The organism is Egicoccus sp. AB-alg6-2 (genome assembly GCF_041821025.1).
Taxonomy (GTDB): Bacteria; Actinomycetota; Nitriliruptoria; order Nitriliruptorales; family Nitriliruptoraceae; genus Egicoccus.
Genome location: NZ_JBGUAY010000004.1, coordinates 1 through 113632, shown reverse-complemented (window position 1 = coordinate 113632; position 113632 = coordinate 1). Strand labels below are relative to the sequence as shown.

115 protein-coding genes, 2 tRNA genes, 1 rRNA gene and 1 pseudogene (1 of these 119 cut by a window edge) are annotated in these 113632 nt (G+C 71.9%); 58 read left to right on the top strand and 61 right to left on the bottom strand.

Going from position 1 to position 113632, the window contains the following annotated elements:
- The 19 genes from ACERMF_RS07840 to ACERMF_RS07750 form a co-directional block, all read left to right on the top strand.
- A protein-coding gene (locus tag ACERMF_RS07840; protein WP_373668498.1) for a M24 family metallopeptidase crosses the window boundary here: on the top strand, positions 1-1063 show its 3' portion. The gene continues 56 nt to the left of window position 1, outside the view; the window shows 1063 of its 1119 coding nt (coding positions 57-1119); its start codon lies off the left edge, out of view; the stop codon is at positions 1061-1063.
- A 34-nt stretch (positions 1064-1097) separates the two neighbouring features.
- Positions 1098-1553 carry a GNAT family N-acetyltransferase gene (locus ACERMF_RS07835; RefSeq protein ID WP_373668497.1) on the top strand — a complete coding sequence of 152 codons (456 nt, stop codon included), beginning with the start codon at positions 1098-1100 and terminating at the stop codon, positions 1551-1553.
- Complete coding sequence (locus ACERMF_RS07830; RefSeq protein ID WP_373668496.1) at positions 1550-2695, top strand: acyl-CoA dehydrogenase family protein; 1146 nt, start codon at positions 1550-1552, stop codon at positions 2693-2695. Before ACERMF_RS07835 ends, ACERMF_RS07830 begins: the two co-directional genes overlap by 4 nt.
- Entirely contained in the window at positions 2688-3020 is a 333-nt protein-coding gene (locus tag ACERMF_RS07825; protein ID WP_373668495.1) for a hypothetical protein, read from the top strand. Before ACERMF_RS07830 ends, ACERMF_RS07825 begins: the two co-directional genes overlap by 8 nt.
- 103 nt (positions 3021-3123) lie before the next feature.
- Positions 3124-4719: an amidohydrolase gene (locus tag ACERMF_RS07820; protein ID WP_373668494.1), complete on the top strand. Its 1596-nt coding sequence runs from the start codon at positions 3124-3126 to the stop codon at positions 4717-4719.
- Positions 4720-5197: 478 nt separating this feature from the next.
- Complete coding sequence (locus ACERMF_RS07815) at positions 5198-5647, top strand: hypothetical protein (RefSeq protein ID WP_373668493.1); 450 nt, start codon at positions 5198-5200, stop codon at positions 5645-5647.
- 17 nt (positions 5648-5664) lie between these two features.
- Positions 5665-7245: an apolipoprotein N-acyltransferase gene (gene lnt / locus ACERMF_RS07810; RefSeq protein ID WP_373668492.1), complete on the top strand. Its 1581-nt coding sequence runs from the start codon at positions 5665-5667 to the stop codon at positions 7243-7245.
- Positions 7242-8036 (top strand): polyprenol monophosphomannose synthase, encoded by a 795-nt coding sequence (locus ACERMF_RS07805; protein WP_373668491.1) that lies wholly within the window; start codon positions 7242-7244, stop codon positions 8034-8036. The genes lnt and ACERMF_RS07805 overlap by 4 nt, the downstream gene beginning before the upstream one ends.
- A gap of 19 nt (positions 8037-8055) precedes the next feature.
- Positions 8056-8128: transfer RNA gene (locus ACERMF_RS07800), tRNA-Glu, on the top strand.
- Positions 8129-8287: 159 nt separating this feature from the next.
- A complete protein-coding gene (locus ACERMF_RS07795; RefSeq protein WP_373668490.1) occupies positions 8288-9487 on the top strand; it encodes an alpha/beta hydrolase family protein in 1200 nt (399 codons plus the stop codon).
- 101 nt (positions 9488-9588) lie between these two features.
- A complete protein-coding gene (locus ACERMF_RS07790) occupies positions 9589-10056 on the top strand; it encodes a hypothetical protein (protein ID WP_373668489.1) in 468 nt (155 codons plus the stop codon).
- The gene (locus ACERMF_RS07785) at positions 10053-10826 is read left to right on the top strand and encodes an inositol monophosphatase family protein (protein ID WP_373668487.1); all 774 of its coding nucleotides are present in this window, start codon (positions 10053-10055) and stop codon (positions 10824-10826) included. Before ACERMF_RS07790 ends, ACERMF_RS07785 begins: the two co-directional genes overlap by 4 nt.
- Before the next feature lie 86 nt (positions 10827-10912).
- Positions 10913-11956, top strand: coding sequence for a RecB family exonuclease (locus ACERMF_RS07780; RefSeq protein WP_373668486.1), 1044 nt, complete (start codon positions 10913-10915; stop codon positions 11954-11956).
- Positions 11957-12021: 65 nt separating this feature from the next.
- On the top strand, positions 12022-12456 hold the full coding sequence (locus ACERMF_RS07775) for an SRPBCC family protein (protein WP_373668485.1): 435 nt from the start codon (positions 12022-12024) through the stop codon (positions 12454-12456).
- 2 nt (positions 12457-12458) lie between these two features.
- The gene (locus ACERMF_RS07770) at positions 12459-12788 is read left to right on the top strand and encodes a hypothetical protein (protein WP_373668484.1); all 330 of its coding nucleotides are present in this window, start codon (positions 12459-12461) and stop codon (positions 12786-12788) included.
- Positions 12789-12798: 10 nt separating this feature from the next.
- Complete coding sequence (locus ACERMF_RS07765) at positions 12799-13089, top strand: antitoxin Xre/MbcA/ParS toxin-binding domain-containing protein (RefSeq protein ID WP_373668483.1); 291 nt, start codon at positions 12799-12801, stop codon at positions 13087-13089.
- Positions 13090-13255: 166 nt separating this feature from the next.
- Positions 13256-13564, top strand: a complete 309-nt coding sequence (locus ACERMF_RS07760) for a cold-shock protein (protein WP_373668482.1) — start codon at positions 13256-13258, stop codon at positions 13562-13564.
- Positions 13565-13682: 118 nt separating this feature from the next.
- Positions 13683-13988 carry an ATP-dependent Clp protease adapter ClpS gene (gene clpS / locus ACERMF_RS07755; RefSeq protein ID WP_373668481.1) on the top strand — a complete coding sequence of 102 codons (306 nt, stop codon included), beginning with the start codon at positions 13683-13685 and terminating at the stop codon, positions 13986-13988.
- Positions 13985-14512 carry a DUF2017 family protein gene (locus ACERMF_RS07750; protein WP_373668480.1) on the top strand — a complete coding sequence of 176 codons (528 nt, stop codon included), beginning with the start codon at positions 13985-13987 and terminating at the stop codon, positions 14510-14512. Before clpS ends, ACERMF_RS07750 begins: the two co-directional genes overlap by 4 nt.
- 4 nt (positions 14513-14516) lie before the next feature.
- Here ACERMF_RS07750 and ACERMF_RS07745 read toward each other — a convergent pair whose 3' ends face one another.
- The 3 genes from ACERMF_RS07745 to ACERMF_RS07735 all read right to left on the bottom strand — a co-directional run bounded on the left by ACERMF_RS07745 (position 14517) and on the right by ACERMF_RS07735 (position 17523).
- The gene (locus tag ACERMF_RS07745) at positions 14517-14879 is read right to left on the bottom strand and encodes a hypothetical protein (RefSeq protein WP_373668479.1); all 363 of its coding nucleotides are present in this window, start codon (positions 14877-14879) and stop codon (positions 14517-14519) included.
- Between the two features lie 74 nt (positions 14880-14953).
- A complete protein-coding gene (murJ, locus tag ACERMF_RS07740) occupies positions 14954-16648 on the bottom strand; it encodes a murein biosynthesis integral membrane protein MurJ (RefSeq protein WP_373668478.1) in 1695 nt (564 codons plus the stop codon).
- Positions 16645-17523 carry a 5'-3' exonuclease H3TH domain-containing protein gene (locus ACERMF_RS07735; RefSeq protein WP_373668477.1) on the bottom strand — a complete coding sequence of 293 codons (879 nt, stop codon included), beginning with the start codon at positions 17521-17523 and terminating at the stop codon, positions 16645-16647. Before ACERMF_RS07735 ends, murJ begins: the two co-directional genes overlap by 4 nt.
- Before the next feature lie 122 nt (positions 17524-17645).
- Between ACERMF_RS07735 and aat the strand changes: the two genes are divergently transcribed.
- The 8 genes from aat to ACERMF_RS07695 all read left to right on the top strand — a co-directional run bounded on the left by aat (position 17646) and on the right by ACERMF_RS07695 (position 26808).
- A complete protein-coding gene (aat, locus tag ACERMF_RS07730; protein ID WP_373668476.1) occupies positions 17646-18491 on the top strand; it encodes a leucyl/phenylalanyl-tRNA--protein transferase in 846 nt (281 codons plus the stop codon).
- Positions 18492-18665: 174 nt separating this feature from the next.
- Complete coding sequence (ahcY, locus tag ACERMF_RS07725) at positions 18666-19970, top strand: adenosylhomocysteinase (protein WP_373668816.1); 1305 nt, start codon at positions 18666-18668, stop codon at positions 19968-19970.
- A 116-nt stretch (positions 19971-20086) separates the two neighbouring features.
- Positions 20087-20992: a hypothetical protein gene (locus ACERMF_RS07720; RefSeq protein WP_373668475.1), complete on the top strand. Its 906-nt coding sequence runs from the start codon at positions 20087-20089 to the stop codon at positions 20990-20992.
- A gap of 237 nt (positions 20993-21229) precedes the next feature.
- Complete coding sequence (locus ACERMF_RS07715) at positions 21230-22375, top strand: BMP family protein (RefSeq protein ID WP_373668474.1); 1146 nt, start codon at positions 21230-21232, stop codon at positions 22373-22375.
- A gap of 146 nt (positions 22376-22521) precedes the next feature.
- Positions 22522-24051 carry an ABC transporter ATP-binding protein gene (locus ACERMF_RS07710; protein ID WP_373668473.1) on the top strand — a complete coding sequence of 510 codons (1530 nt, stop codon included), beginning with the start codon at positions 22522-22524 and terminating at the stop codon, positions 24049-24051.
- Positions 24048-25349: an ABC transporter permease gene (locus ACERMF_RS07705; RefSeq protein WP_373668472.1), complete on the top strand. Its 1302-nt coding sequence runs from the start codon at positions 24048-24050 to the stop codon at positions 25347-25349. The genes ACERMF_RS07710 and ACERMF_RS07705 overlap by 4 nt, the downstream gene beginning before the upstream one ends.
- Entirely contained in the window at positions 25346-26632 is a 1287-nt protein-coding gene (locus ACERMF_RS07700) for an ABC transporter permease (protein ID WP_373668471.1), read from the top strand. Before ACERMF_RS07705 ends, ACERMF_RS07700 begins: the two co-directional genes overlap by 4 nt.
- Entirely contained in the window at positions 26629-26808 is a 180-nt protein-coding gene (locus ACERMF_RS07695) for a hypothetical protein (RefSeq protein WP_373668470.1), read from the top strand. Before ACERMF_RS07700 ends, ACERMF_RS07695 begins: the two co-directional genes overlap by 4 nt.
- A gap of 14 nt (positions 26809-26822) precedes the next feature.
- On the opposite strand, the gene ACERMF_RS07690 is transcribed toward ACERMF_RS07695, so the two are convergent.
- Positions 26823-27986 (bottom strand): pyridoxal phosphate-dependent aminotransferase, encoded by a 1164-nt coding sequence (locus ACERMF_RS07690; protein WP_373668815.1) that lies wholly within the window; start codon positions 27984-27986, stop codon positions 26823-26825.
- 173 nt (positions 27987-28159) lie between these two features.
- Here ACERMF_RS07690 and serC point away from each other — a divergent pair, with 173 nt between their 5' ends.
- The 3 genes from serC to ACERMF_RS07675 all read left to right on the top strand — a co-directional run bounded on the left by serC (position 28160) and on the right by ACERMF_RS07675 (position 32266).
- Positions 28160-29275 carry a phosphoserine transaminase gene (gene serC, locus ACERMF_RS07685; RefSeq protein ID WP_373668469.1) on the top strand — a complete coding sequence of 372 codons (1116 nt, stop codon included), beginning with the start codon at positions 28160-28162 and terminating at the stop codon, positions 29273-29275.
- A 94-nt stretch (positions 29276-29369) separates the two neighbouring features.
- The gene (gene lat, locus ACERMF_RS07680; protein ID WP_373668814.1) at positions 29370-30680 is read left to right on the top strand and encodes an L-lysine 6-transaminase; all 1311 of its coding nucleotides are present in this window, start codon (positions 29370-29372) and stop codon (positions 30678-30680) included.
- Between the two features lie 35 nt (positions 30681-30715).
- The gene (locus ACERMF_RS07675; protein ID WP_373668468.1) at positions 30716-32266 is read left to right on the top strand and encodes an aldehyde dehydrogenase family protein; all 1551 of its coding nucleotides are present in this window, start codon (positions 30716-30718) and stop codon (positions 32264-32266) included.
- Positions 32267-32269: 3 nt separating this feature from the next.
- Here ACERMF_RS07675 and ACERMF_RS07670 read toward each other — a convergent pair whose 3' ends face one another.
- Both ACERMF_RS07670 and ACERMF_RS07665 read right to left on the bottom strand, forming a co-directional pair.
- Entirely contained in the window at positions 32270-33169 is a 900-nt protein-coding gene (locus ACERMF_RS07670; protein ID WP_373668467.1) for a PAC2 family protein, read from the bottom strand.
- Between the two features lie 147 nt (positions 33170-33316).
- Entirely contained in the window at positions 33317-33718 is a 402-nt protein-coding gene (locus ACERMF_RS07665; protein ID WP_373668466.1) for a hypothetical protein, read from the bottom strand.
- 134 nt (positions 33719-33852) lie between these two features.
- On the opposite strand from ACERMF_RS07665, the gene ACERMF_RS07660 reads away from it, so the two are divergent.
- The 11 genes and pseudogenes from ACERMF_RS07660 to ACERMF_RS07610 all read left to right on the top strand — a co-directional run bounded on the left by ACERMF_RS07660 (position 33853) and on the right by ACERMF_RS07610 (position 41596).
- Entirely contained in the window at positions 33853-35064 is a 1212-nt protein-coding gene (locus ACERMF_RS07660) for a hypothetical protein (protein WP_373668465.1), read from the top strand.
- A gap of 98 nt (positions 35065-35162) precedes the next feature.
- Positions 35163-35426 carry a hypothetical protein gene (locus ACERMF_RS07655; protein ID WP_373668464.1) on the top strand — a complete coding sequence of 88 codons (264 nt, stop codon included), beginning with the start codon at positions 35163-35165 and terminating at the stop codon, positions 35424-35426.
- Between the two features lie 37 nt (positions 35427-35463).
- Positions 35464-36120, top strand: a complete 657-nt coding sequence (locus ACERMF_RS07650; protein WP_373668463.1) for a ribonuclease H — start codon at positions 35464-35466, stop codon at positions 36118-36120.
- Between the two features lie 43 nt (positions 36121-36163).
- On the top strand, positions 36164-37162 hold the full coding sequence (locus tag ACERMF_RS07645) for an ATP-binding cassette domain-containing protein (RefSeq protein ID WP_373668462.1): 999 nt from the start codon (positions 36164-36166) through the stop codon (positions 37160-37162).
- The gene (locus ACERMF_RS07640) at positions 37159-37968 is read left to right on the top strand and encodes an ABC transporter permease (protein ID WP_373668461.1); all 810 of its coding nucleotides are present in this window, start codon (positions 37159-37161) and stop codon (positions 37966-37968) included. Before ACERMF_RS07645 ends, ACERMF_RS07640 begins: the two co-directional genes overlap by 4 nt.
- Before the next feature lie 143 nt (positions 37969-38111).
- Entirely contained in the window at positions 38112-38387 is a 276-nt protein-coding gene (locus ACERMF_RS07635) for a GlsB/YeaQ/YmgE family stress response membrane protein (protein ID WP_373668460.1), read from the top strand.
- Between the two features lie 567 nt (positions 38388-38954).
- Positions 38955-39902, top strand: coding sequence for a hypothetical protein (locus tag ACERMF_RS07630; protein ID WP_373668459.1), 948 nt, complete (start codon positions 38955-38957; stop codon positions 39900-39902).
- A 96-nt stretch (positions 39903-39998) separates the two neighbouring features.
- The gene (locus tag ACERMF_RS07625) at positions 39999-40367 is read left to right on the top strand and encodes an SET domain-containing protein-lysine N-methyltransferase (protein WP_373668458.1); all 369 of its coding nucleotides are present in this window, start codon (positions 39999-40001) and stop codon (positions 40365-40367) included.
- A gap of 84 nt (positions 40368-40451) precedes the next feature.
- The gene (locus ACERMF_RS07620; RefSeq protein WP_373668457.1) at positions 40452-40640 is read left to right on the top strand and encodes a type II toxin-antitoxin system CcdA family antitoxin; all 189 of its coding nucleotides are present in this window, start codon (positions 40452-40454) and stop codon (positions 40638-40640) included.
- An 18-nt stretch (positions 40641-40658) separates the two neighbouring features.
- Positions 40659-40949 (top strand): annotated as a pseudogene (locus ACERMF_RS07615) (type II toxin-antitoxin system PemK/MazF family toxin); the annotation flags it as partial.
- A 236-nt stretch (positions 40950-41185) separates the two neighbouring features.
- Positions 41186-41596, top strand: a complete 411-nt coding sequence (locus tag ACERMF_RS07610) for a hypothetical protein (RefSeq protein WP_373668456.1) — start codon at positions 41186-41188, stop codon at positions 41594-41596.
- A gap of 39 nt (positions 41597-41635) precedes the next feature.
- On the opposite strand, the gene ACERMF_RS07605 is transcribed toward ACERMF_RS07610, so the two are convergent.
- Both ACERMF_RS07605 and ACERMF_RS07600 read right to left on the bottom strand, forming a co-directional pair.
- The gene (locus ACERMF_RS07605) at positions 41636-42067 is read right to left on the bottom strand and encodes a heme-binding protein (protein WP_373668455.1); all 432 of its coding nucleotides are present in this window, start codon (positions 42065-42067) and stop codon (positions 41636-41638) included.
- Complete coding sequence (locus tag ACERMF_RS07600; protein ID WP_373668454.1) at positions 42064-42381, bottom strand: hypothetical protein; 318 nt, start codon at positions 42379-42381, stop codon at positions 42064-42066. Before ACERMF_RS07600 ends, ACERMF_RS07605 begins: the two co-directional genes overlap by 4 nt.
- A gap of 257 nt (positions 42382-42638) precedes the next feature.
- Between ACERMF_RS07600 and ACERMF_RS07595 the strand changes: the two genes are divergently transcribed.
- The 3 genes from ACERMF_RS07595 (at position 42639) to ACERMF_RS07585 (ending at position 47184) form a co-directional block, all read left to right on the top strand.
- Complete coding sequence (locus ACERMF_RS07595) at positions 42639-44189, top strand: hypothetical protein (RefSeq protein WP_373668453.1); 1551 nt, start codon at positions 42639-42641, stop codon at positions 44187-44189.
- 353 nt (positions 44190-44542) lie between these two features.
- Positions 44543-46237 (top strand): sensor histidine kinase, encoded by a 1695-nt coding sequence (locus ACERMF_RS07590; RefSeq protein ID WP_373668452.1) that lies wholly within the window; start codon positions 44543-44545, stop codon positions 46235-46237.
- A 269-nt stretch (positions 46238-46506) separates the two neighbouring features.
- Positions 46507-47184, top strand: coding sequence for a LuxR C-terminal-related transcriptional regulator (locus tag ACERMF_RS07585; RefSeq protein WP_373668451.1), 678 nt, complete (start codon positions 46507-46509; stop codon positions 47182-47184).
- Positions 47185-47198: 14 nt separating this feature from the next.
- On the opposite strand, the gene ACERMF_RS07580 is transcribed toward ACERMF_RS07585, so the two are convergent.
- From ACERMF_RS07580 to ACERMF_RS07530, 11 genes are all read right to left on the bottom strand, one after another.
- Positions 47199-48227, bottom strand: a complete 1029-nt coding sequence (locus ACERMF_RS07580; RefSeq protein ID WP_373668450.1) for a DnaB-like helicase C-terminal domain-containing protein — start codon at positions 48225-48227, stop codon at positions 47199-47201.
- A gap of 28 nt (positions 48228-48255) precedes the next feature.
- Positions 48256-49182: a type II secretion system F family protein gene (locus ACERMF_RS07575; RefSeq protein ID WP_373668449.1), complete on the bottom strand. Its 927-nt coding sequence runs from the start codon at positions 49180-49182 to the stop codon at positions 48256-48258.
- A gap of 8 nt (positions 49183-49190) precedes the next feature.
- Complete coding sequence (locus ACERMF_RS07570; RefSeq protein WP_373668448.1) at positions 49191-51095, bottom strand: type II secretion system F family protein; 1905 nt, start codon at positions 51093-51095, stop codon at positions 49191-49193.
- Positions 51092-52537 carry a CpaF family protein gene (locus tag ACERMF_RS07565; protein WP_373668447.1) on the bottom strand — a complete coding sequence of 482 codons (1446 nt, stop codon included), beginning with the start codon at positions 52535-52537 and terminating at the stop codon, positions 51092-51094. The genes ACERMF_RS07570 and ACERMF_RS07565 overlap by 4 nt, the downstream gene beginning before the upstream one ends.
- Entirely contained in the window at positions 52534-53727 is a 1194-nt protein-coding gene (locus ACERMF_RS07560; protein WP_373668446.1) for a CpaE family protein, read from the bottom strand. Before ACERMF_RS07560 ends, ACERMF_RS07565 begins: the two co-directional genes overlap by 4 nt.
- A complete protein-coding gene (locus tag ACERMF_RS07555) occupies positions 53720-54511 on the bottom strand; it encodes a Flp pilus assembly protein CpaB (protein ID WP_373668445.1) in 792 nt (263 codons plus the stop codon). Before ACERMF_RS07555 ends, ACERMF_RS07560 begins: the two co-directional genes overlap by 8 nt.
- A gap of 12 nt (positions 54512-54523) precedes the next feature.
- The gene (locus tag ACERMF_RS07550) at positions 54524-55495 is read right to left on the bottom strand and encodes a pilus assembly protein TadG-related protein (RefSeq protein ID WP_373668444.1); all 972 of its coding nucleotides are present in this window, start codon (positions 55493-55495) and stop codon (positions 54524-54526) included.
- On the bottom strand, positions 55483-55866 hold the full coding sequence (locus ACERMF_RS07545; protein WP_373668443.1) for a TadE/TadG family type IV pilus assembly protein: 384 nt from the start codon (positions 55864-55866) through the stop codon (positions 55483-55485). Before ACERMF_RS07545 ends, ACERMF_RS07550 begins: the two co-directional genes overlap by 13 nt.
- Positions 55866-56003, bottom strand: coding sequence for a Flp family type IVb pilin (locus tag ACERMF_RS07540; RefSeq protein WP_373668442.1), 138 nt, complete (start codon positions 56001-56003; stop codon positions 55866-55868). Before ACERMF_RS07540 ends, ACERMF_RS07545 begins: the two co-directional genes overlap by 1 nt.
- A gap of 79 nt (positions 56004-56082) precedes the next feature.
- Complete coding sequence (locus tag ACERMF_RS07535) at positions 56083-56289, bottom strand: Flp family type IVb pilin (RefSeq protein ID WP_373668813.1); 207 nt, start codon at positions 56287-56289, stop codon at positions 56083-56085.
- Between the two features lie 152 nt (positions 56290-56441).
- Positions 56442-56921 carry a hypothetical protein gene (locus ACERMF_RS07530; protein ID WP_373668441.1) on the bottom strand — a complete coding sequence of 160 codons (480 nt, stop codon included), beginning with the start codon at positions 56919-56921 and terminating at the stop codon, positions 56442-56444.
- A gap of 116 nt (positions 56922-57037) precedes the next feature.
- Between ACERMF_RS07530 and ACERMF_RS07525 the strand changes: the two genes are divergently transcribed.
- From ACERMF_RS07525 to ACERMF_RS07505, 5 genes are all read left to right on the top strand, one after another.
- Positions 57038-58189, top strand: a complete 1152-nt coding sequence (locus tag ACERMF_RS07525) for an ABC transporter ATP-binding protein (protein ID WP_373668440.1) — start codon at positions 57038-57040, stop codon at positions 58187-58189.
- Positions 58186-58872 (top strand): ABC transporter permease, encoded by a 687-nt coding sequence (locus ACERMF_RS07520; protein WP_373668439.1) that lies wholly within the window; start codon positions 58186-58188, stop codon positions 58870-58872. Before ACERMF_RS07525 ends, ACERMF_RS07520 begins: the two co-directional genes overlap by 4 nt.
- The gene (locus ACERMF_RS07515) at positions 58869-59612 is read left to right on the top strand and encodes an ABC transporter permease (RefSeq protein ID WP_373668437.1); all 744 of its coding nucleotides are present in this window, start codon (positions 58869-58871) and stop codon (positions 59610-59612) included. Before ACERMF_RS07520 ends, ACERMF_RS07515 begins: the two co-directional genes overlap by 4 nt.
- A gap of 80 nt (positions 59613-59692) precedes the next feature.
- The gene (locus ACERMF_RS07510; RefSeq protein WP_373668436.1) at positions 59693-60679 is read left to right on the top strand and encodes a glycine betaine ABC transporter substrate-binding protein; all 987 of its coding nucleotides are present in this window, start codon (positions 59693-59695) and stop codon (positions 60677-60679) included.
- A gap of 37 nt (positions 60680-60716) precedes the next feature.
- A complete protein-coding gene (locus ACERMF_RS07505) occupies positions 60717-62201 on the top strand; it encodes a leucyl aminopeptidase (protein WP_373668435.1) in 1485 nt (494 codons plus the stop codon).
- On the opposite strand, the gene ACERMF_RS07500 is transcribed toward ACERMF_RS07505, so the two are convergent.
- From ACERMF_RS07500 to gcvP, 4 genes are read right to left on the bottom strand one after another with little or no spacing between them, the layout of a single operon-like run.
- Complete coding sequence (locus ACERMF_RS07500; RefSeq protein WP_373668434.1) at positions 62198-63331, bottom strand: alpha/beta fold hydrolase; 1134 nt, start codon at positions 63329-63331, stop codon at positions 62198-62200. The two genes, ACERMF_RS07505 and ACERMF_RS07500, sit on opposite strands and share 4 nt — an antisense overlap.
- A gap of 15 nt (positions 63332-63346) precedes the next feature.
- Positions 63347-65002: an FAD-binding dehydrogenase gene (locus ACERMF_RS07495; protein WP_373668433.1), complete on the bottom strand. Its 1656-nt coding sequence runs from the start codon at positions 65000-65002 to the stop codon at positions 63347-63349.
- 54 nt (positions 65003-65056) lie between these two features.
- Positions 65057-66010 (bottom strand): sodium:calcium antiporter, encoded by a 954-nt coding sequence (locus tag ACERMF_RS07490; protein ID WP_373668432.1) that lies wholly within the window; start codon positions 66008-66010, stop codon positions 65057-65059.
- A 2-nt stretch (positions 66011-66012) separates the two neighbouring features.
- A complete protein-coding gene (gene gcvP / locus ACERMF_RS07485; protein WP_373668431.1) occupies positions 66013-69078 on the bottom strand; it encodes an aminomethyl-transferring glycine dehydrogenase in 3066 nt (1021 codons plus the stop codon).
- Positions 69079-69161: 83 nt separating this feature from the next.
- Here gcvP and ACERMF_RS07480 point away from each other — a divergent pair, with 83 nt between their 5' ends.
- Positions 69162-69938, top strand: a complete 777-nt coding sequence (locus ACERMF_RS07480) for a deoxyribonuclease IV (protein ID WP_373668430.1) — start codon at positions 69162-69164, stop codon at positions 69936-69938.
- 12 nt (positions 69939-69950) lie between these two features.
- On the opposite strand, the gene ACERMF_RS07475 is transcribed toward ACERMF_RS07480, so the two are convergent.
- The 16 genes from ACERMF_RS07475 to ACERMF_RS07400 all read right to left on the bottom strand — a co-directional run bounded on the left by ACERMF_RS07475 (position 69951) and on the right by ACERMF_RS07400 (position 84384).
- Positions 69951-70487, bottom strand: coding sequence for a MerR family transcriptional regulator (locus ACERMF_RS07475; protein ID WP_373668812.1), 537 nt, complete (start codon positions 70485-70487; stop codon positions 69951-69953).
- A 410-nt stretch (positions 70488-70897) separates the two neighbouring features.
- Positions 70898-71404 carry a bifunctional nuclease family protein gene (locus ACERMF_RS07470; RefSeq protein WP_373668429.1) on the bottom strand — a complete coding sequence of 169 codons (507 nt, stop codon included), beginning with the start codon at positions 71402-71404 and terminating at the stop codon, positions 70898-70900.
- A gap of 33 nt (positions 71405-71437) precedes the next feature.
- Positions 71438-72634 (bottom strand): D-alanyl-D-alanine carboxypeptidase family protein, encoded by a 1197-nt coding sequence (locus ACERMF_RS07465; RefSeq protein WP_373668428.1) that lies wholly within the window; start codon positions 72632-72634, stop codon positions 71438-71440.
- Positions 72631-73401: a MerR family transcriptional regulator gene (locus ACERMF_RS07460; RefSeq protein ID WP_373668427.1), complete on the bottom strand. Its 771-nt coding sequence runs from the start codon at positions 73399-73401 to the stop codon at positions 72631-72633. The genes ACERMF_RS07465 and ACERMF_RS07460 overlap by 4 nt, the downstream gene beginning before the upstream one ends.
- Positions 73398-73886, bottom strand: coding sequence for an FHA domain-containing protein (locus tag ACERMF_RS07455; protein ID WP_373668426.1), 489 nt, complete (start codon positions 73884-73886; stop codon positions 73398-73400). Before ACERMF_RS07455 ends, ACERMF_RS07460 begins: the two co-directional genes overlap by 4 nt.
- Before the next feature lie 182 nt (positions 73887-74068).
- Positions 74069-74455, bottom strand: a complete 387-nt coding sequence (gene gcvH / locus ACERMF_RS07450; RefSeq protein ID WP_373668425.1) for a glycine cleavage system protein GcvH — start codon at positions 74453-74455, stop codon at positions 74069-74071.
- 84 nt (positions 74456-74539) lie between these two features.
- Positions 74540-75211 (bottom strand): CDP-alcohol phosphatidyltransferase family protein, encoded by a 672-nt coding sequence (locus ACERMF_RS07445; RefSeq protein WP_373668424.1) that lies wholly within the window; start codon positions 75209-75211, stop codon positions 74540-74542.
- Between the two features lie 110 nt (positions 75212-75321).
- Positions 75322-75395: transfer RNA gene (locus ACERMF_RS07440), tRNA-Pro, on the bottom strand.
- A gap of 182 nt (positions 75396-75577) precedes the next feature.
- Positions 75578-77650, bottom strand: a complete 2073-nt coding sequence (gene der / locus ACERMF_RS07435) for a ribosome biogenesis GTPase Der (protein WP_373668423.1) — start codon at positions 77648-77650, stop codon at positions 75578-75580.
- A 44-nt stretch (positions 77651-77694) separates the two neighbouring features.
- Complete coding sequence (gene aroA / locus ACERMF_RS07430) at positions 77695-79011, bottom strand: 3-phosphoshikimate 1-carboxyvinyltransferase (protein WP_373668422.1); 1317 nt, start codon at positions 79009-79011, stop codon at positions 77695-77697.
- Positions 79008-80147, bottom strand: coding sequence for a prephenate dehydrogenase/arogenate dehydrogenase family protein (locus tag ACERMF_RS07425; RefSeq protein ID WP_373668421.1), 1140 nt, complete (start codon positions 80145-80147; stop codon positions 79008-79010). The genes aroA and ACERMF_RS07425 overlap by 4 nt, the downstream gene beginning before the upstream one ends.
- 127 nt (positions 80148-80274) lie before the next feature.
- On the bottom strand, positions 80275-80646 hold the full coding sequence (gene aroH / locus ACERMF_RS07420; RefSeq protein ID WP_373668420.1) for a chorismate mutase: 372 nt from the start codon (positions 80644-80646) through the stop codon (positions 80275-80277).
- A complete protein-coding gene (locus tag ACERMF_RS07415) occupies positions 80643-81491 on the bottom strand; it encodes a pseudouridine synthase (protein ID WP_373668419.1) in 849 nt (282 codons plus the stop codon). Before ACERMF_RS07415 ends, aroH begins: the two co-directional genes overlap by 4 nt.
- Positions 81491-82489 carry an SMC-Scp complex subunit ScpB gene (gene scpB, locus ACERMF_RS07410; protein ID WP_373668418.1) on the bottom strand — a complete coding sequence of 333 codons (999 nt, stop codon included), beginning with the start codon at positions 82487-82489 and terminating at the stop codon, positions 81491-81493. Before scpB ends, ACERMF_RS07415 begins: the two co-directional genes overlap by 1 nt.
- The gene (locus ACERMF_RS07405) at positions 82486-83316 is read right to left on the bottom strand and encodes a ScpA family protein (RefSeq protein ID WP_373668417.1); all 831 of its coding nucleotides are present in this window, start codon (positions 83314-83316) and stop codon (positions 82486-82488) included. The genes scpB and ACERMF_RS07405 overlap by 4 nt, the downstream gene beginning before the upstream one ends.
- A 150-nt stretch (positions 83317-83466) precedes the next feature.
- Positions 83467-84384, bottom strand: a complete 918-nt coding sequence (locus ACERMF_RS07400) for an RDD family protein (protein WP_373668416.1) — start codon at positions 84382-84384, stop codon at positions 83467-83469.
- A 153-nt stretch (positions 84385-84537) separates the two neighbouring features.
- On the opposite strand from ACERMF_RS07400, the gene ACERMF_RS07395 reads away from it, so the two are divergent.
- Complete coding sequence (locus ACERMF_RS07395; protein ID WP_373668415.1) at positions 84538-85512, top strand: stage II sporulation protein M; 975 nt, start codon at positions 84538-84540, stop codon at positions 85510-85512.
- Here ACERMF_RS07395 and ACERMF_RS07390 read toward each other — a convergent pair.
- The 5 genes from ACERMF_RS07390 to ACERMF_RS07370 all read right to left on the bottom strand — a co-directional run bounded on the left by ACERMF_RS07390 (position 85482) and on the right by ACERMF_RS07370 (position 90656).
- A complete protein-coding gene (locus ACERMF_RS07390; RefSeq protein WP_373668414.1) occupies positions 85482-86873 on the bottom strand; it encodes a DUF58 domain-containing protein in 1392 nt (463 codons plus the stop codon). The genes ACERMF_RS07395 and ACERMF_RS07390 overlap by 31 nt on opposite strands.
- Positions 86870-87868 (bottom strand): AAA family ATPase, encoded by a 999-nt coding sequence (locus ACERMF_RS07385; RefSeq protein ID WP_373668413.1) that lies wholly within the window; start codon positions 87866-87868, stop codon positions 86870-86872. Before ACERMF_RS07385 ends, ACERMF_RS07390 begins: the two co-directional genes overlap by 4 nt.
- Before the next feature lie 117 nt (positions 87869-87985).
- Positions 87986-89152: a DUF4350 domain-containing protein gene (locus ACERMF_RS07380; protein WP_373668412.1), complete on the bottom strand. Its 1167-nt coding sequence runs from the start codon at positions 89150-89152 to the stop codon at positions 87986-87988.
- On the bottom strand, positions 89149-89712 hold the full coding sequence (locus tag ACERMF_RS07375; protein WP_373668411.1) for a DUF4129 domain-containing protein: 564 nt from the start codon (positions 89710-89712) through the stop codon (positions 89149-89151). Before ACERMF_RS07375 ends, ACERMF_RS07380 begins: the two co-directional genes overlap by 4 nt.
- A 74-nt stretch (positions 89713-89786) precedes the next feature.
- Positions 89787-90656, bottom strand: coding sequence for a hypothetical protein (locus tag ACERMF_RS07370; protein WP_373668410.1), 870 nt, complete (start codon positions 90654-90656; stop codon positions 89787-89789).
- Between the two features lie 358 nt (positions 90657-91014).
- On the opposite strand from ACERMF_RS07370, the gene ACERMF_RS07365 reads away from it, so the two are divergent.
- Both ACERMF_RS07365 and ACERMF_RS07360 read left to right on the top strand, forming a co-directional pair.
- Entirely contained in the window at positions 91015-92670 is a 1656-nt protein-coding gene (locus tag ACERMF_RS07365; RefSeq protein ID WP_373668409.1) for a sensor histidine kinase, read from the top strand.
- Positions 92667-93311 carry a response regulator gene (locus ACERMF_RS07360; protein WP_373668408.1) on the top strand — a complete coding sequence of 215 codons (645 nt, stop codon included), beginning with the start codon at positions 92667-92669 and terminating at the stop codon, positions 93309-93311. Before ACERMF_RS07365 ends, ACERMF_RS07360 begins: the two co-directional genes overlap by 4 nt.
- A 135-nt stretch (positions 93312-93446) precedes the next feature.
- On the opposite strand, the gene ACERMF_RS07355 is transcribed toward ACERMF_RS07360, so the two are convergent.
- From ACERMF_RS07355 to ACERMF_RS07290, 14 genes are all read right to left on the bottom strand, one after another.
- Positions 93447-94766, bottom strand: a complete 1320-nt coding sequence (locus ACERMF_RS07355; protein WP_373668407.1) for a thymidine phosphorylase — start codon at positions 94764-94766, stop codon at positions 93447-93449.
- Between the two features lie 59 nt (positions 94767-94825).
- On the bottom strand, positions 94826-95185 hold the full coding sequence (locus ACERMF_RS07350) for a hypothetical protein (protein WP_373668406.1): 360 nt from the start codon (positions 95183-95185) through the stop codon (positions 94826-94828).
- Positions 95169-96053, bottom strand: a complete 885-nt coding sequence (locus ACERMF_RS07345; RefSeq protein ID WP_373668405.1) for a ParA family protein — start codon at positions 96051-96053, stop codon at positions 95169-95171. The genes ACERMF_RS07350 and ACERMF_RS07345 overlap by 17 nt, the downstream gene beginning before the upstream one ends.
- 1223 nt (positions 96054-97276) lie before the next feature.
- Positions 97277-98242, bottom strand: a complete 966-nt coding sequence (gene xerD / locus ACERMF_RS07340) for a site-specific tyrosine recombinase XerD (RefSeq protein WP_373668404.1) — start codon at positions 98240-98242, stop codon at positions 97277-97279.
- Positions 98243-98304: 62 nt separating this feature from the next.
- On the bottom strand, positions 98305-98856 hold the full coding sequence (locus tag ACERMF_RS07335; RefSeq protein ID WP_373668403.1) for an NUDIX domain-containing protein: 552 nt from the start codon (positions 98854-98856) through the stop codon (positions 98305-98307).
- Positions 98857-98891: 35 nt separating this feature from the next.
- Positions 98892-100667, bottom strand: a complete 1776-nt coding sequence (locus tag ACERMF_RS07330; protein ID WP_373668402.1) for a CTP synthase — start codon at positions 100665-100667, stop codon at positions 98892-98894.
- A 100-nt stretch (positions 100668-100767) separates the two neighbouring features.
- A complete protein-coding gene (locus tag ACERMF_RS07325) occupies positions 100768-101550 on the bottom strand; it encodes a M23 family metallopeptidase (RefSeq protein ID WP_373668401.1) in 783 nt (260 codons plus the stop codon).
- 176 nt (positions 101551-101726) lie between these two features.
- A complete protein-coding gene (locus ACERMF_RS07320) occupies positions 101727-102500 on the bottom strand; it encodes a hypothetical protein (RefSeq protein ID WP_373668400.1) in 774 nt (257 codons plus the stop codon).
- Positions 102501-102710: 210 nt separating this feature from the next.
- Positions 102711-104387 carry a DNA repair protein RecN gene (gene recN, locus ACERMF_RS07315; protein ID WP_373668399.1) on the bottom strand — a complete coding sequence of 559 codons (1677 nt, stop codon included), beginning with the start codon at positions 104385-104387 and terminating at the stop codon, positions 102711-102713.
- 94 nt (positions 104388-104481) lie between these two features.
- On the bottom strand, positions 104482-105351 hold the full coding sequence (locus tag ACERMF_RS07310) for an NAD(+)/NADH kinase (RefSeq protein ID WP_373668398.1): 870 nt from the start codon (positions 105349-105351) through the stop codon (positions 104482-104484).
- On the bottom strand, positions 105348-106172 hold the full coding sequence (locus ACERMF_RS07305) for a TlyA family RNA methyltransferase (RefSeq protein WP_373668811.1): 825 nt from the start codon (positions 106170-106172) through the stop codon (positions 105348-105350). Before ACERMF_RS07305 ends, ACERMF_RS07310 begins: the two co-directional genes overlap by 4 nt.
- A 3-nt stretch (positions 106173-106175) precedes the next feature.
- The gene (locus ACERMF_RS07300; protein ID WP_373668397.1) at positions 106176-106343 is read right to left on the bottom strand and encodes a hypothetical protein; all 168 of its coding nucleotides are present in this window, start codon (positions 106341-106343) and stop codon (positions 106176-106178) included.
- Positions 106340-107131, bottom strand: coding sequence for a phasin family protein (locus ACERMF_RS07295; protein WP_373668396.1), 792 nt, complete (start codon positions 107129-107131; stop codon positions 106340-106342). Before ACERMF_RS07295 ends, ACERMF_RS07300 begins: the two co-directional genes overlap by 4 nt.
- A 59-nt stretch (positions 107132-107190) precedes the next feature.
- Complete coding sequence (locus tag ACERMF_RS07290) at positions 107191-107961, bottom strand: dihydrofolate reductase family protein (protein WP_373668395.1); 771 nt, start codon at positions 107959-107961, stop codon at positions 107191-107193.
- A gap of 149 nt (positions 107962-108110) precedes the next feature.
- Here ACERMF_RS07290 and ACERMF_RS07285 point away from each other — a divergent pair, with 149 nt between their 5' ends.
- The 4 genes from ACERMF_RS07285 to ACERMF_RS07270 are packed head-to-tail and all read left to right on the top strand — an operon-like array spanning position 108111 to position 110887.
- On the top strand, positions 108111-108449 hold the full coding sequence (locus ACERMF_RS07285; RefSeq protein ID WP_373668394.1) for a sterol-binding protein: 339 nt from the start codon (positions 108111-108113) through the stop codon (positions 108447-108449).
- A gap of 13 nt (positions 108450-108462) precedes the next feature.
- Positions 108463-109296 (top strand): rhomboid family intramembrane serine protease, encoded by an 834-nt coding sequence (locus ACERMF_RS07280; protein ID WP_373668810.1) that lies wholly within the window; start codon positions 108463-108465, stop codon positions 109294-109296.
- A complete protein-coding gene (locus tag ACERMF_RS07275) occupies positions 109293-109871 on the top strand; it encodes an ATP-dependent zinc protease (RefSeq protein ID WP_373668393.1) in 579 nt (192 codons plus the stop codon). The genes ACERMF_RS07280 and ACERMF_RS07275 overlap by 4 nt, the downstream gene beginning before the upstream one ends.
- Complete coding sequence (locus tag ACERMF_RS07270) at positions 109868-110887, top strand: succinylglutamate desuccinylase/aspartoacylase family protein (protein ID WP_373668392.1); 1020 nt, start codon at positions 109868-109870, stop codon at positions 110885-110887. The genes ACERMF_RS07275 and ACERMF_RS07270 overlap by 4 nt, the downstream gene beginning before the upstream one ends.
- 32 nt (positions 110888-110919) lie before the next feature.
- Here ACERMF_RS07270 and ACERMF_RS07265 read toward each other — a convergent pair whose 3' ends face one another.
- Positions 110920-111315: a single-stranded DNA-binding protein gene (locus ACERMF_RS07265; protein WP_373668391.1), complete on the bottom strand. Its 396-nt coding sequence runs from the start codon at positions 111313-111315 to the stop codon at positions 110920-110922.
- A gap of 95 nt (positions 111316-111410) precedes the next feature.
- Between ACERMF_RS07265 and ACERMF_RS07260 the strand changes: the two genes are divergently transcribed.
- On the top strand, positions 111411-112427 hold the full coding sequence (locus ACERMF_RS07260) for an MBL fold metallo-hydrolase (RefSeq protein ID WP_373668390.1): 1017 nt from the start codon (positions 111411-111413) through the stop codon (positions 112425-112427).
- Positions 112428-112436: 9 nt separating this feature from the next.
- Here the strand turns inward: ACERMF_RS07260 and ACERMF_RS07255 are convergent, their stop codons facing one another.
- Positions 112437-113342, bottom strand: a complete 906-nt coding sequence (locus tag ACERMF_RS07255) for a hypothetical protein (protein ID WP_373668389.1) — start codon at positions 113340-113342, stop codon at positions 112437-112439.
- 154 nt (positions 113343-113496) lie between these two features.
- A 5S ribosomal RNA gene (gene rrf, locus ACERMF_RS07250) occupies positions 113497-113613 on the bottom strand.
- Positions 113614-113632: the final 19 nt, after the last annotated feature.

Sequence of the window (113632 nt, the reverse complement as noted above, 5' to 3'; positions counted from 1 at the left end):
GGCCATGCGGGACGCGGGTGTCGACGCCCTGTTGGTGGGTCCCAGCGCCGACCTGCGCTACCTCGTCGGCTACCACGCGCTCCCGCTCGAACGACTGACGTTGTTGGTCGTCCCCGCCGAGGGCGAGCCGTCGCTGGTCGTTCCCGGGCTCGAGGCGGCCCGTGCGCAGGACAGCGGCGCCGACCGGGTCGCACCGTTGCGACCGTGGGGCGAGACCGACGACCCGATCGCGCTGGTACGCGAGCTGCTGCGCAGTACCGGTGCCGACACCGGTCGCCTGGCGCTGCAGGACCGCCTGTGGACGTCGTTCACCCTGGCGTTGCAGGACGCGATGCCGACGGCCAGCTGGGTGCCCGGCTCGCGGATCATGCGCGAGTTGCGGCTACGCAAGACCGAGGCCGAGATCGCGGCGCTCCTTGACGTCGGCGCGGCCATCGACGCCGTGCACGCCGCCGTCCCCGACCTGCTCCGACCGGGCCGCACGGAGGCCGAGGTCGGACGTGACATCGGGGAACTGATCCTCGAAGACCACGACGAGATCAACTTCGTCATCGTGGCGTCCGGACCGAACGGCGCCTCGCCGCATCACGAGACGGGGGACCGGGTCCTCGCGACCGGCGACGCGGTCGTGGTGGACATCGGCGGTACCCGCAACGGCTACTGCTCGGACATGACCCGCGACTACGTGCTCGGACACGCTCCCGACGGCTACGCGGAGCTCCACGCGGTGCTCGAGGCGGCCCAGGAGGCCTCCGTGCAGTCGGTACGCCCCGGCGTCACCGCCGAGTCGATCGACGAGGCGGCCCGTTCGGTGATCCGTGACGCCGGCTACGGCGAGCAGTTCATCCACCGCACCGGGCACGGCATCGGGGTCGAGGAGCACGAGGAGCCCTGGATCGTCGGTGGCAACCGCGAACCGATCACGTCCGGGATGGCCTTCTCCGTCGAACCGGGGATCTACGTACCCGGGCGGTACGGCGCCCGCATCGAGGACATCGTCGTCGTCACCGAGGACGGCGTCGAACGGGTCAACCACCGCCCGCGCGGGATCGTGGTGTGCTGACCACCGCGTCCGACGGCGACAGAGGGCAGAGCAGATGACGCAGACGCCAGGCGGGGTCGAGGTCCGTCGCGCCCGGATCGAGGAGATCCGGCCGCTGGCCATCGAGTACCGCACCGAACAGGAGTCGTTGTACGGCGAGCCCGGCAACGCCCCGCTGCCGCAGGGCGGGATCTTCTGGCTCGCCGCGGACGCCGACGACGGGCGCGCGCTCGGCTACGCCGCCGGCACGCTGCGCCCCACCGGCTGCACCGTCGGCCCCATCTTCACCCGCGCCGACGCGCGCCGACGTGGCGTCGGCGAAGCCCTGTTGCTCGGCATCCAGGCCTGGGCGCAGCAGACCCGGGTTCCGGTCGTGGAGATCTCCGTCGCCGCCGACAACGAGGGCGGGCAGCGCTTCCTCGAGGCGCTCGGCTACGTCCCCCGGCGCGTGCTGATGTCGCTGACCCCCGACACCGCCCGCCACCGTCCCGAAACGACCGAGGGATCATGATCCACCGTCTTCCCGAGGAGCAGCAGGCGCTGCTCGAACTCGTCGAGGGGTTCACCCGCGAGGCCGTCGCGCCGCAGGCCTCCCAGTACGAGCAGGCGCACGAGTTCCCGCGTCCGCTGTTCGACCAACTCGCACGCATGGACCTGACCGGCCTGCCGTTCGGCGAGGACGTCGGCGGTTCCGGGCTGCCGTTCGCGACCTACCTGATGGTCGTCGAGGAGCTGTCGCGGGGCCTGCTCGCACTCGGGCTCGGGTTGTCGGTCCACACCCTGTCGACCTGGGGCATCGAGGCCCATGCGACGTCGGAGCAGCGCGGGCGTCTCGTGCCCGACCTGGTGACCGGGCGCATGCTCGGTGCCTACTCGCTGTCGGAGCCCGGGTCGGGGTCGGACGCCGCGGCGATGACCACCGTCGCGCGACGCGACGGCGAGGTCTACCGCCTCGACGGGGTCAAGGCCTGGGTGACCCACGGCGGCATCGCGGACCGCTACCTGGTCATGGCGCGCACCGGGGGCGAGGGTGCGCGCGGCATCTCGGCGTTCGTCGTCGACGCCGACCAGCCGGGGCTGACGGTGGCCGCGCCGGAGCAGAAGATGGGGATGTGGGCGTCGCCGACCGCGCAGCTGGTGTTCGACGACGCGCCGGTTCCCGCCGACCGGCTCGTCGGCGGCGAGGAGGGCACCGGGTTCCGTATCGCGATGGCGTCGCTCGACGGCGGTCGCCTGGGCATCGCGGCGTGCGCCACCGGGGTCGCACAGGCGGCGTTGGACACCGCGCTCGCCTACGCACGGGAGCGGGAGCAGTTCGGGCAGCCGATCGCCTCGTTCCAGGGCGTGAGCTTCATGCTGGCCGACATGGCGACCCGCACCGAGGCGTCGCGCACCCTGTACCAGTCGGCCGCGGACCGGCGCGACCACGGCTACGACGTGAGCAAGGTCGCGGCGATGAGCAAGCTGTTCGCGACCGACGCGACGATGCAGACCACGACCGACGCCGTGCAGGTCCTCGGCGGATACGGCTACACGACGGACTTCCCCGTCGAGCGCTACATGCGCGAGGCGAAGGTGCTGCAGATCGTCGAGGGCACCAACCAGATCCAGCGGCTGGTGATCGGACGCAAGCTCACCGGTTCCCGTGGCTGACGCCACCGAGTCCGACGGTCGGTCCCACGACCGCCGGCGCATGCGGTCGGCCCTGCGGCTGGTCGGCGCCGGCGCCGTCCTCGGCATCGTCGCGGCCGCCGGTCTCGGGGTCATCGGCGCCCCGGGGGGATCCGGCCTGATCGGGGTCCTGCTCGGGCTCGTGGTCGGCTGCGTGCTCGGCGCGATCCACCTCGCGGTGCTGAGCCTGGTCGACGAGGCCCGCCAACGGCCGGTGTCCGTGCGGCGTCCACTGACCTCGCTGGGACTGTTCGTCCTGGCCGGGTTGCTGCTCGTCCTGGTGGGGGGAGCCAGCCGCGCCCTGTGACGCAGCCGATGACGGCATCCGTGCGCCGCGGTGCCTACCATCGCGGCATCCGCCGCCGGGCACGCCGGCTCGCCGCCGACATCCGAGAGGTCGCAGCGCCCCCGTGGACACGCCTTCCAACGTCGGACGCGCCCCGTCCCCGACGCGCGGGACCCTGCTGGTCGCCGATCGGGTCATCACGCTGGGACATGCCCGTCAGGCCGCGCGGGCCGTCCTCGTACGGGGGAGCCGGGTCGTGTGGGTCGGCGACGACCCGCGGCAGGCACCGCCCCACGAGCACCGGCTGGATCTCGACGGCGGTGTGGTGGGCCCTGCCTTCGTCGACGCCCACGTCCACCTGACGCCCACGGGCCTCGGCCTCACCGGGCTGGACCTGTCGGGCGCACGCAGCGGCGAAGAGCTGCTGCACGCCGTCGGCAGCTACGCCAGCCAGCACACCGGCCGGGTGCTGTGGGGTCACGGCTTCGACCCCCATACCTACCCCGACCGGCTGCCGGATCCCGACCAGCTGGCCGAGGCCTCAGCGGGTGCGGCCCTGTTCCTCTCGCGCGTCGACGGGCACGCGAGCCTCGTGGACCGCAACACGCTCGCGTCGGCGCCGCTGGCCCGTGCCGAGGGCGTCGAACGTGATGCCGACGGGGTGCCGACCGGACTCCTGCGGCGCGAGGCCAACCACATCGTGCGTCGTTGGAGCGTCGGCGCCATGGCCGCCGAGGAGCTCGACGCCGCACGGCGGGCCGCGGTCCTGCACGCGGCCGCCCTCGGCGTGGCGTCCGTCCACGAGATGGGCGGACCCGACGTCATGGGGCTCGACGACTTCGACGCCTGGGTGACGGGGGACTGGCCCATCGAGGTGCTGCCCTACTGGGGCGGTCTGGACCTCGAGATCCCCGTTGCGCGTGACCTGCGCCAGGCCGGTGGCGACCTGTTCCTCGACGGCTCGCTCGGTTCGCACACGGCCGCCCTGTGCGCGCCGTACGCCGACCGACCGGCGACCTCGGGACACCTCGAACTCGACGACGGCACGCTCACCGACTGGTTCGAGGACGCCACGCGCGCCGGCCTGCAGACCGGCGTGCACGCGATCGGAGACGCCGCGATCCGCCAGGTCGTGCGTTGCTGGCGCGCGGTCGCCGACCGTCTCGACGGTGGCGGCACCGACGAGATCCGACGCCTGCGTCACCGCCTCGAGCACGGCGAGGTGCTCCCGCCCGACCTGTTCGACGACCTGGCCGAACTCGGACTGGTGGTCTCCGCCCAGCCGATGTTCGAACACCGCTGGGGCGGCAGCGAGGGCATGTACGCCTCGCGACTGGGCCCGGAGCGTGCGGCCTGGTCGAATCCGTATCGTGCGCTGGCCGACCGCGGGATCGGTCTGGCCTTCGGCTCCGACACCAACGTCACCACCATGAATCCGTGGGGCAGTGTGTGGGCGGCCGAGCACCGACATCATCCCGAGCACGAGGTCACCCGACTCGAGGCCGTCTCGATGTCCACCCTCGGGGGACGGCACGCGGCCCGCCAGGAACGCTGGGTCGGCGTCGTGCGCGCCGGGATGCGCGCCGACCTCGCGGCGTTCGAGGGCGACCCGTACGCCGCGGACGATCCCCGGGACGCCAGGTGCATCCTGACGGTCGTCAACGGTCGCGTCGCCCACGGCGACGCGCCCCTGCCCGTGGCGCCCGGCCGCGAGGTCTGAGCACATCCCGCGGCGCCGTGTCGGCCATCCGCTCGATTCGTGCACCTTCCGTGGAGCAACCGCGCGGCATGCGCAACCCGGCCGGTCACGCGCCGCGATCCGCTTGACGGCGGGCGCCCTCGCTGGTTGCTTGCCTTCCAGCGGCGGCGCTGCGGACCTTCCAGGGGAGTGGGCGGCCGGCCGAGGCGGACCGCGGGACTCGTTCCCCGGCGCCACGGCCGAGGACCCTCTTGGGAAGTTGCACGCTGCGGCGTGCACCCGCTCAGTAGACAACGTGGCCGGTCAGCCGTACCGATCGCGCCACGGCCCCAACGGCGGCGTGTCACGCCCGATCATCCGGAGGGTCCGAGCCGTCAGCGGCCGGACCCTCCGGAGTACGTGCCACCGCCGCGATCATCTTGCGCGCGGGGTGGCGCTCTGGTACGAAGCGCGCCCGCACGTCCCGTCCAGGACGTTGGACCGGCGCAGGAGTACGTCCGTGGCAGCGCGCAAGAGCACCTCCGGCGAGGACGAGGTCCTCCTCGACGAGGTCGACGCGACCGAGGTCGACGACGACGCCTTCGCCGACGACGACGCCGACGGCGACGTTCTCGAAGACGATGCCTTCGAGGACGACCTCGACGGCGACGGGGACGAGGAGCTCGAGGACGACACGCTCGAGGGGGACGAGGAACTGACCGTCCCGACACCCACCGACGACGAGGGCGACGACGACGAGGAAGAGGTCGCGGCCCTGCCCGCGACCGTCACCTTCGACGACGACGAGGACGAGATCGTCGCTGCCGTGGCGGGCGACGACGACGAGGACGACGACGACGAGATCGACGGCGTCCGCGAGGGCGAGTTCGTCTGCCGCTCGTGCTACATGGCCAAGCTCGAGACCCAGCTCGCCGACCCGGAGCGCATGTTCTGTCGCGACTGCGCCTGAAGCCGCGCGCGGTGGCCGTGGCCCCGCTCGTGGCTCCCGCGCTCGCGGCGGCCGCCGGGCTCGCGGTCCTCGCGTCGCACCCGCCGCTGGCGTGGTGGTGGGTCAGCTTCCTCGCCCCGGCACTGCTGCTGGCCGCACTCGAGCACGACGTCTCGACCGCGCGGGCGCAGGGCCGGCGTCCCCGACCGTTCCGGCTCGGGTTGCTCAGCGGCCTGGCGACCTTCGCGCCGATGCTGTCGTGGCTGGTCCTGCCGGCCGGCTACCTCGCCTGGGGCCTGCTCGCCACCGTGCAGGCCGCCTTCTTCGGAGTGCTCGCCGTCGTCGTCCGGCCGTTGCTGCGGAGCGTCTGGCTGCCCGTGGCCACCGCCGTCGGATGGGCCGGTGTGGAGGCCTGGCGGGCCATCTGGCCGCTCAACGGTTTCGACTGGGGCGCCATCGCCTACGCGCACGTGGACGGCTCGTGGCTGATGCCGGTCGCCCGGCTCGTCGGCGGCCGTGGGATCACGCTGCTCGTGGTCCTGATCGGCGCGGCCGCCTACGTCGTGGTGCGTGACACCGCTCAGGGGCTGCTCGCACGCGAGTCCGGGCCGGTCGAGCACGCCGTCGCCGGTGCCCGTGTGCCGGTGCTGGTGCTGGTCGCCGCGCTGCTGGTGTCCGTCCTGGCGACCATCGAGCCACCCGCCAGCACGGGCAGCCTCGACGTCCTGGCCGTGCAGGGCAACGACATCCGTCACTGGGAGGAGGACGTCGCCGAGCCGTCGTTGCGGATCACGACCCAGATGCGCGACCAGACCCTCGCGGCTACGGAGAGCGGTCCGCCGCCGGAGCTGACCGTGTGGCCCGAGGCGAGCATCGACACCGATCCTTTCACCGAGCGGGGCGCCCGGTTCCTGCCGCTGCTCGAGGAGTCGGCGGCGACGTCGCGGTACCTGCTGGCCGGGATGAACCTCGACGGTCCCGATCCGCGGACGGGATTCTGGCGCACCCAGCTGCTCGTCGACGGGGACGGCGCGCCCGTCGGCCGCTACGACAAGCGCCGGGTGGTGCCCTTCGGGGAATACATCCCGATGCGGACCTACCTCGACTGGTTCCCGCCGTTGCGCCAGATCCCGCGCGACATCCTGCCGCACCCCGAACCGCACCTGGTCGAGGTCGGCGACGTCCCCGTCGCCGTGCTCATCTGTTTCGAGACGCTGTTCACCGGGGTGACGCGGACGAACGTGCTGGCACAGGACACGCCGGCGCGGATCATCATCGCGGCCACCACCGACGCCTCCTACGGCGAGAGTGCCGAGCCCTACCAGCACCTGGCCCAGAGTCGGCTGCGGGCGGTCGAGACCGGCCGGTGGGTCGTGCACGCGGCCCTGTCGGGCGCGTCGGCGTTCGTCGGACCCGACGGCCAGGTCGAACAGACGACCCCGCTGTTCACCCAGACCAGCATCCGCATGGACGTGCCGCTCGTGGACGGGCTCACGCCCTACCTCGTCATCGGCGACGTCGTCGGCTGGGCCACCAGGGTCGGGGTGCTCCTGCTGCTGCTCCTGGCGTTCGGGCAGCGTCGCCTGGCCGGGGCCAGGACCCGGGAGCCGGTGGCATGACGCGCGTGCTGGTCGTCGTCCCGACCTACGAGGAGCGCGGCACCATCGCCGAACTGGTCGCCGCCGTGCGCACCGGGGCCGCCGCACCCGACGTCCTGGTCGTCGACGACGCCAGCCCGGACGGCACCGGCGACGTCGCCGACGCCCTCGCGGCGGCGGACACGTCCGTCCACGTGCTGCACCGGCCGGCGAAGGCCGGCCTCGGACCCGCCTACCGGGCCGGGCTGCGGTGGGGACTCGATCACGGCTACGACGTCCTGGTCGAGATGGATGCCGACCTGTCACACGACCCGGCCGAGCTGCCGGCGCTGCTGTCGGCGCTGGCCGGGGCCGACGTGGTCATCGGCTCCCGCTACGTCGCGGGAGGCGACGTCCGACGCTGGACCTCGGGCCGGCTGGCGCTCTCGACCTGGGGCAACCGCTACGTCCGCGGGATGACCGGCCTGCCGGTCCGCGACGCCACCAGCGGCTACCGCGCTTTCCGGGCGGCGGTCCTGCAGGCCATCGCGGTCGACGAGCTCACCTCGGACGGGTACGCATTCCAGGTCGAGACGGCGTTGCGGGCCTGGCGCGCCGGGTTCACCATCCGCGAGGTGCCCATCACCTTCGTCGAACGACGCGAGGGTGCGAGCAAGCTGTCGCGACGTGTCGTCGTCGAGGCGGCCTGGCGCGTCCCCGCCTGGAGCCTCGGCACGCGCACCCTTTCGCGACGGCCGGGAGAGGTGCATCCCGACTCGGTGGTGCGGGAGCGCCGCGGCGGCGCGTCGCCGCCGTCCCCCTCGACGCGATAGCCTCCCGCCCGCGCATCGGGGCCCCGTCGTCCAGCGGCCTAGGATCCCACCCTTTCAAGGTGGTGACGCGGGTTCGAATCCCGTCGGGGCTACGCGCACAGACCGGGGGTCGGCTCGTGCCGGCCCCCGGTCGACGTTTCGCACCTGCACCCGTGCCACCAGCGCACCGGAGGGTCGATCGTCGGGGGTCCCGGCCGGCGGGGTCACGGCTCCGCCCGTATCCCGGGAAGACGTCGACACCAGGAAGCTCGATGTACCCGCGTCCCCTCCGCCGCCGTCGACCGGGCCGTGGGTTCGCCGCCGCCGTCGTCGCGGCCGCGGTGGTGCTCGCGGCGTGCGATGCCGACGGCGGGGACGGCCCGCACGGGCAGACGCCCGGGGCGGGCGACGAGGCCGCGGAAGGCGATGCACGCGGGCCGGACGGCGCTCCGCCCGATGCCGCCGCCATCGTGGAAGCGGCCGCCGAGGCACCCCGTCTCGAGGGGGTCGGCGACGCGAGCGACTACGTCGACGACTTCGGCGCCGAGGGGCTCCAGCGATGGCAGGAGGAGGTGCCGGGCATCGAGGACGTCACGATCACCTCGAGCGCGGACGGGGCCGAGCAACCGCTGCTGTGGCTGCCTCCCTCCGACGAGGGCGCGCCACTGCTCGTGGCGCTGCACACCTGGAGCACGCCCTACCTGCAGCACCTCGACATCCCGTTCGGACGCTGGGCGCAGGAGCAGGGTTGGGGGCTGTTGCATCCCGACTTCCGCGGCGCGAACGACAATCCCGAGGCAACCGGCTCCGACCTCGCCGTGCAGGACGTGGTGGATGCCATCGACTTCGCCGTCGAGGAGGGCGGCGTCGACCCCGGGCGCGTCTACACGATCGGGTTCTCCGGCGGCGGGATGCTCGCGCTCCTGCTGGCGGGAAGACATCGGGACTGCGTGTCCGGTGCGGTCGCCTGGGCGGCCAACTACGACCTCGTGGACTGGCACCGGCACACCGCCGAGCAGTTCCCCGAGGACGACTACGCCGAGTGGCTCGAGTCGTCGTGCGGAGGAGACCCCTCGGAGGATCCCGCCGCCGAGGAGGCGTGCCTCCACCGCAGCCCCAGGGCGCACCTCGACGGTGCCCGCGACGGTGGCGTCCCGGTCTACCTCGCACACGGGCTGCAGGACGAGCTGGTGCCGCCCGACCACAGCGTGCGGGCGTTCGACCAGCTCGCCGACGAGGAACATCGCCTGGGGGACGACGTCGCCGAGACCGTGCGCGGCCACGAGTTGCCCGATGATCTGGCCGGGGAGCTCGGCATCGAGCCGCTGTTCGCCGATGACGACCCCGAGGTCGTGTTCGCGCGTGCCTCTGGGCCCGTCATGCTGGTGTTGTACGAGTCCGACCACGACCTCACCTACCACCCCGGTCTGCAGTTCCTCCACGGGCTGGACGCGGTGCGCGCGGGACGGTGAGGACCGGGGCCGACGACGACGTGCCGTGCGCCGAGCGGCCGCCCGAGGGCGCGGCAGCTACCCTGCTCGGTCACGTCCCCGCGTCGCAAAGGAAGCCCAAGGTGGCCACCAAGATCGAGGTCCAGGTCCCCGTCGAGCGGCAGAAGGCCGCCCAGGCGGCGGGCAACTTCGAGCTCGAGGACCTGCCCGGCCGTCTCGCGACGCCAGACGCGGCCGTCCGGGTCGGCAAGACCCCCAAGGCCGACAAGGCGCTCAAGACCGTTCGGTCGCTCAACGGCATCACCAAGCTCAACCCCGACCAGGTGATCGCCAACTACGGTCGTTCGGAGTCGCGCTGGGCCACCGCGTTCCAGAAGCGCCGTGCCGGTGCCGCCGAGTTCCACGAGCTGCTCAGCTACGCGCGGCAGATCATCGGCCTCGACGCCGAGGGTCAGCTGCAGATCTGCCTGATGGGCCACGCCGGACAGGGTCCGTGCATCCCGCTGTGGGTGCCGCGCGAAGAGGTCACCCTCACCGTGCAGCCCAACGACATCATCCTGCGCTTCGACGACATGTCCTTCGACTGGTGACCCGGCTCGACGCCGAGCTCGCCTTCGCGCACGACCTGGCCGACCTCGCCGACGCCCGTACCGGTGCGGCGTTCGGCGGCCGCCAGCACGCCGACACCAAGGCGGACGGCACCTGGGTGACCGCGGTCGACGTCGAGGTCGAGCGGACGCTGCGTGAAGCGATCCGGCGCCGCTTCCCCGATCACGCGGTGCTGGGGGAGGAGGACGGGCTGGCGGGGCCGGCCGGAGCCCCGACGTGGGTGATCGACCCCATCGACGGCACCAGCAACTTCGTGAAGGGCAACCCGGTCTTCGCCACGCTGATCGGTCTGCGGGTCGACGACGACGACGTCCTCGGCGTGGTCTCGGCACCGGCCCTTCGGTCACGCTGGGCGGGCGTGGTCGGTGTCGGCGCCGACCACAACGGCCATCCGATCCAGGTCAGCGACGTCGCCGATCTCGCCAGCGCCGAGATCGCGTTCGGCGGCCTGGACTACTTCCGTGACAAGGGCCACGGCGACCTCGTGGCGGAGCTCGCCGCCCGCACCGGTCGCCAGCGCGGGTACGGCGACTTCTGGCAGCACTGCCTCGTCGCGTCCGGTAGCACCGACATCGCCATCGAGGCCGAGGTCAACCTGTGGGACCTCGTCGCGGTCAAAGCGGTCGTGGAGGCGGCCGGCGGGCGCTTCACCTCGCTGGACGGCACCCGTACCGCCGACGGCGGGGACGCCCTGAGCACCAACGGCCACCTGCACGACGAGGTGCTGGCGATCGTGGCCGCACACCGGTAGGGACCCGGCCGGCGTCGGCGTCGCCGGCGTCCACAGCGGCCCGGGAAATGACCGGTGGGGTCACGGTTGGTGGTTACCCTCGGGTCATGGGTGAGACGACGGTGGACGAGACGGCAGCGACGACGGGCCCTGTGGTGCCCGAGGGTCCGGACGGGGCGCTGCGGCTGCTCGACGTCGAAGGGGCGCCGCCCGGCACCTTCGGTGAGCTCGAGCCCGATTCGCCGCCGCTGATCGACGCCGAGGGCCGGGTCCGCCTGTCGTTCTCGCGCGTCGACGCCTACGAGAACTGCCCGCGGCGCTTCCGGTATGCCTATGTCGACAAGTTGCCGGGCCGGCCCGGCCCGCACCTGTCGTTCGGCACCTCCATCCACGCCGCGCTCGAGGACTTCTACGACCGCAAGCTGCCGTCGTGCCCGACCGAGAACGAGCTGCTCGGCTTCCTCTACGCACGATGGGACAGTTCCGGGTTCGCGCACCTGCCACGCGACGAACAACTCGCCTTCTACCGCCACGCCCAGGACATCCTGCGCCGCTACCACCGGCGCGCGGCGCCGACCTACCGGCTGCCCGCCGACACCGAGGTCTGGTTCGAGCTGCCGATCGGTTTCGAGGCGACCGTGGTCGGTTCCATCGACCGGGTCGACGTCGACGACGAGGGGCGCTTCCACGTCGTCGACTACAAGACCAACCGCAAGGTCAAGAACCGCGAACGGGTGGCGCAGTCGCTGCAGCTGGCGATCTACGCGCTCGCCTGCCGGCACCTGTTCGGCGTCCTGCCCGCCACGGTGTCGCTCGACTTCGTCGTCCCGGGCGTGGTGATCACGGTGCCGCTCGAGGACCTCGACCTCGACGCGGCGCGCGAGGCGGTGCTCGCCACCGCGCGCGCGGTCCGCGAGGAGCGCTACGAGCCCACCCCCAACCGGCTGTGCGACTGGTGCGACTTCCGCGCCCTGTGCCCCGCGTGGCAGGAGGGCGGGTCCGACGAGCTGCTCGGTCCGGCGGTCGAGCAACTGCAGCAGCTGCGTCGCCAGGTCGTGCGGGACGTCCGGACCCTGCGCGAGCTCGAGGCGGGTGTCGCCCGCATCGCCGACGAGTTGGCCACCGACGACCGGTCCGCGACCCACCGGTAGGCTCGTCGCCGTCTGCGACGCTTCGCAGGCACACCACGGAAACGTCGGCGAAAGTGCGAACGGCAATGGGCGAGCGCGTCAGCGACGAAGCCAACGTCGCGGCTCCGATCGACACGGTGTGGAACACCATCACCGACCTCGCCGCCTATCCCGAATGGGCCGAGGGCGTGCTCGAGGCCGAGGTGCTGACCACGGACGGCGACGGCTACCCGGAGACGGCGCGCTTCCGGGTCGACGCCAGGGTCGCCGAGGTGGCCTACACCCTGCGCTACACCTACGACGACTACGACGTGCGGTGGACCCTGATCGAGGGCGAGACGATCTCGCAGCTCGACGGTGCCTACGAGCTGGCGCAGACCGACGGCGGTACGCGCGTGCGCTACCTGCTCGAGGCGGACGTCGACCTGCCCCTGCCCGGATTCCTCAAGAAGCGCGCCGCCAAGCAGATCCTCGACCAGGGGCTGCGAGGCCTCAAGTCCCGGGCCGAGGCGCAGGCCTGACCATGCCCCGCGACGAGACCGAGGCCGCCTACTTCACGTTGCTTCGGGCGCGCGAGGATCTCGCGTCGCTGCACCGCTACGAGGAGTACCTGCACGACGAGATCCGACGGCTGCGCCGTTTCGTCAGCGAGGGCGAGGCACTGGCCGACCCGGTCGACCAGCGCCTGCGCCGGGCGCTGCGGCACACCGAGCAACCGCTGCTCGACGCGGTCCGTGCGCGCATCGCGGTCATCGCCGACGAGCAGTCACGGCTGCCCGACCGCGTGGTCGCCGCCGAGGAGTTCGTCGCCGACTGCGAACGTGAGCACGACCGCCTGCGTCAGGGCGGCTGAAAGGCCGGCGGTGTACCGCGACGATCCACTGGACGACGAACTCGAGCTTCGGGCCATCATCGGCGACGACGCCGTCGACACGTTGCACGAGGCCGACCTCGACCACGAACGGCACCCGGTCGAGGTCGCCCTCGACGTGCTGCGGGTCCTGCAGGGCTGGGTCGACGAGTCCGCCACCGCCCGCTGGTTCACCCAGCCCCAGAAGCGGCTCGATGGGCGCACCCCGATCGAGGCGCTCCGCGGCGGCGCGTTCGAGGAGGTCGAGGACGCCGGTCGGGCGTGGGCGGCGGCGCACGGCTGACCGCCACCGGGAGTGTGCGTGCGCGTCACCTGCTGCGAGCCGCTACGCTGCCGCACTCGCGGTGCCCTGGCGTGCCGCCGTTCCGCGGTGCGGTCTGCGTCGCTCCACCAGAGCGGACCCCCCGCCGACATCTTCGACTTCATCTCCCACCGAGGTAGCCCTGCCCATGCCCACCGGACGCGTCAAGGTCTTCAACGCCGACCGCAACTTCGGCTTCGTCACCACCGCTGACGGCGACGAGCTCTACGTCGCCGGCGACCAGGTCAACGGCGGCGCCGCTCTGCGCTCGGGTGACGAGGTCGAGTTCGAGGTCGGTGAGAGCGAAGGTGGCCGCCGTGCCGCGACCGCCGTCACCGTCACCAAGCAGGCGCCCGCCGACAACCCCGTGGGTCGCACGATGGCGCCCCCGCCGTCGTGGGAAGAGCTCGAGGAGCGCGAGCGTCAGCGCCGTATGGCGCGTCGCCGTCGCCGCTGAGACCACGACACGCGCAGCCGTGTCCTCCACGACCGTCGCCGGCACGATCGGCGGCGGTCGTCGTCGTCTCCGGGGTACCGTCGCCGGGAACGCACGCCCGGTGACCGGAGGTGGAGGGGTGCGGCTCGCCGGCCCGGCTGCGACCCCGGTCAAGGACCGTGAGCAGCAACTTGAGGACGTCGCCCACCGCGACCGCCCCTGGGACGTCATCGTCTGGGACGACCCGGTCAACCTGATGTCCTACGTCGTGTTCGTCTTCCGCCGCGTGTTCGGGTTCTCCGAGGACGTCGCCCGCAAGCTGATGCTCGAGGTGCACCAGAAAGGCAAGGCGCTGGTCGCCTCGGAGCCACGCGAGCAGGCCGAGCTCTACGTCCAGCAGCTGCACGGCTACGGCCTGCAGGCGACGATGCAGCGTTCCTCGTGACCCGCGCCTTCAAGCGCCAGGGCGAGACGATCCGGATGCAGCTCGAACCGGTCGAGGTCGAACTGCTGCACTCGGTCCGCGACGGGCTGCGCGAGTCGCTGCTCGGCGGCGACCACGACGATCCGATCGTACGACGGCTGTTCCCGACCGCCGTGAGCGGTGACGAGCAGGCCGACCACGAGCTGCGGCGGCTGCTGTACGACGACCTCCTGCAGGCGCGCCTGGTGGGTCTCGAGGAGCTCACCAGCCTGCTCGACCGTGGCGTCGAGCACCGCGGCCATCTGCGGGTGCGGCTGACCGCCGAGGAGGCGGCGCTCGTCCTCGGCGTCATCAACGACCTGCGCCTGGCCATCGGTGCCAGGATCGGGATCGAGGACCTCGAGCGGGACGACGTCGACCCCGAGGATCCCGTCGCCTACCGGCTGGCGGTCATGGACCACCTCGCCTGGCTGCAGGAACAGCTGCTGGCCGTGCTCGATCCGGCCTCGGTCGCCCACTACGGTGGGGCCGACGACGACGCGTGACGCGTCAGTTGCGCCCGGCCAGGCGCGCCGCGAGGTCCTCGGCGGCGGCCAACACGGCGACCTCGACCTTGCGCGAGCCGGCGGAGAGGTCCTCGGCGGTCTCGCTCATGACCTGCGCGAGCTGCGGCGTGCCCCAGCGTCCGCCGTCGACCGTTGCGGCCTCCCGACGGTCCTCGGCCTCGCGACCCCAGTAGACCGCGTCCTCGCCCGCGATCCCGGCGATCACGTCGAAGCGTTGCCGCAGCGCGACGGCGTCCTCGAGGGGGAGTGGTTCGCGGACCCAGCGGTGGCGTTCGAGGGTGACGATCGCGGCGAACAGCAGCGCCGCGTCGTCCGCGTCGAGGTAGAGGTCCCACACCGAGGGCACGGCATCAGCTTTCTTCGCGGGCGCTGGCGCCGTCGTGCGCGCGCGGCGTCGCCGGACGGCACCATACCGGCGCCTCACCGCCGGACGAGGCGCTCCAGGCGACCCGTCAGCTCGCGGGCCTCGGGGACGCCGACCAGCCGGGCCGAGGCCAGGTACGCGACGCCGATGGCGGCGAGTGCGAGCAGGCCCTCGAAGGTCGCGGGCCAGGCCAACGCATCGAGCAACGGACGCATCGCGAGCGCCACCACCGCGGCGACGACGGCCGCCAGCGCGATGCGGCCCGCATGCGGGCCACCGAGCCGCACGCGTCCGAACACGATGCGCAGTCGGATGCGGAGCAGCAGCAACTCGAACCAGGCGCCGACGGCCGCGCCGAACGCGAGCCCCGCGGCGCCGAGCCGGAACAGGCTTCCGTCCGCTTCCCGTAGCGCCTCGGGGGCGGGCTGCCAGGCCAGTTCGCCTGCCAGCGCGAAGCCCTCGGAGGTGAGCTGGAAGGCGTCGACCGGGAACATGATCGCGATGCCGACCGCCAGCGAGACGACGACCCGTAGGACGGCGTAGATCGCCGGTGTCCGGGTGTCCCCGACGCCGTACAGCGACGACTGCAGCAGGCGCGAACTGGTCGAGGCGAGCATGCCGAGGCTGTACACGGCGAGGATGAACCCGACCTGCGCCGACGCGTCCGCGCCGAAGTTGCCGCGCTGGAACACGACCGCGACGACGAGGTCGCCCGCGAGCACGAAGGCGACCGTGCTGGGAACCACGAAGAACGCGACACGGCCGAGGCCGGCGTCCACCCGCTCGACCACCAGCGCGCGGTCACGATGGTCGAGGGTGGACAGCGTCGGCAGCTCGGCGGCGGCGATCGCCATGCCGAACAGGCTGATGGGCAGCAGATACAGGATCTGGGCGAAGCCGAGCGCGGCCATCGCTCCTGCGGCGAGCAGGGACGCCACCATGACGTCGACGTAGGCGGCGAGTTGGACGCCGCCGCGACCGGCGACCACCTGCCCGAAGCGGCGCACGACCTCGCGCACCCCGGGCACGGCCAGCGACGTCGACAGCCGCAGGTCCTTCGTCAGGCGGAGCACGCTCGGCAGTTGAACCGCGAACTGCAGCACCGACCCGATGACCGCGCCCCAGGCGAAGGCCTGTGCGATCGTCAGCTCGTCGGAGGTGGACAGGCCGACCGCGACGAGCAGGACGATGATGGCGGCGTTCCAGGCCACGGGAGCGACGTAGGACAGGAAGAACCGCCGGTGGGCATTGAGCACGCCGAGACACCAGGCGGAGAGCACCAGCAGGCCGACGCCCGGGGTGAAGATGCGCACGAGCGTGACCGTGAGCTCGAAATGGTCGCTGCCGTCGCTCCAGCCGGGGGTCACCACCCGGGCGATCGGCCGCGCGAACACGGTTCCGGCCAGGACCAGGACGCTGGTGACGACCATCAGCAGACCGGCGACCGCGCCGGCGAGTCGCCCCGCCTCCTCCTCGCGCCCCTCGGACACCAGCTTCGCGTACGCCGGGATGAACGACGCCGACAGGACCCCTTCGCCGAGCAGGTTCTGCATCAGATTGGGGATCTTGAGCGCGGCGCGAAGCGCGTCGGCGCCGACGCCGGTGCCGAGGAAGGCGGCGGTGGCCGACTCGCGTACCAGGCCGGCGATGCGCGAGAGCAGGATCCCCGCGCCGACCAGGGTCGAACTGCGGCGGAGGTCGTCGGCCTGCTCGGGCGGGACGTCCTCGTGCGGCTCGGAGGGTTCGCTCACGCCGACCACGACGCGGGACGTCCGCGCAGGGAGTCGGAGTCGACCTCGTCGCACCACGCCGACCACGCCTCGCGGTCGGCGCCGCGCCAACGCAGGTCGTCGAGCGACACCGCGAGGTCCAGGTCGGTGACCAGCGTGGCCAACTCGCGGTACAGCAGCGCCTCGTCGCGCCTCTCGACCAGCGTGGCGGCCAGGCGCGATGCCCCGCGTACGTCGACGTCCCAGGTGGCGCCGTCGGCCGGGATGTCCTCGAGGTGGCCGTACCGGGTCAGCACCGCGGCCGCGCCGACCTTGCCGAACCCCTTCAGCCCCGGGATGCTGTCCGCGGTGTCGCCGACCAGGGCGAGCAGGTCGGGCACCGAGGCCGGCGGGACACCCAGGCGTTCGCGCACCCCGGCCTCGTCGTAGAGCTTGTCGCGCAGCCGGTCGACCTGCACGATGCGATCGCCACGGACCACCTGGCCGAGGTCCTTGTCCGGCGTCAGGATCCGGACCTGCTCGACCTCGTCGACGAACCGCAGGGCCGCGGCGCCGAGCGCGTCGTCCGCCTCCTGCTCGCGCATCGAGAACACCGTCACCCCGAGCGCCCGGACCGCCGCCTCGACGCCGTCGAACTGCGCGAGCAGGGACTCGTCGACGCCGGTGCTGTCCTTGTAGGCCGGGAAGCGGACGTTGCGCCAGCTCTCGATCGGGTTGTCGAACGCGACCGCGAGATGGGTCACCTGCTCGTCGCCGTCCTCGAGCAGCTGCAGCAGGCCGTTGACCAGCCCCACGGTCGCCTTGACGTCGCGACCGTGCACGTCGGTGCGGTCGGGACGTTTCGAGAAGTGGGCGCGGAACAGCTCGTAGGTGCCGTCCACGAGGTGCAGTCGCACGCCGATGTCCTCCCTCGCAAGGCCGCGAACGGTAGTCGGCCTGCGGCGTCGGTCCGCGTCGTTGGCACCCACCGACGTACCGCCCGGCTGCTAGCGTCGCCCGGACCGGTGTCGGGGGCAGCATGGCGGGAGCGCACAGCGGGGACCGCGCCGGTGAGCGGCGCTGGCTCGGGCGGCGCGCCGGCAGCGGCGCCGAGGCCGGTCTGGCCCGGGCGCCGCAGGCGGTGCCCGCCTCGGCATGGGTCCTTCCGGACCCGCACGAGGCCGACGAGGACGGGGTCGTCGGCGTCGGCGCGGACCTCGCGCCAGGAACGCTGGTGGACGCCTACCGACGCGGCATCTTTCCCTGGCCGCACCCGGGCGTCCCGCTGCCGTGGTTCTCGCCGGACCCGCGTGGGGTGCTGCCGGTCGGCGCGTTCCACGTCAGCCGGTCGTTGCGCCGCCGGCTGCGCACGTGCGGCTGGACGACGACGGTGGACGCCTCGTTTCCGGCCGTGGTCGCGGCATGTGGCGAGGCCCGCGGTGAGGGCGGCACCTGGATCACCGGTGCGATGGCACGCGCCTACACCCGACTGCACGAACTCGGCTGGGCGCACAGCCTCGAGGTCTGGGACGCCGGACGTCTGGTCGGCGGCGTCTACGGCGTCCAGGTCGGTGGGGTCTTCACCGGCGAGTCGATGTTCCACCGCGTCGCCGACGCCTCGAAGGTCGCCTTGCTCGACCTGCTGCACCGGTTCGCTGCGGCAGGCGGCGTGCTGCTCGACGTGCAGCTCACGACCCCTCATCTCGAGGGGCTCGGTGCCCGCGACGTCGCCCGCGACCGGTTCCTCGAGCGCCTCCACGCGGTCGCCGACGACGACGTGCGCCTGCCCACCGCGGAACTGCCCGTCGCACGGCTTCTGGGGCACCGCGCCGACGGTCCAGGCGCGGCGGTGGCGCGCAGCGGGCCCGGTGGGGCACACTCGTAGTCCGAGGCGGTCGAGTCCGACCCTCCCTCCCGCGCTCCGCGCGACCCGGGAACGTCACGCCGACGTCCCGCGTGCCTGCCACCCGACCGCTGCCCCCGTCGGGTGTCGAGATCTTCAGGAGTATCCGTCGTGTCCGAATCCCTGCCGACCCCACCCGCGCCCGACAGCAGCGCCATCGAGCGCCGCTATCCCGACCGCGACTTCGAGGTGCGTGATCTCGATCTCGCCGAGTGGGGCCGCAAGGAGATCGGACTGGCCGAGTACGAGATGCCCGGCCTGATGGCGCTTCGCGAGCGCTACGCCGACGAGCAGCCCCTCGCCGGCGCCCGGATCGCGGGCTGCCTGCACATGACGGTCCAGACGGCCGTCCTGATCGAGACGCTGCAGGCCCTGGGCGCCGACGTGCGCTGGTCGTCCTGCAACATCTTCTCGACCCAGGACGAGGCCGCGGCGGCCGTCGCCGCCGCGGGCACGCCCGTCTTCGCATGGAAGGGCGAGACCGAGGAGGAGTACTGGTGGTGCATCGAGCAGTCCCTGGCGTGGCCGGACGGCTCGGGCCCGACGCTGCTGCTCGACGACGGCGGTGACCTGACCGGCTACGTCCACGACCACCGCCCCGACCTGCTGGGCGACATCGTCGGCGTCTCCGAGGAGACCACGACGGGCATCAAGACGCTGCGCAGCCTGCAGAAGCGCGGGCTGCTGCGCATGCCCGCCCTCAACGTCAACGACTCGGTCACCAAGTCCAAGTTCGACAACCTGTACGGCTGCCGCGAATCGCTCATCGACGGGCTCAAGCGCGGCACCGACGTGATGATCGCCGGCAAGGTCGCGGTCGTCGCCGGCTACGGGGACGTCGGCAAGGGCTGCGCCCAGGCGCTCGACGGCCTCGGCGCGACCGTGTACGTCACCGAGATCGACCCCATCAACGCCCTGCAGGCGGCGATGGAGGGCTACCGGGTCGTGCGCATGGAGGACGTCATCGGGGAGGCCGACATCGTGGTCACCGCGACGGGCAACATGAGCATCGTGACCCGCGACCACGTCCTGCAGATGAAGGATCACGCGATCCTGTGCAACATCGGGCACTTCGACACCGAGATCGAGACGTCGGCGCTGCGCGAGTACGAATGGACCAACATCAAGCCGCAGGTCGACCTCGTACACCTGCCGAGCGGCAACAGCGTGATTCTGCTGTCCGAGGGGCGCCTGGTGAACCTCGGCAACGCGACCGGCCACAGCTCGTTCGTGATGTCGACGTCGTTCACCAACCAGGTGCTGGCCCAGATCGAGCTGTGGCGCAACAGCGGCGACTACAAGCACGAGGTCTACGTGCTGCCGAAGCGACTCGACGAGGAGGTGGCACGCCTGCACCTCGACAAGATCGGTGCGCGGCTGACCACGCTCTCCGCCGACCAGGCGGACTACCTCGGGGTGGACGTCGACGGCCCGTTCAAGGACGAGGCCTACCGCTACTGACGCGCGGTGCCCGGGCGCGTTCGACCGGCGCGCTCAAGGTCGGACCCCACCTGCCGATGATCTGGCCGGACCCGCTTCGTTCCGCGGGTCCGGCCAGCGTCGTGTCAGGAGTGGTCGTGAAGGTCCTCAGCGGTGTCCTCGCCCTGCTGGGCGTCGGCGTGCTCCTGGCCGTCGTCCTGGTCGGGGGAGGGGCCGTGCCGGCGCAGTTCGCCGCGGAGGTCTCGGCCGACGCGCCCGGAACCACCGGTGACGGCGACGATGCGGCCGAGGACGGTGCACTCGGCGTGACCGACCTGCTCGCCGAGCTCGGCGAACTCGAGGCCGCGCTGCCGCAGGATCCCGCGCCGAGCGGCGTCGAGTTCGACGACAGCGCCACCTGGGGCCGCCTCGAGGGCGACGCCGGCGCGACGCGCGCGGTCCTCGACCCCCTGGAGCCGAGGTTGCGCCGCCTGTTCGTGGCCGCCGACGACACCGACACCGAGCTCGGCGCCGCCGTCGCGCTCGTCGCCCGCGGCTGGCTCGACGTCTGGAGCGGGCTCGGTCCGCTGGCCGCCTGGGAGGCCCACGACCTCGAGTTCCCCAACGACACCGACGACCCCGACGGCGTCGCCACCGGTGCCGACGAGCTGCGCGGGGCCGCGGAGCGCGGGCTCGAGCAGGTCCTGGTCGGCCGTGGCCGCCTGCACACCGGCTACACCCAGCTCCGGGCCCTCGGGCCCGCCGAACCGGACCTGCAGGTCGCCCTGGACCTGCGTGCCGCCGCCGCCGACGACTTCGACGCCGAGGTCCGGCCGCTGGTGCTCAAGCTGTTGTCGCAGGCCACCCCGACCGTGCTGGTGACGACCGAACGGTTCGCCACCACCTCGCCCGGCTCGCAGGCCCGCGCGCGCAGCAGCACCGTGGTGTGCGTCGACCGCGAGGCACTGGCGAGCGCCGCCGGTCCGCTCACGCCCGAGCAGATCGACGCGCTCTCCGCCGCGACGCCGGCACGCGTCGACTGCCCGGCGCCGGCCCAGCCCTGATCGGACGCCGTCCCGGCGGTGTGGCCACCGCTGGCGACTGGGCGCGTTCGGCGCTCGGCGTCGGAAACCTGCAGCGATTCCTACGACGTGGGTAGTACGATCCGCCACGGCAGTCGCGGCCTCCGCCCGTTCCGGCCCGGTCGGGTCCACGAACTCGGCGCGGCGGTGCCTGCCTTCGTGATTCGACCCCGTTCGCCGGTATGAGACCCCTCCCGGCAGGGAAGGACAGGATTCTTCATGCAGAAGACCACCCGCCGCTTGTTCGCGGCTGCTCTCGCCGGAGCGCTCGCGCTCACGGCCTGTGGTGAGGCACCCGAGGAGGACACCCCCGAGGTCGCCGAACCCGAGGCTCCCGAGGGCGAGACCGACGGTGAGACCGACGGCGAAACCGACGGCGAGACCGACGAGCCCGCCGAGGAACCGGCCGAGGAGACCGACTTCCGTGGCTGCCTCGTCACCGACCAGGGCGGCGTGGACGACCAGTCGTTCAACCAGACCGCGTGGGAGGGCATGCAGCGTGCCGAGCAGGAGCTCGGAATCACCGCTGACGTGCTGGAGTCGACCTCCGAGGCCGACTTCGAGCCCAACATCCAGGAGTTCGTCAACCAGGAGTGCGACCTGATCGTGACGGTCGGCTTCCTGCTCGGCGAGGCAACCGAGGCCGCCGCACAGGCGAACCCGGACCAGAACTTCGCGATCGTGGACTACGCCTACGACGCCGACTACGACAACCTGCGTGAGCTCGTCTTCGGCACCGAGGAAGCCGCCTTCCTGGCCGGTTACGCGGCGGCCGGCACCACCGAGAGCGGCATCGTCGGCACCTACGGCGGTATCAACATCCCGCCGGTGACCGTGTTCATGGACGGCTTCCTGGCCGGCGTGCGCTACTACAACCAGGAGAACGGCACCGACGTCCAGGTCGAGGGCTGGGACGGCAGCGACGGCCTGTTCACCGGCAACTTCGAGTCGCAGGACGACGGCCGCAACTTCACCGACCAGCTGCTGCAGGCCGGTGCGGACATCATCATGCCCGTCGCCGGTCCGGTCGGCCTCGGCACTGCCGCAGCCATCGAGGACTTCGGGGAAGGCCTGATCGTCTGGGTCGACACCGACGGCTACGAGTCGACCCAGTACGGCTCGTTGATGCTGACCTCGGTCATGAAGAACATGGACGTCGCGGTGTTCGACAGCGTCCAGGCCGCGGTCGACGGCAACTGGGAGGGCGGCATCGTCGTCGGCACGCTCGAGAACGACGGCGTCGGCCTGGCCCCGTTCCACGACAACGAGGACCGGGTGCCCCAGGAGGTCCGTGACGCCATCGAGGAGCTCCGCCAGGGCATCATCGACGGCGAGATCTCGGTCGACCCGGCGGACTACCAGTAACACCCCGTGACCACGGGTGACGGTTCCGACCGTCACGAGCCGAGGGTGCCCGCGAGTCGCGGGCACCCTCGGCCGTCCTCACGGCCCGACGGGCGCTAGCGTCCCGGGCCACGCCAGCCGGCCACCGCCTCCTCGAGGAGACGCGCGTGCATCTCGAGCTCCGCGGCATCACCAAGCGGTTCCCGGGCGTCGTCGCCAACGACGCCGTCGACCTGGTCGTCGAACCCGGACAGGTCCACGGCCTGCTCGGCGAGAACGGCGCCGGCAAGTCGACGCTGATGAACATCCTCTACGGCCTGTACCGGGCCGACGAGGGCGAGATCCTCGTCGACGGAAAGACCCTCGACCTCGACGGACCCGGTGACGCGATCGCCGCCGGCATCGGCATGGTCCACCAACACTTCATGCTGGTCCCGGTGTTCACCGTCGCCGAGAACATCCTGCTGGGCGTCGAACACACCCGCCAGCTCGGAAGGCTCGACCGCGCCCGTGCCTCCCGCGAGGTGCGCGAGCTCGCGGAACGCTCCGGACTTCCCGTCGACCCCGACGCCGTCGTCGAGGACCTTCCGGTCGGCGTCCAGCAGCGGGTCGAGATCCTCAAGGCGCTCTACCGCGACGCCCGTCTGCTCATCCTCGACGAACCGACGGCCGTGCTCACACCCCAGGAGGCGGACGATCTGTTCGCGGCCATCCGCGGGTTCACCGCGGAGGGGCGCTCGGTCATCTTCATCTCGCACAAGCTGCGCGAGCACCGCGACATCGCCGACGAGATCAGCGTGCTGCGTCGCGGCAGGATCGTGGGGACGGCCGACCCGCGCACCGCGTCCGAACAGGACCTGGCCAACCTCATGGTCGGGCGTCCGGTCGAACTGGTCGTCGACAAGCCACCGGCGCAGCCCGAGGACGTCGTGCTCGACGTGCGCAACCTCGTGGTGCAGGACCTCGCCGGGACCACGCTGGTCGACGACGTGTCCCTCGAGGTGCGCCGCGGCGAGATCGTGGCCATCGCCGGGGTCGAGGGCAACGGCCAGACGCCGCTCGTGCGGGCGCTGACGGGCCTCGAGACGATCCTGTCGGGCGAGGTAACCGTCGCGGGGGAGCCGATCGCCGGACGAACACGCAAAGAAGTACTGCGCGGCGGCGTCGGCCACGTGCCCGAGGACCGGGGCCGCGACGGTCTGGTCGCGGACTTCAGCGTCGCCGAGAACCTCGTGCTCAACCTGTGGGACGCCGAGCCGTTTGCCAAGCACGCGACCCAGCAGTTCCGCGAGATCGACCGGCACGCCCGCCGGCTCGTCGAGGCCTACGACGTGCGCACCCCGTCGACCTCGACGCCGGCCGGAACGCTGTCGGGTGGCAACCAGCAGAAACTGGTCGTGGCCCGTGAGTTCGACCGCCCGATCGACCTGCTGGTCGCGTCGCAGCCGACCCGCGGCGTCGACGTCGGCTCCATCGAGTACATCCACCGCGAACTGGTCGCCAAGCGGGACAAGGGCACCGCGGTCGTGCTCGTCTCGTCCGAGCTCGACGAGGTGCTCGCCCTGGCCGACCGGGTCGCGGTGATGTTCCACGGCAAGCTGGTCGGGCCGTTCCCGATGCCCGTGAGCAAGGAGGCGGTCGGTCGCATGATGGCCGGCGCCGATCCCGACGAGGTCCTCAGCGGAGAACCACGATGACCGACCGACACGAGGACGGGCCCGCCGGGGAGCCGGCCGAGCACGGGGCGGTGACGCTCTCCGAGGAGGAGGTCGCCCGTCAGGAGATCGAGGCCGCCAAGGAACGCGAGGCCGCGACCCCCCACCTCGACCCGGGCGCCGGATTCGGCCAGCGGCTCGTGGCGGCGCTCACCGGTACGAGCGTGCTGGTGACGATCCTGTCGTTCGTCGCCGCCATCGTGATCGGCGGCGTGATCATCGCCCTGACCGAACCGTCCGTCCGCGAGACCTTCGGGTACTTCTTCGCCCGGCCCGGTGACGCCTTCCGGGCTTCGTGGGAGGTCGTGAGCGCGGCCTACCTGGCGCTGTTCCGCGGTTCGCTCGGTGGACGGGCGCAGATCTCCGAGACGTTGGTGTCGGCGACCCCGCTGATCCTGACCGGCCTCGCCGTCGCCGTGCCGCTGCGGGCGGGGTTGTTCAACATCGGTGCCGAGGGCCAGCTCATCGCCGGCGGCATGGTCGCCGGACTGGTCGGGTTCTCCGTCACCGGTCTGCCGCTGGTGCTCCACCTGCCGCTGGCCGCGGCCGCCGGCATCGCCGGCGGCTGGCTGTACGGCTGGCTGCCGGGTGCCCTCAAGGCCCGCACCGGAGCGCACGAGGTCATCTCGACCATCATGCTCAACAACATCGCCCGCCTGGTCAGCGCCTGGATGATCAGCACGGCGCTGTTCCGCCGGCCCGACCGGGCCGACCCGATCTCGAAGACCGTCGAGACCTCGGCGCAGTTCCCCCGCTTCCTCGACGGCCTGCGTGTCAACACCTCGCTGCTGATGGCGCTCGCGCTCGCCGTCTTCGTGTTCTGGCTCGTGGAACGCTCGACCCGTGGCTTCGAGCTCAACGCCGTCGGTCTCAACGCCGAGGCGGCGCGCACCGCCGGGATGAACCCCGATCGGACCGTCATCAGCGCGATGGCGACGGGCGGCGCCCTGGCCGGGGCCGCCGGCGCCGCGCTCATCCTCGGTCTCCAGCACCGCCTCACCATCGGGTTCTCGGCCGGACTCGGCTTCGACGGCATCACGGTCGCGCTCCTCGGTCGCGGTCGCATCGGCGGGACGGTCGCAGCCGGCCTGCTGTTCGGGGCGCTGCGTGCCGGTGGCCGGTCGATGCAGGCGCAGACCGGCACCTCGCTCGACCTCGTGCTGGTCATCCAGGCGCTGATCATCGTGTTCATCGCGGCGCCGGGCCTGGTCCGGGCCATCTTCCGCGTCAAGGCCGACGACCTCGCCACCGGGCAGGTCGCGAAGGGGTGGGGCTCGTGAGCACCGCGACCGACACGCACACGGTGGCCGCACCGTCCCTGGCCGAGCAGCGCCTGCGGCGCCGCAACCGCAACTTCGGCATCTTCTCGGTGCTGTGCGTCGCGGTGATGGGGCTGGTGTTCGCCCGCACGCCGCGCGGCGAGACGGCGACCTTCATCCTCAACGACGCCCGCGCGGGGCAGTTGTTCGAGCTGCCGAACCTGCGCGTCAGCGTCGTCCCGGTCGTGCTCGTCCTCGCCGGCGCGGTGCTGGCCATCGCGGTCCGGCAGTTCACCGCCGGCTTCGGCCGTCGCAGCGTGCTCGTGGTCGGCGTGGTCGCCGTGCTGTTCGTCGTCGCCTTCCTGTCGTGGGCGGCCGCCGGCGGCCAGCTCAACCTCGTCGGTCTGCTGCGCGCCACCGTCAGCCGCGCCACACCGATCGCGCTGGGCGCCCTGGCCGGCGTGCTGTGCGAGCGTGCCGGCGTGATCAACATCGCCATCGAGGGGCAGTTCCTCGCGGGCGCCTTCGCGGCCGCCGTGTTCGCCTCGCTCGCGACCAGCCCGTGGGTCGGGCTCGCCGGCGGCATCGCGGCCGGCGTCGTCGTCGCGCTCATGCTCGCGGGCCTGTCGATCCGCTTCAAGGCGGACCAGATCGTGGTCGGCGTGGTGTTGATCGTCCTGGTCACCGGGATGACCTCGTTCCTGACGACGCAGCTGCTCGTGCCCAACCCGCAGCTCAACTCGCCCACCCGCTTCCCGACGGTCACGGTGCCGTTCCTGAGCGACCTGCCGCTGATCGGGCCGGTGTTCTTCCGCCACTCCGTGCTGGTGTTCACCATGCTGGCCGCGGTGCTGGTCCTGCAGTACGCGCTGTTCCAGACCCGCTGGGGCCTGCGGCTGCGCTCGGTCGGCGAGCACCCCAAGGCGGCCGACACGGTCGGCATCAAGGTGCTGGCGACCCGCTACAAGGCCGTGCTGCTCGGTGGGGTCGCCGCCGGGATCGGCGGGGCCTACTTCACGCTGGACGCGACCGGGTCCTTCTCGCGCGAGATGACCGGCGGGCGCGGCTTCATCGCCCTGGCGGCCATGCTGGTCGGCCGCTACAGCCCCGTGGGCGCCTTCGGCGCCGCCCTGATCTTCGGGTTCGCCGAGGCGCTGGCCGTGTCGCTGCAGCTGCTGCGGGTGCCGGTGCCGTCCGAGGTGCTGCTCACCGCGCCCTACGTCGTCACCATCTTCGTCGTCGCCGGACTGATCGGGCGGCTCCGGGCACCGGCAGCCGACGGCCAGCCCTACGAGAAGGAATGACGACCAACTGGCTCGTCGCCGTCGTCGTGCTCGGCCTGCTGCTCTACGTCGGCATGGGACTGCGGACCGCGCTGCTGCTCCGCCGACAGGGCACACCCACGGTGACCGCCTGGCTGGCCGGCGTGCTCGCCTGGCCGCTGGTGCGCCGCATCGTGCGCGACGACGTCGACGGCTGAGTAGCGCTGGCCGGTCAGCCGGCCAGGAACTTCGCGATGCGGTCGATGCCCTCGGCGAGGTCGTCGTCACCGAGCGCGTACGACAGTCGGGCGTACCCCGGCGCGCCGAAGGCCTCGCCGGGCACCAGCGCGACCTTGGCCTCCTCGAGCAGGACCTCGGCGAGCTCGAGGGTGGTCTCGATGCGCCGACCGGCGAACGCGCCGCCGAGGACGCCCTCGAAGGAGGGGAACACGTAGAACGCGCCCTCGGGTTCGACGACCTCGACCCCGGGGATCTCCGAGAGGCGTTCGACGGCGAACCGTCGCCGACGGTCGAACGCCTCACGCATCGTCGCCACGGCGTCCTGCGGACCGGTGAGCGCCTCGATGGCGGCGTGCTGCGCGATGTTGGCGACGTTCGACGTGACCTGGCTCTGCAGCTTGTCGATGCCCTTCGCCACCTCGATGGGGGCGATCGACCAGCCGATCCGCCATCCCGTCATCGCGTAGGTCTTGGCGACGCCGTTGACCAGGACGGTGCGCTCGGCGGCCTCGGGTACGAGTGCCGGCAGCGAGGCGAAGCTGGCGTCCCCGTAGACCAGGTGCTGGTAGATCTCGTCGGTGATGACCCAGATCCCGTGCTCGGCCGCCCAGCGACCGACCGCCTCGATCTCGTCGCGCGGGTAGACCGCACCGGTGGGGTTGGAGGGCGAGACGAAGACCAGGGCCTTGGTGCGTGGCGTGCGGTGCCGTTCGAGCAGCTCGACGCCGGCACGGAACCCGGTGTCCTTGGTCGTCGGCACGGCGACCGGCGTGCCACCGGCCAGCTTGACCTGCTCCGGGTAGCTGACCCAGTACGGCGCGGGGACGAGCACCTCGTCACCAGGATCGACGAGTGTCATGAACACGTTGTACAGCGCGTGCTTGCCGCCGTTGGTGACCGTGATCTGCCCGGGGTCGACCTCGATGCCCGAGTCCTCGGCGGTCCGCCGGACGATCGCCTCCTTGAGGGCCGGCAGTCCGCCGGCGGGGGAGTAGCGGTGCGTGGCCGGGTCGGCGGCGGCACGCCGGGCCGCCTCGACGATGTTGGCGGGCGTGGGGAAGTCGGGCTCGCCGGCGCCGAAGCCGATGACCGGTTCCCCGGCGGCCTTCAGGGCCTTGGCCTTGGCGTCGACCGCCATGGTCGGTGACGCTTCCATCTCGGCGATGCGGCGGGAGAGGGCCACGGCAAGCTCACTTCGGGGGGATCGGTGGGGCGGAGGCCGGTTGCGAGCCTATCCACCGTGCGGTTGGCGTCATCTCGGCGGAGCGGGTTGACTCGTCCGCCCCGGTCGGTGCGTCGCCGACCGCCCTGCGCCCGGAGGCACGCCCCATGTCCGATCTCGTCCTGCCCTCCGAGCTGTTGCCCGCCGACGGGCGCTTCGGCTGCGGCCCCTCCAAGGTGCGCCCGGAGGCGCTGGCACGTCTCGCGGAGGTCGGTGACCAGCTGTTGGGCACCTCCCATCGGCAGCCGCGGGTGAAGGACCAGGTCCGGCGCCTCCAGGAGGGCCTGGCCACGCTGTTCGACCTCCCCGACGGCTACGAGATCCTGCTGTCGGTCGGCGGCGCGACGGCGTTCTGGGACGCGGCCGCGTTCGGCATCGTCGAACGTCGCGCACGCCACTACGTGTTCGGCGAGTTCAGCGGCAAATTCGCCGCCGCGACGGCCGCGGCGCCGTGGCTCGACGACCCCGACGTGGTGAAGGTCGACCCCGGGTCGGTGCCCGCACCATCACCCGCCGAGGGTTGCGACGTGCAGGCGTTCACCCACAACGAGACCTCCACGGGGGTCATGCAGCAGCCCCGCCGGGTCGACGACGCCCTGGTCGTGGTGGATGCCACCTCCGGTGCCGGGGGGCTACCTGTCGACCTCGCCGCCACCGACGTGTACTACTTCAGCCTGCAGAAGGGGTTCGCGTCCGAAGGCGGGCTCGTGGTGGCGATCCTCTCGCCGGCCGCCGTCGAACGCATCGTGCGGATCGCCGAGAGCGATCGTTACGTGCCGACGTTCCTCGACCTCGCGACCGCGCTGGACAACAGCCGCAAGCACCAGACCTACAACACCCCCAGCGTCTCCACGGTGTTCCTCGCGGCGGAGCAGGTCGACTGGATGAACGCGACCTTCGGCGGGCTCGACGGGGTGGTCGCCGAGCAGCGGCGCAAGGCCGACGCCGTCTACCGCTGGGCCGAGTCGCGCGCGTGGGCCCAGCCCTTCGTCGCCGAGGCCGAGGCGCGCTCGCTGGTGGTCGCCACCATCGACCTCGACGACACGATCAGCGCCGACGAGGTGAACGCCGTGCTGCGTGCCAACGGCATCCTCGACACCGACGCCTACCGCAAGCTCGGACGCAACCAGCTGCGGCTCGGCATGTTCCCGGCGGTCGATCTGGCCGACGTCGAGGCCTACACCGCATGCGTCGATCACGTCGTCGAGCAACTCCGCGGCTGAACGCGTGCGCCTATCGGTCGGGGGGCCGATGCGTCCGCCGCCGGGCGAGGGGAGGGGTCTAGCGTCGCGGCACGCCTTCGAAGGGAGCTCGATGATCACGCCGGACCGCGTCCAGGAGGTCCTGGGTCGCCACATGCTCGTGGACGGCTACGACTTCGTGCTGGACCTCGACGCCAGCGCCGGCGCACGCCTGGTCGACGCGCGGACCGGCACGAGCTACCTCGACCTGTTCACGTTCTTCGCGTCCAACGCGCTGGGCATGAACCACCCGGCGCTGACCGCGGCGGACACGCAAGCGTCGCTGGCACGGGCGGCCACGCACAAGCCGTCCAACTCCGACGTGTACACGGTCGAACTGGCGGCGTTCGTCGACGCGTTCGAGCGCGTCCTCGGTGATCCGTCGCTGCCGTACCTGTTCCTGGTGGAGGGCGGCGGGCTCGCGGTCGAGAACGCGATCAAGACCGCCTTCGACTTCAAGTCACGCCACAACGAGGCAGCCGGCCGCGACCCGGCGCTCGGCATGCAGGTCCTGCACCTGTCGGGCGCGTTCCACGGGCGCACCGGCTACACCATGAGCCTGACCAACACCGACCCCAACAAGGTGGCCCGCTTCCCGAAGTTCGCCTGGCCACGGATCGACACGCCGGCGCTCGCGTTCCCGCTCGGGCCGAACGCCGACGCCAACCTCGCCGCCGAGGATCAAGCGCTGCGGCAGGCCCGGGAGGCCTTCGCCGCCGCACCGCACGACATCGCCTGCATCCTGGTCGAGCCGATCCAGGGCGAGGGTGGCGACCGTCACCTCTCGCCGCGGTTCCTGCAGCAGTTGCAGGAGCTCGCCCACGAACACGACGCGCTGTTCGTCTGTGACGAGGTGCAGACCGGCGTCGGGCTGACGGGCACGCCGTGGGCCTACCAGCAGCTCGGGTTGACCCCCGACGTCGTGGCGTTCGGCAAGAAGACGCACGTGTGCGGCGTCATGGCCGGCGGTCGACTCGACGAGGTCGACGGCCACGTGTTCCGCACCTCGTCGCGGATCAACTCCACGTTCGGTGGCGGGCTCGCCGACATCGTGCGCGCCACCGTGATGCTGCAGGTGATCGAACGTGACGGTCTCGTCGAACGTGCCGCGAAGCTCGGCGAGGTCCTGCTCGACCGGCTCCACGGATTGGCGCAGCGCCACCCGATGGTCGGCGGCGTCCGTGGCCGCGGACTCATGTGCGCGCTCGACCTGCCGGACGCCGCTACGCGCGACACCGTCACCGCGCGGCTGTTCGCCGACGAGCACGTGTTCCTGCTCGGCTGTGGCGAACGGACCCTGCGCTTCCGTCCCACGCTGACCGTGACCGAGGACGAACTCGAGCACGGCGTCGCGGCGCTCGACCGCGTCCTGACCGACCTCTCCTGACTCGACGGCCGTGCGCCGGAGAAAGGCCCAGCATCATGGCGACCCTGCACGAACTCGGCTCACGCATCAACGGCGAGACCGTCGACGGTGGCGAGGTGGTCGAACTGCGCAGTCCGGGTGACCTCGACGACGTCATCGGGCGCGTCAACCTCGCGACGGCAGACACGTTCCTGAAGGCGGCCGCCGCCGCAGCCGCGGCACAGGACGGCTGGGCCGCCACGCCCGCCCCCGTACGCGGCGGCGCCATCGGTGACCTCGGACGCATCGTCGCCAACAACAAGGAGGCGCTCGCGCGGCTCGTGACCCGCGAGATCGGCAAGCCGTACGCCGAGGCGCTTGGCGAGGTGCAGGAGGTCATCGACACCTGCGTCTTCTTCGCCTCCGAAGGGCGACGCCTGTACGGCCAGACCGTGCCGAGCGAAATGCCGGACAAGCAGCTCTTCACCTTCCGTGAGCCGGTCGGCACGATGGCCGTCATCACGGCCGGCAACTTCCCGATCGCCGTGCCCTCGTGGTACCTCGTGCCGGCCCTGCTCGCGGGCAACACGGTGGTGTGGAAGCCCGCCGAGTATGCACCCGCGATCGCCGACGCCTTCGTGCGTTGCATCGAGGCCGCGGGCATCCCGGCCGGCGTCGTCCAGCTCGTCGTCGCCGACGGGCAGGAGACGGCAGCCGGGCTGGAACAGGCGCTCGAAGCCGGCCACCTGCACAAGGTCGGCTTCACGGGCTCGTCCGCCGTGGGTCGGGACATCGCGGCCCTGTGCGGCCGGCACCTGGTGACGCCGACCCTGGAGCTCGGCGGCAAGAACCCGCTGGTCGTAATGCCCGACGCCGACCTCGACCTCGCGGTGGAGGGCGCGTTGTTCTCCGGCTTCGGCACGGCCGGTCAGCGTTGCACCTCACTCGGGGTGGCGATCGTCCACGAGTCGGTCCACGCCACCTTCCTGGAGCGCTTCACCCGCGCGGTCGAGGCTGCGGCGGTCGGCGACCCGTACGAGCCGGTGCTGTTCGGCCCGATGATCTCGCAGCGGTTCGCCGACGGCTTCGAGAAGTGGCTCGGCGAGATCCAGCCCCACCACCGCACGTCGGGCTCGCAGGGGCTCGGACGCATCACGGCCGACAACCCCCGTGACGGATTCGTCGGCGACGCGTCCAAGGGGTTGTTCGAGCACCCCGTCATCGTCGACGGCGTCACCGCCGAGGACGCCCTGTACCGCAACGAGACGTTCGGCCCCGTCGTCCCGGTCGCGACGTTCGACGGCTTCGACGAGGCGATCGCGCTCGCCAACGGCCACGGGTACGGACTGTCCTCGGCGATCTACACCAACGACCCGACGTCCGCGTTCCGGTTCCGCGAGCAGGTCTCGGCCGGCATGGTCAGCGTGAACAACTCCACGTCCGGCGCCGAGGCACACCTGCCCTTCGGCGGCAACGGCAAGTCGGGCAACGGCGCACGACAGTCCGGGATCTGGATGCTGGACCAGGTGACCCGCTGGCAGAGCATGAACTGGGACTTCAGCGGCAAGCTGCAGAAGGCGCAGATGGACGTGGCCGAGATGGAGGCGGACCTCGACTTCACCCTCTGAGCGTCACTCCGTCCGGCCGCTGAGGAAGCGCTCGATCTCCGCGGCCAGCTCGTCCGCCGAGGGCACCGGCACCTCGCTCAGTTCGCTGCCCGAGGTGCCGCCCTCCGCGAGCCGTTCGGCCTCGACCTCGGCGTCGTAGAGGCGCTCGAGCTGGCGGACGTGCTCGGTGACCTCCTCGGAGGAGGCGGCAGCCAGGTCGAGCTTGGCACGGTTGTCGCTGGCCGCCTCGTCGAACTGGCTCAGGTCGACCGGTGTGCCGAGGTAGCCGGTGAAGCGCTCGAGCAGCGCCCGGGCGCCGTCGGGGTAGTCGCCGGCGATGTAGTGGGGGATGCGTGCCCACAGGCCGAGCGTGGTGATGCCGGCCGACGCCAGCAGCGCCTCCATCGCCGACTGGCACGACGACGGCACGACCAGCGGTTCGTGGGGCCGTCCCATGCGCTCGAGCAGCTGCAGGTCGTTGGAGGTGGCCAGGACCTGCACGGGGCGGGTGTGGGGGATCGGGCCCGGTACCGCACCCAGGCCGACGTAGCGGGTGGCACCGAAGTGGCGGGCGAGCGCGACCAGGTCACGGCCGAGCTTCTGCCAGGCGAGGTCGGGTTCGGCGCCGGTCACCAGGATCAGCGCCGGACCGCTGGACGGACGCAACGCCTCGACGGTCAACTCCGGCCACACGGGCTGCGCGAGTACCCCGCGGTCGATGCTCAGCTGGGGGCGGCGGTCGCGGTAGTCGTAGAGCGCGTCACCGTCGAAGCTACCGATCCGGATCGGGTCGGCGACCTGGCGCAGTGCATCCGCGGCCGCCGTGCCGCCCTCACCGGCGTCGGTCCAGCCGTCGAACGAGAGCACCAGCACGGGGTCGGGCCCGAGGTCGTCGGTGGCGGGGTCGAGTCGCAGGAGTTCCATGCGCCCAAACGTAGCGGCGCGCCCTCGTCCCCCTGCCCCCACCTTGCGTCCCCCACGCGCAGGGCGGTTCCCCGCAACGAACAGGGGATGGCGTGGACCCGATGCGGGTCGCACGCCATCCCCTGGCGTCGAGCGGTTCGCCCGGTGTTACAGGTCGTTCGGGCGCACCGTGCCGCGACCGTTGCCCTTGGCCCGGGCGACGGCGCGCGTGAGTACCTCGTGCACGTGGGCGTTGAGGGCCTCGACGAGATCCGAGGACATGCGCACGTCCTGGGACCGCACCGCTTCACGCAGCTTCGAGGTGACGATGAGGTTCTCACCGCCGGTGCTCGTCGCCCGTGCTGCGGTCTTCTTCGCCGACGACTTGGCCGCGGTCTTCTTCGCGGCCGTCTTCTTCGCGGCGGTCTTCTTGCCCGTCGACGTGGCCGCGGTCTTCTTCGCTGCGGTCTTCTTCGCCGTCGACGTGGCCGCGGTCTTCTTCGCGGCGGTCTTCTTGGCCGACGACTTGGCGGCCGTCTTCTTGGCTGCGGTCTTCTTGGCGGATGCCATCGGGTTCGTGCCTCCCATCGGGTGCCGTACCACCCCACGGCGGTACACGGCGGAGACTGTAGAGAAACCTGTGCAACCCTCCTAGTACCGGTCTCGGTCCATCTGGCCGGCCAATCGAGCAGGAACGCGGCTTCGTGGAAGAACTGAATGTCGGGACGGCGCGCTGGTTGGTCGACGTCGGCCGTGCACTGGTCGCGTCGACGACGGCAGAACTCGACGCCGGCGCGACCGAGGTGGCGGTGGTGGCGGCGCTGCGCGGACAGGGCCTGACGGCGCCGCGGACCGCAGCGGTCGTGGCCGCTGCCAGCGCACGACGACGCGCCCGCGACCGTTGGCCACAGGCGGAACGGTTGCTGTTCACCCGCGAAGGGCTCGAGCAGGCGAGCGATCCCGAGGTCAGCGCATGGCGGACACGGCGACTCGCCGGGCAGGCGGTGTGGGACCTGTGCAGCGGTCTCGGAGGTGACGCGCTGGCGGCGGCTGAGAACGGCGCGACGGTGACGGCGGTCGACCTCGACGAAGCGCGGCTGGTACTGCTCGAGCACAACGCCCGGGCGCTCGACCTCGACGTGGTGACGCGGCCCGGCGATGCACTCGCGGTCGAGGTCCCCGACGGTGCCCTCGTCCATGCCGACCCGGGTCGCCGCCGCGCCGACGGTCGGCGTATCCGTCGACTCGCCGAACACCTGCCACCCGTCGGCGCGTTGGTGGCGAGGCACGCCTCGTCGCGCGGACTCGCGGTCGTGCTCTCGCCCGCGGTCGACCTCGATGATCCCGAGCTGCCTCCAGCCGCCGAACTGGAGTTCGTGCAGTTCGCCGGCACGCTGCGGGAATCGGTCGCATGGACCGGCGCCCTGCGCACCGCCGGGGTCGCCGCCCGTGCCACGCTGCTCCCCGGCGGACACACGCGCCCACGGCACACGGACGCACCGCGCCTGCGCCGCCCGGTCGGCGAGGTCGGCGGCGTGCTGATCGAGGTCGCACCGGCCGCCGTCCGCGCCCGGCTTCACGACGAGATCGGCGCCGAGATCGGTGCGCGCCGCGTGGCCGAGACACGGGCACTGCTGACCGCGGACGACGTCCCCACGCCGAGCCCCTGGTACGACCACCGCGAGATCCATGCCGTGCTGCCGCCACGACCGAAGCCGGTCCGAACGTGGCTGCGGACGCGGGACGTCGACGCGGTCGAGTTCGCCAGCCACGGCCTGCCGCTGGACACGCCCGCATGGTGGCGCGCGCTGGGGCGGCCACCGCGCGGGCCGGCCGGTTGGCGTATCGAACTGGTCAGAACGGACGACGGGGGACGAGTACTGGTCACGCGAGTTGCCTCCGAAGCGCCCGTGTGAGCAGTACGGTGCGAGCTCGGTAGTAGCTCTGATGGACCCGGGACCTCCGGACGCAGTCGATGCACGGGAGGGCCGGCAGCGGCAGGTAGGCTGGAGCCATGGACGAGACGACGTTTCCCGCTGGCGGTACGGCCCTTGCCGACGTGCCCGCTACCCGCTCCTGCACCCGCTGCGACGGTGAGCAGCACCTCATCGGGGGCATGATCGGCCTCGGCAAGTACCGCTGCGAGACCTGCTCGATGACGGTCGGGTTCGACCTCGAGGCCGAACCGGCCGAGTTCCTGATCGACCGCGGTCTGCCCAGCCGGTACACACGCGACGTCTTCGGCTCGCGCCTGCTGGTCACCGAACAGCGGCTGTAGTCCGGCTGGTCGCGCCGGGTCAGTAGGCTCGCGCACCATGTCCGAGACCACGCCCCTTCGCTGCAGCTCCTGCGGGGACACCTTCGTGCCCTCCGCCGAACTCCTGGCGCGCTTTCCCGGGTGGACGCCCAGGACGTGCACCCGTTGCTACCGGGGGAGCAGTCGGTCCGCGCCACGTTCGGGCAGTCGGTCGCGTGCGAGGTTCGCCGGTGAGGAACAGCTCACGCTGGCCGAGGTGCTCGACAAGTACCGCGACGGTCCCGACACCGGCGTGTTCACCGACGGCTCCGCCAGCCCCAACCCCGGGCCCGGTGGCTGGGGGGCGGTGTACGTGGTCGACGGCGAGGTCATCGCCACCGACCACGGGTCCGAGCCACACACCACCAACAACCGCATGGAGCTGACCGCCCTGTTGCGTGGCATCGAACTCGTGCCCGCCGGTACCCCTGCGACCGTCTACAGCGACTCCAACCTCGCCGTCCGCACCGTCAACGAATGGGCCGCCGGCTGGGCGAAGCGGGGCTGGCGGCGCAAGACCGGCCCGGTCGAGAACCTCGACCTCGTGCAGCCCCTGTACGAGGCCGTCTCGGCGCGTCCGGAGCTGGAACTGCGCTGGATCAAGGCCCACGCCGGCAACCGGTGGAACGAGTATGCCGACAGCCTGGCGACCGCCTACGCACGCGAGCGGCTGTGACGACGGCGACGGGGCGGTCGTCCCTACCCGGAGCACTCACCGCATGAGTACCGCGGTCCGCGTCGAACAGGTCCGAAAGCGTTTCGGCGGTGACGAAGCGCTCGCCGGCGTCGACCTCGAGGTCGCCCGCGGCGAGGTCCTGGGGCTCCTCGGGCCCAACGGAGCCGGCAAGACGACCCTCGTGCGCGTGCTGGCCACGCTGTTGCCGCCGGACGGCGGGCGCGCCGAGGTGTTCGGGCACGACGTCGTCGAGGAGGCGTCGCGGGTGCGGCGCCTGATCGGGTTGACCGGCCAGTACGCCGCGGTCGACGAGCTGCTCACCGGCCGCGAGAACCTGCGCATGTTCGGCGAACTGTTTCACCTGCCGGTCCGCGACGCGCGCCGCCGGGCCGACGAACTGCTCGAGCGGTTCGACCTCGCCACCGCCGGTGACCGTCCGGCCCGCACCTACTCCGGCGGAATGCGGCGACGGCTGGACCTGGCCTCGAGCCTGCTCGTCTCACCGCAACTGCTGTTCCTCGACGAGCCGACCACCGGCCTCGACCCGCGCAGCCGCAACGCGATCTGGGACGTCACCCGCGAGCTGGTCCGCGAGGGCACCACGTTGCTGCTCACCACGCAGTACCTCGAGGAAGCCGACGTGCTCGCCGACCGGATCGCGGTGATCGACGCCGGCCGGATCATCGCCCAGGGGACCGGCGACCAGCTCAAGGACCGCATCGGCGGGCAGGTCGTCGACGTGCTGCTGCAACCCGACACCGACATCGAGGCGGCGCTGCAGGCGCTGCCCGGCGCCGAACGCGCACCCGAGCCGCGACGACTGCTCGTCCACGTCGAGGAGGACGAGGCCCTGCGGGTGCTCGCCGACGTCGCCACCCGGTTGCGGGAAGCCGACGTGGCCGTCCGCGACGTCGGCCTGCGTCGGCCGACCCTCGACGACGTCTTCCTCGAGCTCACCGGCGACCGTGCCGGCGACCCGCCCCCCGACGGCCCCGCGCTCCCACCCGACGACCAGGACCCCGACCAGGAGTTGGCCTCGTGAGCGCATCCTCGCCGGCGCAGCCGCTCGACCACGGCGGCGCCAGACTCGCCGCCCGGGACGCCTGGACGGTCACCAAGCGAAACCTGCGCCACTTCCTGCGCCAACCTCGCCTGCTGGTGTTCTCCACCATCCAGCCCGTGATGTTCGTCGTGCTCTTCTCCGCCGTGTTCGGCGGCGTGGCCGCGGGCGCCCTGCCCGAGGGCGTGGACTACATCGACTTCCTGCTGCCAGGGATCTTCGTGCAGTCGGCCGCCTTCCGCTCCACCCAGACCGCGGTCGGGCTGGCCGAGGACCTCGAGCGCGGCGTCATCGACCGCTTCCGTTCCATGCCGATGTCGCGGTACGCGGTCCTCGCCGGGCGCACCTTCGCCGACCTGACACGCAACCTCGCCGTGCTGCTGCTCATGACCGCCGTCGGCTATGTCCTCGGGTTCCGCTTCACCGAGGGCCCGCTGGCGGCGCTCGCCGCGCTGGCGGTCGTCGGACTGTTCGGGTTCGTGCTCAGCTGGATCTTCACCTACGTCGCGCTCGCCGTACCGGGCGCCGAAGCCGCGCAGACCGCCGGGTTCGTGGCCGTCTTCCCGCTGGTCTTTGCCAGTTCCATCTTCGTCCCGGTCGAAACCATGCCGTCCTGGCTGCAGGGCTTCGCGGCGAACAGTCCGGTGACCGTGGCCGCCGACGCCTCGCGGGCCCTGTCCATCGGGGGGCCGACGCTGCGGCCGGTGCTGCTCACGCTGACGTGGGCACTGGCGATCCTGGCCATCGCCGTGCCCGCGTCGGTCCGCCGCTACCGCCGTATCGACTGACCGCCACGCCTGCGGCCGGCCGCGACGGTCGGTGACCAGCCGGCCAGCATCGCACCGATGACCGGCCAACGACCGGTACCCGGTACTCGCTCCGGGGCTCGCCCCTCGTCATCCTGTCGGCACGGATCGACAAGGAGCAATCCATGGGGATCATCGCCTTCATCCTGTTGGGCATCATCGCCGGCTACCTCGGCCGGCTCGTCATGCCCGGACGTCAGAAGATGGGTTTCGTCGCCACCGCCCTGCTCGGGATGGTGGGCTCGGTCGTCGGCGGGGTCCTGGCCTCGCTGGTCAGCGGCGAGGGCCTGCAGCTGGGCACCGCCGGACTCCTCGGTTCCATCATCGGTGTGCTCATCGTGCTGTTCATCGTCGAGCGCACCGGCCGGACGGATCGTGCCGACAACCGCCGTCGCGCCTGACCGAAACGCGACCAGCATCGGAGGCACCATGTCCGACCATCCGAAGCCGAGTGACGAAGAGATCGACGGTCAACCGGCACCCGAAACCCAGCCCGACGACACCAACCAGCCGGACGCCGATGGCGAGGGCCGCACCGACGAGAACTGACCGCACCTGACTTCCACCTGACCGACGAGCCGCCCTGTCTGCGCATGGGGCGGCTCGTTCTCGTTCGTCCGCTCCGGGCGTGCTGACCGCTTGCGCAGGGGGCGTTCCGCCCCCGAACCCCACGCTCCGCTCGCCAGCGTCGGCGCCTGCGGCGCCTCGCTGTCAGCCCCTGCTCCGGCGGTCACCACGCCCTTCGCTCCCGAGGCTCGGGCGGCCCAGCAGCTCCTATCGGGGTAGGAGGCGAGTTCCGCGTGTGCGCTGGTGGGACCCCGTGTGATCAATGCTGTTGATTTCCGGTGTCGGGCCGACTGGACACTGGCCGATCGGGTACCGTCTGTCCCGCCTTGGGGAGGGCGCTGATCCGACGGTTGGAGGCCGACGGTATGAGACGTTCGGAGCGTGCTCCGCGACGCCGCCGCATGCGGGCGACGAAGACGCTGCTGGTGGTCACGGCGCTGGTACTCGCGCCGGTGCCCTGGGTGCACCTGGTCGACGAGGAGCCGCCTGGCAACGCGTGGAAGCTCGACGGCCGCCTGGTCATCGAAGGTGAGGTCATCGACCCACCGGGTCGCTGGTCGTGGCTGACGGTCGGACGGCCGCCCATGGCGATCGAGGTACTCGCCGACCGGCTGGTCGACACCGGACACACCCGCAACATGCGCGCATCCGCGGGCGCCCAGCGGCCCCGGGTCAACGAGCCGGCCGCAGCGGCCGTCGGCCTCGCACGTGCCGGCGTCGACGTCACCTTCGGCCTGCTCGTCGAGGCCGTCGACCCGAAGTTCGACTTCCTTCCCGAGCAACTCGTCATCACCCGGATGAACGGCGTCGACCTGGTCGATCGTGCCGCATGGCAGGAAGCGGTCGGGCGGGCGCAGGAGCCGGTCATCTTCCGCTCCGCCGAGGGACGGACCTACGTGGGACCGGGTCCGTTGTTGCCGTACGAACAGATCCACGTGGTCGACCTCGCACCGGAGGAGCTCGACGCGGGCATCGGGGGCCAGTTCGCCGAACTGGCGCCGATCGGCTGGTTCCGTGACCTCGCCCTCGGTCGCTCGCACGGCCTGATGATCGCGCTGATGACCTACGCCGACGCCGCCGATCACGACCTCGCACACGGCCGGCACATCGCCGGAACGGGCGGGATCCGGGGCGACGGGGGAGTGACCCGCATCGGGGGACTGTTCGCCAAGGCCACCGCCGCCCGCAACCGGGGAGCCGACGTCCTGCTCTTCCCGGCGATCCAGGCCGGGGAGCTCGAGAACTTCAAACCGGGACGGATGCGCCTGCTCCCGGTCGACACCATCGACGAGGCGATCAAGCTGCTCGACGCGTCGGCGGCCGCCAAGCACGGGCTGCCCGTCAACTGAACCGGCAGCGGGGCACCGGTTGCACGTCATATAACGAGCTTACGGACCGGATGAGGCAGGCTTCGCGCTCCACGAGCCGTCACGAGGTGGATGTCGGTGTACGAAGTTCGCGAGTCGTCGGTCGCCGGACGCGGCCTGTTCGCCACCAGGAAGATCGCCGCGGACACGTTGCTGATGGAGGCGCCGGTCCTGGTGGTCGCCGCCGAGCAACGTGACGCGCTCCGCGAAACCATCGTCGACGACTACGTGTACGAGTGGGACGACGACGGCTCGGCCGGCCTGGTGCTCGGCGTGTCGTCGATGTGCAACCACAGTGCGGACCCGAACGCGTACCTGTGGCTGGTGCCCGAAACCGAGTCGGCCGAGCTGTGGTCGACCCGCGCCATCGCCAAGGACGAGGAGATCACGGTGTCGTACCGCGCCGAGGGCGGCGGCGACCTGTGGTTCGACGTCGTGGATCGCTGATCGACCCGTCGCTCGACCGTCACGGGCGAACGCATGCTGCATCACCGTGGTATGCGTCGCTACGTTGGCCATATGCGCACTTCGGTGATCCTCGATGACCAGCTCGCTGCCGAAGCGCGGGAGCTCGGGATCAACGTGTCCGAGGCTGCCCGGGAGGGACTGCGCCAGGCCATCCGCCTGCGCCGCGCCGAGCGTGACCGTGACGCCTACCTCGCCCGCCCCGAGGCCGAAGACGCCGACTGGGACGGGGCCGAGGCTTGGGGCGACGCGTGAGGCGCTGACGTCTGGCTCGCGGACGTCGGCGGGAAGCCTCGCCCCGTGCTGGTCATCACCCGGGACGAGGTGATCGACGTCCGCACGAACGTCACCGTGGCCGAGGTCACGACCCAGGCTCGGGGGCTGACCGTCGAGGTCGCGGTGAACGGCGGGGCGGGGATCGACACGTGGTCGGTCATCAACTGCGACGGCCTGCACACCATCGGTCAGCGCCGGCTGACGAAGCGGCTCGGCGCCGTCGACGACGACACGCTCGATGCGGTCTGCGGTGCACTCGCCATCGCCTTCGGGTGCGAAGCCGGCTAACGAGAGCCGCTCTCAGGACGAACAGCTTCGCGCCGCCGTTTCGCGGCCGCCTCAGTGACACTGACAGTGGAGCTCGCAGCTCCTCTCGGCAGTTGCCGCAATCCCCCATAAGCTACATTACGTAAACCTAGAATTCGCCGGCCGCTGCTCCCCGGTTCGACGACCGTCCTCGGATCGAATGCAACCTCCGCGTCGGGCGGTGCGTCTGGACAACGAACGAGACGAGGAGACGCCCTTTGCCAGTCAGGACCGCGAGCTTTCTCGGTGGCGCGATGCTTGCGCTCGTCGTCATTGGCACGGTCGGTGCCGTCACGGCCGACGACCCGTGGGAGCCAGAGCCGGTAGAGACGCCGGAGACGCCGGTGACACCGCGGGATCCGGATCCCCGCACCGCCGTCCCGAGCCTGCACCCCGCCGTGGAGGCTGCGTACCGGCGGGCGTGGACAGAACACGTCTGCATACCGGCTACCGGTGACGGAGATTCGTGCAGGACCCACGCTCGCTCGGAGGCCTGGCCCTTCGGAGATTTCGACCCGCTCGGAACCATCGCCGACACGTACAGCGAGCCGGGCTACTGCGACGGATTCTTCTTCTCCGAGGAGGGGCGCGCGTTCTGTGACGCGCTCGCTGCGTACTACTCCTCGTGACTGGGACGCGACGGAGCGAACCTCGCCGCTCGTCGACGCTCAGCCGGTGATGGCGGTCAGGCCGACGGACTCGATGCCGGCGACGGCGGCGACCTCGTCGTGGTCTGAGGTGTCACCGGTCACGCCGACGGCGCCGATGATCTCGCCCTCGGTGTCGGCGACCAGCACACCGCCGGGCACGGGAACGAGCGCGCCGCCGGCGGCCGCGGTCGCGGCGGCGATGAAGTAGGCCTGCTCCTCGGCGCGTTGCATCAGGGCGCGGGAGCCGACACCCAGGCCGAGCGCGCCGTAGGCCTTGCCGTGGGCGATCTGGAACCGCAGGTTGGAGGCGCCGTCCTGGCGGGCGAAGGCGCGGGCGTGGCCCCCGGCGTCCAGCACGATCACCGCCAGCGGCTTGTAGCCGTGTTCGGCGCCGGCGTTGAAAGCCGCGTCGATGATGCGGCGGGCCTGCTCCAGGGTCAGGGTGCTCATGGGGCTTCCTCTCGTTCGATCAGTCCGGTGACGACGTCCTCGAGCTCGTCCCCGAGGCCCAGGCGCGCGACCGCGGTGACGAAGGCGGAGCGGTTGAGACCGCAGGCGACGGCCTGGTCGTCGAGTTCGTCGCGCTCGTCGGGTGTCAGGTACAGGGCGGCGAAGGCGGCGTCCTCGACCTTCGGGCGGCGGCGCACCTCGACCGTGCCGAGCCGCTTCCGCAGCGTGGGGCCGAACTCGGCGGCAACGGCCAGCACCCAGTCGCCCACCGACCAGTCGTGCACCGAGGCGGCCTCGGTGGCCGCCTGCTTCACGCGTCTTGGCAGGGTGAGGCCGACATGTCGCCGCTCGGACGGCGTGCGATCGCCGGTTCTCGCACGACTGCTCGCCAACGGTCACTCCCCCGAGAGGCTCGGTGGCTCCACCCTAGCCCGTTATATGACGATCGCAACCGGACGGTGACCGGCACATCGGCACGAGCGTGCGGCAGCCGGACGGACACGTGTCCCGCCCCGAGCGCGCGCGTTGGGTTTGCCGCTGGGAGAGCCGTCCGAGACCGGGAGAATCATTGATGCGAATCCGACGCGGCACCGCCGCCCTCGCCGTGGCGCCGATGCTGTTGGCACTGGCGCCGAGCAGCACACTCGGCGACGTCGGCGGGGTGATCGACACCACGACCGACATCGTCGCCGCGACCGCGGACACGGTCCTGCCGAGCCCGAACGTCAACCTGGTCGGCGCCCTCCCCGACCCCTCGATCATCTCGGTCGCCTTCGCCAGTGACGCGCCGGTGATGTACGCCTCCACCCTGACCGGCGTCCGCACCTACGACATCAGCGACCCCACGCTGCCCCGCCTGCTGGGTGCGGTTCCGATCGCGGTCTTCCAGAACGAGAACGTGAAGCTCGGCGAACGCGCCGACGGCACGAAGTTCGTGCTCGTCGGGTTCGACACCGTCGGCGTCACCCCGACCGCGGACCCGACCAACGTCGGCACCTACGACGAGATTGCCATCGTCGACGTGACCGACCCGACCGCCCCCTACGTCCGGTCCCGCGTCGAGGTCGGCTCCGACACCCACACCGTCGGCTGTGCGAACACCGCGTGCACCCACGCGTACTCGTCGGGTCGTGGCGCCGCGTTCGACGTGGTCGATCTCACCGACCTGGACGCTCCGGTCTTGCTGCCGCAGGTCACGGATCAGCCGATGGAGGCCAATGAGGCCTTCTCCACCGGCATCGGCCACGACTGGGACGTCGACGCCGACGAGGTGGCCTGGTGGGTCGGGACCGGCGGCATCGTCGGCTACGACGTTTCCGACCCGACCGCGCCGGTCGTGCTCAACTCCTCCGACGTCCACGGCCGCGACCCGGAATGGAACAACTTCATCTCGCACAACAGCCTGCGGCCGAGCGCTGACAAGTTCACCGGTCCTCGCCTGCGGCCCGGCAAGTCCGATCCGCGCGGCAACGCCAAGGGCCACCGCGTCACCGACAGCGGGGCACCGCACGTCGACCGCGGCAACGTCCTGCTCGTCACCGAGGAGGACTACATCGACACGACCTGTGCCTCGGAAGGTTCGTTCCAGACCTGGCACGTCCCCGACCTCGACCCGACCATCAATCCCGACGGCGTCCAAGACGGCGGCACGATCACCCCGCTCGACCAGTGGAACACCGAACTGCTCGACACCGGTGTGAAGACCCCGGCGGGAGCGTTCTGCTCGGCCCACTACTTCGACTATCACCAGGACGGCTACGTCGCGCAGGGCTGGTACCAGCAGGGACTGCGCATCCTCGACGTCAACGACGCGTCGGAGATCCGACAGGTCGGCTTCTGGGTCACGGCTGTGCAGGAGACCTGGGGCGCGAAGTGGGTGCCCGAGTACGACGCCGACGGCCGCCAGACCGGACGCAAGACCAACCTGCTCTACACCCAGGACCCGACCCGCGGCGCCGAGATCCTCGAGGTGGACCTGCCCGAGGACCGCGGCACCGCAGCAACCGTCACCGCGCCGGTCCTCAGCTCCTGGCTGCAGGTCGACACCGACCTGGCGGAGCGTGCCGCGGCCAGTCCGTTCGGCGGGGTCTGCGTGCTCCCGCCGGCACGAACCACCTCCTGAACCTGGTCGAGGGTGCTGGCTGGGGCCCGATCCGTCGGTTAGAAACGGACCCAGCCAGCATCCTCGCGTCATGGAGTCGCCCACTCCCCCACACGTTCGGAGGTCGCCGTGTCGTCCCTGACGGCTCTGCTCGTCTTCCTCGCCATCCTCGCCACCTTCTCCGCAGCGGCGCTGGTCGCCTGGGAACTGGCCGACTGGGTCACCTCCAAACGGGTCTCGTGACGGCCGGACGGCCGCCATGAAATCTCCGTGAATTCTCGCGAACCGCCCACATCTCGCCCACTGCATCCGTATCGTCACCGTCCGCGGTCGGACGGGGGACCAGTCCGACCGCCTCATGGGGGCAGGGGACGATGCGGAGCGGGTCGAACGACGAGTCGGACGACGGTGCCTCACCGGGACGCGGCTACCGGGGGGTGGACCGCCGCGGGCTGATCGCTGGCCAGCCCGCGTCGAAGGCCCTCACCGCCACGGTCGTCGCCGGCACCATCTTCGCCTGCCTGCTGCTGTTGCTCGCCATGACCGTGTCGCTGCCGCAGATCATCCGTCCCAACACGCTGCGCGGCCAGCTCGACGCGACCGCTGCCGCCTTCGCCGTGTTGTTCGCGTTGCTCTGCTATCTCCGCTGGCGTCTCGTCGGGGCGGCGGCGGCCGCTTGGCTCGGCACCGCCCTGGCGGTGTGGGCGACGGTCGTGGCGGTCGACGCGGTGGTCGCCTCGACGGTGCTCGACCTCGGACCGATTCCCTGGATCCGCTTCTGCGGGTTGCTCGCGGCCCTGTGGCTGGTGTTCGAGGGGCTGCGCGCTCCTGACGTCGATGCGACGCTGCGTCCCGGCCGCATGCTCGCCGGCATGCTGATCGGGGTCCTCGCCGTGTCTGCGCTGGCGATCAGCCTCACGGGCACCGCGAGCACAGCGTCGCCGCCTGCGGGTGGTTTGGCCGACCGTGGCTTCGCACTCGCATGGGTCGCCATGGGCGTGCTGTACTTCCGCAAGTCCCACCGCCAGGACCGCCCGTTCCTGGGCTGGAGCGGGATCCTGTTCCTGCTGTTCGGCTACAGCCACCTGTTGTCGTCCGCGCCCGGGCAGGCGCCGATGACCCGCCTGGCCAGCCAACTGCTGGAGGTGTCGGGCCTGCTGGCGGCGATCGCGGGCGCCACCATCGCCCTCGCCCACGCCTACCTCGCCCAGGGTGGCCGGCTGCTCGAGGCGGAGGCGCAGAAGCGCACCGCCGAGGCGCGGGTGGAGGTCGACCATGCCCGCCAGGCCGAACGCGCCCACGAGGCCCGCAACGCGCTGACCGCCATCGAGGGGGCGACCCGGGCCCTGCAGGCCTACTCCGACCGCCTCGACGACGCCGACCGTGCCAGGCTCTCGGCGGCCGTCAGCGCGGAGATCTCGCGGCTGCAACAGCTGGTCTCCGCCGAGGTCGTCGAGCCGCAGTTCGGCCGCTTCCGCTTGTCGGAGGCCATCTCCGCGGTCGTGACCTGCGAACGCTCGCTCGGCGCCTGGATCGAGAACCACGTCGGCGACGACCTCGTCGCCTTCGGCAGCCCGACCGACACCGCCGAGGTGGTCCAGAACCTGCTGCAGAACGCCCGCCGCTACGGGACCGGGCCGATCGTCGTGCGTGCCGAGGTGGACGGACCCGACCTGGTCCTGCGCGTCGAGGACCAGGGGCCAGGCATCGCGGAAGACGAACGCGACCTCGTCTTCGAACGGGGCCATCGCGGCCGCAGCGGTACGCACCGTCCGGGGAGTGGCCTGGGCCTGTACGTGTCCGCACAACTCATGGCCGACCAGGGCGGCACCCTGCGTCTCGAGCAGCGTCCCGGTGTGCCGGGCGCATGTTTCGCGCTGACACTGCCCGGGTTCTCAGAGGGCATCGGTGAGCTGTTCGGGCTCCCCCAGCTGCCCGGCGAGACCGACCACCAGCGCGAGGAGGTCGGCCAGGTCGCCTCCGGGGTCACACGCCTCCTCGCGGCCGTCCCGGACGACGCTTCGGGTGACGCCGCCCTCGTCGAGCACCACCACGCTGCGGGCCAGTAGTTCGCCCGGCAGCGGCTCGCTGGTCACGGCGACGCTGAACTGCTGTGGCGCCCGCGCAACGCGACGGCGTTCGGGGATCGGGCAGACCACGGCGTCGACCTGCCGTGCCCGCAGCGAGACACACAGGGTCTCGGCCAGGATGCGTGGCAGCACCCGGACCAACACGCGCGGCTTCGGTGTCGTGAGGTTCATGCGGCCGTGCTCGGCAAGGCGTAGAGTCCGAGAGCCGCCGGGGACTTCGTGCCGGCGACGGGGAGGGGACACCCCACATGGTCACGACGGGGACGCAAGGGCGACGTGTGCTGGTGGTCGACGACCACGGCCTGCTCGCGCAGAGCCTCGGCTTCGCGCTGCGCGACCGCGGGCTCGAGGTCGAGGTCTGCGGCGAACTGACGGCCGACGCCATCCTGGCCGCGGCCACCGATCCGCCGGTGGACGTGGCGCTGCTCGACCTCGACGTCGGCGGCGACCTCGGTACCAGCGTCCCGTTGATCCCCGAGCTGACCGACCGCGGCGCACGGGTGCTGATGCTGACCGGCGTCACCGACCGTCTTCGGCTGGCCGAGTGCGTCGAGGCTGGCGCCATCGGGGTGATGTCGAAGGCGCAGCCGTTCGACCAGCTCGTCGAAGCCGTCGAGCGGGCCGTCGAACGGGGCGAGGTGTTCGCGCCGGGTGAACGCGAGCAGTACCTCGCCGACCTGCGTCGGCTGCGAAGCGAACAGCAGGCGCGCATGGCCCCGTTCGAGCAGCTCACGCCGCGGGAGCGCCACGTCCTGCAGTCGCTGATGGACGGCGCCAGCGCGGAGCAGATCGCCACGTCGGCCGTCGTGTCGCTGGCGACGGTGCGCAGCCAGATCCGCTCCGTCCTGCAGAAGCTCGGGCTGAACTCGCAGCTGTCGGCCGTGGCGATGGCCCGGAAGGTCGGCTGGAGCAACGACACGGACTGAGGGGGCGCGCGGTTTCACTCCCCCGCCAGTCGGTCGTCGACCAGCCGTTCACGCAGGTATGCGCCGCGCGGGTCGAAGCGGTAGTGCACGAAGTCCTTGCGGAACTCGACGTCGACCATGGCGGGACCGCCGCGGTTCTTCTCGACACTGAACACCACCGCCTGCCGGAACCGCTCGGCGTTGGCGGTGTCGTAGGCGAGGTGTGCCTTGGCGACGGCCTGGTGCTTGTCGTTGAGCAGGATCGCTACGTCGCACTCGTAGGCCAGCGCGGTCGACCCGCGCAGGTGATGCATCCGCAGGCGGCCCGTGCGCAGCCCGTCCCAGTCGGCGGCGACCAGCGCGAGCACGACGACCTGGTGGTGTGCCGCCAGGTCTTTGAGTTGCTGCGTAATCGCCGTGACGTGGTCGTTCGCGTCCTCGTACATGGACGGGACGCGCTGCAGGTAGTCGACGACCAGCAGGCCACCTGGGTCGAGGTGCTGTCCGGCGAGGCGTTGCAGTTCGACCAGGTCGGTTTCCGTACCGGAAGCCTGCACCAGGACGAGGCGTTCCGCGTAGCTGTCGAGCCGGCCGTAGGCGCGACCAAGTAGTGGCTCGGCGTCGAGGACGTCCTGGAGCGACCGGAAGCCGGCGGCGGCCTCGACGGCGACGCGCGCCAGCCGGTCCAGTTCACCCAGCGGCCCGGGCTCCGGGAGTTCTGCCAACTCCAGGGCCAGCAGGCGCCCGAGCATGGTGGCGTGGTCGTGTTCATAGGAGACGTAGACACTGCTTCGGCCGTCGACCGCGGCACGACGGGCGACCTGCAGCGCCGCGATCGTCTTGCCGACCCCCGGAGCACCGCCGAAGACGACGAGGTCGCCCGGGCGGAAACCCCCACCGAGGGCCTGATCGAGCACGTCGAAGCCGGTCCGCAACGGCGTGGCCCGTGGACGGCCGACGGACGCCGCCGCGGCGGCGTAGGCGTCGAACGCGGCCTCCTTGAGCGTCTTGGCCGACGACGAGGAAGTCAGCGGCCGCAGCCTCAACTCGTCCTGGTAGGTCATCGGCGGGCTCCGAGTGGGTGGTGAGGGCTCAGAACGCGCCGCCGTCACCGAACAGGGTGCGACTCATCTGGATGGCGGCCGGACCGAGGATGACGATGAACAGCGTCGGCAGGATGCACAGGATGAGCGGGAAGATGATCTTGACGGGGATCTTCATCGCCTTCTCCTCGGCGCGCTGGCGGCGCTTCATGCGCTGCTCGGCGGCCTGGACCCGCAGGACCTCGGCGATCGGGATGCCGTAGTTCTCGGCCTGGACGACGGCGAGGACGAAGTGGCGCAGGTCGGGCTGTTCGGTGCGGTCGGCGAGGTTGCGAAGCGCCTTGCTGCGCGGCACGCCGATCTGCACCTCCTGCAGCGTCCGCACGAGCTCGTCAGCCAAGGGGCCCTCCCCCGTTCGACCGGCGCGAGCCATCGCCGACTCGAAGCCGAGCCCAGCCTCAACCGCGATCGTCATCTGGTCGAGGGTGTCGGGAAGCGACTTCTGGATCGATTCCCGGCGCTCAATCCCCCGGCTGTACAGCAACAGGTCCGGCGCGAAGTAGCCGAGCGTCGTCATGCCGCCCCAGACCAGCAGCCACAGGACCGTGCGCTTGTCGGCGAAGGCGACGAACCCGAGCCCGAAGCCTGCCGTGCCCAGGACTAGCTTGCCGACCAGGACGCGTTCCATCGTCCAGGCGGCGGGACGTCCCGCGAGCATCAGGCGCCGCTCGAGTGCCTCGTACCAGCCGACAGGGGTGAGCCGGCGTGCGAGTTGACCGAGGTTGCCCAACGCCGGGCGGGCACGCTCGATGCCCGACTGCTGGAGGACGGCGACGCGCAGGTCGGTCGGACCACCGGTCCCCATCAGGACGCTGCGATCGACCATCTTGTTCGACCGCGCCCCAGCGATGGACCACCACAACAGTGGCACCGACAGGGCGACGGCCGCAGCCGCGAGGTAGACGGTGACAGGCACGATCGCTCCTAGAACTCGAGCTTGACGAGGGCGCGCAACCACAGCCCGCCGACAGACATGAGGATCGCCGCCGTTGCGAGCAGGCCCCAGCCGAGCAGCCCGCCGCTGGTGAGCTCCGCCAGGTACGGGCGGTTGGTGAAGAAGATGATCGTGCCCACGCCGAAGGGCAGGGCAGCAAGCACCCAGGCCGACAGGCGTCCCTCCGCGCTGAGTGCCTTGACCTGGCGGCGGATCTGGTTGCGCTCACGGATGGTGCCAGCGACGGTGTCGAGCACCTCAGCGAGGTCACCGCCGACCTCGCGGTGGATCTCGATCGCCTGGACCACCCAGCCGAAGTCCTCGGACTCCATGCGCGCGGCCATGGCGTGCAGCGCATCACCGAAGTCGCGGCCGAGGCGCGATTCGACCACCAGGCGCGAGAACTCCTCCGACGAGGGCGCGTCTGCCTCACGCGCGACGGCGTCGACGGCCTGCATGAAGCTGTAGCCGGCCCGCAGGCTGCCGGCGAGTAGCTGAAGCGTGTCGCCGAGCTGGTCGGCGAACTTCGCCTGGCGACGCGACGTCTTGAACGACACGAACAGCTTGGCGGAGATGACCGACATCACGGCCAGGAGCAGCGCGGCGAACGGGCCGTTGAGCAGACCGCCCACGACGCCGGCGGTGAACACGGCGCTCGATGTCAGGACCACGAACTCGCCCGGACGCAGGTCGATGCCGGCTCGCTCCAGCGCGGCGTTGAGCGATGAACGCTTGCCGCGACGCTCCAAGGTCCGTTCGGCCAGCAGCGTGGCCTTCTGGGCGAGCTCACGGCCACCACCGGCGTTGGCGCGGTGCGCCGCCCCCCACAGCTGCGCCCGGCGCTCACGTGGCCGAAGTACGAGCGCCAGGATGGTCGCGAGCGCGACGAACCACAACGCCGCTCCCCCGTAGAGCAGCTGCTGCGCGGACACCGACGGGATCGGCACGGTGACGCCAGTGACGGGCGCCTCGGCCGGTGGTGGAGGCGCCGGGCTCTCGGCCGGTGGAAGCAAGGTAGGCAGCTCGATTGTGCGCACGTCCGAGGCGGTCACGCCGCCCTGTGTGAGCTCGACGCCCAGCTCGACCGCGCCGGTGCTGTCCGATCGGTAGTCGATGAGGAACCGGTTGACGAGTTCGGCAGCCAACGTGTCGTAGATGCCGGCGAGGGCTTCGGCGTCGTCCGCCTCGGCGACGCTGCCGGATGCGACCTCGGCCATGGCTGCCATGGAGGCGTCGTCGGCCTCCTCGGTCTTGTAGGCGATTCCCTTGAAGCCGATTCCCGTGCCCTCGAGAGCGGCGGTGACCTCATCCAGCGTGGCGACGCTGACGGTGTCGGCACCGTCAGAGAGGACGACGATGGACTGCTTGGTGTCGGTCCCGGGCTCGGGGAAGGTCGTGATCGCGGTCATCACCGCGTCGTAGAGCGAGGTGTTGCCGTTCGCGACCAGACTTTCGATGGCGTCGCGGTGCTGGTCACGGTCCCCGTCGAAGCCGGTCAGTACCTCGACGTCGGTGTCGTAGCTGATGACCGAGATCCTGGCTGCCTCGGGCAACCGGTCCAGGAATCCGACGGCTGCGAAGCGTGCGTCGGCCATGGCCTCGACACCCATGCTGCCGCTGGTGTCGATCAGCAGCGCGACCTGCAGGTCGGCGCTGGAGGCCTGTCGGACACGCTGGACCTCGCGGGTGACACCGTCCTCGGTGACCGCGAACGCGGAGGTCAGGTCCGCGCCGTCCAACGCGCCGGGAACCACGACTTCGACCCGCACGTCCGGGAACGCGTCGAGTGTCACGTCGCCGATGCGCACTCCCCCCGGCGTCTGCGCCGCGGCGACGGTCAGCGTCAGGAGCGTCGCGGCCAGCGACGCCAGCAGGAGCGTGGCGGCTCGCTTCATCGCGCGACCGCGCCGCGCGTGGTCAATACGCCCATGTCGCCGATCGGGGCGCCGAACACGATCGGCGGGATCTGGATCCCGGATTGTTCGAGCGTCTCGGTGAACCTCGGGCGGATGCCGGTCGGCCGCTGCTGGCCCCGGAACCGGCCGTCGGCGTCCATGCCGGCGTCGTAGTCGAACACGAACACGTCCTGCAGGGTGACGATCTGGCCCTCCATGCCGTGCACCTCGGTCACGTGCGTGATCCGCCGGCTGCCGTCGCGGAGTCGCGTGATCTGCACGATCAGATCGACCGCGGAGGCGACCTGTTCGCGGATGGCGCGTACCGGCAGGTCGACACCGGCCATCAGCACCATCGTCTCCAGGCGGGCGATGGCGTCGCGGGGCGAGTTCGCGTGCACGGTCGACAGCGAGCCGTCGTGGCCGGTGTTCATGGCCTGCAGCATGTCGAGGGCTTCGCCGCCTCGTGTCTCACCGACGATGATGCGATCGGGACGCATGCGCAGCGCGTTGCGAACGAGATCCCGGATGGCGATCTGGCCCTTGCCCTCGATGTTGGGCGGACGCGACTCCAGCCGGACCACGTGGTCCTGGTGCAACTGCAGTTCGACCGCGTCCTCGATGGTGACGATGCGCTCGTCCTCGGGGATGAAGGAGGACAGCACATTGAGCAGCGTGGTCTTACCCGTGCCCGTACCGCCGGAGACGAGGATGTTGAGCCGTCCTCGGACACACGCGTCCATCAGCTGCGCCAGCGGTGCCGTCATCGTCCCGAAGCTGATGAGGTCGTCGACCTGGAACGGATCCTTGGCGAACTTGCGGATCGTCAGCGAGGGGCCGTCGACGGACAGCGGTGGCACGATCGCGTTGACACGCGAGCCGTCGGGCAGGCGGGCATCGACCATGGGCGAGGACTCATCGATGCGGCGGCCGACCTGCGAGACGATGCGCTCGATGATGCGGCGCAGGTGGTCCTCGGTGACGAATCGCGCGTCGGTGCGGGTGAGACGTCCGGCACGTTCGACGTAGATTGCCGACGCACCGTTCACCATGACCTCGGTGACGGTCTCGTCGTCGAGGAACGGCTGCAACGGCCCGTACCCGAGCACGTCGTTGCTGACGTCCTTGGTCAGCCGCTGCCGCTCGTCGGCCGTCAGCGGGATGCGTTCCCCGTCGATGATCTCGGACAGTTCCTGGCGGACGAAGGCTTGCAGCTGGTCGTCGCCGAGCGAGGAGTCGTACAGGCGGGACCCGAGCCGAGCGAACAGTGCCTGTTGGGCCCGCTGCTTGATCTGCAAGAGCGGGTCTGCCTGTGCCGACACCGCCGGCTTGGGCAGTGTCGGCGGTGGGACGGTCGGCGCAGGCGCACCCCCCGCCTGCGCCGCACCGACCGTCCCCTCGCCCCCCGGTCCCCCGCCGTTGAGTCGCTGACCGAGCTTCATCGTCCACCCCTCCGCAACAGTGACAGCCCCGCCCGCTGCGGCTGGTCGGTGAACTGGTTCACCAGGTTGGTGAACTGCCGTGCGACCGCCGATCGCGGATCCGACTCCACGACCGGAGACCCCTGGTTCATCGACAGCGGCACAGCACGCGAGCTGGAGACGGCGACGTCCACCGGCAGGCCGACGGTCGCCTCGACGTCCTTGATGTCCAGGCCGACCTTGGAGTCGGCCCGGTTGATGACGAAGTGGCGCTTCTGCTGCGTCATCCCGAGCTGTTCGAGCGCGTCGACCTCCTTGCGAAGGCTGCGCACGCTCAGGACGTCCATCGCGCACATCAGCACGAGGTCGCTGGAGACCTCGAGCACCGACAGCGTGTGCTCCGTGATGCCGGCGCAGGTGTCGACGATGACGTAGTCGAACTCGCCCGCCAGCGCTTCGACGACGTCCTTGGCCTGCTCGGCCGAGACCGCTTCACCTTCGGCCGGTGACTCAGGACCACACAGCGCCCACAGGCTGGACGCATGCGGCGTGAGCAGGGTCTTCAGCGTCATGACGTCGAGTGGGCCGGGCGTGCGTACCGCATCGACGATGCTGGACTCGGGCGTGACGCGCAGTGCGCTGGACACGTCACCGAACTGCAGGTCGAGATCCACGATGACCACACGGCCCGGCTGCGCCATGGCAAGACCGACGGCCAGGTTGGTGGACAGCGTGGTCTTGCCGGAGCCGCCCTTGGGCGAGAGCACCGTGATGATGCGACCCCGCGCCTCCATAGGTGGCGGAGCGAGCATTCGACGCCGGCCTTCGGCCACGGCGAGTGCCCGGTCAAAGGCGCTGCGCACGTCGGCATCGACCGCGTCTGGAGCGAGCACGTCGCGAACCCCGGCGCGAAGCGCCTGCTCCCACAGCGTCGGCGTGGTCTCGGTGATCAGCAGGACGCTGATCTCCGGCCGGTCCTGCTCCAACCGCTTGGCCAGCTCCAGTGCGCTGTCGAGTTCCAGGCCGGGTCCGATGGCCACGACGTCTGGCTGCACGTCCCCGAGTTGGCCCAGCACCGCGTCCGGCGTCACGGCTCCGAGGTGGCCGTCCCACCGGCGGAGGTCACCGTTGAGCATGCCCCGGAAGGCCTGGCGGACGCGCTGCTCGTAGCCCGCTTCTGGCGTGGCGAGGAGGATTCGGAGGTCAGTCATCGTAGATGTTCCTCGGCGTCCGCAGCAGGCTGCCTTCTTCGCTGGCCGTCTCCGGTTCAGCGGAGAGCCAGACGAGCCCGTGCTCGGCGGTGAAAACCATGCGTTCTGCCTGGTCCACGTTCACCGCGAAGGTCACCAGCAGGTTCCCCGTCGGTGCCAGTTCGATGGTGTTGCCCGTCGCCTCGCCCTCGGCAGGCGTCTGCGGTACCTGCTCCCACTGCACGTTGGTGACCAGCAGCTTGTGCAGGATCATCTTGGCGGTATCACTGAGGCGCTCCCGATACGCCTCGCGCTCCTCCTCGGCGATCTCCTCGTCCTCGCGCTCGTCGTCCAGGGAGAAGGATGCGAACAGCCCGACCGTGTCACCGGGCTTGACCTTGCCGCCGAGTGCCCGCTGCGGTGCCAGCGAGAGCGTCACCTCCTGCAACCCCTCGGGTATCTCGATCGCGGCCTCTTCGACCAGCTCCTCCGGCGTGACGAAGCGTGGCCGGACCAGTTGTTCCCCAGCAAGGAGGTCGACGGCGGCGATCTGGCCCTCGAGATCTTCCAGGTCATCGACGCTGCCGAAGGCACGCACCTTCACCGGCACCCGCTCGGTCGTCACGTATGACGCCAGTTCGGCTGCCTGCGTGCCGCGAGGCACGTCCTGGTTCACGACCAGTACCTCGACGACCTCTTCACCGGCGAGTGCCCGGTCCTCGGCCCCCCGCACATATGCCACCAGCAGCCCAGTGCCGACCAACGCCAACAGAAAGGCGCCGAGCACACCCAAGACCTTGCGCATGATTCGCTTCTCCTAGCCGGTCAAACCGATGACGTAAGCACCGAAATCCGTGGCGCTCGGGGAGGGCTCTGCGCCCAGGTCGTAGTAGGCGACGAAGCGCCCGCGGATACAGCGGTCGTTGCCGCTACACGGCACATTGCCGGCAGGCTCGTTGTACTGACTGCCACTGAAGCGGTAGCCCGTTACTTCGAATGCCGCGAAACCAACGATGTTGTACGTCGCGTTGTTTCCCTGTGCGTTGCTGATGTTGCCGAAGACCGGCATCAGTACCGGATCGCCACCGATCAACTGCTGGAAGAACGTTTGCGTGCACCCGTTCGGGACGTTGTTGCCGGTGTCGGTCGCCACTTGTCCCATGTAGACCGTGGCCGAACAGGTACCCGATGCGGTGTTCAGCCAGCCGAAACCACCAGGATGGTTCTGGTTGGCAGGGCCCCCGCACGTGTTCTGCGTCGCGGCCGTCTGCGAACTGTGGAAATAGATCGTTCGCTCGGATGTGGGCAGATTCGCGAGATTTCCCCCGGTGAGGACGTTCCATTCGCATTGGGACATGGTCAGAGGCACCGTGGCGCCGCCGCCGAACGCTCCCCAGGTCGCCGTTGCTGTCGCCCGAGTTCCGTATTCATCCTGCCCGAGCACTCCGGCAAGGATGGCCGTCAGCGTCCCTGCACCAGTCTGAGCACCTGTCGCCGTCGTCACCCGGACGCTGTTGGGCGTCGGCTGAGTGAACTCTTCGACGAATGCACCACGACTGTTGTTCGCCTGGGCGTACTGTCGTGCCGTGGCCTCCGCCGTGCCAGCGGAGTTGGAAGCGAAGTCCTGAGCGGCTGCCAGGGCGGCGGCATCGGCGCCGTTCTGCAGCGCGCGGCGTTCCCAATAGAGGTTGCCGGCATCGACAGCCAGCGCTCCCACGCCGACGAGGACGACGAGGAGCAGGGCGACGATGACGGCAACGGCGCCGTCCTCCTGGTTCAACCGTTGCATCGCATCACCGCCTGACTCGTGAGGTTTCGTGCACCGATCGGCAGCAGGAACGGCGTGTAGGTCGCCGATGTCGTGACCTGCGCGCCGTTCGCCACGGGGCAGGCCCGCGTCACGGCGGCGGTGAAGCCGGTCACCGCCGGAGCGGTGAAGGCAGCGGTGGCTGCCGCGACCGGGGTCGGCGGCGGGGTGGCTCCAATTGCTTCGACCCGCACACCCTCCCGAGCCGCATGGGTCAGGCTGATCTGCGCGTTGAGCATGAAGCCGAAGTCGATGATCCCACCGAGAAGGAGCATGAGAACCGGCAGCAGGATCGCCATCTCTACCGCGGCCGCTCCCTCACCTGCTTCGTGTCCCTGACGAAATTCACGCATCAGAACTGCCCCTCTACGGCCTGAAACAGTTCGAGGACATCTGCGCCAAGCGTCGCAACGATCGCGAGAAGGGCCGCTGCAATTCCCGCAAGGAGCAGGCCATACTCGACACTGGATGCCCCATTTTCGTCGCACATTTTTCGTCGCTCCTCTATCGCTCGCGAGGGGGTCGCCGGGTGCTGCATTGACGACCCCCTCGAGAACGATCTCGGCAAATTAGCCCCCGTCGCCAACGGCGCCGCCGAGTCCGGTAACGATGTCTTGGAAGGCCTGGTTGATCTGACCACCAAGGGTCACGACTGTCCCGATAATGACCGCGGCGATGAGCGCTACGAGGAGACCGTATTCAACGGCGGTCGCGCCTTCGTCGTCCTTGAAACGAGCGACGAAGTCGCCGCGGAGGATTTGCAGGGTGATGAACATCTTGTCGAACATAGTTCTGAGTCTCCTGGGTAGCGTCTGGCGTCGGCCCGAGTGCTGACGCCGTGTTGCTAGGAGGAACTATGCGGGCGCGCCCATAGAGCGGCATCGCCAGAATTGATGATTCAGCGACGCCTACCGAGAATCCCGACTGCTCACGCCAGGAGGTCGGCCCCGTGCGGGTCCTTGAGTTCCATGACGTCGAAACGGGCGAAGAGGTCGAGTTCGAGGTCGTCGGTGCGGACGACGATCGTCAGCGTGTGGCGCGTGCCATCGGGCGCGGTCGACCGGCCCTCGAGGCTGAACTGCGGTCCCCACGTGCCCGGGCGTGGCTCCGGGCGTCCGAACAGGGGCGAGGTGACCTCCGCTCCCCCGACGGCGGCCGCCACGTCCACCAGCTGTGAGTCCTCGAAGGTGTGCAGCCGCCTGCCCTCCTCCCCCACGCTGCGCAGCGACGCCAGGATCGTCGACACCGGATGCACCAACAGTTGCACGCGACGGTCCTCGACACCGTCGCGCGGGTGCGCCGCCTCGGTGAGTTCGAGGGTGACAGCGAGCACCCGGTACCGCGGTTCCAACTCCAGGCCCCACAGGCGTGCGCCGACGAACAGGTCCTCGTAGTCGCTGAGCGGCACGGCTTCTCCTGCGGTCGACGGCAGAGCACCCGACCGGGGCGACCGTAGCTTCGAACCTCGTCCGGCTCGCATAGGGTCGCTGCCTGTCGCGAGCCGGTGTTCGAGGAGACCTGCGCGTGCCCGAGACCGTCCCGACTCCGCTTCGCTCCGGCGACGACGGACACGCGCAGCCGATGATCGAGCTGCACCAGCTGCGCAAGGTCTTCCCCGGCAGCGACACGCCGGCGGTCGACGACCTCACCCTCGACATCCCGCGTGGCGAGATCGTCGTCCTCGTCGGTCCCTCGGGATGCGGCAAGACGACGACGCTCAAGATGATCAACCGGATCGTCGAACCCACCGGCGGCCGCGTCGTCCTCGACGGCGACGACACCACGGATGTGCCCGCCCACGACCTGCGCCGCGACATCGGCTACGTGATCCAGCAGATCGGGCTGTTCCCGCACAAGACGATCGCGCAGAACATCGCCACGGTCCCGCGGCTGCTCGGCTGGGACGCCGACCGCATCCAGCAGCGCACCGACGAACTGCTGCGGCGCATGGACCTCGACCCGTCACTGGCGGCGCGCTATCCGAGCGAGCTGTCGGGTGGCCAGCGGCAGCGGGTCGGCGTTGCGCGGGCCCTGGCGGCCGACCCGCCGGTCCTGCTCATGGACGAGCCCTACGGCGCCGTCGACCCGCTCGTACGCGCACGGCTGCAGGACGAACTGCTCGAACTGCAGCGCGAGCTCGGCAAGACCATCGTGTTCGTCACCCACGACATCGACGAAGCGATCAAGCTCGGCGACCGCATCGCCATCCTCAACGTCGGCGGGGTACTGGAGCAGTACGACACCCCCCACGAGATCCTTCGCGCCCCCGCCAACGACTTCGTCCGCTCCTTCCTCGGCGCCGAACTGGCCCTCAAACAGCTGTCGCTGCTGACCGCCGGTGACGCCGACCTCGTGCCCGGCCCGACCGTGCCCCGCACCGCCACGCCCGAGCAGGCGCGCCACGTCGCCCTCGCCGAAGGGACCGACTGGGTGGGCGTCCTCGGCGGGGACGACCACCTCGACGGTTGGCTGTGGGTCGACGACCTCGACGACGCCCGCACCGTCGGGGAGCACCCGACCCGACCGTTCCGCGTCGCGATCGACCGGGCCACCTCGCTGCGCGGCGCCCTCGACGCCATCGTGACCAGCCGCAACCAGGTCGCCGTGGTCACCGACCGGGGGCGCTACCTCGGCATGCTGTTCGTGGAGGACATCGCCAGACGGCTCGCCTCGTGACGGCGGGCGTCCTCGCCCAGGCGTCGCGTCCGCTGCTCGAGTGGGACTGGGTCGCCCACAACCGTGGCTGGATCTGGGAACAGGCCCTGCAGCACCTGTACTTCACCGCCGTCGCGGTCACCATCGGGCTCGCGATCTCCCTCGTCCTGGCCCTGATCGGCCTGCGTTGGCGGTGGACGCTGGCGCCAATCCTCGGCTTCGGTGGTGTGCTCTACACGATCCCGTCGTTGGCGCTGTTCGCGCTGCTGGTGCCGTTCTTCGGCATCACCGACCGGGTCGCCATCATCGCGCTCATCACCTACACGATCCTGATCCTGGTGCGAAACATCACCTCCGGCATCGACGGCGTCCCGTCGGAGGTGCTCGAGGCGGCCGACGGCATGGGCTACCGCCGCGGCCGCCGGTTCGTCGAGATCGAGCTTCCGCTGGCGCTGCCCGTCATCGTCGCCGGCCTGCGGATCGCGTCGGTGACCGTCATCGGACTCGTCACCGTCACCGCGTTGCTCGGTCGCGGCGGGCTCGGGTTCTTCATCCTGCGCGGGTTTCGGACCACGCCGGCGTTCCCGACCATGATCGTGGTCGGCACCCTGCTCTCCGTGGTGCTGGCCATCGCCGTCGACGTGCTGCTGCTCGGCCTTGAACGCTTCCTCACCCCATGGGCGCGCCGGCGGCAACCCGCATGACCGAACTGCTGGCCGACACCCTGGCGTGGTTCGCCGACCCGGCGCGCTGGAGCCTCACCGAACCGTCCGGCGTGCCGTTCCGCGTCGTCGAACACCTGTGGGTGTCGCTGGTGGCGATCCTGCTCGCGGTCGTGCTGGCCGTGCCGGCCGCGCTGCAGTTGGCCCACCGCCGCCGCGCCGAGGCACTGGCGTCGTCGGTGGTCAACCTCGGCCGCGCCATCCCCTCGTTCGGCCTGATCGTGCTGTTCTGGCTCCTGGCCACCCGCACGGGCTGGGTCGGCACCCGCTTCTGGCCGCTCGCGCTCGCCCTGACCGCACTGGCCCTGCCGCCGGTGTTCACCAACACCTACACCGCCGTGAGGAACGTCGACCCGGCGATGGTCGAGGCCGCCCGCGGCATGGGCTACACCGAGTCGCAGGTCCTACGCCAGATCGAACTGCCCCTGGCCAGCCCGGTCATGCTCGCCGGGATCCGCATCGCCTTCCTGCAGGTCATCGCCACCACCGCGATCGGCGCGATCGTGACCAACGGCGGCGGACTCGGCCGCTTCGTCATCGACGGCTTCGCCCGCGGCATCGCCGGACGGCCGACCGTGCTGGCCGGCGCCCTGCTGCTCGCCGCCCTCACGCTGCTGGCCGATGCGGCGTTCGGACTGCTCGAACGCCTGCTCATCCCCCACGGCGTGCGCTCGGACGCGACCCGCGCCGACGTCGCGAACCGGGCCGGGGCCGCCGGCTGATCCGAACTGCGGACGTCGCCCGTCCGCGTCCTCGCCCTAGCCTTCCCGACAGACGGCACCCCTCCCCGAAGGACCCCGCAATGCGCGCACCCTCTCTTCGTCCGACACGGCTGACACGGGCGCTGGCCCCGCTGGCCGTCCTGGCCCTGCTCCTGGCCGCCTGCGGTGGCGACGGCGACGACGTCGAGCAGACCCCCGACGCCCAGACCGGCGACCCCGCCGAGGACGACCCGGCGGCGGCCGACCCCGAGGTCGGCGACGGTCCCGAGATCGTGGCGTCCTCGTTCGACTTCCCCGAGTCGACGATCCTGGCCGAGATCTACGGCCAGGCGCTCGAGGACGCCGGCTACCCGGTCGGCCGCCAGCTCGACCTCGGCTCCCGCGAGCTCATCTTCCCCGAGCTGACCGGCGGCAACCTCGGCCTGCTGCCCGAGTACCTCGGCTCCTCGTTGGTCACCGGCTTCGGGCAGGAGCCGCCGGCTGACGTCGACAGCGGCGTGGCCGCGCTGCGCGAGGCGTTCGAGGCCGAGGGCGTCAGCGTGTTGGAGCCGGCACCGGCGGAGAACACCAACGCCTTCGTGACCTCGTCGACGTTCGCCGAGGAGCACGGGCTGTCCACCCTGGCCGACCTCGCCGACGCCGGCCCGATCACCTTCGCCGGCCCGCCCGAGTGCGAGGAGCGCGACACCTGCATGCGCGGACTGACCGACGTCTACGGCCTCGACGTGCAGTTCGAGTCGATCGGTGAGGCCAGCGCCCGACTTGCGGCGCTGCAGGCCGGCGACGTCGACCTCATCCTGCTGTTCTCCACCGACGCCGTCCTGGCCGACGAGGCCCTGGTCCACCTCGAAGACACCGAGGGCATCGTCCCGCCGGAGAACATCGTCCCGGTCGTGCGGACCGAGATCGTCGACGCCTACGGCGACGACCTGGTCAGTCTCATCGACGCCGTCAGCGCCGCCCTGACCACCGAGGTGCTGGTCGACCTCAACAGCCGTTCCGGCGAGGGTCGCGCGCCGGCCGAGATCGCCGGCGAGTGGCTGGCCGAACAGGGGCTGGTCGGCTGATTGTCTAGGCTGGCCGACCCCGAGCCCTGGAGCGGTGTTGCCCAGCCGACTGCCCGCCCTGCACGTCACGACCGACGGCGTCGGCGACCTCGACGTCGACGCCCTGGTCGTGCCCGTCTTCCGCGGCGCCATCGAGGCACCCGGGGCCGAACAGGCGTTGCAGGCGCTCGGCCTCGACGAGGTCCCGCGCGACGCCCGGTTCCGCGGCCGCCTCGGCGAGGTCCTCGACCTGGCCGCCCCCGGACAACCGTGGGGGCGGGTCACCCTGGTCGGCCTCGGCAGGATGGACGAGCTGTCCGGGGAACAGCTGCGCCGCGCCGCCGGGTCTGCGGCACGACACCTTGCCCCTACGTGCCGCGCCATCGCGACCACCCTGGTGCTGGTCCAGCCCGCGGTCGAGACCGTCCGCGCCGTCGCCGAGGGCGTGCTGCTGGGCGCCTACCGCTTCGACGACTGCCGCCCCGGCCGCGACCCGCTCGAGGTCGCGGACGTCACCCTGGTCGTCCCGTCCTCGCTGGTCGACGCCGCCGACCGGCAACTGCAGTTGGCGCGCACCCACGCGGCGGCGCAGAACATCGCCCGTGACCTCGTCAGCACGCCGCCGAACCTGCTCGGCCCCGACGACATCGCCCAACGCGCCGACGGGCTCGTGTCCGCCGGCGTCGAGGTCGAGGTCTGGGACGAGGCGCGACTGATCGAGGAGCGCTGCGGCGGCATCCTCGCCGTCGGACGCGGCTCGGCACGCCCACCTCGCCTCGTCAAGCTGCACTACCGACCGGACTCCCCCGTCGCGAAGGTCGCGCTCGTCGGCAAGGGCATCACGTTCGACACCGGCGGCATCTCGCTGAAGCGTCCGTCGGAGATCATGGAGTCGATGAAGGGCGACATGGGCGGCGCGGGCGCGGTCCTGGCCGTCTTCAGCGCGCTGGCTGACCTCGACGTCAAGGTCGAGGTGGTCGGCTACCTGTGTCTGGCCGAGAACATGATCGGCGCAGACGCGCAGCGCCCCAGTGACGTCATCACCATCCGCAACGGCACCACCGTCGAGGTGATGAACACCGACGCCGAGGGGCGCCTGGTCATGGCCGACGGGCTCAGCCTCGCGGTCGAGGACGACGACGTCGAGGCGGTCGTCGACGTCGCCACGCTCACCGGCGCGGCCGCCCGGGCCCTCGGGAAGCGTGCCAGCGCCGTGTTCGCCAACGACGACGACCTGCTGCGCCAGGTCCTGACCGCCTCCGAGGCCGCCGGCGAGGCGATGTGGCACCTGCCGCTGTGGGAGGAACTGCGCGACAACCTCGAGTCCGAGGTGGCCGACATCGACAACATCGGCCGCGGCGACGAGGCCGGCGCGACGATCGCGGGCCTGTTCCTCCGCGAGTTCGTCGACGGCCGGCCCTGGGTCCACCTCGACATCGCCGGGCCGTTCTGGCAGGACGAGGACCGCTACCACAACCCGCGTCACGGCACCGGCGTCGCCGTCCGCACGCTGCTGCGCTGGCTCGAGATGACCGGCCGCTAACGGGTGGCGGGCGGCTGGCCCGACTGCGCGTCGAGGATGCCGGCCACGAAGCGCCACACCACCCGCAGGTCGCCGGCGGCGTTCCACCAGTCCCGCGGCGTGTCGAGGTCGAGGTCGACGTGGCTGAAGGTGTCCAACGCGTGCAACTCCGCGTGCGGCACCGCGTGCCCGAGCCGGACCAGCTCCGCGAACGGGATCGCCGGGTCCTGCGTGGAGTGCATCGCGATCACCCGCGTGTCGATGCGGTCGGCGACCGTGATCGGGGAGACCTCGGCCAGGCGGCGTTGCAGGTGCTGCGGGATGTGCTCGGCCAGCTCACGCGTGCGTTCCGGGTCGTCGTTCATGGCCAGCTCGTAGGCGGCGCGGATCTCCTCGGGCAGCTCGGCCGGGTCCCGATCACCGTCGAGGACCTCGACCAGCTCCTCGCGGTACTGCTCGGGCAGCAGGTCCACCAGCTGGTCGCGGATCACCTCGTCGGCCAGCGGGTGCGGCTCCCACGGCAGTTCGAGGTCGCCGACCAGGGCGGTCCCGGTCGTGCCGGCCTGGATGACCCCGAGCAGGTCCATGTAGGAACCGAACGTGGCGACGGCCGTGAGCTGGTCGTCGATGCGTTCGTCGGCCGCGGCGAGCAGGCCGAGCGACCCACCGAACGACGCGCCGACCAGCAGGACCGGGCCGCGCTCGGCGGCCAGTTGCAGGGTGATCTCGACCAGGTCGTCGACGTCCTCGACGACCAGCGTCTGCTGGTAGACCCGCAGCTCGGGCATGAACACGGCCCGGTCGGAGCGGGCCAGCGCTTCGGCGACACGCACGATGCGGGGATCGTCGAGCCCTTCGGGCGCGGCGCCGGGTACCAGCAGGATGACCGGTGCGTCGGGGCCCGGGTCGAACCAGGCGCCGTCGACGCCGGCGATGGTGCGCCGGTCGGCGGCGACGCTCGGTGCGAACAGCCGCGGGAATCCCACGCCCAGCGCGTCCAGGCCGGTCGCGGCCGCCACCGCCCGGATCCGCAGCGCCGGCACCGAGGCGACCACGGCCGCGAGCAGCACGACCAGGAGCACGGCGGCGCCCACACGACCGGGCCACCGCCGGCGCGGCGGGTCGTCCTCGTCGATCGCGGTGCTCGGCATCGTCTGAGTGTGGGGTCAGGCCGTCGCGGCTGCAGCCGCCCTCCCCGCCACCCGGCCGGAGAAGAGGCAACCGCCGAGGAACGTGCCCTCCAGCGACCGGTAGCCGTGCATCCCGCCGCCGCCGAACCCGGCCACCTCGCCGGCGGCGTAGAGGCCCGGCAGCGGCTCGCCGCCGGGTTGTAGAACCCGGGCGTCGAGGTCGGTCTCGAGCCCGCCGAGGGTCTTGCGGGTCAGCAGGTTGAGCTTCACGCCGATCAGCGGGCCGGCATCAGGGTCGAGCAGCCGGTGCGGTGAGGCGACCCGGATCAGCTTGTCGCCGAGGTAGGTGCGGGCGTTGCGGATGGCCGCGATCTGCAGGTCCTTGGTGAACGTGTTGGCGAGCTCACGGTCACGCGCGCTGACCTCCCGGCGGACCCGGTCGAAGTCGAGCAGCGGCTCGTCGGTGAGGCGGTTCATGCTGCGCACCAACGCCTCGAGGCTGTCCTCGACCACGAAGTCCTCCCCCTTGTCGAGGAAGGCCTGCACCGGCGCGGCCGGCCCCGAGCGCACCCGCGTCGAGAGCAGCTTGAGGTCCTTGCCGGTCAGGTCCGGGTTCTGCTCGGAGCCCGACAGCGCGAACTCCTTCTCCACGATCTTCGAGGTCAGCACGAACCAGGTGTGCTCATGTCCGGTGCGGGTGATGTGCGCGAGCGTCCCCAGCGTGTCGAAGCCGGGGAACAGCGGCACGGGAAGGCGGTTGCCGGTGGCGTCGAGCCACAGCGACGACGGGCCGGGCAGGATCCGGATGCCGTGGTTGGACCAGATGGGGTCGTAGTTGGTGATGCCCTCGGTGTAGTGCCACATCCGGTCGGGGTTGATGACGTTGCCGCCGGCGTCCCGGGTGATCTCCAGCATCCGTCCGTCGACGTGGTCGGGCACGCCGGACAGCATCCGCTTCGGTGCCGGGCCCAACCGTTCCGGCCAGTTGCGCCGCACCAGGTCGTGGTTGGCGCCGATCCCGCCCGAGGTCACGACCACGGCCTGGGCGCGCAGCTCGAACTCGCCCACCTCGACGCGTGAACTGCGGCGTCCGCGGTCGACATCGGAGGGCTCGAGCACCCGGCCGCGCACGCCCTGCGCCGCGCCGTCCTCGACGACCAGCTCGTCGACGCGGTGGCGGAAATGGAACCGGACGAGGCCGCGCTCGGCGGCGGCGCGGACGCGCCGCTCGAAGGGTTCGACGACGCCCGGTCCGGTCCCCCAGGTGATGTGGAAGCGCGGCACGGAGTTGCCGTGGCCGATGGCGCCGTAGCCGCCGCGCTCCGCCCAGCCCACGATCGGGCACCAGCGCATGCCCTGCTCGTGCAGCCAGGCCCGCTTCTCACCGCCGGCGAAGTCGACGTAGGCCTCGGCCCACTGCCGCGGCCAGTGGTCCTCGTCGCGGTCGAACCCGGCGGTGCCCATCCAGTCCTGCAGGGCGAGCTCCGGCGAGTCGTTGATCCGCATCCGGCGCTGTTCGGGCGAGTCGACCAAGAACAGGCCGCCGAAGGACCAGAACGCCTGTCCACCGAGGGACTGCTCCGGCTCCTGGTCCACCAGCACGACCGTGCGGCCCGCGTCGGTCAACTCCGCGGTGGCCACCAGTCCTGCCAGTCCCGCTCCGACGACGATCACGTCCGCGTCAACGCTCATGGCGCCCTCCTCTCCCGGAGCGGCACCGTAGTCGCGCGGCCCATCGGGCCCGGGTCAACTGATGGCGAGCAGCGCCGGGACCGAGGCGAGGTGGAGCGCGACCAGCACTGCGCCGACCGGGCGTGACACGATCGGGCGCCGCGCGAGGACCATCGCCGCCAGCCCGGTGACGACGGCGGCCGCCACCACGACCGCCAGCGCGGGCGTGTCCACGGCCAGCCCGTCACCGCGCGCGGCGGCGACCAGCGCGGATCCACCGACGACGAACAGCGCGTTGAAGGCGTTGGAGCCCAGCAGGTTGCCCAGCAGGATCTCGACCTGCCCGCGACGGGCCGATGCCACCGCGGTCGCGAGCTCGGGCAGCGAGGTCCCGACCGCCACCAGGACCGACGCGATCAGGATCTGGGGCAGCCCGGCCGCCTCGGCGAGGTCGATCGCGCCGCTGACGAGCAGCTGCGCACCGACGAGCACCCCGGCGAGTCCCAGCACCACCCGTGCACCGACGAACCGGTCGGCCGGTGCCAGCGGCATCTCGTCGCCGCCGGGCGGGCCGTCCGACGCCGCTCGGACCTGCCAAGCCACGGCCGCGAGCAGCGCGACGACCAGCACGATCCCGTCGACCACGCCGATGGCCCCGTCGATCGACAGCGCCAGCAGCACCACCCCACCGACGCCGGCGATGATCCCGTCTCGGACCGGGGCCTGGTCGCGTCGGCCGGCGATCGGCGCCACGAGGGCGGCGATCCCGAGGATGAGCAGCAGGTTGGCGACGTTGGATCCGGCCGCGTTGCCGATCGCCAGGTCGGCGTCGCCCCGCCACGCACCGGTCACCGACGTGACGAACTCGGGCAGCGAGGTCCCGAAGCCGACCACGACGGCGCCGATGACGGCCGCCGACCAGCGCAGCCGCAGCGCGACCGCCTCGGCACCGGCGACGAACTGGTCGGCGGCGAACACCAGGACGACCAGCCCGACGACCAGGAAGGCGCCGGGGAGCAGCAGCGACATCGTCAGTCCTCGAACGCCTCGGGCGCCGGGCAGGCGCAGACCAGGTTGCGGTCACCGTGGGCGTTGTCGATGCGCGACACCGGGGGCCAGTACTTGTCGTCACGGCGAACGCCGGGAGGGTACGCCGCCTCGGCGCGCGAGTAGGCGTGCTTCCAGTCGTCGTCGAGCAGGTCCTCGGCGGGATGGGGGGCGTTGACGAGCGGGTTGTCGTCGCGTGGCCACTCCCCCGCGGCGACCTGCGCCTCCTCCTCACGGATGGCGAGCATCGCGTCGCAGAACCGGTCGAGCTCCGCCTTCGACTCCGACTCGGTCGGCTCGATCATCAGCGTTCCCGCCACGGGGAACGACATCGTCGGCGCGTGGAAGCCGTGGTCGATGAGGCGCTTGGCGACGTCCTCGTTGCTGATGCCCGAGCGTTCCTTCCAGGCACGCACGTCGACGATGGCCTCGTGCGCCACCAGGCCGTTCTCGCCGGTGTAGAGCACCGGATAGCCGTCGGCGAGCCGCGCCGCGACGTAGTTGGCGTTGAGGATCGCCGTCTCGGTCGCGGCCCGCAGCCCCGAGGCACCCATCAGCGCGATGTAGGCCCACGAGATCTGCAGGATGCCCGCCGAACCCCACGGCGCTGCGGCGACCGGACCGGTCCGTGCCTCCGGCGGCAGCTCGTGGCTGGCGGGGTGCCAGGACTCGGGCACCAGCGGATGGGTCGGCAGGTAGGGCGCGAGGTGCGACCGGCACGCGACCGGCCCGACCCCCGGCCCGCCACCGCCGTGCGGGATGCAGAAGGTCTTGTGCAGGTTGAGGTGGCTGACGTCGGCGCCGAAGCGGCCGGGCCGTGCCACGCCGACCAGCGCGTTGAGGTTGGCGCCGTCGAGGTAGACCTGACCACCGTGGTCGTGGATCAGGGCACAGATGTCGCCGATGCGCCGCTCGAACACCCCGTGCGTCGAGGGGTAGGTCACCATCAGCGCGGCGAGGCGGTCGGCGTTCTCGTCGGCCAGCCGCTTCAGGTCGTCAACGTCGACGTTGCCGTCGTCGTCACAGGCGACCACCTTGACCCGCATGCCGGCCATGACGGCGCTGGCCGCGTTGGTGCCGTGCGCCGACGACGGGATGAGGCAGACGTCACGGTCGGTGTCACCGTTGGCGCGGTGGTAGCCGCGGATGGCGAGCAGGCCGGCCAACTCGCCCTGCGAGCCGGCGTTGGGCTGCAGGCTGACGGCGTCGTAGCCGGTGATCTCGGCCAGCCACGCCTCGAGGTCGGCGATGACCTGTCGCGTCCCGGCCGAGCGGTCGACCGGGGCGAACGGGTGCAGGTCGGCGAACTGGGGCCAGGTGACCGCTTCCATCTCGGCGGCCGCGTTGAGCTTCATGGTGCACGACCCGAGCGGGATCATGGCACGGTCGAGCGCGACGTCCTTCGCCTTCAGGCTCCGCAGCCACCGCAGCAGTTCCGTCTCCGACCGGTACCGGTGGAAGCGGGGGTCGGTGAGGTAGTCGCTGGTCCGGTGCAACGCGTCGGGGACACCCGGCAACGGCGCCTCGTCGTCGACGAGCAGGTCCTCGACCCGCTGGGCCACTGCAGCGGCGGCGACCGTCGTCCCCGTCAGCACGCTGGCGACGGCGACCACGTCGTCGAGGCGCGTGGTCTCGTCGAAGGCGACCCGGACGGCGTCCGGGTCCCACTCCCCCTCGTTCGTCGGCGAGGGCACCCGCCCGAGTTCGTAGCCGGCCTCCGCCGCGGCGGCGAGCACGTCGTTCGCACCAGCGGGGACGGCGACGGTGATGGTGTCGAACCAGGTGTCGCCACGGACCTCGAGCCCGGCTTCGACCAGCACCGCCCGCAGCGCGGCGGTGTACACGTGCATCCGCAGCGCGATCCGGCGCAGCCCGTCGGGACCGTGGTGCACGGCGTACATCGCGGCGACAACGGCGAGCAGCACCTGCGAGGTGCAGATGTTCGAGGTCGCCTTCTCGCGGCGGATGTGCTGCTCGCGGGTCTGCAGCGCGAGCCGGAAGGCGTCGCGGCCGGCCGCGTCGACGGACACGCCGACCAGCCGTCCCGGCAGGTTGCGGGCGAACCGGTCGCGGGTGGCGAGGAAGCCGGCGTGCGGGCCGCCGTACATCATGGGGACGCCGAACCGCTGGGTGGAGCCGACGACGACGTCCGCCCCCTGCTCGCCCGGCGAGGTGACGACGGTGCAGGCGAACAGGTCGGTCGCGACGGTCACGAGGACGTCGGCCTCGTGGAGGGTCTCGATCAGGTCGCGGTCGTCGACCACGAGCCCGTCGGTGGTCGGCTGCTGCAGCAGTGCCGCCACGACGTCGTCGAGGTCGAGCTCGTCGAGGGCGCCGTCGCGTCGGAGGTCGGCCACGACCAGGTCGAGCCCGAGCGGCACGGCCCGCGTGCGCACGACCGCGATCGTCTGCGGGTGGCAGCCCGCGTCGACCAGCAGCGTCGACGCGTCACCGCCTCCCGGTCCCTTCTTGCGGGACACGCGGTGGCACAGCGTCAGCCCTTCGGCGGCCGCGGTCGCCTCGTCCAGCAGCGACGCCCCCGCGAGGTCCATGCCCGTCAGGTCGCGCACCATGGTCTGGAACACCAGCAGCGCCTCGAGCCGGCCCTGGGAGATCTCGGGCTGGTAGGGCGTGTACGCGGTGTACCAGCCCGGGTCCTCGAGGACGTTGCGACGGATGACCGCGGGGGTCACGGTGCCGTGGTAGCCGAGCCCGATGAACGCCCTGCGGGGCGTGTTCTGCTCGGCGAGGTCACGCAGCCGGGCCAGCACGGTGGCCTCGTCCGTGGCTTCGGGCAGCTCCAGCGGCGCGTCGTCGCGGATGCTGTCCGGCACGGCACGGTCGAGCAGTTCGCCGACGGAGTCGACGCCGAGCACGTCGAGCATCGCCCGGTGGTCGGCGGCATCGGGGCCGAGGTGACGGCGGTGGAAGCCGGTGGCGTCCTCGAGCTGGGCGCGATCGGTCGTGTCGGACACGGGCGAACTCCACGAGGCGACGACGGGGCGGGCGAACCGACCGGCGGGCGGGCGGCCGCGTCGCCGGTGCCGCATCGAACCAGCCGTGGGCGCCTGCTGCCAACGACGCGCGCTAGCCTCGAAACGGACCCGTCAGACCTCGTCGAAAGCCCGGTTCCATGCGCATCGGCGCGCACGTGCCCGCCCAGGACCCGCTCGCCGCGGCCGCGGACCGCCAGGCCGACGCGGTCCAGCTGTTCCTCTCCGCGCCCCAGCAGTTCCGGGGGCCCAAGCCGCGCGAGGACGCCGACGCCCTGCGTGCCAGCGACGTGGCGATCTACGTGCACGCCCCCTACCTCGTCAACGTCGCCACCACGAACAACCGGGTGCGGCATCCCAGCCGCCAGCTGCTGGAGAAGACCGTGCGGGCGGCCGAGGCGATCGGCGCGCTCGGGGTGATCGTGCACGGCGGGCACCTGCCCGAGGACGACGACGTCACCGAGGGTTTCACCAACTGGCGCTCGACCCTGGAGCGGCTCGAGACCTCCGTGCCGATCCTGATCGAGAACACCGCGGGCGGGAACAATGCCGTCGCCCGGCACTTCGACCGGATCGCCCGGCTCTGGGACGCGCTGGACGGGGTGACGACCCCGTTCGGCTTCTGCCTCGACACCTGCCACACCCACGCGGCCGGCGAGAAGCTCGACGACGCGGTGCAGCGCATCGTGGCCATCACCGGCCGCATCGACCTCGTCCACCTCAACGACTCGAAGGACGACTTCGGCTCCGGACGCGACCGGCACCAGAACCTGGGCGCGGGCCGCATCGATCCCGACGTCATGGTCGAGGTCGTCCGCGCCGCCGGCGCCGACGTCATCGTCGAGACGCCCGATGGCGACGACGGGGACCAGGCGGGCGACATCGCCTGGTTGCGCGCCCGGCTCGGCGAGCGCTGAACCGGCCTTGCCTCAGCCGGTGACGGCGGTGCCCGGTGCGTCCGTGGCCGACGGTGCCGCGTCCGCACCGGTCTCGTCGAGGTCGTCGAGCCGCTCGGTCGGGAAGGCGGTCACCTCGCCGCGCAGCTCGTCGATGACCGGACCCAGCGCGATGGCGAACACGCCCTGGCCGCGCCGCAGCAGGTCGACCAGCGAAGCGTCGTCGTCGAGGAAGTAGACCGACTCGCCGTGCGACACCAGCGTCGCGTCGGCGAGCGACCGCCCGCGCGCACGCAGTTCGTCGACGGCCAGGCGCACCTTCTGCAGGGAGACGCCGGTGTCGAGCAGCCGCTTGACCACGCGCAGCCGCACCACGTCGTCGAACGAGTACAGCCGCTGCGTGCCCGACCCGGTCGCCTTGCGGACGCTCGGCTCGACGAGTCCGGTCCTGGCCCAGTAGTCGAGTTGGCGGTAGGTGATCCCGACGATCTTGGTCGCGGCCGACCCGCGGTAGCCCTCGCGAACCCCCGCGTCGCCGACGTCCAGGGCGAGTTGTCCGGCTTCCGGCATCGAGGTCACGATCGCTCCTGGCTGACGGTGGAGGGCGAGACGGCCGCAGCCCCCACTTCGCGGTCCTTGGCGGCGGTGGAGGCGGCTGCAGCGCGGCGCTCCACCAGTCCGATACCAGCGAGGCTACGGGCGGAACTACACCCGTGTCAATGGCTGCTCGAGCGTTGCCAGACCCTCAACGCTCACGAAAGAGTCGAGGGTTATCGGCATCGGAATGCCACAGAAAGGGCCGAAAGGGAACGGTTCCTGCGCCCAGTTGGTGCAGGCGGCACTCGCAGGGAGCTTCCGACCGGCGCGGCGAGGAGGCACGAAAGGCATCGAAGGACACGTCCTGGCGGCGCCGCGGGGCCCAGGCAGCGCGACCCGCGCCCGCCGATGGCGGCCGATGCTCGCCGCGTTCCCCGGGCTGATCAGTGCTCGCGGAAGTCCTCGGGCGTGATGTCCTCGAGGAACTCGCGGAACTGGCGCACCGCCTCTTCGGCGTCGACGCCCTCCTCGCCGTCCTCGTCGGTGGACTCGATCTCGAGCCCGGCCTCCTCGAGCACCTGTTCGGCGCCGAAGATCGGGACGTTGTCGAGGCGGCTCGCGAGGGCGATCGCATCCGAGGGTCGCGCGGAGATGGTGTGCTCGACGCCGTCGTGGGCGAGGTGCAGCTCGGCGAAGAAGGTGCCGTCGCGCAGCGCGGTCACGTGGACCGCCGCCAGTTCGGCACCGAGCTCCCCCAGCACCTCGACGAACAGGTCGTGGGTCAGGGGCCGCGGCGTCTCGACCCCCTGGAGCGCGAACGCGATCGCCGTCGCCTCGACCGCCCCGATCCAGATCGGGAGGTAGCGGGTGCCGTGCCGCTCCTTGAGCAACACGATCGGCTGGTTCGCGGGCAGCTCCACCCGCACGCCGACGAGCTCCATCTCGATCACGAGGGGTGCTCCTGGGTCGTCGAGTGCTGCAGGCTAGCGGAGCGACCCTGCCGCGGCGGCCGCCCGAAGGGTCGCGTAGGCACCGTCGGCCAGCGCCGCGCCGAGGTCGGCGGCCGAGGCCGCGGTGGTCGATGCGTGGTGGTCCACCGCCTCGGCCTGGGTCATCGCGACCGGGGTGCCGTCGACCTCGACGGCAACCGCGATCGGCCCCTCGGGGACCCGTGCGGGCAGGTCGACGACCAGTTCGTGCACGGCGTCGGTCGGGATCGTCAGGGGCGCCGGCTCGAGGACGAAGGCACGGCGCCCGCCGGCCACGGACAACTCCAGCTCCAGCGCGAGCTCCTGGGCGCGGAACGCGGAGAACCCGAGGTCGAGCAGTCGCGCCGCCTGCGCGAACCTGGCCGGGTCGTCGCCGGCGTCGAGCACGACGGCGATCAGCTCGCGGCCGTCGCGCTGCGCACTGGCGACGAGGCTGTTTCCGGCCGCCAGCGTGAACCCGGTCTTGACCCCGCTCGCCCCGGGATAGCTGCCGAGGAGCTCGTTGCGGTTTTCGACCGTCCCCTGCCCCGGCAGCTCGGTCTGCTCCTGCGCCAGGATCGGTCGCAGCCGGTCGTCGGCCAGCGCGGCCCGCGCGATGGTGGCGAGCTCGTAGGCCGACAGTTCATTGGTGTCACCGAGGCCGCTCGGACTGCCGAACCCGCGCGGCGGCAGCCCCAACGCCTGGGCATCCGCCTCCATCAGCTCGAGGAAGTCCTCGGTCGTCCCGGCGACGTGGGTCGCGAGCGCCTCGGCCGCGTCGTTGCCGGAGCGGACCAGGATCGCCTCGAGGAGTTGCTGCACGCTCCAGGTCTCGCCCGGCTCCAGTCCCACCGACGCGCCGCCGACCAGGACCTCCTCGCCGACGGTGACCTCGTCGTCGAGGTCGACCCTGCCGATCGCCGTGAGCGCGGTCAGCACCTTGATGGTGGACGCGACCGCGCGCTGCTCGTCGGCACGGTGCTCGGCGAGCCGTTGACCGGTCGCCCCCTCGACGAGTACCCAGTGCGACGCGGCCACCTCGTCGGGTGTCGGACGTGGCCAGTCGTCTGCCGGCTTCGGGTCGATGGCGGCGACCGGTGGTGGCGCGAGCTCGGCCACGGCCGGCGTCGCGCCGACCAGCATCGCCCCCGCCGCGGCCATCGTGGCCGCGAGCGCACGCCGAAGCGGCAGGTGCCGACCCGCTCCGGTCACGAGCCGAGCAGGGTGCGCAGTTGACGCGCCAGCAGCGCGTGGTGCAGGGCGCCGCCGGCGTCGACGAGCCGTTCCACCTGGTCGGAGGCGGAGCGGCGGCTGTCGGGGTTGCGTTGGCGCAGCAGCGGCGCCACCAACTGCTCGGCGAGGGCCGCCTCGCGGTCGGCGAACTGGCGGTACATGCGCAGGTGTCGGGCCTCGAGGCCGGAGTCGAGCAGCGACCGGGCGACCTTGGCCACCTGCAGGTCGTCGGCGTCGTGATGGGGTCCGGGGCCCAACAGGCCGTGGTCACGCAGTTGCGCCACGTCGCGCTCGGTCAGTCCGGTCGCATCGGCGAGCTCCGCGGCGCTCAGCCGGACGTCCGTCGCGGGTGGCTCGAGCACCGAAGCGGGCCGGGACGCGCCGGTCGCCGGGGTGCCAGCCGGCGGCGTGGCGTCGGGGTCGTCCGCGGCCGTGCCGACGGCGTCGTCGCGGTAGCCGACCATCGCCGGCGTGTCGACGCCGGGCTGGCCGCCGACGGGCAGGCCGGCGTCCATGCGGTCGAGTTCGTCCTTGATCACCTTCAGCGGCAGGTACCGGTCGCGCTGTGCCCGCAGCACGTAGCGCAGCCGGTCGATGTCCTCCGCGGTGAACTTGCGGTACCCCGACTCGGTCCGGTCCGGCGAGATCAACCCTTCGGCCTCGAGAAACCGGATCTTGGAGATCGTGATGTCGTCGAACTCGTCCTTGAGCCGGTTCAGCACCTCACCGATGGTGAGGGACTTCACGGCGCCGATCCGTCCGGATCGCCGCCGTCGCCCACGAAGAGGAGCTTGAACCGTCCGATCTGGACCTCGTCGCCCGTCGCGAGCAGGCGTTCGTCGACGCGTTCGCCGTTGACGTAGCTGCCGTTGAGGCTGCCGAGGTCGCGGACGAGCGCGCCCTCGGGCCCGACGCCGAGTTCGGCGTGCCGACGCGAGACGGTGACGTCGTCGAGGAAGATGTCGGAGTCGGGATGCCGCCCCACGGTGACCGGGTCGTGGTCGAGCAGGAACCGGGCCCCGGCGTTGGGACCTCGGACGACCACGAGCATGCCCGTGCCCGGCTCGAGCGCGGGCAGGTCGCCGAGCTCGTGCGAGGGGTCGAAGGCACCAACTTCGATCGCCGCCGTGGTGTGCTCGTGCCCGCCGGGGGCGGTGACCACCTTCGCCCCGCAGGACGGACAGAAGTTGGCGTCCTCGGGGACCTGCTCGCCGCACTGGCTGCAGTACACGTCGTCTCCTGCCACCCAAAGGGTCATCTGCGGGCGGTGAGCGGCGCTGCCGCCACCAGGCTCGCCGTCAGGTCGAGGTCAAGCCTCGAGCCGTGGCGGGTCGGGCAGCGTAGACGACCGGCCGCTCCCGCGCAGCCCGAAAACGGCGCGGGGTTCGACCGCGCGTCGAGGCCTGGCCGGACTCAGCTGTCGGCGAGCTGCTGGTAGCCCTCGGCGTCGAGCAGGCCCTCGAGTTCCTCGCGGTTGCCCGGGCGGATCGTGACCATCCAGCCCTGCCCGTAGGGATCGAGGTTGACCAGTTCGGGCCGCTCGTCGAGGTCCTCGTTGCGCTCGACCACGACGCCGCTGACCGGCGCGTACAGATCGGAGACCGACTTGGTCGACTCGACCTCGCCGAACACCTGGCCCTGCTCGACCTCGGCGCCCGGGCTCGGCAGGTCGACGTAGACGACGTCACCGAGCTGCTCCTGGGCGAAGCTGGTGATGCCGACCGCGATCACCTCGCCGTCGTCGCGAAGCCACTCGTGTTGCTCGGTGTAGCGCAGCTCGCTCGGCGTCTCGTCCGCCACGTCAGAGCACTCCCGTCAAAGATGTGGGTGCAAGGCGCGGGAGCGCGTGCTCCCGGTGTCGGCGTGGACGCCGACCCGCGCACCCTACCGCAGCTCACGGCCCGGGTTCCCGTCCCCCTCGGACGGCTCGGGCTGGTCCGTCGCGGCGGCGACGGCGGCCGCGCGACGGCGCACGATGCGGGCGTAGTCGATGGCGGCGATCCAGTACAGGGCGGCGTTGACGAGCAACAGGATCCAGGCGATCGCGTACAGCACCGGCTGTGGCGCCTCCGCGCCGTCGCCGGCGATGCCCGCGAGCAGGAACATCGGCAGGGCCCACATCAACCCGAAGGTGGCCGTCTTGCCCAGTCGGGTGACGTCGGGGGCCCTGCCGCCGCGGGCGACCAGCAACGCCCCGGCGACGCCGACGAGCACGTCGCGCACGACCAGCACCAGCACCACCCACAGCGGCAGCAGCCCGGCCACGACATAGGCCACACCGACGACGACGAACAGGATCCGGTCGCTGATCGGGTCCAGCAGCTTGCCGAGTTCGGTGACCTGGTCCAGTCGCCGCGCGAGGTAGCCGTCGAACCAGTCGCTGGAGGTGAACACCACCAGCAGCACGAATGCCCGCAGCAACCGGCCCGAGGTCAGGTCGAGGTAGACGACCGGCAGGATCGCCAGGCGCGCGAACGACAGCAGGTTGGGGATCGTGAGGATCCGCCGCGACGCGAGCCGCTCCTGACCACCACCGCCCAGGTCGTAGAACCGCATCCTTGGCCCCTGCCACCTCGTGTGCCGGCCGGACACGCTACTGCCTCGCGACGGCCCACCCCGCGCGGACACACGACCGCCGGGGTCCACGTGGGACCCCGGCGGATGCGTCGGGCTGGCCGGACTTGAACCGGCGACCCCTCGCCCCCCAGACGAGTGCGCTACCTGACTGCGCCACAGCCCGGTGGAGGACCCGGCGTCAGACTCCGTCCGTCACCTGCGCACGGACGGTGACGTCGGCCACCAGCGCGGACCGGTCGAGCCGGTCTCGCGGAGGCCGCACGCTACCCGGTGCACACCGGACGGGCCAACCGGGTCATCCCGCCGCGCGTTTCGGGCGCCGCTCAGCGCCGGTTGCGCGGCTGGTCAGCGCCGGTTGCGGGGCGCCGGGGGCCGGTCCTCGATCACCAGCGGGACCCCGACGAAGTCGTGGTGCTCGCGCAGCTCGCGTTCGAGGTAGCGGCGGTAGGACGGGGGCAGGCGCCCGTTCGCGAACAGGATGAAGCGGGGCGGCGCGACCTCGGCCTGGGTCGCGTACCGGATCTTGAGGTTGCGGTTGCCCTGGCGCGGCAGCGGGTGGCGCGCCACGGCCTCCTCGACGATCTGGTTGACCGCCCGCGTCGGGATCCGGCGCCGGTAGTTGACCCAGACGGCGCGCAGCTGCGGCAGCAGGCGGCGGATGCCACGACCGCTCGCGGCGGAGATGTTCACGCGGGGTGCCCAGGCCGCGAACGACAGCAGCCGGTCGAGCTCCTTCTCGAGCTCGTAGCGGCGGTCCTCGTCGACGAGGTCCCACTTGTTGCACACCAGCACGACCCCACGGCCCGCTTCGCGCAGCAGCGCCGCCAGCCGCTGGTCCTGCTCCCCCAGCGGCTCGGACGCGTCGACGACGAACAGCACCAGGTCGGCGGACTCGATGGCGGCGCGGGTGCGGTCGACCGAGTACAGCTCGGTGTCCTCGCCGTGCCGGTAGCGCCGCCGCATGCCGGCCGTGTCGACGAACACCCACGGCTCACCGCGGACCTCGCCGTCCGGGCCGGGCGGGCCGGGGACCTCGATCATGGTGTCGACGGCGTCGCGGGTGGTGTGGGGGACGCTGTCGACGATCGAGCGCTCCTCCCCCAGCAGACGGTTGAACAGCGACGACTTGCCCACGTTCGGCTTGCCGACGATGGCGACGCGCGGCACCTGCGACACGGGCGGCGGTCCGGTGGGTAGGTCCGGCAACGCCGCCAACACCTCGTCGAGCAGGTCGCCGACGCCGCGGCCGTGGCGCGCCGAGACCGGGTGTGCAGCCCCCAGCCCGAGCCCGTACAGCTCGTGGACCAGCGCTTCCTGCCGGTCGTTGTCGACCTTGTTCGCCACCAGCAGCGTCGGCACCTTGCTCCGGCGCAGCAGGCGGGCGTAGCGCTCGTCGTCCTCGAGCGCCCCGACCGTGGCGTCCACCACGAAGACGACCAGGTCGGCGTCGGCGACGGCGGCCTCGGCCTGCTCGACGATGCGGGCGGCCATGCCCTCCGCCTGGTGCTCCCAGCCGCCGGTGTCCACGACGAGGAAGTGCCGCCCGAGCCAGTCGGCGGGATGCTCGGTGCGGTCACGGGTGACGCCGGGCTTCTCCTCCACGATGGCGACGCGGCTGCCGAGGATGCGGTTGACCAGCGTGGACTTGCCGACGTTGGGGCGCCCGACGATCGCCACCCGCGGCAGCGACCGGTGCGCCGCCAGGGGGTCGAGCAACGCCGGCCCGGCGACCTCGTGCACCCGGTCGACGACGGCCTGGACCACCTGGTCGACGTCGAGGTCGGACGAGTCGAGGACCCAGGCGTCGTCGGCGACGGCCATGGGCGAGACCTCGCGGCCGCCGTCGGCGGCGTCGCGGGCCTCGATCTCTTGCGCCAGGACGTCGAGGTCGTCACGCCCTGACTGTTGGCCCCGCCGTCGCGCCCGTTCCTCGACACTCGCCGTCAGGAAGACCTTGAGGTCGGCGTCGGGCAGGACCTCGGAGCCGATGTCGCGGCCCTCGACCACGCCGCCGGCCTCGTCGACGGCGCGACGCTGTGCCGGCAGCAGCGCGCCCCGCACCTCGGCGTGGGCCGACACCGCGGACACCGAGGCGGTCACCTCGTCGCCGCGGATCTCGTCCTCGACGTCCTCGCCGTCGAGGTAGGTGCGGTCGTCCTCGCGGGTCAGGGTGATGCTGCCGACCACCTCGGCGCACCCGTCGGCGTCCGAGGGGTCGACGCCGGCGCGCAGGACCGCGAGCGTGGCCGCGCGGTAGAGGGCCCCGGTGTCGACATGGGGCAGCCCGAGCCGCTCGGCGACGCGCCGGGCGACCGACGACTTGCCCGAGCCGGCAGGGCCGTCGATGGCGATGACGGGTCCGGCGGCCCGGACGGGCTCGTCCGACGACGGGACGCTCGACGAGGCATCGACGGGCACGGCGACCGGACTCCTGGAGCTGCGGTGGGGCGGACCGCGCCACCCTACCCGCGTGTCGGTGCGCCCCCGGCCGGAGCGGGGTCCTGGCGGCGGAGACCCTCGAGGACCGCGAAGTAGTCGGGAAACGTCTTGGCGACGCAGTCGGGGTCGGTGATGACGATGCCGGGGACCCGCAGCCCGAGCAGCGCGAAGCTCATCGCCATGCGGTGGTCGTCGTAGGTGCGGACCCGGCCCGGAGAGGGGGTGCCGGGGTGGACGACGAAGCCGTCGGCCTCCTCGCGCGCGTCGATGCCGAGCCGTTGCAGCTCCGCCACCACGGCGCCGACGCGGTCGGTCTCCTTGTGACGGATGAACCCGATGCCGCGGACGCGGGTGGGCGAGGTGGCGAACACGGCCACGGCCGCGAGCGTCTGCGCCGTGTCCGAGATGTCGGCCATGTCGACCTCGATGCCCCGCAGGGTCCCGGTCCCGCGAACCTCGACGGCGTCGGGGTGCCAGCGCACCTCGGCCCCCATGCGTTCCAGTACGTCCGCGAAGGCGACGTCGCCCTGCAGCGCGCCGCGCCCGAGTCCCTCGATACGCACCCGTCCCCCGGTGATGGCGGCGGCGGCGAGGAAGTACGAGGCCGCGCTGGCGTCCGGCTCGATCCCGTAGGTCACCGCGCCGTAGCCCCCGGGCGCCACTTCGAAGCCGCTTCCGTCGCCGTCCGTGGTGACCTGCGCGCCGAATGCGTCCATCACGGCGATCGTCATGGCGACGTAGGGGCGCGACACGAGGTCGCCGGCGATGCGCACGTGCAGGCCGTCCGCCATCGCCGGGCCGCTCAGCAACAGGCCGGAGAGGAACTGGCTCGAGCCGTCCGCCGGGACGGTCAGGTGCCCCCCGCGGGCGCCGCTGGAGGTCAGGCTGGCGGGAAGATGGCCCGCCCGTTCGTGCTCGTCGACCGTGACGCCGAGCTGACGCAGCGCCTCGAACAGCGGCGCCATCGGTCGGGCGCGGAACGGCGGGGCCGCGTCGAGCACATAGGTGCCGCGCCCGAGTGCCAGCATCGGCGCCAGGAACCGCGCCGTGGTGCCCGACAGTCGGACGTCGAGGTGGGCCGGGCCCGCCGGGACCGTGCCTGCGAGCCCGTGCACGACGACGCTGGCGGCGGAACGGTCGACCTCGAGTGCGACACCGAGTCGGGCCAGGGCGTCGAGCATGGCCTCGGTGTCGTCGGCGAACAGCACGCCCCGGAGCGTCGAGGTCCCCGTCGCCAGGGCGGCCGTGACGAGCGCGCGGTTGGTGATGCTCTTCGAGCCCGGGATCGGCACCACGGCGTCCGGCGGGAGCTCGAGCGGCTGGATCTCGCGCTGGTTCACGAGGCCTCCACGTGGGCCGCGAGCCCCTGTCCGACGAGCGCGGCGAGGGCCCGGTCGCGTTCGGTCGCCGACACGCGGACCAGCAGGGCGCCCCGGCCGCCGTCGACGGCGTGGCGCATGGCCAGGTCCTCGACGTTGATGCCGGCCTCGCCCAGTGCGGTGGTCGCGACCGCCAGGGTGCCGGGCCGGTCGTCGAGCGCGACGACCAGGTCGACGACCGCGTCGTGGACGGCCTTCGGCACCAGGCGCCGCCGCGCCAGGCTGGCGCGCTCCAGGACGGTCTCGAGGCCGTCGTCGTCGTGGGCCTCGAGCGCCTCGCGGACCTGTGCGAGCCGGTCCTGGTAGCGGTCGAGCGCCGCCAGGACCGCGACACGGTTCCCGGCCAGGATGCCGCGCCAGAGGGCGGCGTCGGACGCCGCGACGCGGGTGGTGTCGCGGAACCCGCCTCCGGCGAGGGCGAGCACGACCTCGCCGGCCTCCTCCGCGACCTGCCCGGCCACGTCGGCCAGCGTGCTGGCCGCCAGCTGGGGCAGGTGACTGACCAGCGCCACCAGCTCGTCGTGACGCGCCGGGCCCAGCGCGAGGACCCGCGCGCCGAACCGGCGCAGCAGGGCCGAGACGGCCTGCAGCGTCCGCGGCGCGGTGCCGGCGGTCGGCGTGAGGACCCAGGTCGCCCCCTGGAACAGGGTCGCGTCCGCGGCCTCGGGGCCGCTCCGTTCGGAGCCAGCCATGGGGTGACCGCCGACGAACCGGTCTGGACCGCGGCTCGAGGCAGTCAACCTCGACTCGACGTCGACCGTCAAGTCGTACTTGAGACTGGCCACATCGGTGATCACGGCGTCGGGGGCGGCGTGTTCGGCGACCTTCTCGACCACGGCGGCCACCGCGGCGGCGGGCACGGCGACGAAGACGACCTCGGCGCCGTGCACCGTGGCAGCGACGTCGTGCTCGACCCGGTCCGCGAGTCCCCGCGCGGCCGCACGTTCGCGAACCCCGGCCGACGCGTCGGTGAGGACGACCTCGTCGACGCCGGCGGCGCGGCAGGCGAGTGCCACCGAGCCCCCCACGAGGCCGCCACCGACGACGGCGACGCGGCGGGGCGTGGCAGGGCCGTCGCTGCTCCCGCGCGCGCTCATCCGGCTGGCCGAGCTGGGACGACGCGCTCAGTGCGCCGCTGCGGGCCGTTCCCCGGGTGAGCCAGGCCCCGGTATGGCCGGGACCGCGTTCTGGGCGTCCATCGTTCCTCGCCGGGCCGGTTCGCGGTCATTCCGGGAGGTCCGTGCGCAGCTGACGGGCCTCGTGGAGGTAGACGTGGCGAAGTTCGCGCGCCCCCCGGTCGGTGTAGGCGTGCACGAGGATGCGGATGCAGCGCCCGATGCCACCGTCGATCTCCAGCTCCCGGGCGCACAGCAGCGGCACGTGCGTGATGCCCGCCTCCCGCGCCGCCTCGGCGGGGAACGCGGCATGGACGTCGTCGGTGGCCGTGAACACGATCGAGATCAGGTCCTCCTCGACCAGGCCGTTGCGCTCGAACACCGCCGCCATCAGTTCCTGGGTCCGTTCGATGAGGTGCTGGCGGTCGTCGTGGTCGAGCGTGGTCGCCCCGCGCAGCGCACGAACCCGTTGCCCGTTCATCGCTGGCCTCCGCGTCGGGTCGCGCGTGCGGCGTTGGCGCTGCGGGCGTCCCGTTCACGGCGGCTGCTGCGGCGGCCGTCCCGTGCGGCGGTTTGTCGACCAGTCGAGTTGTCGTCGGATCGATCTGCCGACCGGACGGCGGCGTGCAGGCGGCCGATCTCGGCCTGGGTCAGGAAGCGCCACTTGCCCTGCCGCAGGTCGCCGAGCTCGACGCCGGCGTACGCGACCCGGGCGAGGCGCTCGACCGTGAGCCCGAGTGCGCCGAACATGCGGCGGACCTCGCGCTTGCGCCCCTCGGTCATGACCAGCTCGATCAGCGCGCGGCCGTGCTCCTCCTCGAGCACGCGGGCATGACGGGCGCGGGCGATCCCGTCGTCGAGTTCGACGCCTTCGCGAAGCTGGGCCATCGCCTTCTTCCGGACCGGTCCGGGCACCAGGGCGACGTAGGTGCGCTCGACCTCGAACGAGGGATGCAACAGCTGATGCGTCAGTTCGCCGTCGTTGGTGAGCAGCAGCAGCCCCTCGGTGTCCTGGTCGAGGCGGCCGACCGGGTACAGGCGTTGCGGCAGGTTCACCAGGTCCATCACGGTCGGGCGGCCCTGGGGGTCGTCGGCCGTGGTGACCACGCCACGCGGCTTGTTCAGCAGCACGTAGACCTTGTCCGGGTCGGTGCTGACGCGCTCCCCGTCGACCTCGATCACGTCCTCGAGTGCGTCGCACTTGGCCCCGAGCGACACCACCTCGCCGTTGACGCTGACCCGGCCCGCAGCGATGAGCTCCTCGCACGCCCGGCGCGACGCGATGCCGGCCGCGGCCAGCACCTTCTGCACGCGTTCCTCAGCCATCAGCCGTTCCCATCGGTGTCATCGCGCGGTCCACGGTCGGCAGGATCGTCCGGTGCGTCATCGCCGTCCCGGTCGTCGGCCTCGTCCCCGGCGGCGACGGCCTGCCGCAGCCGGTCGACCGCGTTGCGGGCCGCCTGCTCGAGGCGGTCGGTGAGTTCGTCGATGTCACCGCCACCGCGGCCGGCGCCGACGGCGGTGGTGGGTGCGGGCATCGCCTCGTCGTCGTCATCGGCGGTCTCGTCCTCGCCGCCGGTGTTGGTGCGCCGGCCCTCGAACACGCCACGTACGGGCAGTTCGTCGCCACCGGCGAGTCGGCGCCTGACGTCGCGGAACGTGCCCGGTTCCGGCTCGTCGGGGGCGGGCGCCTCGGGCAGGAAGTCGGTGAGCGGCGGCAACTGGTCCAGGCTCTGCAGCCCGAGCCGCTCCAGGAACAGCGTCGTGGTCCCGTACAGCACGGCCTGGCCGGGCCCCTCGTCCCGCCCGACCTCGGTGACGAACCCGCGGGCCACGAGGCTGCGCACGGCGCCGTCCGCGCTGACGCCTCGGATCTCGCCGACCTCGCTGCGGCTGATCGGCTGCTTGTACGCCACGACGGCCAGCGTCTCGAGCGCGGCCTGGGTGAGCCGCCCGGTCCGCCCCGCCAGCGCCCACCGTTCGAGGACCGGCCGCGCCGCTGGCGCCGTGTACATCCGCCACCCGCCCGCGACCTGGCGCACCTCGATGCCACCCGGTGCCGCCGCGTAGGCCGCCTGCAGTTCGCTCAGCAGGGTCTCGACCTCGGCCACGTCGCGGTCGACGACCTCGGCGATCGCCACCGCGTCCAGCGGCTCGTCGGCGAGGAACAGCAGCGCCTCGATCCCCGGGCGCAGGTCATCGTCCGCCGGCCGGGCGACCGTGGTGTCGACCACCGGCAGGCCGCCGGCCGCCTGCTGGTCGGGGACGTCGGTGGCGTCGCCGACGTCGGGAATGGCGTCGGTGGTGGGGTCGTGAGCGTTCACGAGACTCCTCGGAGTTCGCCCGGCGCCTCGAGCGGAGCTTCGGCTCCGTCGGACGCGTCGGGATCGTCGTCTTCGGTGAGCGAGGCGAGGTCCTGGCCGCCATGGCGGCGGGCGATGGCCAGCGGGCCGCGGTGGTCTGGCTGGTCGAGGTCGACGTGGCCGAGCTTGAACAGCTCGAGCAGGGCCAGGAAGTACACCACCCGGTCGCCACGGTCGCGGCCGCCGACGAGATCGGCGAAGGTGGCAGGCGTGCCGTCGTCGTCGCCGAGCAGTCCCATCAGATCGACGGCGGCCTCGCGGATGGTGATGTAGCTGCGCCGGATGTGGCTCAGGTCGACGGGCGCCTCGGTGGTCGGCGTCAGCGCGGACGCCGCGATCGCCGCGAGGCCGGCCACGTCGACCGACAGTGGGGTGGCGGGGACCAACCGTTGCAGCCACGGCTCGGGGGCGACCTCGCGGCCCAGGCTGCTCTCGTGCATGGTGAGCCGGTGGGCGAAGATGCGGGCGACGTCACGGAAGGCGCGGTACTCCAGCAGCCGGGCGTAGAGCAGGTCGCGCGCGTCGCCGAGCAGGTCCTCGAGCTCGTCGCGTTCCTCACGCGGGAGCAGGCGCGCCGCCTTCAGCTCGATCAGCGTCGCGGCGACGACGAGGAATCGGGTCGCCGTCTCGAGGTCGAGATCCTCGATCCCCCGTTCGAGGTGGGCGAGGAAGTCGGCCGTGATGTCGGCCAGGTCCACCTCGGTGACATCCAGCTTGCGCCGCGAGATCAACTGCAGGAGCAGGTCGAACGGCCCCTCGAAGACCTCGAGCTTCACCTGGTAGGCCATGGGACGGAGCCGACTTTCGGGACTGGGTTTCCGGCGGCGGCGCGGACGTCGAAGCGTAGCGGCGCCCGCCCGGGGCCCCGCGTGTGCCGAGCCGGGCACGGTTCCCGCTTTGTCGATGTGTCGCTTGAACGACGAAGCGACAGCTCGTCCCTAGTCGGGCGGCGCGAACGGCGACGGGGCGGGTGGCGAAGGTGCATCGGAAGGCGGCGTCGGTGCGTCGGCCGTTGGCTGGTTCGCGCGGTCGACGAAGGCCGGCGTGGCGGTCGGGCGTTCGCCGACAGCGCGCGGAGCCGGCGCCCCACCGGCGGACGATCGCCGGCGCAGGTGGACGGCGGCAGCCACGCAGGCGAGCCAGACGTCGGCGGGCACGTCGGGCGGCGGCGGCGGACCGACCCGGTCGAGGAGGCGGTTGGCGACGGCCTCGGCGACCTCGCGACGCGCGTGGGGCGCCAGCTCTTCCAGCCGGACCAGCGTGTCGCGCACGGTGCCGTAGTCGTGGGTACCGAGCCGGGTCACGTCCAGGCGGGCGGTGTAGGCCTCGAGACCCGGCGGCGGACGGAACTCGTGGGCCACCGGCGCACGAGAGGCCCGCTGCACCCGCAGGACGACGGTGCCGGCGGCCAGGTCCCCCAGGCGCTGGCCCCGTGCGGTGAGGATGGAGGTGACCATCGCCGGGATCCCGGCGGTCGGCCACAGCTCGAGCAGGCCGACCACCGCACGGACCGCGGCGTGGCGCAGGCCCACCGGGGCCCCCTCGGTCGTGACGACGCGCAGCCCCATGGCCGCCTTCCCCGGCGTGCGTCCGCGCCAGAGCGTCTCGAAGGCGATCGGATACCCGAACTGCAGCATGAAGGCGAACAACAGCAGCAGCGCGAGCCCGAGCCAGCCCGGGACGAACCCGCTGACCCCGAAGGTGGCCTCGGCGACGCCGACCAGCGCCAGCAGGCAACCGACGATCACCACGTCGAGCAGGTAGGCGATACCGCGCGAGCCGACGGTCGCGTACTCGAGGTCGAGTTCGACGCCCTCGGGGGTGACGGTCCGCACCGGACCCGGCTGGGCAGTCACGTTCGGTCTCCTAGACTCCGGCTCGGACGGTAGCTGACGCGACGAGGTCACCTCCGAGGATCCGGGACCGCCACGGACATCGACACCTACATCAGGACCAACCAGCCGACCTGGGACCGGCTGGACGAGCTCGCGCGCCGCGGCTCCCGGGGGGTGGGCCGGCTCTCCGATCCCGAGCTGGACGAGCTGGTGCGGCTGCACCTGCGGGTCTCCAGCCAGCTCGCCGCCGTCCGGACCCGCTACCGCGACCCTGGCCTGTCATCGCGGTTGAGCGCCCTCGTCGGCCGGTCCGCGGCCGTCGTCCACGGCTCACGTCCACGGACCGTGGCCACGTTCGTCACGGCCGTGCGCGAGACCTTCCCGGCCGCCGTGTGGCACGCCCGCCGCGCCATCGCCGTCGCCACGCTGGTGTTCGTCGCCGGGTTCGTCGCCGTGGCGGTCTGGCTCGCCAACAGTCCCGCCGCCTACGAGGCCGCCATGCCCGAAGCGGCCCGGCAGAGCTACCTCGAGGAGGAGTTCGAGGCCTACTACTCCTCGGAGCCCGGCACGACCTTCGCCGCGCGGGTGTTCACCAACAACGCCGGCGTCGGCGCGCTGGCGTTCGGCAGCGGCATCGCCGCGGGCGTGCCGACCCTCGCCATCCTGCTGTTCAACGGGCTCAACGTGGGCGCCGCCGCCGGACTGTTCCATGCCGCCGGCGAGGCCGGCCGCTTCTGGAGCCTGATCCTGCCGCACGGACTGCTCGAGCTGACGGCGGTGTTCGTCGCCGGGGGGGCCGGGCTGCAGCTCGGCTGGGCGGTGGTCGCACCCGGCGACCGCCCGCGTCGTGACGCCCTGGCCGAGGAGGGCCGCCGATCCGTGGTCATCGTGCTCGGGCTGGTGCTGGTGTTCCTGGTGGCCGGACTGCTCGAGGGATACGTGACCCCGGCCCCCCTGCCGGCGTGGGCCCGGGTCGGTACCGGCGCCCTGGTCTGGGCAGCGTTCGTGGCCTACGTCGGGGTCCTCGGCCCACGCGCGGCTCGGCTCGGGCGGACGGGCGCCTACGGCGAGGTGCGCGCGGGCCTGGACGACGAGGCGCTTGCGGCCGACGGCACGGCTCAGCGGCCGCGCGCCTTGGTCTCGAGGTAGGCGTCGGCGACGGCGCCGGCGAGGTCGGTGGGAACGGCATCCACCACCTGGACCCCGCAGCGACGGAGCAGCGACGCCGTGCGTGCCCGTTGCGCGGCGATCGCGGCAGCGGCCGCGGTCCGGTAGGCGTCGTCGACGGTCCTCGCCACCATCGTCCGGGCGCGCTGCAGGGCGGGATCGCGGACGGCCACCACGGTCACCGCGTGGCGACGGGTGAGCAGGGGCAGCGCCGGGAGCAGCTGTTCCTCGACGGCCTCGGCGCCGAGCTCGGTGAACAGCACCAGGGTCGCCTGGCTGGGAAACCGTCCCAGGGCGGTCCGGAACGCCGCGCCGTAGTCGCTCTCCGCCAGTTCCGGCTGCAGGGCGTGCATGGCGGTCGACAGGCGACGGAGATGACCGCGGTCACCGCGGGGCGGCACGACGGCGCGCACCTCGGCCCCGAACGCGAGCATGCCGGTGCGGTCGCCCGAGCGGGCCGCGATGGTGGCCAGCGCGAGGAGCGCGTCCATGGCGTGGTCGAGGCGAGGCACGCCGTCGACCAGTGCGGCGCTGAGCCGTCCACTGTCCAGCAGCGCCAGCACCTGCTGGTTGCGCTCGGCCCGGAAGGTCCGCACGACCGGGTGGCCGGCGCGGGCGGTGGCGGTCCAGTCGACGCGGCGGACGTCGTCGCCCTCGACGTAGTCGCGCAGCGTGTCGAACTGGGTCCCGGCGCCCCGGGCCCGGATGGCCCGCAGACCCTCGTCGAGAACGCGGTGGCGCCGGACCCGCAGCTCGGCGGCGGCGCGTGAGCGGAACCCGGGATGCACCTCGAGGTGACCCGGCAGCGACCGGTCCGCCTGCCGCTGCCCCAGGCCGAGGCCTCCGACGACCCGGACGGTCACGCGCGTTGGCGTGAAGGTGCCCCGGCGCGTCGGTGCGAGGCGGGTGGTCACGCGGCGCCGGCCCGATGGCGGCACCGTCATCCGCGTGCGGCGGCTGCCGGCGCCCAGGCTCGGAACCAGTTCGTCGGCGAGTTCGACCGTGACGGCGCGCGCGACGGGATTGCGCACGCGCCACGCGAGCTCCGAGTCGGTGCCGAGGGCGACCGTGGTCGGCAGCTCGCGGTCGACGCCGATGCGCCAGGGTGCCGGCGTGAGGCAGGCGTCGGCCGCGACGGCCAGCGCCACGACCACGAGGGGAACCCAGAACGGGATCGTGACCGGCGCCAGCCACAGCAGTGGCACGGCGACGGCCAGGACGGCCGCGGCGCGCAGCGTCGGGAACGGCACGGTGCCGGACCACCAGTCGCGCGAGAACCCTGCGGGAACCGGGGCGTCCCGCACGCCCGGTGTGCCGTGGGGTACGGCAGGCACCGTGGTCACCGTGGCACCGGGACGGTGTCGAGGACGCCGTCGAGCACCAGGTCGGCGTCCATGCCGTCCAGTTCCGCCTCGGGCCGCAGCTGCAGCCGGTGGCGCAGGCTCGGCTTCGCCACCGCCTTCACCTCGTCGGGGGTGAGATAGGTACGGCCGGCCAGCCACGCCCAGGCCTTCGCGGCGTGCAGCAGCATGGCGGTCCCCCGCGGCGAGACACCGAGCTGCACCGCCGGCGCCTCGCGGGTGGCACGCGCGACCGCGACGACGTAGTCGCGGACGGGGTCCTCGACGCGGATGTGCCGGACGGCGGACCGTCCCGCGGCGAGGCTGGCGGCGTCCGCGACCCGGCGCACGCCGACGTTGCCGACGTCGGTGGCGTCCCCGCTGCGGTCGTGACGCGCGACGATCTCGCGTTCCTGGGCCTCGGTCGGGTAGCCGACCTGCAGCTTGAACAGGAAGCGGTCGAGCTGTGCCTCGGGCAGCGGATAGGTGCCCTCGTACTCGATCGGGTTCTGGGTCGCGACGACCAGGAAGGGGTCCGGCAGCGGCCGCGTCTCCCCCGCGGTCGTGACCTGACGCTCCTGCATGGCCTCGAGGAGGGCGGCCTGGGTCCGCGGCGGCGTGCGGTTGATCTCGTCGGCGAGCAGGAGGTTGGTGAACACCGGCCCCTCCCGGAAACGGAATCCCGTGCCCGTCTCGTCGAGCAGGTGCTGGCCGGTGACGTCGGCCGGCATCAGGTCGGGGGTGAACTGGACGCGGGCCGCCCGCAGGTCCAGGCTCGCGGCCAGGGTGTTGACCAGGAGGGTCTTGGCGACCCCGGGAACGCCCTCCAGCAGGACGTGCCCGCGGACCAGCAACGCCGTGACCAGCCCGGTGACGACCGCGTCCTGGCCCACCACGACCTTGGCGATCTCCTCGCGCACGGCGACCAGGGCCGACCGGGCTTCCTCGGCCTCGGCGTGTGGTTCGGCGCTCGTCGTCGGGGGTACGGGCTGGGTCACGGAGGAGCTCCTGGAGATCGAGGGTCGGAACCGGGCAGGTGCGGGTGCGACGCCTGGCCGGGTGGTGGCGGCGCTGGAATGGCGTTTCGGGTGGCTTGTCGACAAGTCGGTGAAGCGTCAGGTCGATGGGTCGTCGGGTCGGTCGGACGATACGTCGGCGCGGGCGCGTGCCCGTGTGCGCCGCACCGCTTCGTGGACGGCGAGAAGTTGCCGGTCGTCGCTGACGGCGCCGTCGCCGAGGGCGTCGGTCGCGGTGCGTGGGTCCAGCCCCAGCCGGTGGATGGCCAGTTCCAGGAGCCGACCGGGCGGACCGTGCGGTGGCACGCCGACGGCGCGAGCGACCGCCTGTCGGGCGTCCTCGCGCAACCGCCGGGCGGCGGCGTCCCGGCGGCCCGAACTCTGCAGTAGGTGCGCCAGCGAGGTCGTCAACTCGTCGGAGGGCAGGACCGGGGGCAGCGGTTCCGGCACCGGACGACCCAGTCGACGGCCGCGGGCCGAGGCGGCGACGACCACCGCCGCCAGCAGCACGGCGAGCCCGTGCCAGACGTTGTCGGCGACCAGGTCCAGCAGCGAGCGCTCGCCCTCACCGACGGGACCGCGCGGCACGATCTGCACGGCGCTGCCGGGCGAGGGCGCCAGCAGCGCCGCCGCCAGGACGGCGTGATCCTCGTCGTCGAGCAGCCGGTTCGTGAACGGCGTGGCCGATCCCAGGGCGACGACGGTGCCACCGCCCTGTCGCTGGGCCACGAGCCACGCGCGCGAACGGTCGGTTCCGTCCAGGACGAAGCACGCCTCGCCCGCACCCTCGGGCACCTCGAAGCCCACCCAGTCCGCATGGGTGAGACGCACGTCGCGGAGCGGGGCGCATCCGGCAGTTCGCGTCGTCGGGCCGATGACGTCCACGACCCCGCTCCCGACGGCAACGAGCTCGTGCAGTGGCGAGACGGGATCGGCGACGACGAGCCGGCCGCCGTCACGAACCCAGGCCGACCAGTCGTCGCGCCGCTGGGGCGAGAGCCGGTCGATCGGCACGAAGGCGGTCGTCGACCGGTCCGCCGGTGGTTCCAGTGCGACCTCGACCTCGACGTCGACCGCGGTCAGCACGTCCACGAGTCCGCGCAGCCCGTCGGGGCCCGCCGAGCGCGGGTCGAGCGGTTCGTCGGTGGTCGTCGTACCCGTCAGGAGCGCGGCGACGACCAGGGCGACGACCGCGGCCGCCACCCCCAGGCGGCCCCGCAGCACCTGCCCCCGGGAGGACTGCTGCTGCTGCGCTGCGGCACTCACGAGCGTGCCGGCTGCAGGCGGCACGCCGCCAGGACCCGGTCGACGTCCTCGCGGACCGCCTGGCGGTGGCCGTACCAGACGTCCTCGAACACCCGGCCGGCCGTGGCGATCGACGCGGCCCGCCCCGGCAGCACGCCGCGGACGTGGTCGTCGATCTCCCCCACGGTGCGTCCCTCGGCGTGCTCGAGGTGACCGTCGGCGACGAGCTCGGCCACCAGGGCGCCGTAGGCCGCCCGCACCGCCGGCGGCCATCGCTGGGCACGCACGTGCGCATCGACCTCCCGCCGCCAGTCCTCGGCGGTCCGCGACTGCGGAAGGGCGGGACCACGAGCGCCCGCCGTGCCCGCCGACAGCTGCCTTCCCCACCGCAACACGAGGGCGAGCAGCACCAGCGTGGCCACCAGCACCAGGCCCCAGGCGAACGCCGTGTTGCCGGTGATGGCCCCGAGCAGCGTGTCGAGCAGCGCCGCCAGCCACCGGCGGACCCGCATCAGCACGTCGGTGACCGGCCCCGGTGCCGCGTCGGTGTAGGGCGGTCGCGCCAGCAGGTCGCGGGCCACGTCGCGGAGCCGGGACGGGTCGTGCCCGAGCGGACCGCCGACGGCGGCCGCCGATGCGAGCAGCGGGGCGCAGGTCAGAACCCACCTCCGTGCTGCGCCCGCACCCGCAGGTCGTAGCCCTCCGCCCGCACCCTCGCGTCGTGGTGGATCAGTTGGGCCGCTGCGATCGTCAGCGGCACCGACACCATCGCGCTCAGCGTGCCGAACACGGCCTCGACCACCGCCGCCGCGGGCCCGGCGACCAGCGACACCAGCATCATCGCGATCCCGAAGCCGAACGAGAGCGCCGCCACCAGCAGCAGGGCCAGACTGGTCGCGCCGAGCACCCACCAGAACCGGCGCCGCAGGACCCACCAGGCGCGGCCGAGGGTCTGCACGGGGCCGGTCTCCTCGAGCACCGCGATCGGGATGACGAGGTACCCCAGGGCGAGGGCGGCGCCGAGGAGCACGGGCACGGCGAGAATGCCGAGGACGACCGCCAGAGGCACGACCGCGAACCCCAGCACGGTGAGCGCGACGATCAGCACGAAGGCGACCGCCATGCCGCCCGCGAGGAGGAGCACGCTCGCGCCGAGGGTCGCACCCGACACCGCGAAGCTGGCCCGAAGGGCGTCACCGGCCCGAACCCGGCCTCCGTGGTCGAAGTCACGGATCGCGGCCGCCACCGCGCCGCCCGCCAACACGTGGACCAGCAGGCCGACGATCGCGGCGGACCCGCCGACGAGGAGCAGACGAGCCAGCAGTTCGACCGGGACGGTGTTCTCGAAGAAGCGCTCGAACGCCACCTCGTCCCCGAGCTCGGGCAGGAAACGGTCGAGAACCAGCGCGCTGGCCAGTTGGTAGGGCCCCTGGACGAGCAGGACGATGACCGCGAGCACCTTGAAGCAACGGCGGAAGATCGTGATCGCGCCGTCGAGGACGTCGCCGACGCCGAGGGGGCGCATCGGCAGGAGGTGTCCGGGGCGTCCCGGCGAGGGCCCACCCTGCGGTCCGCCGCCGGGGGGCCCGGTTCCGGGAGCGCGTGGCGGGCCCGGGGCCGGCTGCGCCGGGGGCGGCGATGACGGTGGCTGCCACGCCGGCACCCGCCCCGCTCCACCAGGGCCGGGCGGTGGCGGAGGGGGTGGGGTGGTTCCGGAACGCAGGAGACGTTCGGCTCCGACGGCGGGCACGGGGCCTCCTCGGCGGCGATCGGTGGGCGCAGGAGTATCATCCCGCCCGCGACACGGGTCAACGTCGGCGACGTTTCCCCCGGTCGCCCGGTGGCCGGCCGCCACCCGGTCGATGCGATGTCGGAGGCGCACGGTGCGAGACCCCGCCCAGGGCCTCGCCGCCGGACGTGCCCGCAGCCTGCTCGTGTCCGAGCGGACACGCGCGCTCGCCGCCGGGCTCGACGCCGAGGCGTGGCTGCGCCTGGCCGCGGTCGCCACGGTCCCGATCGGGTTCGCGCTCGGCGACCAGCCGTTCGGCGTGTTCGAGGTCGCCGCGCTGGTGGCGTACGTCGTGTCGACCGCGCTCGTGACCGTCACGCCGCGCTTGCTGCTCCTCGACGCCCTCGTCGGTGTCGCGCTCGTCCTGGCGCTGCAGGGCCAGGTGCTGCCGGTGCTCGCCTGGCTGCTGTTCGCCACGATCCGCGCGGGCCGGCACGCCGGGGTTCCGGGCGGTGTCGCCGCCGGTGCGGCGACGGGCATCGCGCTGGCCGCCATGCTGGGGGTGAACGACCACCTCACGCACATCGGCCTCGGCAGCACGCTGGCCGCCGCGGCGGTCTTCCCTCTCGCAGGCGCGACGACGGGGTCATTGACGACGCTGCTCGGACCGCAGGCCGCTCGTGACCGCGTCGTGCTGCAGGAGGCCAACCGTCTGCTGTCGGCACTGCGCTCCATCGCCGACCACCTGCCCGGTGGTCTCGACGTGACCACCGTCTCGGCTGCGCTGGTGGCCGAGATCCGGAGCCTGACCACCTGCACGGCGGTGATGGTGCACGTCGAGGACGCCGGCTTCCTCGAGCCGACGGCCGCCGCCGGTGTCGGTCACGGCACCCCACGCCGCGTGCGTCTGGACGAGCTCCGCGCCCTCGCGGCGACCACGGCCGCCTCGGCCCGGTTCCACACGCCCCAGGGGCTGCCCGAAGCGCTGCGACCCGCCGCGGCGGCGGCCAGACACTGGACGGTGCTCGCACTGGGCGGTACCGACCAGCTCGCCGGCGTCGTACTGATCGGCTTCGACGACCTCGACCGCGGGCGTGCGGCTCGTCCACGCCTGGCCTCGGTCGCCGCAGATGCGGGCATCGCGCTGGACAATGCCCGGCTGTTCGACGGGACGCAGGCCCGTGCGGCCGACACGGCGCGGCGGCGACTCGCGGGCGACCTGCACGACGGCGTCGCACAGTCCTTGGCCCACCTGCGCATGGAACTCGAGATGCGCGCCCTGGCGACCGACGACGATCCCGCGGAGATGACCCGGCTCGCGGGCCTGGCCCGGCACACGCTGCAGGAGTTGCGGGGAACGATCAGTGATCTGCGCAAGCCGCTGGATGGAGACATCGATGTGCAGATTCGTCGACATGTCGATCGCTTGACGTCGCCGTCCGCACCGCCGATCGATTTCACGTCCTACGGGCGCTCCCCCGTCGATCCGCGCTGCGTCGAGCAGGTGCTCCGCGTGGCGCAGGAGGCACTGTCCAACGCGATTCGCCATGCGCGGGCGGACCGCATCACGGTGACCCTCGAGCGCGACGCGTCGCTCCTCGAGCTCGTCGTCGAGGACGATGGCGTGGGCTTCACGACCCCATCGCCCGAGGCAGGCGGCGGGATCGGGCTGCGCTCGATGCGGGACCGCGCGGACCGGCTCGGTGGCACGCTCGACGTCCGTGACCGGGTCGGGGGCGGAACGGTGGTCCACCTGCGGTGTCCCACCAGCCCGGTGCCGTCGACATCCGGTCCAGGGAGGTCACGGTGAAGCCCACACGGGTCGTCGTGGCCGACGACCACACACTGGTGCGCCAGAGCGTCGTCAAGGCGCTGGCGCAGGCACCCGACGTGGTCGTCGTCGCCGAAGCGGCCGACGGGGCGAGCGCGGTCGCCGCCGTGCTCGAACAGCAGCCGGACCTGGTCGTGCTCGACATCGCCATGCCGGGTACCGACGGGTTCTCCACCGCCGAGCAGGTGCGCCGGCTGGTTCCGGCCGTCCGCGTCCTGTTCCTGTCGATGCACGACGACGACACGAGCCTGCAGCACGCCCTGGCACTGGGAGCCGAGGGATTCGTGTCCAAGTCGGCGCCCGTCGCCGAACTCCTCGACGGCGTCCGTCGTGTCGCCGCGGGTGAGCGCTACCTCAGCACCACGCTCGAAGCGCGTCACGGGGCCGGCGGATCCGGCATGGACACGACCCCGCCGCCGGCGCTGACCGTGCGCGAGCGCGAGATCCTCGGCCTGCTCGCTCGCGGCCTCCGTCCGGGCGAGATCGCCTCGACCCTTGCCGTGTCGATCAAGACGGTGAAGAACCACCTGACGTCCGTCTACCAGAAGCTCGGCGTCGACACCGGCGCCCAGGCCGTCGCCGAGGCCTACCGGCGTGGCTTCGTGACGCACGTCTCCTGAGGCCCGTGCCCCGCGAGCGCGGCGCCGTCCCGTCGATGACGCTCACGGGGCGCGCTGGTCCGCGTTCGCCGGAGGGCCGAGCCCTTCACCCGACCAGAACGTTCCACCACGCGGATCTCGGCGCGTTTGCGCAGGTCAGCGCGTGGAGAGGCCGACCTGCTCGTGGATCAGCTCGACGGATTCGGCAGGGTGGGCCCCGATCATGACCGCGGTCGACAGCTCCGCCAGCACCCGCTCGGCGGCGGCGTCCGTCCGCGCGTGCACGCGCGCCACCACCTCGCCGTCGCGGACCATGTCCCCGATGCGCGGTAGCACCTCGAGACCGACGGCCGGGTCCAACGTGTCGCCCTGCCGCTGACGTCCGGCGCCGAGGAGCGCGGCCAGCTCGCCCAGGCGCCGGCAGGCGAAGCCGCGGACCGAACCTGCGCCAGGCCGCCACTCGGCAACGATCGGTGCGCGCGGAAGGACATCCCAGGGTTCCTCGGCGACGGAAGTGTCGCCACCCTGTGCAGCGACGAACTCCCTAAAGTTATCCAGAGCCGCCCCTCGATCCAGCAGATCGGCGACGCGGTCACTCGCCTCGCCCGGTTCCACGCCGGTCAGCTCCAGCAGGCCCGCCGCAAGTGCCAGACTGAGGTCGCGCAACCGCCCGCCCCGCTCCCCCTGGAGCACCTCGACAGCGGTGCCGACCTCGAGCGCGTTGCCGATGGCGTCGCCGAGCGGCTGGGACATGTCGGTCACCAGCGCCCCGGTGCGACGGCCGTGCGCCTCGCCGATCTCCACGCACAGCTGGGCGAGATCGTGCGCCTCGGGTACGGACTCCATGAACGCACCGTCGCCCGCCTTGACGTCGAGCAGGACGTGCTGCGCGCCGCCGGCAAGTTTCTTCGACATGACGCTGGAGGCGATCAGTGCCGGGCTGGCGACGGTGGCGGTCACGTCCCGCAAGGCGTACAGCCGCTTGTCGGCGGGGACGAGATCCTGTGTGGCCGCCGCGACGGCCAGACCGATGCGCTCCACCTGCGCCTCGAGCTCGTCGGCGCCGAGGTCGACCCGCAGACCCGGGATCGACTCCAGCTTGTCGAGCGTGCCGCCGGTGTGGCCCAGGCCACGCCCCGACAGCTTCGCGACCTGACATCCCGCCGCAGCGAGAAGTGGGCCGACGATGAGCGTCGTGGTGTCGCCGACCCCGCCGGTCGAGTGCTTGTCGACGGTCGGCCCCCGCAGGCCGCCGAGGTCGATGCGATCTCCCGACCGCAGCAGCGCCTCGGTGAGGGTGACGGCTTCATCGCGCGAGAAACCACGTATCACCCCGGCCATGAGGAAGGCGGCCATCTGGGCGTCGTCGACCTCGCCCGCCACGTAGGCGCCGACGAACGCCAGGAGCTCCTCGCGTCCGAGAGCCTCCCCGTCGCGCTTCCGGGCGATCAGGACCGGGATCTCAAGTGTCGACATGTCGTCTTCCCTCGTCGTGCGAAGTCGACATGGCGACACGTCGACAGCGGACCGGACGCTCAACTCAGGCGGCGCACCATGGCCGAGTCCGGTCCCCGCTCGTACAGTTCCTGGAGGAGTTCCGCGATCGCCTCCCGGACGATGCGCCCGCGGTCCACGGCGATGTCGAAGTCTGCGCGGAGGCGCAGCCGGGCCTGCTCGAGGTCGAGCAGCTCCTGCGCCGTGAGATAGACCGTGATCTTCTGGTCGTGACGCACGCGACCCGACGCCTCGGGTGACTCCGCCTCCGGCGCGGGGGCGAGTCGGGCACGCGGCCGCGAGTCGTCGGTGCGGGACCGCTCGGACCGCGGCCGCTCGTCGCGGCCTGCGGTGGACCGGAACAGCTCGTCCGCGCCAGGCAGGCTAGCTCGACGGTTCACGCTGCAGGACCTCCTGGGCAAGCTCGCGGTAGGCCGTGGCGCCTCGCGAGCGGCCGGCGTAGCTGAGGATGGATTCGCCCGCCACGGGCGCCTCGGCGAAACGAATCGTCTTGTTGATGGTGGTGGTGAACACCACGTCGCCGAACGCGTCCCGGACGCGTTCCAGAACTTCCCTGGTATGGAGCGTCCGGGGGTCGAACATGGTGGCAATGATTCCCTCCAGTTGAAGGTCAGGGTTGAGACGGTCGCGCACCCGCTCGAGGGTCTGCATCAGCAACGACATCCCCCGGAGCGCGAAGTACTCGCACTCGAGCGGGACGATGACGCCGTCGGCTGCGGTCAATCCGTTGATCGTGAGCAGTCCGAGGCTGGGCGGGCAGTCGATCAGGATGTGGTCGTAGCGGTAGCGGAGTCGGTCGACGACACGCTCGAGCGCCTGCTCCCGTGCCACCTCCTGCACCAGCAGGAGTTCGGCCGCGGCCAGGTCGATGTTCGCCGGCAGCAGGTGCAACCCCTCGGTGCCGGTCTCGACGATCGTGTCGTCGAGACCGGTGCCGTCCTGCATCAGCAGGTTGTAGATCGTCGCCTCGCGCGCGTGCGGCTCGATGCCCAGGCCGACGCCGAGGGAGCCCTGCGGGTCCATGTCGATCAGCAGGACCCGCTCCCCGGCCTCCGCCAGCGCGGCGCCCAGGTTGATCGTCGTGGTGGTCTTGCCGACGCCGCCCTTCTGGTTGGCCATGGCGATGACCCGCGCCGGCTTCCGCTTGGCCGGTCCACCACCCGGGCGCAGTCGGTCTGACTGGGGCCGCAGGTTCGCGGCGCTCGCCGCCCCGAGCATCTCCGGCCCGACCGTCTCTCGCGACACCATGCTTCCTTCCGGCGTTCCTGCCGTGGGGTCATTTCTCGACAAAGCGACATCCCGACATACCGATAGACGAGCCGTGGACGCCGCGAGCGGACCCTAGCCGGCATGGATCGGAGCCGGCAATGCCGATCCACATGTCGACAGATCACTTCATTTCCTTTCCTCTCGGGATACTTGGCGCGTCACTGTCACGGCCACCTCGCCCGGCTGCGCGCGATCGGTCGTTCCTGGCGGCGACCCCAGCGCGGGCGCTCGAGGCCTCCGCCTGCCCACCCAGCGGCCGCGGCAGGGTCCAGCCACACGGCTCCGTCCCAGGCGATTGCCTGCAGCACCCCTCGACAGCGAGCCAGCCGCGGGCGCGACCCGAAGGGGATGCAGCGGTGTCGACCTTCGTCGAGCCCCAGCCTGTTGCCAGACCTTCTGATCCGCCGCCCTCGGCGTGCGGCGGTCGCCCCGGTACGGCAGCGCTGCCCGCCTCCGTCGGCCACTTCCCCTCGACTCCGCCTTGGCCCGGCGCGCGCCGTCCGATTTGTCCCGCGACGGCGCATCGCCGCAAGCGTCGGTCCGGGTGCGCGCCGCGTCGTCGTTCGACCTGTGGGCGCGAGCACCTGCGTCGGACCCGGTGCGCAAGCGACTGCCTGCGAAGCACGGAGCCCTCGACAGGCGGTGCGACGCCCCCCGATTTCTCTCGAGTGCCCGCCATGGCCCACGCGGATGGACCGTTCTTCCACCTCGGATGCGCAGAGACGGGCGATGGCTGCTCGTTTGGCGAATCTCAAGCACAATCTTAGGAGGTTTTTAGGAGATTAACTACACCAATACTTTGCCATGCGGGCATGCCTTCCCCGTATCTTGGCGGCGGTCGGCAGCAGCGACGGCAAGAAGGCGCAGACGGCCGAGCCGCTTTGGCGCTCGAGGTGCTCGACGGTGACCGTGACCCGGCCGCAGCCCATCCGGGGTGGGCTCCATCAACGTGACCGGCGGCGCGCACGACGGCCCGGACCTCGAGCCCTCATCGCCGCCGGGAGCATCAGCCCGAGCGACACCGCCCGAGACTCACGGGTGCCCGGACGCGTGGATCGAACACGCCGGGCTGTTGCTGCACGGCCGACCACGCGGACGCGCCTCACCGGCCCCCTCGGTGGGTCGCCCACTCCCCGCCACCCGCGCCGAAGCCGGACGCAACTGGCTTGAGTCGACATATCGATGACACTGTGTCGACATACCTATATGTCGACAGGTTGGGACCGGTGGGCTCTCGGATGCGCCTGCTCGTAGACCTTGCGCAGCGCGGCCCGGCTGACCAGGGTGTAGATCTGTGTCGTGGTGACACTTGCGTGCCCGAGCAGTTCCTGGACCGCCCGGACGTCGGCGCCCCCGTCCAGCAAGTGCGTCGCGAACGAGTGACGCAACGTGTGCGGCGACACCCGCTCGCCGAGACCGACGCGGTCGGCATGCCCACCGATGAGCTTCCACGCCCCCTGCCGGGTGAGCCGACCGCCGCGGGCGTTGACGAACAGTGCCGGCGAGCGTCCGGCAAGTCGGGGTCTCGCGGTGACGAGCCAGGCGTCGAGTGCCTGTGCCGCCGGTTCACCGAAGGGGACGATGCGCTGCTTGTCCCCCTTGCCCTGGACCCGGACCAGTCGATCGACCCGGTCGAGGTCGTCGACGTCGAGTCCGGTCAGCTCGCTGATGCGCAGGCCGGCGCCGTACAGCACCTCCAGCATGGCCCGGTCCCGTAGCACCAGCGGCCCGTCGCCGACCGGGGCGCCGAGCAGCGCCTCGATCTCGGCGACCGACAGCGCCTTCGGCAACGACCGCGGCGCGCGGGGCGTGACCACGTCGGCGGACACGTCCTGCGGCGCCAGACCCTCGCGGGCGAGGAAGCGGTGGAATCCTCGGACCGCCACCACCATCCGCGCGATCGACGACTCGGCGTACCGCCGGCCCCGCTCGTTGCTGCGGCCCCGCAACCAGCCGACGTAGGCCTCGAGGTCGTCCGCTGCGACGTCGCGGGGATCGGGCACCCCGATGTCCGCGAGGTAGTCGGCATAGCGGGCGAGGTCACGGCGATACGCGTCGACGGTGTTCCCCGACAGGCCGCGTTCCGCCCGGAGATGGTCGATATATCTCGATGTCAGCCCGGGCACGGCGGCAGAAGCGTTCGTGGCGGACACCGGCTCCGCCCCCATGCAGCGCTCCCGTCGTGGGTTGCGGCGCAGCGTAGTGAGCCGCGGCGCCGGCTCCCGGCAGCTCAGCCGGACAGGGCACGTTCGGCGAGGAGCAGACCGATCACCGTCTTGGCGTCGGTCACCTCGCCTGCGGCGACCAGGGCCACCGCCTCGGCCAGCGGGAGACGCACGACCTCCATGTCCGCTTCCTCGTGCTCGACGACGAAGTCGTCCGGGATCGGTGCGGGCTGCGGGTCGCGTGCCAGGAAGACATGGGTGCGTTCGGTGCTCCAGCCCGCCGAGTTCAAGAACACCGTCAGCGACTGCAGCTCGTCGGTGTCGTGGCCGATCTCCTCGATCAGCTCCCGGTGCGCGGCTGCCTCCGGCGAAGGGTCGTCGGGGTCGATGATCCCGGCCGGCAGTTCCAGGACGTAGGCGCCCACCGCCTGGCGGTACTGCTTGAGCAGAAACACCTCGCGATCGTCGGTGACGGCGACCATCGCGACCGCGTGGTGTTGCTCGACGATCTCGCGCTCGACCTCGTCGCCGTCTGGCATCCGCACGGTGTCGATGCGGACCTTCGCCCGGCCCTCGTAGACGGTGCGGCGGTCGGTGGTCTCGAACCAGGCGGCCATGGCGCCTCCGTATCGGCGGGCGGGACGTGCGCTCGTCAGTCCCGGGCCGCGGAGAACGAGTCGGACACGACGTCGAATCCGACCGCGTCGGCCAGTTCGCTCGCCGTCGGCTCGTCGTACTGCGCCCCCTCGGCCTCGATCGCGACCTCCTCGAGGACGACCGGGAGACGGCCGGAGGTCTCGCGGCGGCGCTGGAGCGCCGCGGCGACGAACCCGTCGAAGAGCGGATGCGGCCGGTTCGGGCGTGACTTGAGCTCGGGGTGGGCCTGGGTCGCGACGAACCAGGGATGGTCGGGCAGCTCCACGAACTCGACCAGACGGTCGTCCGGCGACAGGCCGGAGAACAGCAGCCCGTGATCCTCGAGTCGCTGGCGGTAGCGGTTGTTGACCTCGAAGCGGTGCCGGTGGCGCTCGTAGATCACCGGTTCGTCGCCATAGGCCCTGCGGGTGCGCGTGCCAGGCTTGAGCTTGGCCGGATACGAGCCCAGCCGCATCGTGCCGCCCTTGTCGGTGACGTCACGCTGGTCATGCATGAGGTCGATGACGGGGTCGGGCGAGTTCGGCTCGAACTCCGACGAGTGCGCGAAGGGAAGGCCTGCCACGTTGCGGGCGAACTCGATCACCGCACACTGCAGCCCCAGGCACAGACCGAGGAACGGGATCCCGTGCTCACGGGCGTAGCGCACCGCGGCGATCTTTCCCTCGACCCCGCGGACGCCGAACCCACCGGGCACGAGCACACCGTCGACGTCGCTGAGCTGCCGGGCGACGGTGCCGGCGATCGCGTGCTCGTCGGCCGGCGACAGGTCGTCGCTGGCGATCCACTCGAGCTCGACGTCGGTGCCATTGGCGATGCCGCCGTGGCGGAGGCTCTCGACCACCGACAGGTAGGCGTCGGGAAGCTCGACGTACTTGCCGACGATCGCGATGCGCACCCGCTCCTTGGCGGACTGGACCCGCTGGACGAGGGCTTCCCACTCGCTGAGGTCGGGATCGACGTCGGGCAGACCGAGACGCTTCGCGACCACCCGGTCGAGCCCTTCCTCGCGCATGCCGAGCGGCACCTCGTACAGCGAGGACCGATCGACCGACGCGATCACGGCCTCCACCTCGACGTCGCACTGCAGGGCGACCTTGCGTCGCAGGCCGTCCTCGAGGTCGCGGTCGCTGCGGAGCACGAGGACGTCGGGCTGGATACCGACTGCCCGCAGTTCGCGAACCGAGTGCTGCGCCGGCTTGGTCTTGAGTTCGTTCGAGGCCGCGATGTAGGGCACCAGCGCGCAGTGCACGTAGCAGATGTTGTCGCGGCCCACGTCGTAGCGAAGTTGCCGGATCGCCTCGAGGAAGGGCAGCCCCTCGATGTCGCCCACCGTGCCGCCGACCTCGGTGATGACGACGTCGACGAGATCACCACCGGCCCCCGCGACACCGTGGATCCTGGCCTTGATCTCGTCGGTAATGTGCGGGATGACCTGGACCGTCTTGCCGAGGTAGTCGCCCCGACGTTCCTTGTTGATGACCGACTGCCAGATCTGACCAGAGGAGACCGAGGAGCCGCGGTGCAGGTTCTCGTCGATGAAGCGTTCGTAGTGGCCGAGGTCGAGGTCGGTCTCGCCGCCGTCGTCGGTGACGAACACCTCACCGTGCTCGAACGGGTTCATCGTGCCCGGATCGACGTTGAGGTAGGGGTCGAGCTTCTGCATCGTCACGCGCAGGCCGCGGTTCTTGAGCAGACGGCCGAGCGAAGCGGCGGTGATGCCCTTGCCGAGCGCCGAAGCCACACCACCGGTCACGAAGATGTGCTTGACCACCGCAAGGCCTCCTGGATGTTCGGCACGGCCGCATGCGGCCCGGACGACGGTAGCGGGCGGACGGTGTCGCGGCCAACGAGGCGACGCCGACCGGGGCCGGTCAACTGCCGGCGGACCCGGCGGCGTCGAGGTCGTCGCCGCTGCCCGGCGGTGGCGCCGGCTTGACCTCGAGGTGGACGTGTCCGAACCGGTGCGGCTCGGTGTAGCGGTCGATGTGGCTGGAGAAGGGAAAACGCAGTGCCTGTCGTGCGACGATCGTCTCGCCCGCGACCACCCGGTCCCCCACGGCGACGCTGGCACCGTCGACGTGGATCATCACGACCCGAAGGTGCGGCGCCTGCGCCGGTTCGATCTCGATGCGGTGATCGCGGTACTTGCCGTAGAGGAAGTACTCGCGGACGTCGGTCACCTCGCCGTCCACCGGCGAGCGGATCGCGATCCCCTCGGGGAAGACCAGGTCGGCCGCCGAGGTGGCCGGCATCGGACGCCCACGGGACGACAGGACGACGTAGTCGGGTCCGGCCGCGTCGGACGGCGGGGGGTCGAACTTGGTGGTGTTCTGGTGGTCGACCACGGTGCCGTTGGGCTCGAGCGCGAGCGGCTCGCGGGTCGCCGCCTCGTGGAAGCCGAGAACGACGATCTCCTCGGCCGGCAGGAGCAACTCGAGCCCCTCCACCCGGGCGAATGCCGCGGGACGGTCCGCTGCTTCGGTCGCGGCGTCGGCGTCGGCCGGGGCCTGCGCGGAGCGCGCCGGGCGCTCCTGGGCCGCCGGCGCGAGCCCACCGCCACCCCGCGCGATCGGGTGGTCGACGCCCGCCGAGGTGCTGCTCGCCGTCGCGACGGCGGTGCCCGCGCCCACGACGACGCCGACGGTCACCACCACCGCCACACTCGCGATCAACCCACCGAGGGCGACCAGCGCGTACGGCGATCGACGGCGCTGACGGCCGAACAGCGCGCGGGATCGGCGCAGAGCAGGGTCCTTGCTCGACGGGGCACTGAGCGCGGAAATCTACCCGGCCGAATGGCCGGCGGCTGGCTTCCGGTGCTGGTCGGAACTCAGGCGGCGACCTCGTTGCGGGTCACCTCGACGTGGACGTGTGGCAGCGCGGCGCCGACGAACCGGTCGATCTGGCTCGGGAAGTCGAGCAGTCGCGCGGCCGGGGCGATCACGGTCTCCCCCGCCAGCACCTGATCGCCCTCGGCGACGCTGGCGCCGTCGAGGTGCAGCACCGCCACCCGCAGGTCCGGACGGTCGGTCGGGCGAATGTGCACGAGCGTGTCGGTCACCTTGCCGTACAGGTGGTAGTCCGCCACCGCGACCACGACCCCGTCGACGGGCGCGACGACCCGCTCGGTCTCCTCGAGCACGACATCGGCGGCGCTCGTCGGATGCTGGGCGCGCTGCCGACTGGGCAACACCAGGAACTCCGGGCCATCGGTGGAGGCGATGTCGGCCGGGTCGAAACCGTTGGGGTCCTCCGTCTGCTCCCAGGTTCCGACCGGGGACAGGGGCAGGGCCGCCGAGGCGGCGGCTTCGTGGAAGCCGAGCGCCACCACCTCGTCGGCCGGAAGACGCAGGTCGAGTCCTTCGACGACGGCGAACACCTCGGTGCTCGTCGCCGGCGGGCCAACCGGTGTCGCCGATCCCCCGGCGTCGCCCGGTTCGGCGGCGTCGGCGGCTTCCAGGGCTTCGACGGCATCGACGGTGTCGACCAGACCCATCGCGAGCGGGCCAGCAAGGACCGGCGCGGGGCGGTCACGGTCGGCCGTCGCGTGCGGCAGCGTGAGCAGGGCGACGGCGGCGACGACGAGCGAGACGGTGGCAGGCATGCGACGGCCGAGGCCGTTCGCACGCGCGCGGGCAGGGGCGAGCGCACGAGTCAGGATGGAACTCCGGGACGGAGGAGGCGAGCGAGATCACGCACACCGGGGAGCGAGTCCGGCGGCGTCGGTGGCTACTCCGACGACTTCCTGGTCAGCCGACCGACAACCGCAAGGTACCGACGGACGGCCACGTCCGCCACCGGCCGTCTTCGGCCGTCAGATCGCTGGTCGGCGGGCGAGCGCGAGCAGTTCCCGGGCGTGCTCGACACCCGCCGCAGCGGTCGCGTCACCGCCGAGCATCCGCGCCAGTTCGGTGGCGCGCTGATCATCGTCGACGCGACGGGCGGAGGTGACGGTGCGGCCGGCGGCCAGTCCCTTCTCCACCACGTAGTGCACGTCGGCATAGGCGGCGAGCTGCGCGAGGTGGGTCACGCACAGCACCTGCCGCGGGCGTCCGTCGCTGCCACGTGCCAACCGGGCGAGCTTCTCCCCCACGGCGAGCGCCGTCGCCCCGCCGATGCCGGCATCCACCTCGTCGAACACCAGCACCCGCGCGTCGTCGACGTCGGCGAGTGCGACCTCGACGGCGAGGGAGACCCGGGAGCGCTCGCCGCCCGAGGCCGCCTGGGCCAGCGGTCGTGCCGGCTCCCCCGGATTGGCCGCGAGCAGGAAGGTCACGCGGTCGAGACCGTCGTGGCCGGGCTCGCCGTCGTCGTGGGCGACCTCGACCTCGAAGCGGGCGTGCGGCATGGCGAGGTCACCCAGATGCCCGTCGACGACCTCGGACAGGCGTTCGGCCGCGAGGGTCCGCCCGCGGTGGACGTCCTGCGCCAGCTCGGCGAGGCGTGCGCGGGCGTCGGCCACCCGCGCGTCGAGCCCATCGGCGTCGGCTTCCTCGGATTCCAGCTCGAGGAGCCGGGCACGTGCCTGCTCCGCGTAGGTCAGCACCGCCGGCATGTCCGGCCCGTACTTGCGCAGCAGCTGGTTGATGAGCGCCCGGCGGTCCTGCAGTTCCGCGAGTCGCTCGGGGTCGGCCTCGGCCTGCTCGCCGTAGCTGCGCACGTCGATGGCGAGTTCGGTCAGCTCGGCCGCCACCGCGGCAGCGCGAGCGACGAGGTCGGCATGGGCGGGATCGTCGATGTGCAGCCGCCGCAGGGCGTCCAGGGCCACCCCGACCGGTTCGCCCGCGCCGTCGCTTCCGAGCGCCTGCGCGGCCGTCGCCGCCGCCAACTGCACCTCCTCGGCGTTGGCCAGCAGGTCCAGGTCGCGATCGAGGGTGGCGTCCGCCGCCGGGTCGAGCTCGGCACGGTCGATCTCGTCGACCTCGAACCGGAGCCGGTCGAGGTCACGCGCCCGCTCGCGTGCGTCCTGCTGCAGGCGTTCACGCCGCTGGGCCAGTTGCTTCCAGGTGTCGAAGGCGGCGCGGTAGTCCTGCAGTGCGCGGGCGTGCGCGTCGCCGGCGAATCGATCGAGCAGGGCGCGTTGCACGTCGGGGCGCGACAGGCGGACGTGCTCGTGTTGCGCGTGGACCTCGACGTGGCGCCCGAGGACGTCGGCGAGCACGGACACCGGTGCGAGGCGACCGCCGACACGCGCCCGGGAGCGGCCGTCGGACGGGATCTCGCGCGCGACGACCAGGCTGTCGTCCCCGTCACCGAGCCACTCCGCCGCCTCCGGTGGCGGCGGGCTCACGACGGCCTCGGCGAGCGCGAGCGACGCTCCGCTGCGAACCAGGCCGCTGTCCGCGCGGGCGCCGAGCAGCAACTGCAGCGCCGTCACGACCATCGTCTTCCCGGCGCCCGTCTCCCCCGTCACGACGGTGAGTCCGGGCGACAGGCGCAGTTCGGCGTCCTCGATCACGCCCAACCCACGGATGTGCAGTTGGTCGAGCATGCCCGCTCCTGGCGACGGTTCGGGGCAGGCTACCGAGGCCGCGTGACCCGACGCGTGTCCCCGTGACGGCGCTTGGGGAACGCGCCGGGTGGAATCAACGGAGCCCGAACTTGCGGCGCACGAGCGCATAGAAATCGAGGGCACCCACGCGAGCGAGCCGCACCGGACGGCCGTCGCCGCGGACGCTCACCCACCCGCCGGGTTCGAGCAGGACCGGTTCACGCCCATCGCACGACACCACCGCCGGCGCCTGGTCGGCCACGAGGTCGACCCGGATCTCCTCGTCGAGGGCGGCGACGACGGTCCGGTCGAACAGCGTGTGCGGCGCGACCGGCACGACCAGGGTGGCGGGCACCCGCGGCGAGACGATCGGACCTCCGGCGGACAGGGCATAGGCGGTCGAACCCGTGCTGGTCGCCACGATCAACGCGTCGGCCGGCACCTTCGCGAACATCGTCTGGTCGACGTGCACGTCCATCAGCAGCAGGCGTTGCCTCGCCGTCTTCTCCAGCGCGACCTCGTTGAGCGCCCAGCCGCTGGCGAGCAACGTGCCGTCCGGTGCGTGGGCCCGGACCTCGAGGGTCGCCCGGGACTCGACGGCGAACCCGTCGGTGACGACGGTGCGCAACGCCGCGGCGACCTCCTCGTGCTCGACCTCGGCGAGGAAGCCGAGCCGTCCGAGGTTGACGCCGAGGACGGGGACGTCGGCATCGCGGCACAGGTGGGCGGCTCGCAGGAACGTGCCGTCGCCACCGAACGAGACTGCGAGGTCGAGGCCGTGCGCGAACGCGTCGGGATCCACCAGGGTCGCGACGCCAGCGGGGTCGGTCGGCGACTCCTCGTCCGGGATCGCGCCGTCGGCGACGACGACCTCGGCCCCGTGTTCGGCGAGCGTCTGCGACGCCCGGCGTGCCGCCGCGACGGAGGCGTCCCGGCCCGCGTGCACGACCAGACCGACCTTCACGAACCCGCCCCGGAGCGATGCGCGCGTCCCTCGGCGACCGCCGCCGCCAGCACGTCGTCGAAGCCGGGCTCGTCCGCGCCGGCGGCTTCGAGGTGCATGAGGAACTCCACGTTTCCGGCGGGTCCGAGCAACGGCGAGGCGGTCACGTCCAGCCGTCGCCACCCTAGCGAGCGGGCCGCATCGGCAACGCGCAGCAGACACTGGCGCCAGACGTCCGGGTCACGGACCACGCCTCCCTTGCCCACCTGTTCGCGTTCGGCCTCGAACTGCGGCTTGACCAGCACGACCGCCTCGGCAGGGTCGGCGAGCAGCGGCCGCAGCGCCGGCAGCACCCCGGCGAGCGAGATGAACGACAGGTCCGCCACCATCAGGTCCGGCAGGGGTGGCGGCAGCAGGTCAGACGTCAGGTCGCGGACGTTGGTGCGCTCCTGCACCGTGACCTGGGGATGCTGACGCAGCTTCTCGTGGACCTGTCCGTAGCCGACGTCGTAGGCGAGGACGTGGGCGGCGCCGGCCTGGAGCAGGCAGTCGGTGAAGCCGCCGGTGGAGACACCCGCATCGAGGCAACGCCGGCCGGAGGGGTCGACCGCGAAGCGCTCCAGCGCATGCGCGAGCTTCTCGCCGCCACGCGAGACGAATCGACGGGCCGGTGCCGCGACCACGATCGCCTGGCCCGCGTGCACCTGCGTCGCCGACTTGAGCGCCGGGGCGCCGTCGACGGTGACCAGGCCGGCGGCGATGGCCTCCTGGGCCTCGGTGCGGCTGACGGTCAGGCCCCTGCGGACGAGTTCGGCGTCGAGCCGGCGACGCGACGGGCTGATCGCTCAGACCTCGTCGAGGCGGGCGAGCTCGCGGGCGATGCCGTCGTTGAGCCGCTCGAACACGGCGACGCGTTCGCCGACCGGCAGGGTGTCGACGGACCGGAGTGCGTCCGCCAGTCCGTCGAGCGCCCCATCGGTGCCGGCGTCGGCCACGCGGTCGGCGTCGGTCACGAGTCGTTGCCGCCGGTGATCTGGTCGAGGGTCTCGGCGAGCACGGCCGACGTCTCCGGCGGCGTGTCCGAACCGGCGCTGGCATCACGGCGGACGTCGTCCGCGGCGTGCTCCACGACCACGTCGCGCTCGACGGGCACCTCGCGTGCGGCCGTCTTCTTCGCCGCGGTCTTCTTCGCCGCGGTCTTCTTCGCGGCCGTCTTCTTCGCGGCCGTCTTCTTCGCCGCGGTCTTCTTCGCGGCCGTCTTCTTCGCGGCCGTCTTCTTCGCGGCCGTCTTCTTCGCCGCCGTCTTCTTCGCCGCCGTCTTCTTCGCCGCCGTCTTCTTCGCCGCCGTCTTCTTCGCCGCCGTCTTCTTCGCCGCGGTCTTCTTCGCGGCCGTCTTCTTCGCCGCCGTCTTCTTCGCCGCGGTCTTCTTCGCCGCGGTCTTCTTCGCCGCGACGGGAGTGGTCGCGGACGGCGCGCCGTCGCTGCCGTCCGACGTCGCACGGCCGGAGCGTGACAGCGAGCGCTTGAGGTCGGAGACCTGCTTCTGGACGCGCTCGAGTTCCTTGTTCGTGGCCAGCCCCATGCTGCGGACGGCGCGGGTGGACTCGGCCTTGACGAGCGCGACGATCGCTTCGCGGTTCCTGCCGCTGCGCTCGAGCAGGTCGTCGACGAGATCACCGACCTGGTCACCGGCGGCCTCGCCCGAACGCACGAGGTTCTTGACGATGCGTTCCGCCTTCTTCGCGGTCACCTGGGTCAGACCCGAGGCGGCTTCGATGTAGCGCTGCAGGGCGTCGTTCACGTGGGATTCCTCGTCCGGATCGAGGGGCTCAGGCTAGCAACCATCCCTGGCGGACCCGCCTACAGACGATCGACCGGTCCGTCGCCGACGACGCGGTAGCGCAGCAGCAGTTCGCTGCCGTGCTCGCGCAGTTCGAGCAGTTCGAGGTCGCGGAGCGGATGGGCCGCTCCGTCAGGGGCCGGCCCGATGATCCGGGCGGCATCACCACCGACCAGCGACGGCGTCAACGTCAGGAAGATCTCGTCGACCAGGCCGAGCGCGTACAGGGTGGCATTGAGGCGTGGGCCACCCTCGCACAGCACGCGTCCGAGGCCCATCGATGCCAGCTCGCGCGGCACCACGGTCAGATCGACCGCCTCCTCGCCGGCCACCATCACCTCGCCGGCGGCCGCGACGTCGGGTCGCTCGGCGACCGCTCGGGCGCAGGTGATCAGCAACGGCGGATGCGCGGGGTCGGTGAAGACACGCGCGCTGGGCTCCAGGTCGAGCCGGTTGCTCACCACGGCCAGGCGCGGAACTTCCGCCAGCCCCTTCGCCCGCCGCTGCTGCCGGCGCGCGGCGGAGCCGGTCCCGGGACCGTAGTTCTCGGCCCGCACGGTGCCGGCACCCACCAGGATCGCATCGGCGGCCGCCCGCAGCGCCCCGAAGGCCGCCTGGTCCGCGACACCACCGAGATCGGCCGTACGCCCGGCCACCGCGGCGGCGCCGTCGACCGAAGCCACCATGCCGAGGCTCACACCACTGCGGCCGCCGACCGGGCCGACGAGCAGCAGTTCCTCGTAGACCCGTTCCATGGTCTCGTCGCGCGCTTCGGGCAACAGCCGCCTCACGTTCACTCCCTCGATCGGCTTGCGGGGACGCTAGTGCCGAGCCGCGGGGAGACGGGGCCGCGCCGGTCGGCCGGGGAGGGCCGCGGACGCCGGCTGCTAGCGTCGCGGCTCGCATCCGAGCGTCCCCGACCCCGCAGGAGCCCGCCCCGGTGGCCACCGTCGAGGAGGTCGATGCCGTCCTCTTGCAGCTGCTGGGGCGACTCGGCGACGTCGACGAGGATCTGCGGGCCCTGTTGCCGAGCAAGCGGACCATCGAGGCCCGCTGCCCGGACATCGACTACGTCCGCCATGCCGAATGGCGTCGTGGCGAGCTGTTCGTGATGGACGAACCGCCGGCACGGCGCGCCGACATCCGGATCTCGGTGCGCTCCGACGACCTGGTCGCCATCGCCGCGGGCGAGCTGCCCTTCTCCCGCGCCTACGCCACCAACCGGGTCCGGCTCGATGCCTCGATGACCGACCTGTTGCGCCTGCGGGCCGTGCTGTGATCGCCGCCGCGTGATGGTGCTGCCCGTCGGCGACGTCAATCCGACGCATCGCCGCGCCGTCATCACCTGGCTGTTCGTCGTCCTCAACGTCGCGGTCTTCGCCTACCAGGTCACGCTCACCGGCTGTGAGCAGTACGCGTTCATCTACCGTTTCGCCGCGGTGCCCCGCGAACTGCTCGAGGTGCAGGCGTTGCAGGGCGACGAACTGCAGACGGTGCTCGGCCAGTGCGCGGCAGAGGGCGGCGGCAAGAACGTGCTCGTGTCGGCCATCACCGCGATGTTCCTGCACGGCAGCCTCGCCCACCTGCTCGGCAACCTGCTGTTCCTGGTCATCTTCGGCAACAACGTCGAGGACCGCCTGGGCCGACGGCGGTTCGTGGGCTTCTACCTCGCCGGCGGGTTGGCCGCGACCGCGGCGCACGTGGCGGTCAACACCGCCGGGTCCGGGTCGTACACGCCGCTGGTCGGGGCGTCCGGCGCCATCGCGGCGATCCTCGGCGCCTACCTGGTGATGTTCCCGCGTGCGCGGGTGTTCACCCTGGTGCCGTTCCCGCTGTACCTGCTCGCCATCGTGCTGCCCAAGGTGAAGATCCGTACGTGGCTGGTGCTGTTCGCCGTGGTCGCCATGCCCGCATGGCTGCTGCTGATGGGCTGGTTGGCGCTGCAGTACGTCGCGGTGCGCAACCCGGTCGGCGACGGGGTCGCCTACGAGGCACACATCGCCGGCTTCGTCGCCGGGCTGTTCCTGGTGTTGCTCCTCGACCGTGGTCGGCGGCGGCGAGGGCAGGACACCTTCCATCCGGTCCGCCGCTCGGCTCCCCCCACGTCCCCGCCGCCACGGCCGTGAGCGGGCAGGCGTTGGCCGGAGCGCACGGAGGCAGCCTCTACGCTGCGGCGGGTCCCGACCGTCGAAGCGAAAGCCGCACCGTGCCGTCCCCTCCCGACCACCGGCAGCTGCCGGTCCTGGGCTGGAAGGAGCACGTGACGCTGCCCGAATGGGGTCTGCAGTTGCGCGGCAAGCTCGACACGGGCGCCCGCTCCAGTGCACTGCACGTGACCAGCCTCGAGGAGATCGGCGAGCACCACGACGGCGAGGCGGGTCCGCTTCCGATCGTCCGGTTCGACGTCGTGCTCGGTCATCGCGACGCGCCCCGCCACCACGAGATCGAGTCGGTGGTCGTCGGTCACAAGGTGGTCAAGGACACGGGAGCGCGTGCCGAACGCCGCCCGGTCGTGCGTACCCGCATCGTGTGCGGCCCCCTGGACACCGTCGCCGACATCACCCTGACCGACCGCACCGGGATGATCTTCCGGATGCTGCTCGGTCGCCTCACGCTCGAGGACCACTGTCTCGTCGACCCCGCCAACGGGTACCTGGCGACCGTCGCGGGATCCGCTGCGGCCACGGCGCCGACCCCGTGAACGGCCCCGTGAGCGTCGCCGGGGTCAGCGTGGCGCCGGGCGAGCGCCGGGACCTGTTCCCCTCGGCGTCCGAGTCCTACACCGGGGACCGCACCACGCTGCCGATGGCGGTCATCAACGGCACCGGCGACGGCCCACGCGTGTTCGTCACGGCCGCCGTGCACGGCGACGAGCTCAACGGCATCGCGGTGTGCCGGGCGTTGCTCGACCGCCTCGACCCGGCCGAGCTCGACGGCGTCGTGGTCGTCGTGCCGATCGTCAACGTGCTGGGCGTGCAGATCGGGTCCCGGTACCTGCCGGATCGGCGCGACCTCAACCGGACCTTCCCCGGTTCCCACGACGGGTCGATGGCGGCCCGCATCGCGCGGCTGCTCGTCGAGGAGGTCATCGACGGCAGTGACGTGGGGATCGACCTGCACACGGCGGCGAACCAGCGCACCAACGTGCCCCAGGTCCGGGTCGACACCGGCGACGAGCGCGCCCGCGACCTCGCGGTGACGTTCGGCGCGCCCTTCGTGCTGGACGCGAGACTGCGGCCCGGATCGTTGCGCGAGGCCGCCGGCGAACGCGGCGTGTCGGTGCTCACCTACGAGGGTGGCGGGCCGCTGCGCTTCGACGACGACGCGATCGACGTCGCGACCCGCGGCGTGTTGCGGGTCCTCAACCGGCTCGAGATGACCGACGCCGCGCCACCGCCCGCCCATCCGGCGCCGATGGTCCTGCACGAGTCGAGGTGGCTGCGGGCGGAACGCGGCGGCCTGCTCGAGCTGCACGTCGCCGCCGGCGACCACCTGCAGGAGGGGCAGCCGCTGTGGACCACGTCCAGCCCGCTCGGTGAGGAGCGTGCCACCCACGAGGCCGCCGAGGAAGGCTTCGTGGTCGGTGCGACCACCCTGCCGCTGGTGCAGCCGGGCCAGGCGCTGTTGCACGTGGCGCTGCCCGGGGACCGGGTGCCGGCCGAGGACGACCCGAGCGAGGAGGAGGACGAGGACTTCGAGGACACCGACGCGCGCTGACATGGCGGCGCGCCGAGCCGGGCCGTTCCCTTTCACGTCTCGTCCGGCTCGCGCACCACGGTCACGCTGCTGGCCCGTACCTCGATCCGGCTGGCCCGACCGGTCGGGGTCGCCCACCAGCGCCGGCGCAGGGCGCCGTCTACCGCGACCCGGGCACCGGGGACCGTGCGCTCGGCCTGGGCGAGCAACCGCCGCCCGACCTGGCCCGCGCCCGGCCGTCCGCGGGCCGGTGCCGGACCGACGGTGACCGGCATGGTGTCCGCCCCGCCCTCAGGTCGAGGGACGACGATCCGCAGCAACACGAGCTCGTCGCCCGAGGGCAGGACCCGGCGCTCCGGTGTTCCGCTCGCCCGGCCGACGATGTGGACCTCGTTGACCGCCCATGGCGTCGGGGTGTCGTCCGGGGCGATGGTCGCGGGCGTGGTCATGGTTCCTCGTCCTGGTCGATGACTGGACCAGCACGCTACGACCGCGCAGGGCCGCGTCGTCACTAGGCTCGCCACAGGCTGTGGAAAGGTCGGGCGTGTCCGAGTCCAGCGCTGGTGGCGACGATGCCGGGCCCACGGCGTCCCCGGTGGAACGCTACGACGACGGGGTGCTCGCCCTGGACACCCTGACCGGGGGCATGCGGACGGTCACCGCCGGATTCCTGCTGACCGCACCGCGGCCGGCGCTGATCGAGTGCGGGCCCGCGCGCAGCATCGGCAACGTCATCGCCGGGTTGCGCACGCTCGGCTTCGATCCCGACGACCTCGCCTACGTCGTGGTGACCCACATCCACCTCGACCACGCCGGCGGCGCGGGCGACCTCGCCCGGGCCTTCCCCAACGCCACGATCGTCGTCAGCGAGGTCGGTGCGCCGCATCTCCACGAGCCGCAACGCCTGAACGACTCGTCCAAGCGGGTCTACGGGCCGCTGTACGACACCGTCTACGGCGCGTGCACCCCCATCGAGGCCGACCGGATGCTGGCCGTGACGGACGGCGACGTCATCGACCTCGGCGGTGGACGCGAACTCGAGCTGCTCTACACCCCCGGGCACGCGAAGCACCACGTGGGCGTGTACGACACCGACACCGGCGCGGTGTTCTCGGGCGATTCCGTCGGCGTCAAGCTGCCGGGGATGACCCACATCCGCCCCGCCACGCCGCCGGCGGACTTCCACCTCGAGGCCGCGCTCGCCTCGCTGGGGCGGTACCGGGAGCGCGAGCCGTCGCGGGTCTACCTGGCGCACTACGGGCCGGTCGATCCTCCGGACGAGGCCCTCCACGAAGCCGAGGAGCGGCTCCGGCTGTGGGCGGCGACCGCCGAGTCCGCCTATCGCGACGCCATCGCGGGTGGCCCGACCGGGACCGAACTCGACCACGTGGCCGAGACGCTGCAGCACCGCTTCGCCAGCGAGCTCGCGTTCACCGACCTCGACGAGGATCCGGACGCCGAGCGTCGCATCGAACTGTTGTCGGGCTACACCTCCAACGCCGCCGGCCTGGTGCGCTACTTCCGCCGTCGCGACGAGGGAACGCTGACCCCGATCGGCTGACCCTGACGGTCACGCCTCCAGCGCGTCGATCCGGTCGCTCACGTCGAGGAAGTCGGGGTCGATCGCGAGGACCGTGCGGTAGTGCTCGGCGGCGTCGCGGGGGTCGCCGTCGCGTGCGGCCAGCTCGGCGAGGGCGTAGCGGGCCCGCAGCACGTGTTCACCCTGCCCCGCGCCGGCACGCTGGAGGTAGGCGCGCAGCACGGCACGCCCGGCTCCGACGTCGCCGTCGTCGGCGAGTGCGGACGCCCACACGATCGCGGCTTCCGCACGCCGGTCCTCGGGGGCGCCGTCGGCGTGGACGAGCTCGGCGGCGGCGTCGACGATGCGGTCCACGCCCCGGTCGAGGGCGCGCAGGCAGTCGGCGATGAGATGGTTCTGGTCGACCTGGCCGGAGATGCGCTTGTAGGCCTGCAGTTCGCTGAGCGCGGCGGCGAACTGTTCGTCGAGGTACAGCGCCACGCCGTACGCCTCGCGTACCGCAGCGATGCGTGGCGCCTCGTGCTTGACCCAGGCCAGCATCGGCAGGGCGACGTCGAGGCGTTCCTCGTCGATGGCGGCCGCACCGATGCTGAGCGCGAGCGCGATGTCGCTGCCACGCCGGCTCCGCCCGATGACGCGGTCGATCTCGCGACGCACGCCCTTCGGCAGCTGCGGTTCCTCGTCTTCGGGAAGCTCGGGACGCGGCGGCGCGGTGCTCTCACGCCCCGGACGCGGCAGTGCGCCTGCCCGCGCCTTGGCACGGTCGAGACCGACCGGCGTCCGCGCGCCGGTCGGGGCACCGAGCGACCGACCGGGATCCTCGGCGTCGGGCCGGGAGGTACGCGGCCCGCCACGGTTGTCGCGCCGCGGCGCGCCGCGACCGCGGGGTGGCGTCGACTCGCGACGCCCGCGCTCGGGTGGCTGGCCCTGGGACACCTGGATCGCTCCTGGTCGTTGACGTGCACCGTAGACGACGAACCCTGCCCCGGAATCGACGGAGGAGAGCATCGCGCGGTGGAGGCCCGGTACGGAAAACATGCTGGAGAAACAGATCGAGGCCGCCCGTTTGGGCGGCCTCGACCGTGTGTGGTTCCCGCGGCGACCTACTCTCCCACCGGGTTTCCCCGGCAGTACCATCGGCGCTGGAGGGCTTAACTTCCGGGTTCGGAATGTTGCCGGGTGTGTCCCCTCCGCTGAGGCCACGGGAGACTGGTCCAACACGTGTG

What these genes read in the sequence shown, in the direction of transcription:
- ACERMF_RS07835 (WP_373668497.1), top strand. Translation starts at nt 1,098, where the DNA reads ATGACGCAGACGCCAGGCGGGGTCGAGGTCCGTCGCGCCCGGATCGAG.
- ACERMF_RS07830 (WP_373668496.1), top strand. Translation starts at nt 1,550, where the DNA reads ATGATCCACCGTCTTCCCGAGGAGCAGCAGGCGCTGCTCGAACTCGTC.
- ACERMF_RS07805 (WP_373668491.1), top strand. Translation starts at nt 7,242, where the DNA reads ATGACGCGCGTGCTGGTCGTCGTCCCGACCTACGAGGAGCGCGGCACC.
- ACERMF_RS07795 (WP_373668490.1), top strand. Translation starts at nt 8,288, where the DNA reads ATGTACCCGCGTCCCCTCCGCCGCCGTCGACCGGGCCGTGGGTTCGCC.
- ACERMF_RS07780 (WP_373668486.1), top strand. Translation starts at nt 10,913, where the DNA reads ATGGGTGAGACGACGGTGGACGAGACGGCAGCGACGACGGGCCCTGTG.
- ACERMF_RS07775 (WP_373668485.1), top strand. Translation starts at nt 12,022, where the DNA reads ATGGGCGAGCGCGTCAGCGACGAAGCCAACGTCGCGGCTCCGATCGAC.
- ACERMF_RS07770 (WP_373668484.1), top strand. Translation starts at nt 12,459, where the DNA reads ATGCCCCGCGACGAGACCGAGGCCGCCTACTTCACGTTGCTTCGGGCG.
- ACERMF_RS07760 (WP_373668482.1), top strand. Translation starts at nt 13,256, where the DNA reads ATGCCCACCGGACGCGTCAAGGTCTTCAACGCCGACCGCAACTTCGGC.
- aat (WP_373668476.1), top strand. Translation starts at nt 17,646, where the DNA reads ATGGCGGGAGCGCACAGCGGGGACCGCGCCGGTGAGCGGCGCTGGCTC.
- ACERMF_RS07715 (WP_373668474.1), top strand. Translation starts at nt 21,230, where the DNA reads ATGCAGAAGACCACCCGCCGCTTGTTCGCGGCTGCTCTCGCCGGAGCG.
- ACERMF_RS07705 (WP_373668472.1), top strand. Translation starts at nt 24,048, where the DNA reads ATGACCGACCGACACGAGGACGGGCCCGCCGGGGAGCCGGCCGAGCAC.
- ACERMF_RS07695 (WP_373668470.1), top strand. Translation starts at nt 26,629, where the DNA reads ATGACGACCAACTGGCTCGTCGCCGTCGTCGTGCTCGGCCTGCTGCTC.
- ACERMF_RS07690 (WP_373668815.1), bottom strand. Translation starts at nt 27,986, where the DNA reads ATGGAAGCGTCACCGACCATGGCGGTCGACGCCAAGGCCAAGGCCCTG.
- serC (WP_373668469.1), top strand. Translation starts at nt 28,160, where the DNA reads ATGTCCGATCTCGTCCTGCCCTCCGAGCTGTTGCCCGCCGACGGGCGC.
- ACERMF_RS07675 (WP_373668468.1), top strand. Translation starts at nt 30,716, where the DNA reads ATGGCGACCCTGCACGAACTCGGCTCACGCATCAACGGCGAGACCGTC.
- ACERMF_RS07670 (WP_373668467.1), bottom strand. Translation starts at nt 33,169, where the DNA reads ATGGAACTCCTGCGACTCGACCCCGCCACCGACGACCTCGGGCCCGAC.
- ACERMF_RS07665 (WP_373668466.1), bottom strand. Translation starts at nt 33,718, where the DNA reads ATGGCATCCGCCAAGAAGACCGCAGCCAAGAAGACGGCCGCCAAGTCG.
- ACERMF_RS07655 (WP_373668464.1), top strand. Translation starts at nt 35,163, where the DNA reads ATGGACGAGACGACGTTTCCCGCTGGCGGTACGGCCCTTGCCGACGTG.
- ACERMF_RS07650 (WP_373668463.1), top strand. Translation starts at nt 35,464, where the DNA reads ATGTCCGAGACCACGCCCCTTCGCTGCAGCTCCTGCGGGGACACCTTC.
- ACERMF_RS07645 (WP_373668462.1), top strand. Translation starts at nt 36,164, where the DNA reads ATGAGTACCGCGGTCCGCGTCGAACAGGTCCGAAAGCGTTTCGGCGGT.
- ACERMF_RS07635 (WP_373668460.1), top strand. Translation starts at nt 38,112, where the DNA reads ATGGGGATCATCGCCTTCATCCTGTTGGGCATCATCGCCGGCTACCTC.
- ACERMF_RS07630 (WP_373668459.1), top strand. Translation starts at nt 38,955, where the DNA reads ATGCGGGCGACGAAGACGCTGCTGGTGGTCACGGCGCTGGTACTCGCG.
- ACERMF_RS07605 (WP_373668455.1), bottom strand. Translation starts at nt 42,067, where the DNA reads ATGAGCACCCTGACCCTGGAGCAGGCCCGCCGCATCATCGACGCGGCT.
- ACERMF_RS07595 (WP_373668453.1), top strand. Translation starts at nt 42,639, where the DNA reads ATGCGAATCCGACGCGGCACCGCCGCCCTCGCCGTGGCGCCGATGCTG.
- ACERMF_RS07590 (WP_373668452.1), top strand. Translation starts at nt 44,543, where the DNA reads ATGCGGAGCGGGTCGAACGACGAGTCGGACGACGGTGCCTCACCGGGA.
- ACERMF_RS07585 (WP_373668451.1), top strand. Translation starts at nt 46,507, where the DNA reads ATGGTCACGACGGGGACGCAAGGGCGACGTGTGCTGGTGGTCGACGAC.
- ACERMF_RS07580 (WP_373668450.1), bottom strand. Translation starts at nt 48,227, where the DNA reads ATGACCTACCAGGACGAGTTGAGGCTGCGGCCGCTGACTTCCTCGTCG.
- ACERMF_RS07570 (WP_373668448.1), bottom strand. Translation starts at nt 51,095, where the DNA reads ATGAAGCGAGCCGCCACGCTCCTGCTGGCGTCGCTGGCCGCGACGCTC.
- ACERMF_RS07565 (WP_373668447.1), bottom strand. Translation starts at nt 52,537, where the DNA reads ATGAAGCTCGGTCAGCGACTCAACGGCGGGGGACCGGGGGGCGAGGGG.
- ACERMF_RS07560 (WP_373668446.1), bottom strand. Translation starts at nt 53,727, where the DNA reads ATGACTGACCTCCGAATCCTCCTCGCCACGCCAGAAGCGGGCTACGAG.
- ACERMF_RS07555 (WP_373668445.1), bottom strand. Translation starts at nt 54,511, where the DNA reads ATGCGCAAGGTCTTGGGTGTGCTCGGCGCCTTTCTGTTGGCGTTGGTC.
- ACERMF_RS07550 (WP_373668444.1), bottom strand. Translation starts at nt 55,495, where the DNA reads ATGCAACGGTTGAACCAGGAGGACGGCGCCGTTGCCGTCATCGTCGCC.
- ACERMF_RS07545 (WP_373668443.1), bottom strand. Translation starts at nt 55,866, where the DNA reads ATGCGTGAATTTCGTCAGGGACACGAAGCAGGTGAGGGAGCGGCCGCG.
- ACERMF_RS07540 (WP_373668442.1), bottom strand. Translation starts at nt 56,003, where the DNA reads ATGTGCGACGAAAATGGGGCATCCAGTGTCGAGTATGGCCTGCTCCTT.
- ACERMF_RS07535 (WP_373668813.1), bottom strand. Translation starts at nt 56,289, where the DNA reads ATGTTCATCACCCTGCAAATCCTCCGCGGCGACTTCGTCGCTCGTTTC.
- ACERMF_RS07515 (WP_373668437.1), top strand. Translation starts at nt 58,869, where the DNA reads ATGACCGAACTGCTGGCCGACACCCTGGCGTGGTTCGCCGACCCGGCG.
- ACERMF_RS07510 (WP_373668436.1), top strand. Translation starts at nt 59,693, where the DNA reads ATGCGCGCACCCTCTCTTCGTCCGACACGGCTGACACGGGCGCTGGCC.
- ACERMF_RS07500 (WP_373668434.1), bottom strand. Translation starts at nt 63,331, where the DNA reads ATGCCGAGCACCGCGATCGACGAGGACGACCCGCCGCGCCGGCGGTGG.
- ACERMF_RS07495 (WP_373668433.1), bottom strand. Translation starts at nt 65,002, where the DNA reads ATGAGCGTTGACGCGGACGTGATCGTCGTCGGAGCGGGACTGGCAGGA.
- ACERMF_RS07490 (WP_373668432.1), bottom strand. Translation starts at nt 66,010, where the DNA reads ATGTCGCTGCTGCTCCCCGGCGCCTTCCTGGTCGTCGGGCTGGTCGTC.
- gcvP (WP_373668431.1), bottom strand. Translation starts at nt 69,078, where the DNA reads ATGCGGCACCGGCGACGCGGCCGCCCGCCCGCCGGTCGGTTCGCCCGC.
- ACERMF_RS07480 (WP_373668430.1), top strand. Translation starts at nt 69,162, where the DNA reads ATGCGCATCGGCGCGCACGTGCCCGCCCAGGACCCGCTCGCCGCGGCC.
- ACERMF_RS07475 (WP_373668812.1), bottom strand. Translation starts at nt 70,487, where the DNA reads ATGCCGGAAGCCGGACAACTCGCCCTGGACGTCGGCGACGCGGGGGTT.
- ACERMF_RS07445 (WP_373668424.1), bottom strand. Translation starts at nt 75,211, where the DNA reads ATGCGGTTCTACGACCTGGGCGGTGGTGGTCAGGAGCGGCTCGCGTCG.
- ACERMF_RS07425 (WP_373668421.1), bottom strand. Translation starts at nt 80,147, where the DNA reads ATGAGCGCGCGCGGGAGCAGCGACGGCCCTGCCACGCCCCGCCGCGTC.
- aroH (WP_373668420.1), bottom strand. Translation starts at nt 80,646, where the DNA reads ATGAACGGGCAACGGGTTCGTGCGCTGCGCGGGGCGACCACGCTCGAC.
- ACERMF_RS07415 (WP_373668419.1), bottom strand. Translation starts at nt 81,491, where the DNA reads ATGGCTGAGGAACGCGTGCAGAAGGTGCTGGCCGCGGCCGGCATCGCG.
- ACERMF_RS07405 (WP_373668417.1), bottom strand. Translation starts at nt 83,316, where the DNA reads ATGGCCTACCAGGTGAAGCTCGAGGTCTTCGAGGGGCCGTTCGACCTG.
- ACERMF_RS07370 (WP_373668410.1), bottom strand. Translation starts at nt 90,656, where the DNA reads ATGCGCCCCCTCGGCGTCGGCGACGTCCTCGACGGCGCGATCACGATC.
- ACERMF_RS07355 (WP_373668407.1), bottom strand. Translation starts at nt 94,766, where the DNA reads ATGTCGACACTTGAGATCCCGGTCCTGATCGCCCGGAAGCGCGACGGG.
- ACERMF_RS07345 (WP_373668405.1), bottom strand. Translation starts at nt 96,053, where the DNA reads ATGGTGTCGCGAGAGACGGTCGGGCCGGAGATGCTCGGGGCGGCGAGC.
- xerD (WP_373668404.1), bottom strand. Translation starts at nt 98,242, where the DNA reads ATGGGGGCGGAGCCGGTGTCCGCCACGAACGCTTCTGCCGCCGTGCCC.
- ACERMF_RS07335 (WP_373668403.1), bottom strand. Translation starts at nt 98,856, where the DNA reads ATGGCCGCCTGGTTCGAGACCACCGACCGCCGCACCGTCTACGAGGGC.
- ACERMF_RS07320 (WP_373668400.1), bottom strand. Translation starts at nt 102,500, where the DNA reads ATGCCTGCCACCGTCTCGCTCGTCGTCGCCGCCGTCGCCCTGCTCACG.
- recN (WP_373668399.1), bottom strand. Translation starts at nt 104,387, where the DNA reads ATGCTCGACCAACTGCACATCCGTGGGTTGGGCGTGATCGAGGACGCC.
- ACERMF_RS07280 (WP_373668810.1), top strand. Translation starts at nt 108,463, where the DNA reads ATGGTGCTGCCCGTCGGCGACGTCAATCCGACGCATCGCCGCGCCGTC.
- ACERMF_RS07265 (WP_373668391.1), bottom strand. Translation starts at nt 111,315, where the DNA reads ATGACCACGCCCGCGACCATCGCCCCGGACGACACCCCGACGCCATGG.